This is a genomic window from Amycolatopsis rubida (assembly GCF_900115345.1).
GTDB classification, from domain to species: domain Bacteria; phylum Actinomycetota; class Actinomycetes; order Mycobacteriales; family Pseudonocardiaceae; genus Amycolatopsis; species Amycolatopsis rubida.
On record NZ_FOWC01000006.1, the window covers coordinates 455,039 to 540,869 of the forward strand.

74 protein-coding genes and 4 pseudogenes (1 of these 78 only partly in view) are annotated in these 85,831 nt (G+C 69.6%); 53 read left to right on the forward strand and 25 right to left on the reverse strand.

The window, feature by feature from the left end:
* Window positions 1-567, reverse strand: the 5' end (the start) of a protein-coding gene (locus tag BM362_RS46930; RefSeq protein ID WP_167545421.1) for a S53 family peptidase. 963 nt of this gene lie to the left of the window's left edge; only the first 567 of its 1,530 coding nucleotides appear in the window; the start codon lies at window positions 565-567; its stop codon lies off the left edge, out of view.
* Between the two features lie 288 nt (window positions 568-855).
* Between BM362_RS46930 and BM362_RS24860 the strand changes: the two genes are divergently transcribed.
* The gene (locus tag BM362_RS24860; protein ID WP_067588213.1) at window positions 856-1,653 is read left to right on the forward strand and encodes a S1 family peptidase; all 798 of its coding nucleotides are present in this window, start codon (window positions 856-858) and stop codon (window positions 1,651-1,653) included.
* Between the two features lie 77 nt (window positions 1,654-1,730).
* Here BM362_RS24860 and BM362_RS24865 read toward each other — a convergent pair whose 3' ends face one another.
* The 3 genes from BM362_RS24865 to BM362_RS24870 form a co-directional block, all read right to left on the reverse strand.
* Window positions 1,731-4,634, reverse strand: coding sequence for an ATP-binding protein (locus BM362_RS24865; RefSeq protein ID WP_093574728.1), 2,904 nt, complete (start codon window positions 4,632-4,634; stop codon window positions 1,731-1,733).
* 285 nt (window positions 4,635-4,919) lie between these two features.
* Complete coding sequence (locus BM362_RS47610) at window positions 4,920-5,168, reverse strand: multicopper oxidase domain-containing protein (RefSeq protein WP_244287273.1); 249 nt, start codon at window positions 5,166-5,168, stop codon at window positions 4,920-4,922.
* On the reverse strand, window positions 5,078-5,941 hold the full coding sequence (locus tag BM362_RS24870) for a cupredoxin domain-containing protein (protein ID WP_093574729.1): 864 nt from the start codon (window positions 5,939-5,941) through the stop codon (window positions 5,078-5,080). The genes BM362_RS47610 and BM362_RS24870 overlap by 91 nt, the downstream gene beginning before the upstream one ends.
* Before the next feature lie 112 nt (window positions 5,942-6,053).
* Between BM362_RS24870 and BM362_RS49250 the strand changes: the two genes are divergently transcribed.
* The 7 genes from BM362_RS49250 (at window position 6,054) to BM362_RS48340 (ending at window position 12,377) form a co-directional block, all read left to right on the forward strand.
* A complete protein-coding gene (locus BM362_RS49250) occupies window positions 6,054-6,218 on the forward strand; it encodes a LysR family transcriptional regulator (protein WP_244287264.1) in 165 nt (54 codons plus the stop codon).
* A 327-nt stretch (window positions 6,219-6,545) separates the two neighbouring features.
* Window positions 6,546-8,042, forward strand: a complete 1,497-nt coding sequence (locus BM362_RS24880) for a GMC family oxidoreductase (protein WP_093574730.1) — start codon at window positions 6,546-6,548, stop codon at window positions 8,040-8,042.
* A 41-nt stretch (window positions 8,043-8,083) separates the two neighbouring features.
* Window positions 8,084-9,535 (forward strand): aldehyde dehydrogenase family protein, encoded by a 1,452-nt coding sequence (locus BM362_RS24885; protein ID WP_093574731.1) that lies wholly within the window; start codon window positions 8,084-8,086, stop codon window positions 9,533-9,535.
* 27 nt (window positions 9,536-9,562) lie between these two features.
* Entirely contained in the window at window positions 9,563-10,564 is a 1,002-nt protein-coding gene (locus BM362_RS24890) for an LLM class flavin-dependent oxidoreductase (RefSeq protein WP_093574732.1), read from the forward strand.
* Window positions 10,565-10,596: 32 nt separating this feature from the next.
* Window positions 10,597-11,040 carry an ester cyclase gene (locus tag BM362_RS24895; protein ID WP_067588204.1) on the forward strand — a complete coding sequence of 148 codons (444 nt, stop codon included), beginning with the start codon at window positions 10,597-10,599 and terminating at the stop codon, window positions 11,038-11,040.
* Window positions 11,041-11,777: 737 nt separating this feature from the next.
* Complete coding sequence (locus tag BM362_RS48335; protein ID WP_244287265.1) at window positions 11,778-11,945, forward strand: hypothetical protein; 168 nt, start codon at window positions 11,778-11,780, stop codon at window positions 11,943-11,945.
* A 222-nt stretch (window positions 11,946-12,167) separates the two neighbouring features.
* A complete protein-coding gene (locus BM362_RS48340; protein WP_244287274.1) occupies window positions 12,168-12,377 on the forward strand; it encodes an SDR family oxidoreductase in 210 nt (69 codons plus the stop codon).
* 467 nt (window positions 12,378-12,844) lie between these two features.
* On the opposite strand, the gene BM362_RS24905 is transcribed toward BM362_RS48340, so the two are convergent.
* Window positions 12,845-13,819 carry a hypothetical protein gene (locus BM362_RS24905; protein WP_067588202.1) on the reverse strand — a complete coding sequence of 325 codons (975 nt, stop codon included), beginning with the start codon at window positions 13,817-13,819 and terminating at the stop codon, window positions 12,845-12,847.
* A gap of 110 nt (window positions 13,820-13,929) precedes the next feature.
* On the opposite strand from BM362_RS24905, the gene BM362_RS24910 reads away from it, so the two are divergent.
* Window positions 13,930-15,165, forward strand: coding sequence for a sensor histidine kinase (locus BM362_RS24910; protein ID WP_208865322.1), 1,236 nt, complete (start codon window positions 13,930-13,932; stop codon window positions 15,163-15,165).
* Window positions 15,162-15,842 (forward strand): response regulator, encoded by a 681-nt coding sequence (locus BM362_RS24915; protein WP_067588200.1) that lies wholly within the window; start codon window positions 15,162-15,164, stop codon window positions 15,840-15,842. The genes BM362_RS24910 and BM362_RS24915 overlap by 4 nt, the downstream gene beginning before the upstream one ends.
* An 85-nt stretch (window positions 15,843-15,927) precedes the next feature.
* Here the strand turns inward: BM362_RS24915 and BM362_RS50670 are convergent, their stop codons facing one another.
* The 4 genes from BM362_RS50670 to BM362_RS24935 all read right to left on the reverse strand — a co-directional run bounded on the left by BM362_RS50670 (window position 15,928) and on the right by BM362_RS24935 (window position 20,401).
* Window positions 15,928-16,146 carry a serine hydrolase gene (locus BM362_RS50670; RefSeq protein ID WP_198545499.1) on the reverse strand — a complete coding sequence of 73 codons (219 nt, stop codon included), beginning with the start codon at window positions 16,144-16,146 and terminating at the stop codon, window positions 15,928-15,930.
* Between the two features lie 685 nt (window positions 16,147-16,831).
* A complete protein-coding gene (locus BM362_RS24925) occupies window positions 16,832-18,475 on the reverse strand; it encodes an FAD-dependent monooxygenase (protein ID WP_244287266.1) in 1,644 nt (547 codons plus the stop codon).
* Between the two features lie 35 nt (window positions 18,476-18,510).
* Complete coding sequence (locus tag BM362_RS24930; RefSeq protein WP_093574734.1) at window positions 18,511-18,984, reverse strand: MarR family winged helix-turn-helix transcriptional regulator; 474 nt, start codon at window positions 18,982-18,984, stop codon at window positions 18,511-18,513.
* A 475-nt stretch (window positions 18,985-19,459) separates the two neighbouring features.
* On the reverse strand, window positions 19,460-20,401 hold the full coding sequence (locus tag BM362_RS24935) for a LysR family transcriptional regulator (RefSeq protein ID WP_244287267.1): 942 nt from the start codon (window positions 20,399-20,401) through the stop codon (window positions 19,460-19,462).
* A gap of 193 nt (window positions 20,402-20,594) precedes the next feature.
* On the opposite strand from BM362_RS24935, the gene BM362_RS24940 reads away from it, so the two are divergent.
* Together BM362_RS24940 and BM362_RS24945 are read left to right on the forward strand one after the other, a co-directional pair.
* Window positions 20,595-22,160, forward strand: coding sequence for a flavin-containing monooxygenase (locus tag BM362_RS24940; protein WP_093574735.1), 1,566 nt, complete (start codon window positions 20,595-20,597; stop codon window positions 22,158-22,160).
* A gap of 751 nt (window positions 22,161-22,911) precedes the next feature.
* A complete protein-coding gene (locus BM362_RS24945; protein WP_280142741.1) occupies window positions 22,912-23,355 on the forward strand; it encodes an SUKH-4 family immunity protein in 444 nt (147 codons plus the stop codon).
* Here BM362_RS24945 and BM362_RS50675 read toward each other — a convergent pair.
* Both BM362_RS50675 and BM362_RS24955 read right to left on the reverse strand, forming a co-directional pair.
* The gene (locus BM362_RS50675; protein ID WP_425285730.1) at window positions 23,331-23,993 is read right to left on the reverse strand and encodes a YegP family protein; all 663 of its coding nucleotides are present in this window, start codon (window positions 23,991-23,993) and stop codon (window positions 23,331-23,333) included. The two genes, BM362_RS24945 and BM362_RS50675, sit on opposite strands and share 25 nt — an antisense overlap.
* Window positions 23,983-24,468: pseudogene (locus tag BM362_RS24955) on the reverse strand (alpha/beta fold hydrolase); the annotation flags it as partial. The gene BM362_RS50675 and the pseudogene BM362_RS24955, both read right to left, overlap by 11 nt.
* Window positions 24,469-25,406: 938 nt before the next feature.
* Here BM362_RS24955 and BM362_RS24960 point away from each other — a divergent pair.
* From BM362_RS24960 to BM362_RS25000, 9 genes are all read left to right on the forward strand, one after another.
* Window positions 25,407-28,592, forward strand: coding sequence for a S8 family peptidase (locus BM362_RS24960; RefSeq protein WP_167545423.1), 3,186 nt, complete (start codon window positions 25,407-25,409; stop codon window positions 28,590-28,592).
* 377 nt (window positions 28,593-28,969) lie between these two features.
* A complete protein-coding gene (locus tag BM362_RS24965) occupies window positions 28,970-29,569 on the forward strand; it encodes a helix-turn-helix domain-containing protein (protein ID WP_167545424.1) in 600 nt (199 codons plus the stop codon).
* Between the two features lie 77 nt (window positions 29,570-29,646).
* The gene (locus tag BM362_RS24970) at window positions 29,647-30,819 is read left to right on the forward strand and encodes an NAD(P)/FAD-dependent oxidoreductase (RefSeq protein WP_093574739.1); all 1,173 of its coding nucleotides are present in this window, start codon (window positions 29,647-29,649) and stop codon (window positions 30,817-30,819) included.
* Window positions 30,816-31,124, forward strand: a complete 309-nt coding sequence (locus tag BM362_RS24975; RefSeq protein WP_067595499.1) for a (2Fe-2S)-binding protein — start codon at window positions 30,816-30,818, stop codon at window positions 31,122-31,124. Before BM362_RS24970 ends, BM362_RS24975 begins: the two co-directional genes overlap by 4 nt.
* On the forward strand, window positions 31,121-32,485 hold the full coding sequence (locus BM362_RS24980) for an FAD-dependent oxidoreductase (RefSeq protein WP_093574740.1): 1,365 nt from the start codon (window positions 31,121-31,123) through the stop codon (window positions 32,483-32,485). The genes BM362_RS24975 and BM362_RS24980 overlap by 4 nt, the downstream gene beginning before the upstream one ends.
* Entirely contained in the window at window positions 32,482-33,393 is a 912-nt protein-coding gene (locus tag BM362_RS24985) for a dihydrodipicolinate synthase family protein (RefSeq protein WP_093574741.1), read from the forward strand. Before BM362_RS24980 ends, BM362_RS24985 begins: the two co-directional genes overlap by 4 nt.
* Window positions 33,394-34,395: a proline racemase family protein gene (locus tag BM362_RS24990; RefSeq protein ID WP_093574742.1), complete on the forward strand. Its 1,002-nt coding sequence runs from the start codon at window positions 33,394-33,396 to the stop codon at window positions 34,393-34,395.
* A 172-nt stretch (window positions 34,396-34,567) separates the two neighbouring features.
* Complete coding sequence (locus BM362_RS24995) at window positions 34,568-35,998, forward strand: amino acid permease (protein ID WP_093574743.1); 1,431 nt, start codon at window positions 34,568-34,570, stop codon at window positions 35,996-35,998.
* Entirely contained in the window at window positions 35,995-37,395 is a 1,401-nt protein-coding gene (locus BM362_RS25000; RefSeq protein WP_093574744.1) for an aldehyde dehydrogenase (NADP(+)), read from the forward strand. Before BM362_RS24995 ends, BM362_RS25000 begins: the two co-directional genes overlap by 4 nt.
* Before the next feature lie 840 nt (window positions 37,396-38,235).
* On the opposite strand, the gene BM362_RS25005 is transcribed toward BM362_RS25000, so the two are convergent.
* Complete coding sequence (locus tag BM362_RS25005; RefSeq protein ID WP_067595512.1) at window positions 38,236-39,198, reverse strand: quinone oxidoreductase family protein; 963 nt, start codon at window positions 39,196-39,198, stop codon at window positions 38,236-38,238.
* 110 nt (window positions 39,199-39,308) lie between these two features.
* Between BM362_RS25005 and BM362_RS25010 the strand changes: the two genes are divergently transcribed.
* Window positions 39,309-39,755 carry a MarR family winged helix-turn-helix transcriptional regulator gene (locus tag BM362_RS25010; protein ID WP_093574745.1) on the forward strand — a complete coding sequence of 149 codons (447 nt, stop codon included), beginning with the start codon at window positions 39,309-39,311 and terminating at the stop codon, window positions 39,753-39,755.
* Between the two features lie 642 nt (window positions 39,756-40,397).
* On the opposite strand, the gene BM362_RS25015 is transcribed toward BM362_RS25010, so the two are convergent.
* Window positions 40,398-40,592: an SDR family oxidoreductase gene (locus tag BM362_RS25015; protein WP_208865323.1), complete on the reverse strand. Its 195-nt coding sequence runs from the start codon at window positions 40,590-40,592 to the stop codon at window positions 40,398-40,400.
* Between the two features lie 815 nt (window positions 40,593-41,407).
* Complete coding sequence (locus tag BM362_RS25020) at window positions 41,408-42,304, reverse strand: LysR family transcriptional regulator (protein ID WP_067595520.1); 897 nt, start codon at window positions 42,302-42,304, stop codon at window positions 41,408-41,410.
* 160 nt (window positions 42,305-42,464) lie between these two features.
* Here BM362_RS25020 and BM362_RS25025 point away from each other — a divergent pair, with 160 nt between their 5' ends.
* From BM362_RS25025 to BM362_RS25045, 5 genes are read left to right on the forward strand one after another with little or no spacing between them, the layout of a single operon-like run.
* Window positions 42,465-43,400: an ABC transporter substrate-binding protein gene (locus tag BM362_RS25025; RefSeq protein WP_093574746.1), complete on the forward strand. Its 936-nt coding sequence runs from the start codon at window positions 42,465-42,467 to the stop codon at window positions 43,398-43,400.
* Window positions 43,387-44,307 (forward strand): amino acid ABC transporter permease, encoded by a 921-nt coding sequence (locus BM362_RS25030; protein WP_093574747.1) that lies wholly within the window; start codon window positions 43,387-43,389, stop codon window positions 44,305-44,307. The genes BM362_RS25025 and BM362_RS25030 overlap by 14 nt, the downstream gene beginning before the upstream one ends.
* The gene (locus BM362_RS25035) at window positions 44,300-45,070 is read left to right on the forward strand and encodes an amino acid ABC transporter ATP-binding protein (RefSeq protein ID WP_093574748.1); all 771 of its coding nucleotides are present in this window, start codon (window positions 44,300-44,302) and stop codon (window positions 45,068-45,070) included. Before BM362_RS25030 ends, BM362_RS25035 begins: the two co-directional genes overlap by 8 nt.
* Window positions 45,070-46,254, forward strand: coding sequence for a MalY/PatB family protein (locus tag BM362_RS25040; RefSeq protein ID WP_093574749.1), 1,185 nt, complete (start codon window positions 45,070-45,072; stop codon window positions 46,252-46,254). Before BM362_RS25035 ends, BM362_RS25040 begins: the two co-directional genes overlap by 1 nt.
* A gap of 39 nt (window positions 46,255-46,293) precedes the next feature.
* A complete protein-coding gene (locus tag BM362_RS25045; RefSeq protein WP_067595531.1) occupies window positions 46,294-47,478 on the forward strand; it encodes an NAD(P)/FAD-dependent oxidoreductase in 1,185 nt (394 codons plus the stop codon).
* Window positions 47,479-47,493: 15 nt separating this feature from the next.
* Here the strand turns inward: BM362_RS25045 and BM362_RS49260 are convergent, their stop codons facing one another.
* From BM362_RS49260 to BM362_RS25070, 6 genes and pseudogenes are all read right to left on the reverse strand, one after another.
* Window positions 47,494-47,676, reverse strand: coding sequence for a hypothetical protein (locus BM362_RS49260; RefSeq protein ID WP_244287277.1), 183 nt, complete (start codon window positions 47,674-47,676; stop codon window positions 47,494-47,496).
* Between the two features lie 67 nt (window positions 47,677-47,743).
* Window positions 47,744-47,998 (reverse strand): annotated as a pseudogene (locus BM362_RS49265) (class I SAM-dependent methyltransferase); the annotation flags it as partial.
* A 14-nt stretch (window positions 47,999-48,012) separates the two neighbouring features.
* Entirely contained in the window at window positions 48,013-48,381 is a 369-nt protein-coding gene (locus tag BM362_RS25055; protein ID WP_093574750.1) for an alpha/beta hydrolase family protein, read from the reverse strand.
* A complete protein-coding gene (locus BM362_RS49270) occupies window positions 48,381-48,653 on the reverse strand; it encodes an alpha/beta hydrolase fold domain-containing protein (RefSeq protein WP_093574751.1) in 273 nt (90 codons plus the stop codon). Before BM362_RS49270 ends, BM362_RS25055 begins: the two co-directional genes overlap by 1 nt.
* A 3-nt stretch (window positions 48,654-48,656) precedes the next feature.
* On the reverse strand, window positions 48,657-49,268 hold the full coding sequence (locus BM362_RS48350) for a hypothetical protein (protein WP_208865324.1): 612 nt from the start codon (window positions 49,266-49,268) through the stop codon (window positions 48,657-48,659).
* A gap of 306 nt (window positions 49,269-49,574) precedes the next feature.
* On the reverse strand, window positions 49,575-50,405 hold the full coding sequence (locus tag BM362_RS25070) for a helix-turn-helix domain-containing protein (RefSeq protein ID WP_198545678.1): 831 nt from the start codon (window positions 50,403-50,405) through the stop codon (window positions 49,575-49,577).
* Window positions 50,406-50,537: 132 nt separating this feature from the next.
* On the opposite strand from BM362_RS25070, the gene BM362_RS25075 reads away from it, so the two are divergent.
* A complete protein-coding gene (locus tag BM362_RS25075) occupies window positions 50,538-51,941 on the forward strand; it encodes a DHA2 family efflux MFS transporter permease subunit (protein ID WP_093574752.1) in 1,404 nt (467 codons plus the stop codon).
* Between the two features lie 495 nt (window positions 51,942-52,436).
* Here the strand turns inward: BM362_RS25075 and BM362_RS25080 are convergent, their stop codons facing one another.
* A complete protein-coding gene (locus tag BM362_RS25080) occupies window positions 52,437-53,783 on the reverse strand; it encodes an MFS transporter (RefSeq protein ID WP_093574753.1) in 1,347 nt (448 codons plus the stop codon).
* A gap of 177 nt (window positions 53,784-53,960) precedes the next feature.
* Between BM362_RS25080 and BM362_RS25085 the strand changes: the two genes are divergently transcribed.
* From BM362_RS25085 to BM362_RS25160, 16 genes are all read left to right on the forward strand, one after another.
* A complete protein-coding gene (locus tag BM362_RS25085; RefSeq protein WP_093574754.1) occupies window positions 53,961-55,166 on the forward strand; it encodes a CaiB/BaiF CoA transferase family protein in 1,206 nt (401 codons plus the stop codon).
* Between the two features lie 32 nt (window positions 55,167-55,198).
* Entirely contained in the window at window positions 55,199-56,350 is a 1,152-nt protein-coding gene (locus BM362_RS25090; protein ID WP_093574755.1) for an acyl-CoA dehydrogenase family protein, read from the forward strand.
* A gap of 24 nt (window positions 56,351-56,374) precedes the next feature.
* Window positions 56,375-56,881 (forward strand): MaoC family dehydratase, encoded by a 507-nt coding sequence (locus BM362_RS25095; RefSeq protein ID WP_067591235.1) that lies wholly within the window; start codon window positions 56,375-56,377, stop codon window positions 56,879-56,881.
* Window positions 56,878-58,104 carry a thiolase family protein gene (locus BM362_RS25100; protein WP_198545570.1) on the forward strand — a complete coding sequence of 409 codons (1,227 nt, stop codon included), beginning with the start codon at window positions 56,878-56,880 and terminating at the stop codon, window positions 58,102-58,104. Before BM362_RS25095 ends, BM362_RS25100 begins: the two co-directional genes overlap by 4 nt.
* Window positions 58,104-58,511, forward strand: a complete 408-nt coding sequence (locus BM362_RS25105; protein ID WP_067591237.1) for a Zn-ribbon domain-containing OB-fold protein — start codon at window positions 58,104-58,106, stop codon at window positions 58,509-58,511. The genes BM362_RS25100 and BM362_RS25105 overlap by 1 nt, the downstream gene beginning before the upstream one ends.
* A gap of 1 nt (window position 58,512) precedes the next feature.
* Window positions 58,513-59,721, forward strand: a complete 1,209-nt coding sequence (locus BM362_RS25110) for a CaiB/BaiF CoA transferase family protein (protein ID WP_093574756.1) — start codon at window positions 58,513-58,515, stop codon at window positions 59,719-59,721.
* Entirely contained in the window at window positions 59,711-60,859 is a 1,149-nt protein-coding gene (locus BM362_RS25115; RefSeq protein WP_067591243.1) for a CaiB/BaiF CoA transferase family protein, read from the forward strand. The genes BM362_RS25110 and BM362_RS25115 overlap by 11 nt, the downstream gene beginning before the upstream one ends.
* A 30-nt stretch (window positions 60,860-60,889) precedes the next feature.
* Window positions 60,890-62,242 (forward strand): phenylacetate--CoA ligase family protein, encoded by a 1,353-nt coding sequence (locus BM362_RS25120; RefSeq protein WP_093574757.1) that lies wholly within the window; start codon window positions 60,890-60,892, stop codon window positions 62,240-62,242.
* 12 nt (window positions 62,243-62,254) lie between these two features.
* Window positions 62,255-63,190 carry a LysR family transcriptional regulator gene (locus BM362_RS25125; RefSeq protein ID WP_067591249.1) on the forward strand — a complete coding sequence of 312 codons (936 nt, stop codon included), beginning with the start codon at window positions 62,255-62,257 and terminating at the stop codon, window positions 63,188-63,190.
* A gap of 187 nt (window positions 63,191-63,377) precedes the next feature.
* On the forward strand, window positions 63,378-64,499 hold the full coding sequence (locus tag BM362_RS25130) for an NDMA-dependent alcohol dehydrogenase (RefSeq protein ID WP_093574758.1): 1,122 nt from the start codon (window positions 63,378-63,380) through the stop codon (window positions 64,497-64,499).
* A 17-nt stretch (window positions 64,500-64,516) separates the two neighbouring features.
* Window positions 64,517-65,392: an MBL fold metallo-hydrolase gene (locus BM362_RS25135; protein ID WP_067591255.1), complete on the forward strand. Its 876-nt coding sequence runs from the start codon at window positions 64,517-64,519 to the stop codon at window positions 65,390-65,392.
* On the forward strand, window positions 65,389-66,255 hold the full coding sequence (locus BM362_RS25140; protein WP_143132482.1) for an alpha/beta hydrolase: 867 nt from the start codon (window positions 65,389-65,391) through the stop codon (window positions 66,253-66,255). The genes BM362_RS25135 and BM362_RS25140 overlap by 4 nt, the downstream gene beginning before the upstream one ends.
* A complete protein-coding gene (locus BM362_RS25145) occupies window positions 66,252-67,382 on the forward strand; it encodes an NDMA-dependent alcohol dehydrogenase (protein WP_093574760.1) in 1,131 nt (376 codons plus the stop codon). The genes BM362_RS25140 and BM362_RS25145 overlap by 4 nt, the downstream gene beginning before the upstream one ends.
* Entirely contained in the window at window positions 67,382-68,173 is a 792-nt protein-coding gene (locus tag BM362_RS25150) for an SDR family NAD(P)-dependent oxidoreductase (protein WP_208865325.1), read from the forward strand. Before BM362_RS25145 ends, BM362_RS25150 begins: the two co-directional genes overlap by 1 nt.
* A 12-nt stretch (window positions 68,174-68,185) precedes the next feature.
* On the forward strand, window positions 68,186-68,860 hold the full coding sequence (locus BM362_RS25155) for a cysteine hydrolase family protein (protein ID WP_093574761.1): 675 nt from the start codon (window positions 68,186-68,188) through the stop codon (window positions 68,858-68,860).
* Window positions 68,861-68,873: 13 nt separating this feature from the next.
* The gene (locus tag BM362_RS25160; RefSeq protein WP_093574762.1) at window positions 68,874-70,298 is read left to right on the forward strand and encodes an aldehyde dehydrogenase; all 1,425 of its coding nucleotides are present in this window, start codon (window positions 68,874-68,876) and stop codon (window positions 70,296-70,298) included.
* A 667-nt stretch (window positions 70,299-70,965) separates the two neighbouring features.
* On the opposite strand, the gene BM362_RS25170 is transcribed toward BM362_RS25160, so the two are convergent.
* Window positions 70,966-71,877 carry a LysR family transcriptional regulator gene (locus BM362_RS25170; protein WP_093574764.1) on the reverse strand — a complete coding sequence of 304 codons (912 nt, stop codon included), beginning with the start codon at window positions 71,875-71,877 and terminating at the stop codon, window positions 70,966-70,968.
* 121 nt (window positions 71,878-71,998) lie between these two features.
* Here BM362_RS25170 and BM362_RS25175 point away from each other — a divergent pair, with 121 nt between their 5' ends.
* The 7 genes from BM362_RS25175 to BM362_RS25205 all read left to right on the forward strand — a co-directional run bounded on the left by BM362_RS25175 (window position 71,999) and on the right by BM362_RS25205 (window position 81,909).
* On the forward strand, window positions 71,999-73,159 hold the full coding sequence (locus BM362_RS25175; protein WP_093574765.1) for an iron-containing alcohol dehydrogenase: 1,161 nt from the start codon (window positions 71,999-72,001) through the stop codon (window positions 73,157-73,159).
* A 38-nt stretch (window positions 73,160-73,197) separates the two neighbouring features.
* Window positions 73,198-74,700, forward strand: coding sequence for a CoA-acylating methylmalonate-semialdehyde dehydrogenase (locus BM362_RS25180; protein ID WP_093574766.1), 1,503 nt, complete (start codon window positions 73,198-73,200; stop codon window positions 74,698-74,700).
* Window positions 74,701-74,890: 190 nt separating this feature from the next.
* Window positions 74,891-76,447, forward strand: coding sequence for an APC family permease (locus tag BM362_RS25185; RefSeq protein ID WP_093574767.1), 1,557 nt, complete (start codon window positions 74,891-74,893; stop codon window positions 76,445-76,447).
* 46 nt (window positions 76,448-76,493) lie between these two features.
* Entirely contained in the window at window positions 76,494-77,801 is a 1,308-nt protein-coding gene (hisD, locus tag BM362_RS25190; RefSeq protein WP_093574768.1) for a histidinol dehydrogenase, read from the forward strand.
* Window positions 77,802-77,850: 49 nt separating this feature from the next.
* Entirely contained in the window at window positions 77,851-79,386 is a 1,536-nt protein-coding gene (locus BM362_RS25195; protein ID WP_208865326.1) for a GMC oxidoreductase, read from the forward strand.
* Window positions 79,387-79,426: 40 nt separating this feature from the next.
* Window positions 79,427-81,220 (forward strand): thiamine pyrophosphate-binding protein, encoded by a 1,794-nt coding sequence (locus BM362_RS25200; protein WP_093574770.1) that lies wholly within the window; start codon window positions 79,427-79,429, stop codon window positions 81,218-81,220.
* A gap of 26 nt (window positions 81,221-81,246) precedes the next feature.
* Window positions 81,247-81,909: a ThuA domain-containing protein gene (locus BM362_RS25205; RefSeq protein WP_067591292.1), complete on the forward strand. Its 663-nt coding sequence runs from the start codon at window positions 81,247-81,249 to the stop codon at window positions 81,907-81,909.
* Between the two features lie 7 nt (window positions 81,910-81,916).
* On the opposite strand, the gene BM362_RS25210 is transcribed toward BM362_RS25205, so the two are convergent.
* The gene (locus tag BM362_RS25210) at window positions 81,917-82,903 is read right to left on the reverse strand and encodes a LysR family transcriptional regulator (RefSeq protein WP_093574771.1); all 987 of its coding nucleotides are present in this window, start codon (window positions 82,901-82,903) and stop codon (window positions 81,917-81,919) included.
* A gap of 324 nt (window positions 82,904-83,227) precedes the next feature.
* Window positions 83,228-83,791, reverse strand: coding sequence for a hypothetical protein (locus tag BM362_RS25215; protein WP_143132483.1), 564 nt, complete (start codon window positions 83,789-83,791; stop codon window positions 83,228-83,230).
* On the opposite strand from BM362_RS25215, the pseudogene BM362_RS25220 reads away from it, so the two are divergent.
* Window positions 83,781-85,066: pseudogene (locus BM362_RS25220) on the forward strand (IS256 family transposase). The gene BM362_RS25215 and the pseudogene BM362_RS25220 overlap by 11 nt on opposite strands.
* Window positions 85,067-85,083: 17 nt before the next feature.
* Here the strand turns inward: BM362_RS25220 and BM362_RS48355 are convergent.
* Window positions 85,084-85,482 (reverse strand): NYN domain-containing protein, encoded by a 399-nt coding sequence (locus tag BM362_RS48355; protein ID WP_208865327.1) that lies wholly within the window; start codon window positions 85,480-85,482, stop codon window positions 85,084-85,086.
* 12 nt (window positions 85,483-85,494) lie between these two features.
* Between BM362_RS48355 and BM362_RS25230 the strand changes: the two are divergent.
* Window positions 85,495-85,734: pseudogene (locus BM362_RS25230) on the forward strand (IS21 family transposase); the annotation flags it as partial.
* Window positions 85,735-85,831 lie beyond the last annotated feature (97 nt).

Sequence of the window (85,831 nt, forward strand, 5' to 3'; positions counted from 1 at the left end):
CATGGGATGCACGTCCGCGGGCGAGTTTGCGCGGCTGACTCGTGCCGGGGTGCGGGCGTGCGCCGCGCCCGCCAGTCCGGCGACTCCCGCGGTGACCTCGGCGACGGGCGCGGGCAGCGCACCCGCCCGGATCGCGCCGACCGTGGTTCCCCCGGGGCCGGCCAAGCGGTGGAGTTCGGTGCGGAACGCCTTCCCCACCCGCGTGGCCGGGCCACGCAGTGAGAACACCTGGCTTCCGGGCCGGTGCCGCACGTCGAGTCCGGTGCCGGCCAGCCAGGCCTCCGTGGTCTGCTCGGCCGAGGGGGCCGGACCGAACCGAGCCTGGTATTCCGCACTGCTCAGCGACGGATGCCGTGGGTCAGCGAGAAAGCGGTCGAGGCCGGGCTGGTCGTGCGACTTCAGGGTCAGCACGACGTGCTGCTGCTCGCCGGCCGGGCCCAGATCGCGCGTTGCCGCCCACGGGGTCAGCCCTGGAACGTCGGATATCGGGGCTGCCGCGGCCGTCGCGGTGACGCCGGCGCCGGCGAGGGCCGCCACGACGGACGAAACAAGTATTGGAATTCGCATGGAAAGCTGCCTCTCTCGATGCCTCGGGAAAGCATCGGATGGCTGCAACCGGACGGAAACCGACGAAAGTATGCGGCGCATACCTAAAGAAGGCGGCCGGCGGAATTCGGATAAACTAGGTGCACCTACGTAACCCGGAGAGCCTTGTTTCCGAAGTCTCCGGGGTTCATGGTTGACGTCGCCGCCCGAAATCATCGGAATGGCACATTTTCCGCAATCTCGTCGAATTGACGACTTTCCTGGTGGGTAAATTAGTGCCCGGGAAATGTCGGCCGTAAGGAGAATAGAATGGTGCAACGAGCCGAGCTCCGTTTTCTTTCGGTGGCCGGTGTCGCCTTCGCGATCGGCGCCGCGTTGTGCGGCGGAACCGCACAGGCGGCGACCGGTTCCGGGCCGGTCACGACCCACGCGCTGCCCGCTGAAGGAGCGGCCGCGCACCCAGGGGCGCAGCCGAACGTCGTCGGTGGACACAAAGTGACCGAGGATGTGCCGTTCATCGCGGCGCTGCACGGCAAGGCCGACCAGAAATTCCATTGCACCGCATCGCTCATCGCCGCTCAGTGGGTGCTTACCGCCAAGCACTGCGTCGACGGCTCGGACCTGTCCTTCCGGATCGGTTCGCTGCACCGCTCCAGCGGCGGCCAGACCGCCGACAGCACCGAGTTCCAGGAGGCCCCGGGAGACAACGACGTGGCGCTGGTCAAGCTGGACAAGGAGGTCCAGGTCGCGCAGTACGCCAAGGTCGGCGACGTCGGCGAGGCCAAGGTCGGCCTGTCCGAGCACGTGTTCGGCTGGGGGTACGAAAACCCGGACTGGACGAACCTGCCGGAGGACCTGAAGACCTCCAGCGGAAGTATCGAGGAGGTCGGCTGCGGCGCCGGTTTCGGCGACGCGTTCTGCATCAAGAACGACGGTGAGACCTCCGGGGGCGACTCCGGCGGACCCGCGATCGACGAGGCGACCGGCAACGTCATCGGGGTCTGCTCGTTCGGCCACAAGCCGACCGCCGGAGACGGTTTCGGCGGGTACCAGACCGTGGTGAGCAAGGAGGTCCGGGACTGGATCACCGCGACCGCGGGCGTCTGAGCACAGTCTCCGGCACGGGAATCCGGGCCGGGAACGGGGAGAACCGGGCGGGGCGGGGCGGGCCCCGCCCCGCCCGGTCACTCGGCGCCCGGCGTCCCGCTCGGCCCGCGCAGGTCCCGGCGGGAACCGGCACCGCATTTGCGCATCGCTTTCGCGACATGATGTTCGACGGTGCGCGGCGACAGGAACAGCAGCTCGGCGATCTGCCGGTTGGTCTTTCCCTGCGCGGCCAGCCCGGCCACTTCGCGTTCCCGGGGCGAGAGTCGTGTCCCGTATGCCGGACGGCCGCTGCGGCGCTGCCTGCTCGCGCCCAGCGCGGCCGCGCAACGCTCGGCGTCGTGTGCCGCGCCGAGCGCCTGGAACTGCTCGGCCACGGCTGCCATCTCGGCCGCACCGCTGGATCCGCCGCCGCGCAACGCACATCTCGCGGCTTGTTCGGCGGCCAGCGCCGCGTGGTAAGGGGCCGGAAGACCGGCGTAGCGGGCCGACGCCCGCGCGAAGCCTTCGGCCGCCAAGACAGCGTCTCCGGCGCAATCGGCGAGAAGCGCTTGGCACACCTGAAGTCCGGTCGCCGCGAGCGGCGTGTCCAGCCCGTCGATCCCGCGCTCGAATTCCGCGGTCAGGAGCGCGGCGTCCTCGCGGCGGCCCGACCGGCAATAGTGGCCCACCGCTACCGGAACGAGATCCGCCGCCCAACTCCAGACTCCCTTGCGCCGCGTGCTGGCCAGTGCTTTCCCGATCTCCTGCGCCGCGGAGCGCGGCTGCCCGCAGAGCAGCCGCGCCCGGATCAGTGCGGCCGAGCCTGCCAGCGACATCGGGACGCAGGAGTTGGCGAAATCGGGCCGGGCTGGTTCGCGCAGCCAACGGCGTGCTTGGCTCCAGTTCCCCTCGGCCACCGCCAGCGATCCGCGCACCAGGGACAGTTCGGCCCGCACGCTCGGTACGTCGCCGTAGCGTTCGAGCAGCTGCGCGGCCCGGTCGGCAAGCCCGGCCCACCGGCCGGTGAGCAGGTCGAGATGCACTTCGGTGGAGCGGGCCACGCACAGCAGGAACGGGGTTCCGTCACCGCGCTCGATCCGCGCCAGCCCGGCGCGCAGATGCCGGCCTGCCTGCCGGTAGTGGCCGGTCCAGGCGCAGGCGTCGGCGAGGTTGAGCAGTCCTCTGGTCAGCTGCCTGCGGCCGTCGGCGGTGGGCAGCCGCTCGGGCAGCGCGCCGGTTCGTTCGCGTCCGGCCGGGTCGCCGATCTGCACCATGGTGTGCAGCTGGTTGGCGAGCACGGTGGTCTTCAGCGTGCTGTCGCTGATCGTGGGCAGCTGTTCGTCGACCCGGTCGATCCATGTGCGGTGTTCGGCGAGCGGGAGGTCCCCGTACTGCGCTTCGGCCAGCACCGCCATCGCGTGGAAGGCGGCGGCCGGCTCGGTGTCGCGCAGTTCGCGGACCGCGATCTCCAGCTCGTCGCGCCCTTGCGCGACGCACCCGGACTTGCGGCGCAGGAGCACTCCGCGATGCAGCCGGACGGTCCCGCGGGCCGCGCGGTCCAGCCGTTCGTCGCCGAGCACGTCGCCCAGCAATGTGATCGCGTCGTCGGAGTCGATGAATTCGACCGCGGTCTTCGCGAGCAGGACCGCGATCTCGCCGGCCCGGAACCCGTCCGCGGCCGGCCCGGACAGCAGCCGGCGGTACAGGTCCGCGGCGAGCCACGGATCGCCGCGGTCCCGGGCCTGCACGGCGGCTTGGCACGCGGTCGCCAGCCACTCGCCGACGGCGTCGGCCCGCCGGTGGTGCTCGGCGACCTGCACCAGGTCCGGGCTCGCCGCCCGGCCGAGCGCGGACGCCGAGCACGCGTGCAGCTCCCGGCGTCTCGGCCCCGGCAAGCGGTCGTAGACGGACTGGCGGGCCAGCACATGCCGGAAGTCGTAGCGATTGGGTTCCGGCTCGACAAGCATCCCGCGGGCGAGCGCCTCCAGCAGCGCGGTGTTCGTCTGCTCTTCCGACAGGCCGCTGACCTCGCTGAGGAGCTGATGTCCCGCCGCGGTGCCGAGCACCGCGAGAGCCTCTACCGCGCGGACCGCCGTCGCCGGCAGCGTCGCCATCCGCTCGGACATCGCCTGGCTGAGCACCACCGGCACCGGCAGCTCCCGCAGCAGCCCGGCCTCGGCGCCCGCCGGCCCCTGCTCGGCGCTTACGGTGCGCGCGGTTTCTTCCACGACGAAGGGAATCCCGGCGGTGCGCCGGTGCAGGGCGGCGGCGAAGTCCGCGGAAACCGTCCGGACACCGAGCAGGGCGCGGGCCAGCTCCCCGACCTGTGCTCGGTCCAGCGGACCGAGCGTGAGCGCCGCGCTCGTAGCCGTCCCGCTGTGCCGGCGCGCCAAGTTCAGCGCGAGCCCGTCGGAATCCTCGGGCCGGTATGTCGCTGCCACGGCCAGCCCGTCGGCTGGTCGCTGTATCAGCAGCCGGAGCAGTTCCCGTGTGCCGTGGTCGGCCCAGTGCACGTCCTCGAACACCAGCACGGCCGGGACCAGCGCGCCGAGGAGCTCGCGCAGCGCCCGCAAAGTACGGTGCCGCTCCGCCTTCGGCTCGCCCAGCATCGGCGGCGGTTCGGGCAACGCCGCCGACAACTCGGGCAGCAGCCGGCCGAGCGCGCCGACGGCCGGGCTGAGCCGAGGACCGGTGGCGAGCCTGGCCAGGACGGATTCGCTGTGCGCCGCGAACATCTCGGCCAGCGGCCCGTACGAGGACGATTCGCCAAGCGGCCGGCAGTGGGCGATCGCGGACCACCGCTGCCCGGGATCCGCGCGCCGCAGCATCTCCTGCACGAGCCGGGTCTTGCCGATCCCGGCCTCGCCCTCGATCAGCACTGTCGCGGGCGGGTGCGTCACCACGTCCACCAGCGTGCGCAGTTCGTCGTCGCGGCCGATCAGCGGCGGAGGGACACCGCGCACCGAAATCGCGGAGCGAACTGGGGCACGGGAATGTCGCATGCTCGCCCTCCGGCGGCCACCGCAGTAGTTCGTGGCGAGTGAACGAAAACCAACTCAGCGTAACACGCTGGCAGGGCGGTGCCGGCGAGCTGGCTCCGGGTCTTCGGCGGCCCCAACTCCCGTCCTCGGCCTGCTTTTCCTCGATCCGGAATCGAGGACGGCGGCTGGCCCCGCTCGGTCCTCGCGCGGGGTCTTCCGGGATTTCCCGGCGATGGGCATATCCAGTCCGGACCGGCTCTGCCGCCGCCGTTTCACCCGGCAGACGACGGCGACACCCAGTCCCAGTCAGTGTTCGTGATCAGGGTTGCCGTCGATCGTGCTGCGCTCCTGGCCGGGCGCGACGACGACGAACTGGCCCATCATTCCTTCGTCCTCGTGCCAGAGCAGGTGGCAGTGGTACATGTACGGCACCTTCGCATCGGCGTGGTCGGCAAAGCGCATGATCAGTTTCGCCTCGACCTGCGGCGGCACGTAGACGGTGTCCTTCCAGCCGGACAGCTCGGGCGGAGGAACCCGGCCGCCGATCGAGACGATCTGGAACTGGTATGCGCGTTCCGGACGCTCCAGACCTCGGTGGTGTTGACCGGGACGACTTCGTCGATGCGGTTGTCGCCGAGCTCGAATTCGCGAACTTCGGCGGACGAGGAGGCCCCCAGGTCTTCGATTGTCGCCAGGCGATCGGGAAGGCGAGGCGAGCGATTGAGGCGCGCGGCTGATTTCGCCAACAGGACGTCGAAGGTATCGGCGGCTCCTGTGTTGCGACTGCGGCTTTCGGCCAGGCCGAGGTCTTGTGGGTAGGAGCGCAGCGTGGTGGTCTCGCCGACGCTCATCTCGACGATGATCTCCGCGCGTTCGCCCGGGGCGAGCATGATGCGGGTCAAGCGGGCCGGCTCGGCCAGGAGCCCTCCGTCGCTGGCGATCATGGCGAATTCGCGGTCGTCGGCGAATCCGAACGCGTAACTGCGCGCCGTCGAGGCGTTGCGGAGCCTCAGCCGGGTGCGCTGGGCGGGTGACGGCGGTGCCGTTGACCAGGATTGTGTCGCCGAGCATTCCGTTGTCCCGGCGCGAGGTCTCGACGAGCTGGCCGTGTTCGTCGAAGCGGCGGGTGTCGACAGCGTTCGAGCGGACACGGCACACGACTGTCTTGCGGTGCCGGGTCCGGCTTGTCTCACCGCGGGGTTCAAGGCCGCCTCGGACGTCTGCTCCGTGGCCGAGCGGCTTCTCGGCTGGGCTGTTCGGGGGTCGCGGCCAAGACCGGACCGCGCCCGAGAGCCCCGGTGCCCACTTCGCCGCCGAATAAGACGCATTTCTTATCAATGTGGGGATTATTAGTCTTTGTGTCGCACCAATGCTCGCGCCTACGGTGAACGGACCGTCTTCGGTGGCCCGCCGGGCCTGTTCAGGAAGGAGAATCCTGCGGTGGAGCCACGGCACTTGCGCTGCTTCGCTGCCGTTGCCGGCACATGCCGCTACGGACGGGCGGCCGAGGAGCTGCGGATCGTCCAGCCGGCGCTCTCCCAGGCCATCAAACAGGTGGAGAGCGAGCTGGCACTTCGCTGTTCGTCCGTACCACTCGTCAGGTGAGTCTCGCTCCCGCCGGAAAGTTCTGCCCGGCGAGCGATCGCCGCGGTGGACCAGAGCGTGCTCGCTGTTCGCCGTACCGCCAAAGGCAAGCAGGGACCGTGCGAGTGGGGTTCACCGGCGCCGCGGGCTTTTCACACCTGCCGCTGATCGCCAGGACACTCAAGCAGCGGCTGCCGGGGATTTCGGTCGAATTGCGGACCGATCTGCTGACCCCGGCCCGGTGCGAGGGGCTGCGGGCTCCCTGGACCTGGGCGTACTGCGCCCCCGGTGCAGGGCGATGGGCCGCTCATGCTGTGACAACACCTCAGACCAGACAGGAGCTTCGCCGTGACCTCCGATGTCCTGATCCTTGGAGCCGGCACCGCCGGTTCCGTCATCGCCCGGCGTCTGCTCGACGCCGGAATGACAGTCACGCTCGTTGAGGCGGGCGGTGCCGACACGAACCCGGCGATCCATGATCTTTCCCGGGTCGGCGAACTGTGGCACGGCCCCGAGGACTGGGGTTGGTTCACGGTACCGCAGCGTGGTGCCCACAATCGGCGACTGCACGTTCCCCGGGGGAAGGTCGTCGGGGGGTCGAACCAACTGAACGGCACGATCTGGGTCCGGGGCGCGGCCTGGGACTACGACGGATGGGCCGCCGCGGGCAACACCGGGTGGGAGTGGGCCGCGGTCGAGCCGCTGTTCGACCGGATCGAGCGAAACCTCGACACCGGCGAGGGGTTCCTGGATCTAGTCGAGCCTTCGCTCGCCCCGATCCACCAGGCGGTCGTCGACGCCGCCGTGGCGCACGGCCTGCCGTTGAACAAGGACTACAACGGGGGCGACCAGCAGGGCGTATCCCGGATGCAGCTGAACCTGCGCGACGGCAGACGGTTGTCCACATGGGCCGCCTATATGAAGCCGGTCCTCGATCACCCGCGTCTCACCATGCTGACCGGCACCCTCGTGGCCTCGCTGCTGGTGGCGGACGGCCGGGCAACCGGCGTCGCGGTGATCGACGGCTCGGGGAAGCGGCGAGTGATCGAAGCCGGGCAGGTCGTGCTTTCGGCAGGCGCTCTCGCTTCACCCGCGATCCTGCTGCGCAGCGGAATCGGTCCCGCGGCCGAGCTGGAGGCATGGGGGATCGAGGTTGTAGCCGACGTCCCCGGAGTCGGCCGCAACCTTCACGATCACCTCCTCGTCCCCATCGTCTTCGGGACCGAAAAAGCGATCGGCCCGCCGCAGCCGTACCAGCCGCTGAATCAGACGCACTGGTTCTGGAAAACCGACCCCGGCCTGGCCGTCCCCGATTCGCAGCCGATCACCTTCTCGATCCCGTTTTACTACGATGCCGGCATGACCGGTCCGGCGTCCGGTTTCACGATCCACGCCGGGCTCATTCGCCCGGAGAGCACGGGGTCGGTGACCCTGAGCAGCACCGATCCGACGGCCGGGCCGCTGATCGATCTCGCCGTCTTCGAAGACGAACGCGACCTCGCGGTGTTGATCGCGTCGGTCCGGCAGTGCCGTGCGGTCGGCCGTGAGCCGCAGCTGGCGGAGGAATGGGGTGCCTACGAGGCTCTTCCCGGGCCGGCCACCGACGACAGCGACGAGGCACTCGCCGCCTGGGTGCGCCGTGCCGTCAACAGCTATCACCATCAGGTCGGCACGTGCCGGATGGGAATTGACGAAGGCGCCGTCGTCACCCCGGATCTCCGGGTGATCGGCGTCGACGCTCTCACTGTCGCGGATGCTTCGGTGATGCCGAAGGTGACCACCGGCAACACCAATGCGCCGACGGCCATGATCGCCGAGCGTGCCGCCGACCTGCTGACCGCCTGATCGAATCCTCTTTTCCAGGCTCCTACGCGAGGAGAACACGCATGGCCGACGGGCCGGATCTGACGACCGACTTGTACCTGGGGGGAGCGTGGACGGGCGGCGGCGCCGGAACGTTCACCACCCTCAACCCCGCCACCGGCGAGGCCTTGGCCGAGGTGGCCGCTGCCTCGACCGGCGACGTCGGCACCGCGGTCGTGGCCGCGACCGGGGCGTTGCGCGGTGAATGGGCGGCGACGTCGCCGTCGTGCAAGGGCGAGCTGCTCAACCGGCTCGCCGACCTGGTCGAACGCGATGCCGAGGCGCTCGCCGCCATCGAGTCACTCGACATGGGGGGCTTGGCCGGGCTGGGACGCACGATGTTCGTCCCGAATCTGGTCGGTTCGCTGCGCTACTACGCGGGCTGGGCGGACAAGATCAATGGGGAGACGATCCGCAACGACGGGTACCTGGGCAGGCCGGCGTTCGCCTACACCACCCGCGAACCGGTGGGAGTGATCGCCGCGATCATCCCGTGGAACTCGCCGCTGATGATTCTCGGCTGGAAGCTCGCACCTGCGCTGGCCTGCGGTAACACCGTCATCATCAAACCGGCGGAGGACGCTTCCCTGTCGGTTCTGCACTTCGCGAAGCTGGTGGAGGAAGCCGGCTTCCCCGCCGGCGTCGTGCAGGTGCTGCCGGGGATCGGCGGAGTCACCGGCGCGGCCCTCGCTGGCCACCCCGGCGTGCACAAGGTGTCCTTCACCGGTTCGACGGCGGTGGGACGGGACATTCTGCGCGCCTCGGCCGACACCTTCAAACGCACCGCGCTCGAGCTCGGCGGCAAGTCCCCTCAGATTGTCTTCGACGATGCCGACCTGGACGGTGCGATCGCGGGGGTCGCCATGGGCATCTTCGTGAACTCCGGGCAGACGTGTGCCGCCGGATCGCGCATCCTGGTGCATCGGGCGGTCTATTCCGCCGTCCTCGACGGACTCAGGGACGCGGCCGAGGCACAGGTCGTCGGCGATCCCCGCGACCCGGCGACGACCATGGGCCCGCTGGTCAATGCCGCGCAGCGCGATCGTGTTCTCGGGTATGTCACGAAGGGAATCGGGGACGGGGCGGAGCTGGTTGCCGGTGGTGACGCCATCGGCGAGCGAGGATTTTTCGTCCGCCCGACCGTTTTCGCCGGCACCAACGACATGAGGATCGCGCGGGAGGAAATTTTCGGTCCGGTCGGCACAGTGGTGCCATTCGATTCCGGCGACGAGGCGATCGCATTGGCCAACGACAGCGACTACGGGCTGGCCGCGACTGTCTGGACCCGGGACCTCGCTCGTGCCCATCACGTCTCGGCTGAGCTGCGGACCGGTGCGATCGGTGTCAACGGCTGGTCCCCGCTCGCCGCGCAGCTGCCCTGGGGCGGAGTCAAAGCATCAGGCGTCGGCCGTGAACTCGGCTACGAAGGCATCCTCGCCAACACCGAAACGAAGACGGTCACCGTCATCCTCTGAGCCCCTCCGACACCGCCGGGAGAAACGATGACGAAGTTCAGCATCATGACGACGGGTGCGTTGCCCATGAGTGCTTACGTCCCGCTCGCCCAGCAGGTCGAGGCCTACGGCTTTTCGGAGATGCACATCGCCGACGACCTGGTTTTCCGGCCCGCTTGGCCGATCTTGACCCTGATCGCGGCCAACACCACCACACTCAGGTTCGGCCCGTTCATCGTCACTCCCGCGGTAGCCAATCCGGTCTACCACGCCGCGAACCTCGCGGCGCTCGACGAGCTCAGCGGCGGGCGAATGGTCTGCGGTCTCGGCCGCGGCGGGTTCAACACGCTCATCGCGAGCAAACCGCACCGTCCGTTGACGATGCTCCGCGAGGCCTGGCATCTCATGGACCGCATGCTCACCGGCGACCGGACGCCCTTCGCGGGCGAGTTCTTCGAAGCCACGGCCGAGCTCTACTTTCAATTCGAGGTGCCTCGGCGCGTGCCGCTGTTCATCGGAACCTGGGGTCCGCAAACAGCCCGGCTCGCCGGGAAGTTCGCACCCGGTATCAAAATCGACTGCACGGCCGGGCCGCAGCACATCGCGCGGCTGCGCAGCGAGTTCCTGGCCGGCCGTGCGGCCGCGGGCAGGTCCGGCGACGATGCTGAGATCATCGCGGGCCCGCTCACCTCGATCCATGAGGATCGGGCGGTGGCCGATGACCACATCCGTGGCTTCCTGGCTCTGCTCCAGCCGTTCCTCGCTCCCATGACCAGGGCCGCGGGCATTGCCGAGGAGGAGATCAATGCGTCGTACGACGCATTCAACCGCGGGGATGTACGGGAGGCCAAGGCGCTGGTGACCGACAAGGCGATCGAGGCGTTCACTCTCACCGGAACGCCGGGCGACGTCATCGAGCGGGTCGAGGGCATGGTGGCGGCCGGTGCCGACCACGTGGCTTTCGGGCCTCCGATCGGGCCCGATCCGATGGGCGCGCTGGCACTCCTCGGCACGAAAGTCCTTCCGCACTTCGGCGCCGGCCGGCCATGACCCGCCCAGGCCGATCAGGCGAGGAGAACCAGATGCGTGCGCGCGAGTGGATTTTCGACCGTCTCGAGCTGGCGTGGTCGACCAAGGATGTCGGCGCGCTGACGGAGCTGTTCACCGAAGATTGTGTTTACGAGGATCTGGCGCTCGGAGTGCGCCACGAGGGACACGAGGGCGTCCGCGAATTCGCTCGCGGAGTGTTCGAGACGATGCCGGACTTCAGTTTGACCTTCCCGGTGAGAGTCGTGACGCCGGAACGAGGAAGCAGCCACTGGGTCATCCGCGCCCATTGGAACGGATTGTTCGAAGGAGTCGATCGCACTGGACACGCGATCGAGTTCAACGGGCTTTCCTCGTATCGTTTCAGCGACGGGAAGATCGCGCACAACATCGACTGCTGGAATTATGTGCAGATGATCGACGGATTCGGTGTCGTCCCCGCTCGTCTGGCCGCATTGCCCCACGTGCCGGGTTCCTGAACCAAAGGAGGAATACGAATGCGAGATGAATCCTCGGATCGTGACCGTTCTGCGGCTTCTGGCCGGGTCGGAGCGCCGGAGGCGGAAGCGGCGACCCGCCGGGTTCAGGCACGGTGCCTGTTTCTCCGCGATACGCCGTTGCCCGAGTACTACGGACAACCGGTTCGGGCGGTTGGCGGGGAAGGACCGGCTCGGCACTCGTGCTCAACGCGCACCGAGCACGTTTTCGTGGCCCCGTTGCCGCGGGCGAGCGACTGGCTTGCTGGCCGAGGACTTTGACCGGACGACGCGCCATGGGGCTGTGACCGGGGCGGGCGCCGGACGGACCGACGTCGGCTCCGGCCGCTGCGGCCAGCACGCATGGGCGGCGTTTCCGGTCAGGGCGCAGCGGGCCGGGCGTCTGGCTCGCTGCCGTGCGGGTCCCACGCTTCGCCGGGCGGACGGCACGGCAAGGACCGTGAGCCCGCATCGCTGGTCTCCGCGGGGAAGGCCGCCTGCGTCTTTCGAGACGGCAAGCGGTCCTCAAGAGACGGTCACCTCGCTCGCGCGCCGGACAGCCGGGATCGGCCGATCCGGCATAGCTATCGTGCGCGGGCGGAGACGGGACTTGACGAGGAAATCCTCACGGACGGCGAATTTGACGGGAAAGTCACTGGTCACCGGCGCGGCCAGCGGGATCGGGCAGGCCGGCGCGCTGGCGTTTCGCCCGTCGCGGGGCGTCGGTTGTCCTGTGCGATGTGGTCGACGCCGACGAGACCGTCGCCGAGGTTCAGGCGCTTGGTGCGAAGGCGCTGGCCGTGCGCACCGACGTGTCAGTGCAGAACGTGGTCACGGCGGCAGTGGAGGCCTTCGGCAGTCTGGACTTCGCCCGCAACAACGCCGGCACTTCGCCCCCGGTCTCCTGACCGACCTGGACGAAGCCGAATGGCACCGCGTCGTCGCCGGGAACCTGACCGGCGTGTTTCTCTGCGTGAAGTACGTGATCGCGTCTCGCGGAGCGATCGTCACCCCGTCGTCGGTCTGGGACTGATCGACGGCGAGGGCCAGAGCGTCTGCACGGCCAGCAAGCACGGGTCGCGGGACTGACCCGCAGCGCCGCCGCGGAGTACGGACCACAGGGCGTACGCATCACCGCTGTTGGTCCGGGCCCGATCCAGACCGGGATGACCGCCAACGCTCCAGCGGACAAGATCGAAGCCGTCGTTTCCCGCACCGCGATGGGCCGCGTGGCCGCAGCGCGCGAGGTGGGGGAAACAGTGGCCTGGTTGTGTTCGCCTGGGACCTCCTTCGTCAACGGAACTGTGCTTCCCGTGGACGGCGGATATCTCGCCAGATGATGAGCAGGAAGCCGACGTCCCACTGGTCGAGGTTGAGCGGGTCTTGGCAGGCCGGGAAACGCCGTCGGTGAAACCGCAGGGCAGGGGTGTGATGCTGTCGGCTTTCATTGCGTTCGCGATGTCGGTTGAACAGGGCGAGACAGTCCCGGGTCGGCGATTTCGGGAATGTACTCGTGGACGAGCCAGAATTCGGTGGGTGTCGTAGGCGAGGACGATTTGGCGCGGCGCTATTCGCCGTAGTCCGGCGAGTGCGGCGGTAGGCGGTCGCTGGCGAAGCATCTCGATGGACGGTTCGATGGCGAGCACTGTTCGATCGCCTGGGTCGCAGGAGCCGGCCAGTCGGAAGGCCGTCCTGCGCGGCATCCTCAAGAACTGCCGTCAGATCCCAGCACTGTCCAGAATCTGGCAGGGACGTTCCGAGATCGAGCGAGGTCGGTTCCTGCCTCGCACCCGGCCGCACCGGGGACTCATCCCCAGCTGCGGAATCCGTTCAGTGCGGTGACCAGGTATTGCGCGGCCAGCAGCGCCACCGAGGCGATACCGCCCCACCACACCTTGCGGGAGACGGGTTCGGCGCGCCGCCACAGGCTGACTCCGAGGGGGACGAACACGGCGGCGAGCAGCGCCGCGCCGGTGAGGGTGCTGAGGTCGGTTCCCTTCAGCACGCCGCTGTAGTGGGTCAGCATGAACGCCACACCGAGTGCGGGCACCCAGCCGAGCACCCTGGCCCGGTACGCGCCGATCGCGAGGACCGCCCAGGCGAGGTTGTCGCTGCCGTCGAGGGTTTGCAGCACGTACCAGGACTGGTAGGTCTCGCTCACCGCCGTCGTCGCGGTCTCCAGCCCTTGCGCGGGCACCAGGTGCAGGGCCAGGAAGCTGATTCCGTCCTGGAAGATGCGCACCGTGCTGCCCACGACGGCGATGGTCGCTCCCCAGAAGGCCCATCCAGGCCGTTCCCGGGCGATCAGCCCGGTCAGCGCGAGGAAGGCGGGGATGAGCAGCACCAGGCCGGCGGTGTAAAGGCCGTACGAGGCGAGAATGGCCCCCGGCGCGCTGGCCATGGCAGCGAGCTGCGCGGGGTAGAAGTAGTCGGTCCCCGACCGGATGGCCTCCGCGGCCAGCAGCAGCAACGGCGCCAGGACGAGCGCGGCCGCGCCGAACCGGGAGCCCGGCCAGCCGGCGACGGGTGCCGGCGCGTGCACCCGCATGGCCTGACCGGTACCGCTCAGCAGCAGCCGCCCGGCGACCGCCCCCACCACGAGCGCGCCGGCTGTCGAGGAGATGGCCGAGAGTTCGGTTTCGCCCCAGCGCAGTTCGCCGACTCCGAAGAGTTTGGCGAGCGCGAAGCCGCCCACTCCGCCCAGCACAACGGCCACGGCGAAGACGGTGATCGCCCGAAGGTCGGACGCGGGGCGGCTCTCGCGCTCAGTCAAGGTCGTCATCGGCACACGTTCCCGCGCGAGGGCGCCCTGCCGAATCTGACCAGGGTCGGATCTTCGAAGTCTGACCTGGGCAGGACGCGGCGGCTCCGGAGCCGCGATAGCGTGCCGGGGTGCCGCAGTTCGCCGGCCTGAACCGGTTCCGGGAGGCCCGGCGTCACCGCCGGGTCGTACTTGACGTCGCGTTGGCGCTGGTCGCGACGTGGCTGGTGGCCTACACCCTGCGCGACCCGCCCGGTCCGCCGTACCCAGGACCGGCGTGGGTTTCCTGGGCGGTCGGGGCAGCTGTGGGGTTGCCGTTGCTGCTTCGCCGCCGCTGGAGCGTTCCGGTGCTGTCCTGGATCGTGCTTGTCGCCGCGTCGGCGACCTTCCTCGGCGTCGGCGGCGCAGGGGCGTTGTGGGTGACCTACGCGCCTGTCGCCGTCGCGGCCTACACGGTCGCGAACCTGACCGACCGGACCGCCGTCGCCGTCGCCGCGCTGGCCGGCTGTCTCGTCGCCGCCGCGGTGACCGTCCCGAGGTTTTACCGCGTCCACGTGCCGGTGGGTGCGGCCGCGCTGCACAGCGAGGCGCCGCTGTGGTGGCAGTTCGAACTCGGGACCGTGGCGGTCCAGCTCGTCGTGGTCTGGGCGGCTGGGCTGGTAGTCCACGCGCGGCGCGCGGACAGAGCCGAGTTCGCGCGCCGCTCGGCGGTGGAGGCGGTGGCCGGCGAGCGGCTCCGGATCGCCCGCGAGCTGCACGACATCCTCGGCCACAGCATGAGCCTGATCGCGGTCAAGGCGACCGTGGCGGGCCGTCTCGCCGACGCGCAGCCCGAGCACGCGAAGGCCGCGCTGAGCACCATCGAGCAGACCAGCCAGGCCGCGATGGCCGAGATCCGCCGGATCCTCGGGGTGCTGCGTCCCGTCTCCGCCGGCGCGGCACCGGAAGGTCCCGCTTTGACCCCGCTGCCCGGCAGCGCGGACCTGCCCGCCCTGGCCGAGCGTCTCAGCGGGCCGGAACTGGAGGTCGACCTCGCGCTCACCGGAACGGCGGGGCTTTCGCCGGGTGTCGATCTGGCAGTGTTCCGGATCGTGCAGGAGGCCCTCACCAACGTCGTCGAGCACTCCGAGTCCCGGCACTGCCGGATCGTGGTGCGCGGGCTGGGCGACGCGGTGCACGTCGAGATCGCCGACGACGGCCCGGCGCGCACGATGCCGCGCGGTCGTCCGGGCGGCGGGCAGGGGCTGATCGGGATGCGGGAGCGGATCGCCGCCCACGGAGGCACGCTGAGCGTCGGCCCGGCCGCCCGCGGCGGGTTCCGGGTCGTGGCCGAGATCCCCCGCTCCGAGCCGAGGACCGCCTCGTGACCGCCCCGGTTCCGGACACCCGCGTGCTGCTCGCCGACGACCACGCGCTCATCCGGGAGAGCTTCCGCGCTCTGCTCGCGGCCGAACCCGGGCTCCGGCCGGTCGGCGAGGCCGGCACCGGCGCCGAGGCCGTCCGCCTGGCCCGGCGGCATCAGCCGGACGTGGTGCTGATGGACGTCCGGATGCCGGACCTGGACGGGATCGAAGCCACCCGGCGCATCTGCGCCGACCCCGAGACGGCGTCGGTCCGCGTCCTCATCCTCACGACCTTCGACCTCGACGAATACGTCTACGCCGCGCTGCGGGCCGGGGCCAGCGGCTTCCTGGTCAAGGATTCGACCGCGGCCGAGCTGGTCACCGCGATCCGAGTGGTCGCCGCGGGCGACGCGCTGCTGGCGCCCCGGATCACGCGTCGCCTCATCGCCGCGTTCGTCCGCCAAGGGCCTTCCGCCGGGCTGGCCTCCGCGGCGTTGCGGAGCCTCACCGAACGCGAGCGAGAAGTCCTCGCCTTGATCGCCCGCGGCCTGTCCAACACCGAGATCTCCGAGAACCTGTACGTCACGCTCGGCACGGTGAAGACGCATGTCGGACGCCTGCTGTCCAAGCTCAACGCACGGGACCGCGCGCAGCTGGTCATCAACGCCTACGAGGCCGGAGTGGTCACTCCGGGCTCGTAGCGCTCATCGCCAGCTGCGAGCCGCTGGGGTGTGGAGAGGTAGCGGACCGCCCATGCCGTGGTGGGCACGCGCTCCCCGCCGGCCTCTACGTGGCCAGCGGCGTCACCAGGCGCTCGTCGAACACGTCGTGAAAGAGCTTGCCGCGCAACGCCTCCACCAGTCTGCCGAGCGCCGCGTGCCCGCTGTTGGACCAGGAGCAGACGGTGCCCGGCGGGAAGAGGTGGCCCTCGCCGGCGAGGGCGGTGACGAAATTCCCGATCGCGTCGTCGTCGCGACCGGTGTCGGTGAAGTGGTTGCCGTCGATGCCGCTGGTGACGCCGGGCCTTGGGGATCGCGGGTGAGGCTGGTGCGTGCGGGGTCATGCCCAGCGCTGTCGCGGTGAACCCGTCGGTGGTGGTGAAGGTGTTGCTGGAGACGAATTGGCTGGTGTCGCTGCAGTTGTTGGTTTCGGCGGGGTTGGTGGAGCCGGTGAGGTGGCGTTGCAGGCGAGCGTGGTGGCACCGAGTTTGGTGGTGTTCGGGTCACGGTGGGCATCCGCCCGGCGGGACCCCGTGAGCCGGATCTGGCGATGCTGGTGGCGGCTGGCATTGTGCGGGCTGGAGACGAGCTTCGCCGCGATCCGGGCGGCGTGCGACGAAAAAGTCAGCGAGGGCTGGCGGACGCGGCGGCGGGTCGAGGAAGACTGCACGCTCCTGGAGCTCCGCGAGGACTTACCGCGCGAGCCGGAAAGAGAAGCCGCCGCAGAGATTCAGTCACCCTGGCGAACGGCCGGGGTCTTCTCTCCGCGACACCTGGCTAAGTGATCATGGTGCGGTCGCGGCAGGCGGAAACGAGCGTTCTCGTGCGGAAGCTGCCCTCGGCGGATCACCGAGCTAGTGGAGCGCCGGTATTCGAACCGTGCTGTGTCCCGGGGTCTCGGGTGCGGCCGATCGCGGCTCGGAGCTCTGCTGGGCAGTGTCGCACCATGATCGAACCGCGCGAGACTCTGCTCAAGGCTTTGCTTCGCCACTGGGTGGGTTCTGGCCAAGAGAGGGGTTGGTGGCGGCGGTGACCGCTTCCGGAGTCTGGTTCGGATGTGCCAGTGGGACGCCGAGCCAGGTCTGCAGTGCCTTGTCCAGCGAGCTCCGGTCGGGTTCGCCCGCCCAGGCGACGTAACCGTCGGGCCGTAGGAACATGGACGCCGGAGCGTCGTCGGTCAGCGGGGCCGTGGTGATCGTCCGCACGCGGTCGAGGTAGGGGGCAGCGAGGTCGTGCAGCGCACCGGAGGGGTCCAGCAGGAGCGCTCTGCCGTCGTGCATGTGGTCGGCGAGCCGGGACCCGTCAGCCAGCGCGTAGTCGGGTGCGCTGGCGCCGACCAGCGGATGGTCACCGGAAAGGTCGTAGCGCTGCCAGACGCCCGAGATCTTCTTCGCGAGGTAGGTGGCGCCATCCACGGTCCGTGCCAAGTCGGCCACCACCTCGCGCAGCGCGCGGGCATGGGGCTCCGGGCGCATCACCGTGATCTGGGCACGCGTCCAGTTCAGCACCCAGGCGCCGAGGGGATGCCGCTCGGCGGTGTAAGTGTCCAGCAGCCCGTCCGGCGCCGTCCCCCGCACAGCGGCGGCGAGCTTCCAACCGAGGTTCATCGCGTCGCCCACGCTCAGGTTGAGCCCTTGTCCGCCGAAGGGAGGGTGCACATGGGCCGCGTCGCCGGCGAGCAGCACTCGCCCCTGCCGGTAGGTCGTGGCCTGACGGGTGTTGTCGGTGAACCGGGTCAGGCTCGTGACCCCGGTGACCGTGGCCTCGGCGCCGGTCACGTGGCGAATGGATGCCTGGAGGTCCTCGGCGGTCGCTGGGGTCTCGCGGTCGGCCGGTGCGCCGTCGAACGCGACCGTGGTGATCCGCCCGCGCGGTGGGTCGTTGAGGTAGACGCCGGTGTCGGTCGCGTGCCAGCCGACGCCGAGGTCCTGCATGCCGACGATGTCGGCGATCCCGTGGTAGCCGGTGATTTCCGGGTCGGTGCCGGGGAAGTCGAACCTGGCGAGCTTGCGCACGGTACTGCGGCCGCCGTCGCAGCCGACGAGCCATCCGCACCGGATCGGCCCCTGGCCGGTCGTGACCGTCACCCCTTCGCCGTCCTGCTCGAAGCCGGTCACTTCCACCCCGCGGCGAATTTCCGCGCCGAGCCCGGCGGCGCGGTCGGCGAGGATCGCCTCGACCTGCTTCTGGTGGACCAGGGCGACCATGTCCGGGGGATGGAGCCCGGCCAGGTCCGGGTCGGACTCGTCCAGCATCTCGTCGCTGAGCATGATTGCCGCGAAATGTCCGGAGAACCTGGGCAGCGCGCTCGTGCCGTCCTGACGCCGGGTGGAAATGTAGGAGACGGTCCACTCCGTCTCCCGCTGGGCTTGCCGCAGCGCGGGAAGCAGGCCGCGCCGGGAGAACGTCTCGATATTGGGCCGGTTCAGGGTTCCTGCCTTGAGGATCGGATCGGCCTCGGCCAACCGTTCCAGCACGATTGCCGAGGCGCCGCCGGCCCGCAGCTCACCGGCCAGCATCAGCCCCGCGGGGCCGGCCCCGGCGACCACCACGTCATAGTCGAGCGGATGCCCGGCCGAGGCGGAAGCGGCGGCGGTTGTGGACGGTGTGGTCATTGTGTACCTCCGGAATGGATCGGGTGGCCAAGTCGTCAGGACCCGGCCTGGGCCTCCGACCGGCGAGCGGTCTCGGTCAACCGCCGGACGATCGGTCGGATCACCTGCATCGCCAACCGAAGCGAGGCGTCGTCCTCGGGGGAGAGCGTGGCCAGCAACTCCGTCAGGCGGTCATGGCGCTCGCGGAGACGGTTGGCCACCAGGGTGCGGCCGGCGTCGCTGAGCACGATGAGCGACGCCCTCCCGTCCTGGGGATCCCTGACCCGCGCCACCAGTCCCTGCCGCTCCAGGCGCTGCACCAGCTGGCTCGTCGAGGGCTGGCTGGCACCTACCGCCGCCGCCAGTGCCGTCAGCCGGGCCGGGCCGTCCCGGTAGAGCCTGCCCAGGCAGGTGATCGCGGGGAACGTCAGGCCTCCGTGGTCGTTCAGGTGCCGGATCATCAGGCGGATGACCTCGTCGAAAGCCTCCGTGACGTCATCCCGCCCGTGGTCGCATTCGCTCTCGCCCATCCTCGATTTATATCACAGGATTATGTAATTGGCCAGCAGTGCGGAGATCGTCACTGCCCTCGGTGTTACCGAAGTCTGGGTTCTAGCCGCGATCGTGGTGGGGTTTCGCCACCGAACCGTCTCGCCGCTCGGGGCAGAGTAGATAATGTTCCTATGTAATGGGGGCGAGGTCAGGCATGCGGACACCGCCCGGGTGGTGACGGCGGCTCTGTTCCGCATCGTCATCGCCGGACTGCTTCGACTCGGTACGCCGCTGTCTCCCCTGACGACGCATCGATGGCACACGTCGTGGACGAGGGCCGTACCGACGATGGAAGCCGGATACGGCGCGGCGAACAGCAGCCCCGTCACCACTTTTCCGGAACCCGACGGCGGCTTCGGGCCGGGGCTGGGCGTCGTTCCCCGTCACCAGGGGCCGATGTGCGCCCCCAGCGCGCTGGGCGGACGAAAGAGCCTGTCGTCGTGGCGGATCGGTTCAGTGCGGCCGATCGGCTGGCGCAGCACGGTCGCTGCGGGGGTGGCCCGCCCCCTTCAGCAGAGCCTGGGCGGCCTCGCGGAACGCGGCCACCAAGGGCGCGGTCTCCCCGGCGCGGGTGGCGAGCACCACCTGGCAGGGCGCGAAGCCGTGCAGCGGGATCGAGGTCAGGTCCGGGCGGGTGCTGTCGGCACGCAGCCCGGCGGGCACGATGGCGACGGCCTGCCCGGAGGCGATCAGTTCGAACGAGTCCTCAAGGTGGCCGATCAGCGGACCGTCGGGTGCCGGCGTACCGTCCGGACGGGGGTCCAGACGCCAGTACGAGTCCCACTCCGCATGGGGCAGCCTCGGCATGGGCTCAGCCGCGATGTCGTCGAGGGCGACCGATTCGCGGCCGGCCAGCCGATGGTCCCCGGCCACGAGCAGCACCCGGGGCTCCTCGTACAGGACGGTGATGCGCAGCCCGTCAGTGGCGAACGGCAGTCGAGCCACGACGGCGTCCACACGGTGACCGAACAGGGCCGCCCGAACCTCGGACAGCTCCAGGTGCACGGTGTGCACCTCGGCCTCGGGGCGGTGGTGGCGCAGTCGCTGCACTGCCGGAGTGATGATCAGCCCGCGCGTGTGGCCGACGGTGACCCGGCTGGGCGCCGCTGCCGCACGGGCCTCCGCCGCGGCGGTCGCGGCGACGGCTAGCAATTGCCTGGCGTGGGGAAGGAACGCGGCTCCGGCGGGGGTAAGGCGGGTGCCCTGCCGGTCGCGGTCGAGCAGCCGGGCGCCGACGCGCTGCTCAAGGGTCCGGATCTGGCGGCTCAGGCTCGGCTGTGTGACGTGCAGCAGTGCCGCGGCGCGGCCGAAATGCCGCTGCTCGGCGACCACCGTGAAGTAGCGGACCAGCCGGAGGTCGAACTCGGCCGGTGGCAGCGCGTCGGTCGGGTGCACCCCACACAAGATAGCCCGCTCGCCGGGCCGTGATGCCTGAAACGCGTCACGGGATGCGAAACAAGCCTTGGACGTCCCGCCTCGGCAGCGTGGAGTGTTGGTGCCGATCTGAAGCGAGGTGACGGGCACGGGGTGAACTGATGCCCGCCACGCGCGAGAACCGCTTGATCAGAGCCGACGTGGGAGTGACATCATGATCGAGTACCACGAGACCGTCGTGGTCGGTGGGGGTTTCGGCGGAATCTGCGCTGCGCACGACCTGCTGGCCGAGGGACGGGACGACTTCGTCATTCTTGAGCGTGCCGCCGAACTGGGCGGGGTGTGGCGGGACAACCGATACCCCAATGCGGCCTGCGACGTCCCGGCCCACTTTTACAGTCTCTCGTTCGCTCCGAACCCGACGTGGACGCGGAGCTACGCGCCGTGGGACGAGATTCTCGCCTATATCAACACGGTGGCCGACGATCTGGGGGTCCGGGACCGCGTCCGGTTCGCCACCACGCTGGTGTCGGCGAGCTGGGCGGAACCCGCGGGCGTGTGGAACCTGCGTACCGCCGAGGGAGGATCGCTGTCGTGCCGGTTCCTGATCGTGGCGAGCGGTTCGCTCAGCACTCCTCGCATTCCTGACCTTCCGGGGCGCGAGACGTTTCGCGGCGAGGTGGTCCACACCGCGCAATGGGACGAGCGAATCTCCCTGGCAGGTCGGCGCGTGGTGGTCGTCGGTGCGAGCGCCAGTGCTGCGCAGGTTCTGCCCTACGCAGTCGACGTGGCCGAGAGCGTGCTGGCGGTGATCCGCACCCCGCCCTACGTCATGCCGAAGGACGACCAGTTCTACGACATCGAGGCGCAGGCACGGTTCCGGGACGAACCGGCGCGGATGGACGCCCTGCGTTCGGCGGCCGAGCACAGGTTCAACGTCGAGGCGGAGACACAGGCGGTCATGGACGAGGCCGGCCTCGCGAAGATCGAAGGGCAGTGGCGGGACTACATGGAGTCGGAGATCCGCGACGCGGGCCTGCGCGAACTCCTGACGCCGTCGTACCGGTTCGGCTGCCGCCGGCCGGTCATGTCCAGCGCGTTCTATCCCGCCCTCGCCGACCGCAGAACCACTGTCTGGTCGGCAGAGATCTCAGCGATGACCGAGACCGGCGTCGTGACCAGCGACGGGCGCGCCTGGGACGCCGACGTGGTCGTTCTCGCGACCGGCTTCACCGCGACCGCCATGTTCGCCGGGATCGAGTTCCGCGGTGAATCCGCGCGGTCGTTGAAGGCGGATGTGTGGCGCGAAGCGCCACACGCCTACAAGGGCACTGTCGTCGCGGGGTTTCCCAACCTCTTCCTCGTGACCGGGCCGCACACCCAGGCGAGCGGGTCTATCGTCGCGGTCATCGAGGCGCAGATGAAGATGATCATGCAATACCTTCGGCTGGTCGACGAGAACGACGCTGTCTCCGTCCAACCGTCGCAGCGGGCTCAGCGGGACTTCAACACCTGGGTCGACGGCGCAATGGCGGACTCTGTCTGGGAGGCCGGTGCGTGCCACAGCTGGTACCGCCTGGGCATGACGGGCAAAGTGGTGACCAAATGGCCCGGTAACCTCGCGAGCTTCCAGAAAATGACCAGCACGCTCGATCTCGGCGACCTCGTGCTGAAGTCCGGCCCGGCAGGATCTCCAGCCCTGCCGGTCACCTCTGCCGCGGATGCGCCGGCCACGGGGAAGCGGGCCAGTTCCTGCGCCGGATCGGCGTCGGCCGGGTAGTGCGCGAAGCAGGTCACCACCAGACCATCCTCGTGGCGAACTGCGAACCGGCTCACCGATCACAGCGGCTATTCGACGCTCAGCTGATCCATCGATCGAACCGGGCCGTGGCTTGATCCGATGGACGACGTGGCCCGCCCGGCTCGGCGCTGATTCCTGAGCCGCCCTAGGCCTGCCTCGGCCGGCGGAAGGCCAGATCGTTGTCGCGCGGCTGCTGTCTGGGCGACGTCTGCGGGCGTCGGTCAGGGAGGGGTCCCGTCCCATTTGAATGACCGCACGACGGCGGCTCAGATAGACGGAGGCTGCGCAGGCCCGATCTGCGGAACGATAAGAAATGACACGGACACCCACATACTGGTGTGCAAAGGATGGAACGGAGGCTTTCTATATCGCAAGCGGAACCAGCTACACCGGCTACTATGTCCACTTCCCCGCGACTACGCACCACAATCGGACTTGGCGGCACGTCGAGCGGGGTTGGTGGAAGTTCGCGACCAACGTCACCGTGTACATCAAGTCGAAAAGGGCTAGCGCACCGCACGCCCAGCGCGGAACTCGCCCAGGCGGACCCGTGCCCGCCGGGCGCGGCGGCATCGGCTGATCGAGTGACCGGCGAGGGGCGGATGATCGCGAGCGGTGCAGGTCTCTGCGCTCGAACGGGACGCAGGCAGGGGCGGTTCTTGCGACCGCTGACAGCGGAGACGACTTTGTCGCAAAGATCCGCTCAGCATGGAGGGGAAAGCTGCGCCCGATCCCGCCGGACGCACTGCATCCGGCGCTGCCCGAGCGGTTACGGGAATTCCGCGCAGAGGTCGGCCTTCCGGTCGAGAACTGTTGGCAGTTTGTCTTCCACGACCTGCCAGTCCAGGAGCCTCGGCTCATCGAAGGGCGCGAATTGGTCGGAATCGGTGACAGCTACGGCGTGCCCACCGTCGTCGACACTGCTGAAGGGTCGGTGCGGAGGGTCATTCCAGGCGTGCCCAGGCCGCTTCGGCTGTTCAATTCCAGCGTGCCCGCGTTCCTCTGCGCTTTCGGCCGCATCGATACGTCGCTGGGCGACCTCTCGCATTTGCCGCCGGACCGCTCGCTAGGACTGGCGGAGGAACTGCGGACTGAATTCACCGCACCGGACCCGCAGTCGATGGTGCCCGGCGGCACCCATTGGCCGGACTACCTGGATGAGGTCCCGTCATGAGCGCGAAGGGCGCAACCCGCTTTTTTCTCGCGTTGCTCATGGTTGTCGGACTGGTATTCACGCCCGCCGCGGCGACGGCGCACTGGGGCGGAGAGGTCGTCTCGGACCTGCCGCTGGCCGGTCCGCGGACGCGATCGGTGGCCGCGGACAGCCCGCGTTGTCGTGGGGCTTCGGGCTCGCGCGTCGTAGGCTTCGCGGAGCGGGTCGATGCCGAGTCTGGCGGCGACCATGGCGCGGTGCCTGCACTTTGGTGGTTTGCTCCGGCGCAGGCGCTGCGTCGCTCGCTCTTGTGCTGCGGTTTCGCTGCGGACGCCCTGATCTCTGCGAGTATCGCGGTAGTCAGCCGTCGGTTTCGACGTTTTTCGCGTCGCTGGCGGCGCGCTGTACGGCTTGGCCGCGGCTTTGGTCTCGTAGGCTTCGCCGGAGGCGACGATTTCGCCGTTGCCGGCTTTGAGCCGGAACCGGAACTTGCCGCCTTTGTCGTAGTAGCCCTCGAACTTCCCCGCCAGGCCGTACCTTCTTCCCGCTCGACCGTCCTGTGCCGCCCATCGCGCTAGGCGTGCGGTGCTCGCGTCCGTCGCCCGATCCGGGGTTTCCCGGACGGCAGGCTGCCATTCGACCGGGGATCCGGCCGGCAGCCGTGCCCGCCTCGTCCGGCGGACGTGTCGTCGCCGACACGCTGGCCAGCCCCGGAAAGGCGCGCTTCGAGTAGATCTGCGCCGCGATGAACGAGTCGAGACCGTTGGCCGACACGTGCGAGCCGTCGGGCAGGGTGACCGGGCCCTGGGTGAGGGCGTACCGGATCTGCTCGTAGGTCTGGCGGGCTGCCTCGCCGGTGGTGCCGAAGTGGTAGAGCTTGTCGTATTTCGCCATCCACGGCAGGAAGTCCTGCCGCCAGCGGCGCTCGAAGCCGAGCGGTTGTGCGTCGAACGACTTCTGCCAGGTCGTGGTGAACTCCGTCGAGGACGAACCGGCCGGGAAGGTCTGGGCGTAGTGGGCACCCATCCAGGTGCCTGCCGAATAGCCGACCCAGTTGATCTTGTCGCGGCCGAGCAGCACGCGCAGCAGGTCGATGTCCTTGACCGTCTGGTCGGTAGCGATCAGCGGGCCCAGCCGGGGCGGAGGCGAGCCATTCGGAGAAGCCGCGGCGGCGCACCGCGAGGACACGGCACAGCGGGCGACACCATACGCGCCGGTGGGCGGAGATGAACCGGTACCCGCTTGCGCAGCTCCCGGTCTCGGCCGCCCGCTCGGCACGATCAGGCCCGCACCCACGTCCGCAGCGTCTCGTGATCCCCCCAGCTCACGAGCCGCCTGCGCCAACGGACGAGACACCGACCGCGCCAACGCGACCGCGTCCCGCCGGAACTCCTCCGGATGCCTCGGCGAACCAGACACATCCTTTCCCAGGCCGAAGCCAAGGATCAAAGCGTCCGGCACGAGTGGCGAGAAGCCGGGTGTTGGGGATGAATACCTAACGAATCCCCGATTGTTCTGGGTGCCCGTCCACGCGACTCTGGGTGAACGCAGGTCGACACGGATTCATCGGGTCCGGCTTTGTCTCGGCCCTGCGGAAACTGCCAGCTCCTGACCGCTCCCGGCGTTCCACCAAGGAGGATAATATATCTGGCCGACGAATTAGCGCCGGGCGTGCTGGGCGGCGAACCTCTGCGTGGCGCGGACTCCCGGCGGCTCCAGTCTGCCGAGCGTCTTCAGGGCAGACCAATCAGGAAATGTGCACACCACCCTGTACGCCGAACACAACGGGACAGAAGAGACCATCGCGACCTGTTTCGGTAATGCCCAGCCAGGAAGGAAGCTTGTCTGCGGCAGCGGCGGACATAGACCTTCGTTCGCTGTCCGCAGTGATCGTCTGTGCCAATGGCGAGGAACACTTTCACCTCGGCCTCGATTAAACAGCGCTTCGCGGATGCCCGCAGGGTCCTCTGCCGGGTATCCGCCCATTCCTGATCACCACGGCCAAACGCCCGCCCGCCGCCGACGGTGTTGCTTGCCCGTCCAGGTCTCAACCGAAAGACAGGAGTGTCCCTGTGTCCTTGGCAAGAACGCCGCGAATCGCGGTCGTAGTGCTGGCGTTGTCATTGGGCGCCACCTCGGCGTCACTGGGCTCGGTCTCGGCCGCGGCGGCCGCCCCGCCCGGCCATCCGCCACGAGGCGAGCACGCCAGCAGTACCGTCACCCTGATCACGGGGGACAAGGTGATCAGCTACGGACACGGCAAGTACGCGGTCGAGCCCGGCCCCGGCCGCGACCGCATCGCGTTCCGGGCATTCGACCGGGCCGGCCACGCCTACGTGATCCCCTCGGACGCGCAGTCGCTGGTCGCTGCCGGTTCGGTCGACAAGCGGCTGTTCGACGTGGCCGGACTGCGCCGATCCGGGTATGCCGATTCGGACAGCGACCAACTGCCGCTGATCGTCACCGGCGGGCGGGCCGCGGCACGCAGCGGCGCTCGGGTGCGGCGGGAGCTGCCCAGCATCGGCGGAGTCGCCGTGAAGGCGGAGAAGTCCCGGGTCGATCAGGTGTGGAACTCGGTCACGGCCGCCGCGGGAGGCGGTCGAGTGCTCAGGTCCGGAGTGGAACGGGTCTGGCTGGACGGCAGACGGCAGACCCTCGGCGGCGGCGCACGGCAGATCGGCGCGCCGCGGGCGTGGGGGAGCGGCGTCACCGGCGAAGGGGTCAAGGTCGCCGTCCTGGACACCGGGGTGGATGCGACGCACCCGGACCTCCAGGGACGGGTGACCGGCCAGCGGAACTTCAGCGACGCTGCCGACAACGTGGACCGCAACGGGCACGGCACCCGTGCCGCCGGGATTATCGCGGGCACCGGCGCGTTCGCGGGCGGGGAGTACCAGGGTATCGCGCACGGGGCGCAGATACTCGACGGGAAGGTACTCGATGACGCGGGGTCCGGGCGGGACTCGGACATCATCGCCGGGATGCAGTGGGCGGCCGGCCAACGGGCCGACATCGTCACCCTCGGCGTCGGCGTCGGCGCCCCCGAGGCCGATCCGCTGGAAGAGGCAGTCGACTCGCTGTCCGCGAAGACCGGCACGTTGTTCGTCGTCGCAGCGGGCAACGGCGGCCCGTCGGAGGAGACCGTGAAGTCGCCGGGCAGTGCCGATGCCGCGCTGACCGTCGGCGCTGTCAACGGCGAAGGCGGCTTGGCGGAGTCCTCCGTCCGGGGCCCGAGGTTCGATGACGGTGCCATCGAACCGGATGTCATCGCACCGGGCACGGCCATCGGTACCGCGCACGTCGCCGGTGCCGCCGCGCTGGTGGCCAAGGCTCACCCGGATCTCAGGGGCCAGCAGCTCAAGGCGCTGCTGATCGCCTCGGCTAAGCCGGAACCGAAGTTCGGGGCGTTCGAGCGGGGTCCGGGACGGATCGACGTCCCGGCGGCGCTGGCGCGGCAGGTCGTCACCGCACCGGCCAAACTCGGCTTCGGCGTCCAGAGCTGGCCGCACGAGGATGACAAACCGGTCAGCAAACCGCTGTCCTACCGCAACGACAGCACGGCGGACGTCACGCTGAAGCTGTCCGTACGAGTGACCGGGCCTGATGGCAAGCCAGCCCCGGAGGGCATGTTCTCGCTCGACCAGCAGCAGGTCACCATCCCGGGCGGCGAGACGGCGAAAGTGAACGTGACCAGTGACACGCGTCTCGGATCCCTCGCCGGCGGGTATTCGGGCCAGGTGGTCGCCAGCTCGACAACCGCCGAGATCGTCACGCCGCTGGCCGTGACACGCGAAGCGGAGAGCTACGACCTCACCGTCGCCCAGCTCGGACCGGACGGGAAGCCGGTGCCGCCGGGCACGTCGAGCGCGGACGTGCTCGGGATCGACAGTCAGCTATGGAAGACGGTGCCGCCGGAGGGCAAGATCCGGCTGCCCAAGGGCCGCTACACCGTTCTTGCCTCACAGATATCCGGCGGGCAGGACGTTCGCCACTACGAACTGGTCGAACCGGCTCACCAGCTCACGGAGAACGCGGTCTTGACCTTCGACGCCCGGCAGGCAAAGCCGATCAAGGTCAACGGCCCCGACCCGGCAGCGAAAGCACACACGTCCTCCGTCGGGTTCAGCCAAGTCATGGGCGCCCTCCCGGCCCGCTACTCGCTGGTGACGAAGGGGCCGCTGGACAAGATCTCGACCGTGCAGGTCGGCCCGGACGCAGCCCCCGACGTCTTCGCCGCGCACATCAGCAGCCAGTCGACCGGGAAGAAAGGCGAGTACAACTTCGCCTGGTTCGCGCCGGGGCGATATCCCACCGGCTTCCGCCGAGACGTGCGCCAGAAGGACCTCGCCCAGGTGCAAGTCGAGTTCGGGGCTCCGGACGCGGTCAAGGAAGGTGCGCGCTCGGTCTTTCCGGGCCAGGCCGACGGGATCGGCTCCGTCAACCTGGAGGTGTACCAGCCGGTCGCGATTCCCGGCAGCCGGACCGAGTTCTACAGCACCGGCGCTACGCGGTGGTCAGGAGTTTTCGCCGAACAGGGTACAGTGAAAACTGTTCTGGAGTCGCCGCCGAAGACCTACCGGGCAGGCAAGCGATACCACGAGCGGTTCAACGTCGGTCCGTTCGGGCCGGGACTGCCCGAATCCATGCTCGGGCCGCCGTGGGCCGAGCGCATCAACGACGACATCTGGGCGGACATTCCGATGTTCACCGACGGCGCGGGCAACGCGGGAACCGGCGACACCAAGCTGCGGGGGCACACGACTCTGCACCGCGGTGACAAGCTCGTCGGGCAGAACGAGACACCGGGCCACGCGGTTTTCACCGTCGGCCCCGAGCCAGGCAGGTACCGGCTCGGCGTCGAGGTCGACCAACCGTCCGAATCCGGCGTGTCCACTCACCAGACCGTCGCGTGGTGCTTCGGCTCCGCACATGTCGACGGACGGCGGACGTTGCCGCTGACGGCGATCCGGTTCACGCCCCAGCTCGACCTCACCAGCAGCGCCCCCGCCGGGCAACGGCTGGACGTGCCGGTGTTCCTCCAAGGCGTCGACGGTGGGCCCGTCCCGTACGCGTGGCTGACGGTGCAGGTGTCCTACGACGAGGGAAAGAACTGGGCCGACGCACCGGTGATCGGGGGGAAGGTGACGCTGGCGCATCCGCCGGACGCCTCGTCGGTGTCCCTGCGTGGGCAGGCTGAGGGCCAGGGCGGAAACACCGTCGAACAAACGATTCTGCGGGCCTACAAGCTCAAGCGGTAGCCGCCGCGGATCGACGCGACGTGGGCCGGGCGCGGGATGCCGGCCCACGTTTCGCGACTGCGGACAACTCGGGAGTCCAACGCTCCGTCGGCGAAACAGTGTTCCGCGTCAGGAATCGATCTTCGCTGAAGGCGAACCGGGGGCGGGCTTCGCATTGTCCAGTTCGGCAAAGCGAAGATCGGCCGCGCCCGTGACCTCGTCTCGACGGTGCCACACCGGTTGGCGACGAAGCGCCGCGCCGCCCGCCATCGCGTCGCCCTATCGGCCGCGGCTATGCCCCGGTACCGGAAGACGTGTCATGATATCCGGGAAATCGATCGGCAAAGCGAACGATTCGCCTGTCCGATCGTACGGTTTGTCGAACGACGGGAGCGGTGGTGGAGGACGAGACGCCCTCAATCCGGGACATGCTGGCGGTCAACCTGCGTGCGGCGCGTGCGGCGCGTGGGCTTTCGCTGTCCGAGCTGTCGCGGCGGTCGGGCATCGGCAAGGCGACGCTGTCGCAGCTGGAGTCCGGGAGCGGCAATCCGACCATCGAGACCGTGTTCAGCCTGTCCAGGGTGCTGGAGGTGGCGATCTCCGATCTGCTCGACCACCGGGCGGGCGGCGCGCTCACCGTCGTGCGCGGCGCCGACGTCGAGGTGCTGCGCGGCGAGGGCGTGGATCTTCGGCCGCTGCGGCGGATCGAGGCAGGCGACGGCGTTTTCGAGGTGTACGACCAGGTGGTGCGCGGCGACGAGCCGCAGCGCTCGCAAGGGCACGTCGGGATCGAGCACACCATCGTGCAGACCGGATCGCTGCTGGTCGAGGTGGCGGGCCGCAGGGTCGAGGCCGGGCCGGGGGACTACGTCGCCTTCGACGCCCGCGAGCCGCATTGCTACACCGCTCCGGACGGTCCGGTGCACTCGGTCCTGCTGTTGCAGTACCGCGCCGACGAGCGGCTCGACGGCAGGCCGCATCCGGTGCTGAACGGCTGACCGCTCCCGGGTATTGACACCTCTCCGAGGGGGAATCTACTCTCCGATCGTTCGCTTTACCGAACGATGGAGGGTTGATGAACCGAACGCGGGTGGCTGTGCTCGGTGCGGGTATCGTCGGTGCCGCGTGTGCCCGGGAGCTGAGCCTGGCGGGTTTCGACGTCGTGGTCGTGGATCGCGGCCGTCCCGCCGGCGGGACCACGTCGCACGGCGAGGGCAACATCCTGGTCTCTGACAAGGGACCCGGGGCCGAGCTCGAACTCGCGAAGCTCTCCGCGGCGTTGTGGCCCCGGGTGGTCGCCGAGATCGCCGGCGAGGACGTGCGCGCCGCTTCGGCGATCGAGTACGACCCGAAGGGCGGCATCGTGGTCGCCACCACCGGCGATGGCGCCCGCGCCCTCACCGCGTTCACCGCCGCGCAGACCGGGGTCCGTGCGGAACCCTTGTCCCGCGAAGAACTTGCCGACGCTGAGCCCGCGTTGACCCGCGAGGTGACCGCCGCATTCCACTACCCGCAAGACGCTCAGGTCCAGCCCGCGGGCGCGGCGCTGGCGCTGCTGGGCTCCGCGCTGCGCCACGGCGCGCGGCCGCGGTTCGACACCGAGGTCGTCGGCGCGACCGTCGGCAACGGACGGATCACCGGGATCCGCGTCCCCGGCGAGGTGATCGAGGCCGACGTCGTCGTGAACGCCGCGGGCCCGTGGGCCGGGCAGGTTTCGGCGCGCCTCGGCGCTCCGATCGCCGTCCGTCCCCGCCGGGGCGAGGTCCTGGTGACCGCCCCGATGCCAGGCGTCGTCCGGCACAAGGTCTACGACGCCGATTACGTCGGCGCGGTCGGCGCCGATTCGGGCGAACTGCGGACCTCCGCCGTCGTCGAGTCGACCTGGGGCGGCACCGTGCTGATCGGCTCGTCACGTCGCCGCGTGGAGTTCGACGACACGATCCGCCCGGACGTGCTGAGCGCCATCGCGGTCAAGGCACTGCGCCTGTTTCCGGCGCTCGCCGATGTCGCGGTGATGCGGGCGTACGGCGGTTTCCGGCCGTATGTCGACGATCACCTCCCGGTGCTCGGCGAGGATCCGCGGCTGGGGAACCTCTGGCACGCCACCGGACACGAGGGCGCCGGCATCGGGCTGAGTGTCGGCACCGCGCGCTTGCTGCGCGAGCTGCTGACCGGGACGGACCCCGCGATGCCGGTCGAAGAGTTCGCTGTGGACCGTCCGGCCGTTCTGGCGGAGGCGGCCGCATGAGCGGACGGCTGCTTCCCCGCGACCGCGATCCGGTGGACCGGACCGACCTGCCGATCCGGATCACCGTCGACGGCGAACCTCTGACCGGGATCGCGGGTCAGAGCGTCGCGGGTGTCCTGCTCGCTGCCGGGCGGACCTCGTGGCGTACCACGCGTTCCGGGGCTCCGCGCGGGGTGTTCTGCGGGATCGGCGCGTGTTTCGACTGCCTGCTCACGGTCAACGACGTACCCGACGTCCGCGCGTGCCGCCGCCCGGCGGCCGACGGCGACGAGATTCGCACCCAGTCCCGGGAGGAACGCGCGTGAGCCGTCAGGTGGTGATCGTCGGCACCGGTCCGGCCGGGCTCGCGGCGGCCGAGCACGCGCTGCGGGCCGGTGCCCGCGTCACGGTGCTGGACCAGGCCGAGACCCCCGGCGGCCAGTACCACCGGATGCTTCCCGAGGCGTACGCGGCGAAACGCCCGGACCGGATCCGGCACGGCCGGGCGGAGTTCGACCGGCGGCGGCGGGTCCTCACGCATCCGCGGTGCCGGTGGTGGCCCGGGGCGACGGTCTGGGCGTTCTCTCGGGCGGAGAAGCGGCTGCACGTCCTGCGGGGGCAGTCCGACTGTTCAGGGCGGCGGCGGGTGACCCTCGTCCCGGACGCGCTGATCCTGGCGACCGGCGCGCACGACCGTACTCTGCCGTTCCCCGGCTGGGAACTTCCCGGCGTGTACACCGCGGGCGCGGCACAGGCGCTGGCCAAGGGGGAGCGGGTCGCGATCGGCGAGCGGGTCCTCGTCGCCGGCACCGGGCCGTTCCTGCTGCCGGTCGCGGAATCTTTGCTGGACGTCGGAGCCGAGGTGGTCGCGGTACTGGAAGCGAACCCGTTCGCGACCGTCCGAAAAGGATGGACGGCCAGCCCGTGGCGGCTGGCCGTCCACGCCGGGAAAGCGGGAGAGCTGGTCCGGTATGCCGCGACGCTGGCCCGGCGTCGCGTCCCGTACCGGACGGGCCGGGCGGTGATCGAGGCCCGTGGTGCGGAGCGCGTCCGCGAGGTCGTGACCGCGAAGGTGCGCGCGGACTGGTCGGTAGTTCCCGGTACGGAACGCACCTGCGAGGTCGACGCGGTCTGCGTCGGACACGGCTTCGTGCCGCAGCCGGAACTCGCCGTCGCCGCGGGTTGTGCCCTGGACGAGGGTTTCGTCCGCGTCGACGCCACCCAAGAGACCACAGTGGACGGTGTCTTCGCCGCGGGTGAGATCACCGGGATCGGCGGCGCGGTCACGGCGGCGGCCGAAGGCGCCGTGGCAGGCCGCGCAGCCGCGGGCGCGAGACCCGATCCGGCTTTGCTCCGTGCGCGTGACCGAGCCCGCGGTTTCGCCGAACGCCTCGGCACGGCGCATCCGATCGGCGCGGCCTGGCGAAGCTGGCTGCGCGAGGACACGATCGTCTGCCGTTGCGAGGAAACGACGTACGGCGAACTGACCCGCGCGGCCGAGGACGAGGTCTGTCCCGGTCCGCACGCGCTGAAACTCGGCACCCGGGCCGGCCTCGGCCCGTGTCAGGGCCGGATCTGCGGCCCGGTCGTGGCCGAACTCCACGGTGGTGCCGAACGGCACCACCGCCCGATCGTCCAGCCGATCCGGCTGGGCGAACTCGCCCGAACCGAAGGAGAACCCGAATGAGCACCCCCGACCTCGGCGGCGTCGTCGTCGCGACCGCACTCCCGTACCGGGAGGACGCGTCGGCGCCCGCCGGGCTGGCCGTGGACTACGACGCCTACGCCGCGCACTGCCGGTGGCTGGTCGACAACGGCTGCCGGGGCGTCGGCCCGAACGGCTCGCTCGGCGAGTACTCGTCGCTGACCGACGAGGAGCGCCGCCGCGCCGCCCGCACCGCGATCGATACCGTCGGCGAGGACGGTATCGTCGTCGTCGGCGTGCACGGTCCCGGGGCGCACCAGGCCAAGCAGTGGGCCGAAGTCGCGGCCGAAGACGGCGCCGACGGCCTGCTGTGCCTGCCGCCCACGATGTACCGCGCCAACCGCGGCGAGGTGCTCGCGCATTTCGAAGCGGTGGCGTCGGTCGGGCTGCCGGTGATGGTCTACAACAACCCCATCGACACCAAGGTCGACCTCACGCCCGCGCTGCTGGCCGAGATCGCTCAGATCGACAACGTGGTCGCGGTCAAGGAATTCTCCGGTGACGTCCGGCGGGTGCTGGAGATCCGCGAACAGGCACCGGGCCTGGACGTGATCAGCGGTGCCGACGACGTCGTGCTGGAGAGCCTGCTGATGGGCGCGACCGGCTGGTTCGCCGGGTTCCCCAACGTGTTCCCCGCCGAGTCGGTGCGCCTGTTCGACCTGGCGCGGTCCGGGAAACTCGACGAGGCGCGGGCGCTCTACGAGCCGCTGGTGGCCGCGTTCCGCTGGGATTCGCGCACCGAGTTCGTCCAGGCGATCAAACTCGGGATGGACCTCGTCGGCCGCTACGGCGGGCCGTGCCGCCCGCCGCGGGGACCGCTGACCGGGCAGCACCGCGCGCAGGTCACCGCCGACCTGCGCCGCGCGCTCGCCTCGCTGGGGGTGGAGTAGGTGCGGTCGATCCGGTCGATCACCGCGGTCGACTCGCATACCGAAGGGATGCCGACCCGGGTGGTGACCGGCGGGGTCGGCGTCATCCCCGGCGACACGATGGCCGAACGCCGCCGGTACTTCATGGCGCACCTGGACCACCTGCGCCAGTTCCTGATGAACGAACCGCGCGGGCACCCGGCGATGAGCGGCGCGATCCTGCAGCCGCCGGCGAGGCCGGACGCCGACTGGGGCGTGGTGTACATCGAGGTGTCCGGCTGCCTGCCGATGTGCGGGCACGGCACGATCGGCGTGGCGACCGTGCTGGTGGAGACGGGCATGGTCGAGGTGCGCGAACCGAAGACCGTGGTCCGCCTGGACACCCCGGCCGGCCTCGTGCACGCCGAGGTCGAGGTGCGCGACGGCCGCGCGGTCCGCGTCAAGCTCCGCAACGTCGCGTCGTTCCTCGCCGAACGCGACGCCGTCGTCGAGGTGCCGGGCCTCGGCGAGGTGCACTACGACCTGGCCTACGGCGGCAACTTCTACGCCATTCTCGAACTGTCCCAAGTGGACATCCCGTTCGACCGGGCGGAGAAGGACCGGATCCTCGCCGCCGGGCTGGACATCATGGCGGCGATCAATGACCAGCGTCCGCCGCAACATCCGGCCGACCCGCTGATCGGCGGCTGCAAACACGTCCAGTTCCTGGCCCCGGGGTCGGATGCGAGGGCTTCGCGCAACGCGATGGCGATCCATCCCGGCTGGTTCGACCGGTCGCCGTGCGGGACCGGCACCTCGGCCCGGATGGCCCAGTTGCACGCCCGCGGCGAGCTGCCGTTGCACACGCCGTTCGAGAACAGCTCGTTCATCGGCACCGCGTTCTCCGGCGAACTGGTCGCCGAGACCGTCGTCGGCGGCGTGCCCGCCGTGGTGCCGGAGTTCTCCGGGCGGGCGTGGATCACCGGCAACGCCACCTATCTGCTCGATCCGGACGACCCGTTCCCCGCGGGGTTCGTCCTCTGACCGGCGGCTGGGCCGCGCCAAACGGCTCTGTCGTGAAAGCCGTTTCGCGACGGCTGATGTCCCGGAAGCGGCTTTCGCGACGCGTCCTTGACTGTCCACAAGCGACCTGACACGTTCGTCCAGACCCCCACTGCCGACCCGGTCCGCCCGTGCGGTCCGGAAGGGATTTGTCATGCCCGAATCAACGACGATCCGGCCCCGTTCCCGGCTCTTCTCCCGCGCCGGGCTCTTCCGGCGCAAGTCCTTCGAAGGCCCGGACGAGGGCGGCCCCGGCGGGCTTCCCCGCACGATGGGCCTCTGGCAGCTCGTCTCGCTCAGTCTGGGCGGCCTGGTCGGCGCCGGTGTCTTCTCGCTGGCGGGGGTGGTCGCCAACCAGCAGGCCGGGCCCGGCGTGCTGATCTCGTTTCTGATCGCGATCGTCGCCAGTTCGGCGGCGGCCCTGTGCTACGCGGAGTTCGCCGGGCTCATCCCGCGTGCCGGATCCGCGTACACCTATTCGTACGCGGCGCTCGGGGAGATCGCGGGCTGGCTGATCGGCTGGGATCTGCTGCTGGAGTACACGGCGATCGTCGCCGTGGTCGCGATCGCCGTCTCCGGCTACCTGTCCTACGTCGTGGAGCAGGCCGGCCTGGACCTGCCGTCGTGGATGCTCGGGGCGCCCGGGACCGGGCCGGGGCACCGCCTCGACCTGTTCGCGGCGTTGCTGTGCCTGCTGCTGGCGTTCGTGCTTTCCCGCGGCAGCAAGCAGTCCGCGCGGTTCGAGACGGCGCTGGTGGTGATCAAGCTGGCGATCGTGGCACTGGTCGTGGTCGCCGGCGCGTTCCACATTTCGGCGGGGAATTTCAGCCCGTTCCTGCCCTACGGTATCGGCGGCGCGGTCGCGGGCGCGGCGACGACGTTCTTCGCGGTGTACGGCTACGACGCGATGACGGCGGCCGCGGAGGAGAGCGTCGAGGCGAAACGGTTGCTGCCCAAGGCGATCATCGTGTCGCTCGCCATCGCCGCGGTGATCTACCTGCTGGTGTCCATCGTGCTGACGGGAATGCAGCGTTACGACCAGATTGACGTGCACAGCCCGTTCTCGAGTGCGCTGGCCGCGGTCGGGCTCGCCGGGCTGGGCACGGTCGTCGCGGTCGGCGGCATCCTCGGGATCACCACGTCGGCGTTCGCGAACATGCTGGCGGTGTCGCGGATCTGGTTCGCGATGAGCCGGGACGGGCTGCTGCCGCGGTACTTCGCCCGCACCCACCCGCGGCGCCGCGTGCCGACGCGGGTGATCTGGCCGGTCGGGATCGGGTCGGCGGCCATCGCGGGCTTCCTGCCGATCAAGCAGGCGGCGGACTTGACGAACATCGGGATCCTGGCCGCGTTCGTCGTCGTGTCGGTCGCGGTGGTGGTGCTGCGGCGCACCCGGCCGGAGCTGCCGCGGACGTTCCGCACGCCCTGGGTGCCCGTGGTGCCGTCGGCGGGCGTGGCGTTCGCGGTGTGGCTGATCGCGAACCTCGACGCGCTGACGTGGCTGCGGTTCGCGGTGTGGATGGTGCTGGGACTGGCGGTGTACGCGTTGTTCGGGTTCCGGAATTCGGCGGAGGCGGGAAAGTGAAGACGATCGAACGGGCGGCGACCATCGCCCAGAGGTGGGCGGAAACCGCTCCGCCCACGCGCGCGGCGGTGCTCACCGCGGTGGCGGACGCTCTCGACGCGGCCGGTCCGGAGCTGATCCCGCTCGCCGACGCGGAGACCCGCCTGGGCGCCGCCCGGCTGACCGGCGAACTCGCCCGCACGACGTTCCAGCTGCGCCTGCTGGCCGCGGAAGCGGCCGGGGGCAGCACCTACGACGTCCGGATCGACCGCGCCGATCCGGGGTGGCCGATCGGGCCGCGCCCGGACCTGCGTCGCTACCGCACCGCGATCGGACCCGTGCTGGTCTTCGCCGCGAGCAACTTCCCGTTCGCGTTCAGTGTCGCCGGCGGGGACACCGCGGCGGCGTGGGCCGCGGGCTGTCCGGTGATCGTCAAGGCCCACCCCGGCCACCCCCGGCTGTCGCGCCGGGTGACCGACGTCGCCCAGCAAGCGCTGGGACCGTGGGCGGAGTTGCTCGGCCTGGTCGAAGGCGAATCCGGCGGCGTCGCCGCACTGCGGCATCCGGCGATCGCCGCGGCCGCCTTCACCGGCTCGGTCGCCGGCGGTCTCGCGCTCGCCCGGATCGCAGCCGAACGACCCGTCCCGGTTCCGTTCTACGGCGAGCTGGGCAGCGTCAACCCCGTCCTCGTCACGCCCGCGGCCGCGCGTGCCCGTCCGGAGGAACTGGCCGAGGGTTACGCCGGTTCGCTCACCCTCGGCGGCGGCCAGTTCTGCACCAACCCCGGGCTCTTGTTCATCCCGGACACCGGGCCGCTGGTCGACCTCGTCGCCGAGCGGCTGCGGGCGTTGCCGGCTGTGGAGATGCTCAACGAACGCATCGCCGAGGGCTTCCTGACCGGCGCGGAGCGACTTGGCGCGATCCCCGGGGCGCGCCGCGTCGTGTGGCCGGACGGGCTCGCGCCCCGGCTTCTGGAGCTGGACCTCACCGGCTTCCTCGCCCACCCGGAAGCGGCCGAGGAGTGTTTCGGGCCGCTGGGCGTGGTCGTGCGGTACACGCGGTTCGCCGAGCTGGCCCCGGCCGTCGCGGCACTGCCCGGCCAGCTCACGACCACGCTGCACGCCGAGCCGGACGACGAACTCCTGCTCACCGAGCTGCGGAAGGTCCTGGCCGCGCGCAGCGGCCGGGTCCTGTGGGGCGGCTGGCCCACCGGGGTCGCGGTGACCGCGGCCATGCAGCACGGCGGCCCGTTCCCCGCCACCACCGGCCCGATGTCGACCTCGGTCGGGACGGCGTCGATCGAGCGGTTCCTGCGGCCGGTGGCCTATCAGGGCTGGCCCGGCCACCTGTTGCCCGAGCCGCTCCGCGACGACAACCCCTGGGGCGTGCCGCAGCGGGTGTCCGGACCCGTCGGGTGAAGCCCGTCTCACCGGCACGGTGGCGTTCCCGCGAGCCGTGGGCAGGCCCTGGTGCACAAGACTGCGACTTCGCAGGCCGACGGTCATGCGTTCGACGAGCACGGGGTGGGCACGACGACACGGGCGGGCGGTAAGCCGGGAGGCGAGCGCCGTGAACACGACGCCTCCGGAGCCCGCGAAGGGGTGGTTCGCCTCGGGGCTGCCCGCCTTCGTCGCCGAGCGATCGGTGTCGAGGCGGCTGCTGTTGCCCTGCCTCATGGTGACACTGTTTTCTTCGGTGGTTGAGGTATGCGGCGGACGACAGGACGGCTCGCACGCTCGGTCTGGTCGGCAATGCGGTGCCGAACAACGCAGTGCTTTTCCTGGGCGGTGGCGTCGCGGCCGCCCAGGACCCGGCACCGATAACGGGAGCGGAAGTGGCTGCGTTGTCGGCGGTGACGGATCTGACGCGGTGCATTTGCCGGGGCGAGAACCGTAAACCGGTGGGAAGCTCGGGTCCCGGCAGCCGGCGATCCGGCCCGCCGCGTCCAGGGTTTGCCTGGAGATACGGCCGAGTCGGTCGGTCGATCCGGCCGAACGGGCCGTCGCGAGCGAAGCTCGCGGCGCGGGCGTTGCCGGTGCCCGCGTCGCTGCGGGTCGCGAAAGGGCCGGCCTCGTCCGGTTTTCTCCGCAGCGAAGCGCTGGCCGCGATCATCGCTGCCTTGAGGAGCCGGTATGAGACACTGCGGGCCAGGTTGACGGTCAGGAGCAATTCCGGCCGGGACGCCTCAGCGGGCAATTGCCTCAGCGTCGGCAGCCGGGCTTTCCATCGGCGTGGTCCGGGGCTGGTCTTCGTCGCGCTCAAGCGGATGTGGTGAACACGAGGCGGTGGCCGGGTTCGGTGGGCGCGGTCCAGGCGGTCTCCACCTCGGCCAGCGGCACCGGCAGTGCCGCGGCGGTGAGAGTGCCCGCGACGAGCTGATCGATCAGCGAGGGCAGTTCGGCCACGATGCCGGCGGCGGTGACCGAGCCCTGGCCGCTGCCCATGATCCGCAGGTTGGCCGCGCGCAGCACGAACGAGGGCAGGGTGATTTCGGCGCCGGCCATGGATCCGATCTGGATCCAGTCCAGTGGCTTGCCGCGTTCGGCGCGGCGGGCGAGCACTGCGGGGATGACCAGCTGGGCGGGTTCGCCCCAGGTGTAGTCGATCACCGCGTCGACGTCCGCGGCGGCCTCGCCGACCGCGCTTGCGGCCTGTTCCGGGTCGCCGGCCAGCGAGACGACCGTGGTGGCGCCCAGTCCGGCGAGCAGGTCCAGGCGCTGCGGGTCCCGGCCTGCGGCGACGATGTGCGCCGCGCCGAGGTTGCGGGCGATCTGCACGGCCATCTGTCCGGCATTGCCGGTCGCGCCGAGGATCAGCACGCTCTGGCCGGGCTGGAATGCGATCCGCCTGCGCAGCGCCACCCAGGAGGACATCGCAGGGTTCATCGCGGCCGCGATGACCGCTGGGTCGGCGGCCTCGGGCAAGGGCACGGCTCGCCGCGGGTCGAGCAGCGCTTTGTCGGCCATGGTGCCGGGTACGTCGTCGTCGGCAACGAAGTAGACGCGCTGCCCGTCGGCCAGCCGGGCGACTCCGTCGACGCCGGGGATCATCGGCAGCCGGCCGTCGCTGGTGTAGTGGGTGCCGCTGGCGCCGGAGCGCACCCGCGGGTGCAGGCCGGCGGCGAGCATGTCGACCAGCACCTGGCCGTCGGCGGGCACGGGCGTGGCGAATTCCGCGTAGCGGGGCGGCTCGTCGAACGAACTGACCACTGCTGCGTGCACGGCGGGCTCCTCGCATCGTAAGTAGTACGTGACACAAATTAAATTAGTTGGCGCGACGTACTAGGTCAAGTAGTTTGTGCGACGTACTAGACGGGAACTAGAATGAGCCGATGCCCGACGACTCCGCGCTCGCCGCACAGGATGATCTGGGGATCGTGGACGCGTTGGCGCAGCTGGCGTTCGTGGTGCAGCGCGAACTGAGCGAGGTCGCCGCGGAACACGGACTCTCGCTCATCCAGCTGCGCCTGCTCGGTGTGCTGCGCGACCGAGCCCCCGGCATGCAGGGTCTGGCCCGGCATCTGGGGCTGGACAAATCCAGCATGACCGGCCTGGTGGACCGGGCTGAACGCCGCGGCCTGGTCCGGCGAAGCCCGGCTCCGCACGACGGCCGGGCCATCCAGGTATCCCTCACCGAAGGCGGCAGGGAACTGATGCGTGAGTGCGAACCCGAAGTGGCGCATCGGATCCACGCGCTGACTGCGGTGCTCACTGACGCCCAGCGTGCCCGGTTGTCCCGAATGGCGAGCATTCTGGTGGGCGGTCCCGCCGAAATCTGACCGCGGGACGTCAACCGGCTGGCACCGCGGCGGCTGCGACCGTCCGGCCGGCGCCGAGGTCTGCCAGGGAACCTTGACGCGGCCGCGGCGGTCGCCGATCTGCTGGCGTCGCGGTCGCTGTCGGGGTCCCGTTGCGGAGGACGCCGTGCTCGGCGATCGCTGCCCGGGTCCTGCGCCGGGGCGGTCCTGCTGTCGCGCAGCATCTGTTCACGGGTCCGTGAACACTGCGGCAGCCACGGCGTGACTGTTCCCCTGGCGGTTCGGCCGGTTCGGGGACTGCGGCCCTCCGCTCCGAGCACGTTCGCCGCCGAGTGGTCGAAGAGCCGAGGGCCGCCTTGTCCCGTCTTGCAGCGGCCCATGCGAGCTGTCCGGTGTCGTGATCCACCTCGACCGTCAAGTGCTGCGGCGATACTTGCGGCTGATCCCGTCGATGCCGATTCGCCGCCACCCTGCCAGCCGCCAGCCCGCGCATCGAACCAGGCCAGCCGCGCACGACGCCAGGAGGTCCTGGCAGCGTGGTCCGGCTCGGAACCCCGTCCGCCTCGGGAACAACGAGCAGAACGTCGCCCGACGCAATCACGCGGACCACGCTAGCCACCAGACCCTCGACACTGGCAGTCGCTGCTTCAACAACTCACGACGCTAGAGACTTTGCCCTCCCGATGCCTCGATCCGCTGGGCGGTAATCCACGAGGTGCTCGTGGAGACAATGGCGCGCACCGCCTTGCCGATGTCCTCCGGTTCGCCCACGCGCCCGGAAGCGTGGTTTGCGGTCACCATGGCGCGGTACTTCTCGTCGTCGCGGATGACACCACCGGCGAAATCGGTCGCGGGCAATTCCCGGTTCCGGCGGGACCGCGCTGGTGCAAGCCCGTTTCCTCTGAACGTCCGGGCTGGCCTCGGCTCGATTCTCGGGGAGCACGCAGGGAGCAGCCTGCCAGCTCGCGGAAGGCGGCCCGATCGAGCGCGGGGATCTTCTCTGTCCGATGTGGACGCACGAGCTGGAGCGGCTGCGGGAGTCCTCAGGGAAACCGGACACCATGCTCTGGAGGGTGCTGCTGGGCGGTACGGCCGATCGGAGGGTGACGCGGCGGCGGGGGAGTGGTTGTGCTTCCCGGTGACGATCGAGGCGCGCGGCCGAGGGCAGACCGGCTGGCTGGCGTTGGCCCTTCCGGATCAGTGTTCGACGGGACGACGTGCCTTTCCTGCGCGGCGGGCGAGCAGAGCGCCAACCAAGCGGCGACGGCCCACCAGACCGGCGCTGACCCGCTCGATCCCACACCTGCCTGCGGTGGACTCGGCGTGCGCTGGGCGAACCCGACTTTGCGATGTCCGTGCGCGTCGTCGGCGGACAGCGGGCCCATCGCCGACCAGTTGGCTGGCTCGGAGACGGTCTGGAGGGTGACTTTCCGTCCGTCGGGCGCGGTGGCGGGCACGACGATGTAGGCGGGCCGGACGGCCGCAGTGCAGATCATCACCGCCGCGAGGAACACCATGGCGACGGAGCGTCGAACAAGGTGTGTTCAGCTCCTCGAAATGCCGGAGATGGTGCCGTCCCGGCTGAATCGGCTGGTGCTCAGATAGCTGTGGTAGGCGTTGGTCTGATATCGCTGGTAGCCGACCCAGTGGTCGCCGAGGCTGAGCCGAGCTGCTCAGCTGCCCAGTTCCTCGCGCAGCCAGGGCAGTGCGTTGAGCAGCGCGGTGATCCCGGGCCGGTCGGCGTTGGCCGCGAGGTAGACGAATCGCAGCTCGACGCTCCACAGCGGAAGGCGGACCGGCAGGAGCTGGATCTGCCCGGCGCGCAGGGAATCCCGCGCGGCGAACCGGGGGATCACCGCGACATGGTCGGAGCGCAGCGCGATCGAGAGGGCGGTTTCGGGTGAGCCGGTGGTGTGGACCGGCTCGTCCCGTCGTCTCTGGGGATGATCGAAGGCGGCGGCGAGGGGTTCGCCCTCGGCGTCCCAGTGGTACACGACGAGCTTCGCGCGGACCAGATCGTCGGGGTGCAGTTCGCCCGCGTCGCACAGCTCGTGGCCGGTGCGGCAGACGGCCACCATCGGGGAGGCACCCAGCCGTTCCGAGCGCAGCGAGCCCGTGGCGACCTGGGTCAGGAGAAAGCCGCCGTGCGCGCTGCCGTCCCGCACCTGCTCGACCACCTCCCGGCTGTGCGCGACCCGTCCGTGCGCGGCGACCGGCAGCCCGTCGAGTGCGCGGAAGACGAGCGGGAAGACGGTTGCGGCGAAGCTGTTCGGGGCGGCGAGCACCAGCCGTTCCGGGGTGCCGGTGTCGAGCCCGCGCACGGCTTCGTCCAGCAGGTCCAGGCACCGCCGCGCGTAGCCGGCCAGCCGCTGTCCCGCGGGGGTGAGCGTGCTGCCGCGCGCGCCGCGCACGAACAGCGTCGTGCCCAGCCGCCGTTCCAGCGCGGCGATCCGGTTGCTCACCGACGGCGCGGCGACGCGAAGCTCGGCGGCGGCGGCGCTGAAACTGCCGAGCCGGGCGATCGCGGCGAAGACCTCGAGGTCCATGGTTTCCAGCTGCGGCGCGGACATAGCCGCAGCTTAACGCTAGCGGTAGCAGGATTCGGTCTACCGAAATGCTGGTGGCTCGCCGAAGCTGTGGTGGCACCAGGCGGCCCGGACCGCTGACCGAGAAATCCCGAAAGGACAACGGCTGCGACGAGTTCCTCTTCACCAGGCAGGAGGCATTGCGATGAGAACACTGCTGCGACCCGCGCCAGCGCGGAGAACACTCGCTGCCGGGGTGGTGTGCGCGTGCTTGGCCGCCGCGTGCGCCAATCCGGACGACGGCGCCGAAGGCTCGGTCGGACAGCACACCCAGGACCTCCTTTCCGGGGTGGTCCGCGATCCGGCGATCGCGGCGATGGTCCCGCCGGACATCGCCCGGCGGGGTTCGGTCGCCGCGGCGGTGAACCCGTCCTCGCCCCCGGTGAAGTTCATCGACGGCAGCGGCCGGATCACCGGGTTCACGCCCCAGCTGGTGGCGGCCGCGGGCAAGATGATGGGACTGGACGTCACGATGCAGCAGACGTCGTTCGACGCGCTGATCCCCGGGCTGGAAGCCGGGCGGTTCGACCTCGTCCTGTCCATCAACGACCTCGCCTCGCGCCGGGAGAAGACCGACTTCATCGACTACCTCCAGACCGGCACCGCCATCCTCGGCTCCGCCGGACTGCCGCGGGACAAGCTCACCCCGGCGACGCTGTGCGGGCTCTCGGTCGGGTACGTCCGGGGCAATGTGCAGCAGAACCTCGTCGCCGCCGCCAGCCGCGACTGCGTGAAAGGCGGCGGCAAGCCGGTCTCCGGGTCGGCCTTCCAGGACATCAACGCGGCCATCCTGGCAGTCCAAAGCGGACAGATGGACACCGCGTGGGGAGACGCGCCGTCGATCTCGTACAACGCCGAGAAGAATCCCACCGGCTACAAGGTGCTGTACCGGGAGATCTCCGGGCCTTACGGCGTCGGCGTCAGCAAACAGCAGCACGCTCTGCGCGACGCTCTGCGAGCCGCATTGGTCAAGTGCGTGCGGGACGGCATCTACCAGCGGTTGCTGAAGGACTACGGGCTCACCGACTACGCACTCGCGGAAATGCCGTTGAACACGGGGCCAGCCGATGACTCTCAATGACGCCGTCCGCCCGGCGACCGGGGCGTCCGAGGGCACCGCGCCGCACGAGAAGCCGATCCGGAATCCGAAGCGGTTCGCCCACTGGGCCAGCTACGTCCTCGGCCTGGTCGTGCTCGCCGTCGCCGTGCGCTTCTTCGTCTTCAACCCGCACTGGGAGTGGCCGACGGTCGGAGCCTGGCTCTTCAGCCAGCGAGTCCTTTCCGGACTGCTGAACACCGTCCTGATCACGATCGTGTCCACTGCGGCCGGTCTGCTGCTTGGCCTGGTCGTGGCCGCGTTCCGGCTCTCCCAGCTGAAAGTGCTGCGCACGATGGCGGCCGCGTACGTGTGGGTCATCCGCGCGACCCCGGGCCTGGTGCTGATCCTGTTCGTCTACTTCTTCGCCGCTCTCGTCCCCACGCTGAGTCTCGGCCTGCCGTTCGCGGATCCGTTGGTGGAGGTGCCGACCAACCAGGTCATCTCGCAGTTCTCGGCGGCGGTCATCGGGCTCTCGGCCTACCTCGGCGCCTACTCCGCCGAGATCTTCCGCGGCGGCGTGCTGTCCATCCACCCCGGACAGTTCGAGGCGTGTCATTCGCTCGGCCTCTCGACGTGGCGGACCTACACGAAGGTCGCCGGCCCGCAGATCGTCCGGGTGATCACGCCTTCGCTGGCCAACGAGGTCGTGACGATGTTCAAGAACACCTCGCTGGTGTCGGTCATCGGCTACGTGGAACTGCTGACCACCGTTCAGCTCGTCTACTCGCAGAACTTCAAGACGATCCCGATGCTGACCGTCGCGGTCGTCTGGTACCTGGTGCTGACCAGCCTGGCGATGTTCGGGCAGGCGAAACTGGAGAAGCGGTTCGGCCGCGGGTTCTCCCGCCGCGTCGTCCAGGCGCCGGAGCAGGAGGCGCGGCATGCCTGAGGAACCATTGCTGTGCCTGCGAGCGGTCGAAAAGCGCTTCGGGGAGTTCGCCGCGTTGAAGGGTGTCAGCCTGACTCTGCGGGCCGGAAGCGTGACCTGTCTCGTCGGTCCCTCGGGCTCGGGCAAGAGCACCTTGCTGCGCACGGTCAACCTGCTCGAACCCATCGACGGCGGGGGGATCTACCTGCGCGGCGAGATGCTCGGCTTCACCGTCAACGGCGACCACCGCCGACCGGTCCGCAAGAAGACGGCACGCAGGCAAGCGGCGAATTTCGGCATGGTGTTCCAGAGTTTCAACCTGATCCCGCACCTGACCGCGACGGAGAACGTGATGCTCGGGCCGGTCGAGGTGCTCGGCGCCGGCAAGAGCGGCGCCCGGGACCAGGCGCACGAGCTGCTGGCCAGGGTCGGACTCGCCGAGCGGCTCGACCACTATCCGGCCGAGCTTTCCGGCGGGCAGCAGCAGCGGGTCGCGATCGCCAGGGCGCTGGCGATGAAGCCGAGCGTTCTGCTGTTCGACGAGCCCACCAGCGCGCTCGACGCGGAGCTGGTCGCCGAGGTGCTCGCGGTCATCCAGGAGCTGGCGCGCGAGGGCTACACGATGCTGATCGTCACGCACGAGCTGGCCTTCGCCCGCGACATCGCGGACGAGGTGGTGATGCTGGACGACGGCCGGATCATCGAATCGGGACCGCCGGAGCGGATCCTGCTTCATCCCGAAACCGACCGGGCCCGGAAGTTCTTCGCGAGCGTGAGCCGCTGATGCGCGAGCACCGGAACCCGTTGCTGGACATCGGAAAGCTCAGCGGCCTCACCCCGGCCGAGCTGATCCGGCGCGGCAGCGCGAAGTGGTGCCGGGTGCCCGGCGCTCTCGGCGCTTCGGTCGCGGAGATGGACTTCGGCGTGCCGCCGGTGCTCGCCGACCGGCTGGCCGAGGCGGTCCGGGAGGGCGAGTTCGGCTACCACCCGCCCGGCCTGATGCGACGCCTCGAACAGGCCTGCGCGGACTATCAGGCCGAGCACTACGGCTGGCACGTCGCCCCGGAGCGGGTCGAAGCGGTCGGCGACGTCATCGTGGGACTGGAAGCGGTCATCGAACGGTTCACCGCCCCCGGCTCGCCGGTCGTCGTCCCGACCCCCGCGTACATGCCCTTCCTGACCGCGCCTGTCCGGTTGGGCCGCCGGGTGATCGAGGTGGCGATGCGGGAAGAAGCCGGGGGCTGGCAGCTGGATCCGGAGGGGATCGGCGAGGCTCTCGCCGCCGGGGCCGGTTTGGTGGTGCTGTGCAATCCGCACAACCCGGTCGGGAAGGTGTATCGGCGCTCGGAGCTGCGTGCGCTCGCCGAGGTCGTGGAACGGCACGGGGCCAGGGTTTTCGCGGACGAGATCCACGCTCCGCTGATCTACCCCGGAGCCCGGCACCAGTGCTACGCCGCGCTCGGCGAGGACACCGATCGGCACGCGATCACCGCCACGTCGGCGTCGAAGGCGTGGAACATCCCCGGGCTGAAGTGCGCTCAGCTGATTCTCGGCAGCCAGGACCGCCGGTCCTGGCAGCAAGTCCGGCACAGCGCGTCCCGGGGAGCCTCGAACCTCGGCGTGGCGGCGACGATCACGGCGTACCGGGAAGGCGGGCCGTGGCTGGCGGAAGTGCTGCGGTACTTGGAAAGCAACCGCCGCCTGCTCGGGAAGCTCGTCGCCGAGCATCTTCCCGGGGTGCGCTTCGCCCCGCCCGAAGGCACGTATCTGGCGTGGCTGGACTGCCGCGGCCCCGGCCGGAAAACCCCGCCGGGGCAGTACTTCCTCGACCGCGCCGGGGTTTCGGTCGCCGAAGGCGCGCTCTGCGGCGCGGCGGGCGAAGGCTTCGTGCGCCTCAACTTCGCCACGCCGGCGCACATTCTCGAAACCCTGCTCGTCGCCATGGGCGAGGCCTGGGCTCTTTCCTGAGCCGGGAGCACCATCACCAACGAGAAAGCGAGTACCACCATGAGCCGACCGTCGATCGCCGTCGTCGGGGCGGGGGTCGTGGGCCTGTCCGTCGCCCGTTCCCTGTCCGCGGCGGGCGCCGAGGTCACGATCTTCGAGCGAGACCGCATCGGAGCCGGCACCAGCTCCGGCACGTTCGCGTGGGTCAACTCGAACGGCAAGTCGCCGGATTCCTATTACGAGCTGAACCTGGCCGGGATGCGGGAACACGAGCGGCTGCAGCGGGACTCGGCCAGCGAGGCGCACTGGTACCTGCAGACCGGCACCTACGAGTGGACCACGGATCCCGCGGTCGGGGAACGGCTGCAGGCGCGGGTCCAGCGGCTGACCGACCTCGGGTACCCGATCCGCAAGACGACGGCCGAGGAGCTGCGGACGCGGATCCCGGAGCTGCGCGTGCACCCGCGGTCTTCGGAGATCGTCCACTTCCCGAGCGAGGGCTACGTCGTGCCCAGCGTTCTGCTCGCCCGGCTGTGGTCGGAGGCCCGCGCCAACGGCGCGCGGTTGCGGGCGCCGGCCGACGTGCTCGACATCGCCGAGGACAGCACCGGCGTCACGCTCGAACTGAGCACCGGCGAGAACTGGCGCGGCGACTTCGTCGTGAGCGCCGCGGGCCGCTGGAGCGAGTCGGTCATGAAGGTGCTGGGCAAGCAGTTCGCGATGATCGACCCGGACCAGCCGAACAAGTTCGCGTGCGGCTTCCTCGGCCGCACCGACCCGCAGTACGTCCAGCTGAGTTCCAACCTGATCACCCCGGAGATGAACGTGCGCCCCGACGGCGGCGGCAGGCTGCTGCTGCAGACCCCGGACCTCGACCACCGGGCCGACCCCGCCTACCACGCGGACACCACCGCGCTGATCGGCGAGGAGATGCTGCGCAGGCTCAACCGCCTGTTCGCCAACACCGCGGGCGCGAAGATCGAGCAGATCAAGGTCGGCCAGCGTGCCCGGCCGGCCGACGGCCTGCCCGCCGCGGGTTTCGTCACCGAGCCGGCCCGGGTGTACCTGGTGGCCACTCACAGCGGGATCACGCTGGCTCCGTTGCTGGGCAAGCTGATCAGCGCGGAACTGCTGGAAGGGGCCCGCTCCCCGCTGCTGGCGGATTACGCGCCGGACCGGCTCATCGGCAAGACCATCAACGACTTCCCGAAGTTCGCGACGCTGCATTTCCCGGCGGCACAGTAGCCGTCCGGCCGCTCGCTAGCCTCCGGCCCGGCGGATCAGCAGCACGTCGCCGGTGACGACCGCTGTCGGTCCGCCGGGGCCGGTCGCCGTGCGTTGCGGGGTGTCGGCGCGCTCCACGGTCCAGGCCGGGGGATCGAGGCCGAGTCCGGCGTAGCTGTCCGAGCAGGCGGCCGCCGGGGAAAGTCTCGGCGAGGTCATGTCGTTCGGTCGTGACCAGACCGCCGAGAACTTCCTCTTTCGCCAGACGCAGCACCTTTTCGACAGCTGTCGCCGAGATGTCGGTGGCGGTGACCCGCCAGCCGCGCCGGGCCGGCCACAGGGTGTCGCCTCCGGCACCACCGGCGAGGTCGAGTGCGATGCCGGGCTGGAGCGGCTCGGCCGCTTCGACGGGCCTGGGATTGACCCTGACACCCCGGAAGTCGTGGTTGTCGCGCTGCCGGCGGTACAGGTTTTCCCAGAACTCGGCGGGATCCTCGCTGCCGGAGGGAGCCGTCGGGGCCGGGCCTGATCGTTGCGTCATGAGCCTTCTTTTCGCTAGGCGGCGAGATGCTGCTTGAGGAAAGCGGCGGTGGCGTCGAGGATCCAGGGGGACTGGTAGCGAGGGTCGCCGTGCCCGGCACCGCCGAGCACCAGCAGGTGCGATTCGCAGCCCGCGACGAGCGTCTCGTGCGGCCGCCGGCTCTGGTCGAGCTGTTGGCAGAGCGGGCCGGCCTGCCGCGCCCGGTCCAGGTCGGGGGTTTCGATGCCGGTGCGCAGGCAGCAGGCGTCCGGCGGGAGGCGCACGATCGCGCGTTCCAGGTCGGTCCGTGCCAGGCGGGCCACGAGGTCGGTGGGCCCGCAGCAGTCGACCACGGCGTCGATCCGATCGGTCCCGCCGGGGTCGGCGGGGGACAGGGCTGCCATCAGCGAGAGGCGGCCGACGCGCCCCGGCTGGCGATCTTGCCAGTGGCCGGCCAGCGCACGGCCGCCCGGACGTCGTGGACGGACGCGGGAAACGCGCCTGCTTCGCCGAGCCGGTAGTCGATGCTGGCCACGGCTACTCCGCGGGCGGCCAGCCCCGCGCAGAGCACCGCGTCGTCGGTGCGGTCGCCGAGGAACCAAGCGCCGCCGTCGATCCACAGGATGACCGGATGCGGCCCCGGCCCGGGAGGCGTACCAGGCCCGAATGGAGCAATGCGTCAGGCTTTCGCCTCCGCTGGAGTCTGCGCCATGACGCTGCCGCGCCGCTTGGACACGACGATCACCGCGATCACGATCCGCCACGTGCCGTCCGCGCCGCCGCCGAGCGTCGGCGTGACCACCGCGGGCGCGACTTGAGGGCATGCGGGTCGAGCAGCAGCGGCTGCTCGCCGGCGCGGGCGTATTCGCAAGTGAGCGCTGTCCGGGGCACCTGGAGGAGATTCATGAAAATCATTGCGAATAACAATGCGGCCGAACAGCCGGGTCGGCGCTCCGCGCCATCCGTCGTCGGTCTCGACCTCGTCGGTGTAGCGGCACCGGCGCTCGCCGAGCGGAACGAAGGTGAGGCGGTGCCGCCACGTGTGCACGGGCCCGCCGTGCTCGTCGGTGCGGATCTCCAGCGGGCCCAGCCGTTCGACTGCGATAACGCCGAACCACCACAGGCGGGCCTCCTTGCCGTGCGTTCCCGCTTCGATGCGCGCGGGCGCGTCCATGCGATACAGCCGCAGCACCGGGCTCATGACGAACGCCAGCACCTCCGGCTTGCGGGCGAGCCGTGCCGCGACATCGGCGGAGAGCGGCAGCTCGGTGGTACGCGCCGTCCTGGCCATTGCTGATCCTCTCGCTCGGTGCGGTAACGAGAATGATTGTCATCGCGGTCGCGAGCGGGTTCCCTGCGGGGCGCGTCGGTGCGAGTCGATCGGGTCCGGGCTGGACAACGCCGGACGCCGGGAATCGGCTTGCGTTCGGCGAAACCCGCGTGAACATCGCCAGCGCCGCGGCCCGGCAGCGGGCACAGGGACCCGCGCCCGGCTCGTCGGCGCCGCCCTCGTCTCGCTTCGCCGCCGATGAGGGAACCGGTGCGTCTCCGCTCGTGCGGTCGATCGGCCGCCTCGGGCATTCCGGCCGCGGCGTGCCTAGCGCGGCCGGGGAAGGTAGGTGCCGGGGGTGTGGCCGGTGGACCTGCGGAACGCGGCGATGAACGCGCTCGGTTTGCGGTAGCCGACCGCGCGGGCGGTGGCGCTGACTGACGTGCCGCCGGCCAGCATGGGGATGGCGGCGCGGATGCGGACCTGGGCGCGCCAGTCGGCGAAGGCGAGCCCGGTTTCGGCGCGGAACAGCCGGGACAGCGTGCGGACGCTGGCATGGACGTGCTCGGCCCAGGCGGCGAGTTCGCGGCGGTCGGCCGGGTGGGCGAGAAGTCGTTCGGCGATGGCGCGGGCGCGCGGGTCGGCGGGCAGCGCGACGTTGATGTGGTGCGCGGGCAGCGGGGTGAGCAGTTCGAACATGAGCGCCTCGGCGGCCGGACGGCTGTGGTCGCCGGGGGCGATGTCGTGCAAGTGGGCGATGATCTCGCGCAGCAGCGATCCGACGGCGAAGCTGGCGGGCTCGGCCCAGGCGAGCGGGCAGTGGCCTGCGGAGAAGGAGATGGTCACCATTTCGCCCGCGTGCAGCACGGAGCCGGAATGCTCGATGCCCCCGGGCACCCAGAGCCCGTAGCCGGGCGGGATCAGCCAGTCGCGACCGGCGACGGTGCCCAGCAGCGTCGCGGACGAACTCCAGGTGAGCATCGGTTCCGGGTGCGAGTGCAGCCGCAGCAGTTCGCGGTCCCGGGCGGTGTCTCGGTCGATGCACAGGATGGGCGAGGCCGCCGCGGTGCCCGCAGCCCGGGATTTTTCCGCCGAACCGCTCGCGGTCCGCCACGCCTGGTTGGCCGGTTCGGGGTATTGATTGGCCTCTGCGCGCACAGCGGCCAGCCTAACTTAGGGGCCTGACTTGAGGGGTGCGTGGCTGATGACCGAAATGCCGATCGAAACCGGGGGCCTGGCGAAGCCAGGCGGATCTTCCGAAGCGGTGCGCGCGGCGAAGGCGGTGCGGGCATGACCGTCTCTGCTGAGCCGTTTTCGCCCGCGCTGCGCCGATCGATCGGAGTGGTGATGATCGGCGCGTCGCTGACGTTCCTGGACTCGACGATCGTCAACGTCGCCGTCCACACCCTTTCGGCCGACTTGCGCGCCGGGCTGGGGACGGTGCAGTGGGTGGTGACCGCCTACCTGCTCGCGCTCGCGGCGGTGATCCCGGTGACCGGCTGGGCGGCCCGCCGGTTCGGCGCCGCCCGGCTGTATGTCGCCGCGCTGGCGGTGTTCACCGTCGGGTCGGTGTTGTGCGCGTGTTCGCAGAGCGCGGGAATGCTGATCGTCTCCCGGGCGCTGCAGGGCGCCGGCGGCGGGGCGATCATGCCGGTCGGCACGATGATCTGGACCGCGCAGTCCGCCAAGGCGCAGATGGGGCGGGTGATGGGCATCCTTGCGGTGCCGATCGTGCTCGCCCCGACGCTCGGGCCCGCGATCGGCGGTCTGCTCATCGAAAGCATCGGGTGGCGGGCGATCTTCTGGCTCAACGTCCCCTTGGGCGTCGCCGGCACTGTGCTGGCTCTGCGGCTCTTGCCGCGCGGGAAAGGCGGCGACGCGGGACGGCTGGACGTGACCGGCCTGGTCCTGGCCTCCGTGGGGATCGGGTGCCTCACCTACGGCCTGGCCGAGACCGGCGTCGTGGCCGGATGGGACACGGCGGCGGTCGTCACGCTGCTGGTCGGACTGGCCGCGCTGGCTGGCTTCGTCCGGCAGGCCCTGCGGGCGAAGCGGCCGCTGCTCGACCTCCGGCTGTACGGCAACCGAGCGTTCGCCGCCGCGTCGGTCGCCCAGTTCGCACTCGGCGCCGCGAATTTCGGCGGGATGATCCTGATGCCGCTGTATTTCCAGACTGTCCGCGGCGAGAGCGTGGTCCTCGCCGGGCTGCTGCTCGCCCCGACCGGCCTCGGCGCGCTGCTCGCGGCTCCGCTCACCGATCGCTGGGGAGCCGGGAGCACCGCCTTCGCCGGTACCGCCGTCTTGGCGATCTCGACCGTCCCGTTCGTGTTCTTGACCGCCACCACTCCGTACCTGTTGCTGTGCCTCGTCATGGTCTTCCGGGGCGTCGGCTTCGGCTTGTCGATCATCCCGGCGATGACCGCCGCCTACCGTGCCCTGCCCCCGGAGAAGATCCCCGACGCCACCCCGCAGCTCAACGTCCTTCAGCGCGTGGGCGGCGCGATCGGCACCGCTGTGCTCACCGTGGTCCTCGCCGGCCAGCTCCGCGTCGACCCCACACCCGCCGGACAGGCCAGCGGCTTCGCCGCCACGTTCTGGTGGGTCCTCGCGAGCGCGATCGCCGCCGCCGTCCCGGCTGTCGTGCTCGCGCGCACTGAACTGCACGCTCGCCGCAGGGCCGGCACCGCCGCCTGAACGGGCCGATCCGGGCGCAGCGGCGAATTGTGTTCCAGAAAGCGATGCTCGCGCGGTGAGTATCGCGGAGAACCGGTCGCTGGCGTCGGCTCCCATCGACCGCGGCTGGATCCGGCGGCAGCGGAGACTGGGCCTGCCCGCCGTGATTCCGGACGCCGGGTATGTCGGTGAGCACGACGAGACCGGGCTGCGAAGCGTGCTGGAGCGAGCTGCGGCCCTAGGCCCGGACGTCATCGTGCCGCTTTTCCTGCACGTGAGGTGGTTGCACCCAGACAACCTGCCTTGCCGGGTCGAGGCTGTCACGGAGACCGGTGGTCCGATCGCGAGCGCGCTCGGACGTCAGGACGACCCGCTCGGCACGAAATACGCGGTCTACGGGCTGGTGGCGCTCTTGCCAGCGCCGGTGCCAGTTGTGCTCCTCATCGCTCGTTTTCCTTCCCGCCAGAACAGAGTGCCCCGCACTGGCAATCTAGGGCGGCTCCGCCCCGGAGGCCGTCAAACGGCCTGCGGGGCGGAGCCGGAATGTGCTGTTGACGTTTTCGTGCTCAGCCGGGGGAGTTCCCGCAGCAACAACCCGGCCACCACGGAGATCAGTGCGGCTCCGCCGTTGTAGATCGCGACAGTCGTCCAACTGCCGCTCGACTTGAACAAAGCCGCCGAGATCAGCGGGGCGAACGAGCCGCCGAGCACCGCGCCCAGCCCGTAGGACACGGCGAGTCCGCTGTACCGGATCGAAGGCGGGAAAGACAACGCGAAGAACGTAGGCTCAGCGGCGGAGTTCGCGCTGACCGCCAGGAACAGCAACACGAAACCGGCCACCATCGGCAGGTAGCTTCCGCTGCCCAGCAGCGGGTAGAACGCGAACGGCGTCAGCACCAGGGCGATCGCTGACACCACGAAAACCTGCTTGCGCCCGAACCGGTCGGCGAGCAGGCCGAACAGCGGGGTGCTGACCATGTACATCGCGGTCACGATGAGCAGCATCGACAGCAGTGTCGTCTTCGGATGGTGCAGCACCGAGGTGCCGTAGGTCAGCGAATACACTGTCACGACGTAGAAATTCACGTGCGTGCCGAGGCAGCACAGCATCACCAGGAGCATCGGACGCCAGCCGCGCTTGATCGCGTCGACGAGCGGCACGCGCTTCACCGCTTGGGCGTTCTCCACACGGACGAACTCGGGGCTTTCGTCGAGCTTGACCCGGATGTACAGGCCGACCAGCACCAGCACCGCGCTCAGCAGGAACGGGATGCGCCAGCCCCAGGCGAGGAAAGCGTCGCCGGGGAGTTCGTTCAGCACCAGGAACAGCAGGTTCGCCAGCAGCAGACCCCAGCCCGCGCCGGAGTTGACGAACGCGCCGGCCAGGCCGCGGCGGTTGTCGCCGGAGCTTTCCACGCTCATCACGAAACCGCCCGCCTGTTCGCCGCCGAGGGCGAGGCCCTGGACCAAGCGGCAGAGCACGAGCAGGATGGGCGCGAGGATGCCGATCGTGCGGTAGGTCGGCAGCAGGCCGATCGCGAAGGTCCCCACGCCCATCAGCATCATGGTCAGGAACAGGACGCGTTTGCGGCCGACGCGGTCGCCGAGGTTGCCGAAGATCGCCGCGCCGATCGGGCGCATCACGAAGGCGATCGCGAACGTCGACAGTGACAGCAGGACCCCGGCGGCGGGATCGACCTGCGGGAAGAACAGTTTTCCGAAGACCAGCGAGGCGGCGACCCCGTAAACCAGGAAGTCGTAGTACTCGACGGTGGTGCCGACCATGCTCGCCACGACGGCGCGGCGGCCGGAGCGGGCGCGGGCAGCGGGTTCCGGTGCGGACGGGGATTTCGGCGTCGTCATTGAACGCCCCTCTCCGAATGGGGTGCGGCGGACCGGGAAATATGATCAAAACAGAGCCCCGAGCGGGGTCGCCGTAGCGTAAGCAGGACGTTCGCGGTAATCAATTCGGAGTTCTCGAAGCGCTGCTTCGGGTTTGCGAAATAGGTTTGCTCCGCCCGCGCGCGTAGCGTCCCGTGGATGGGAGACACGCATTCCGGGCCGCTGGCGGGGGTACGGATCGTCGAACTGGGCGGGGTCGGGCCGACGCCGTTCGCCTGCATGCTGCTGGCCGATCTCGGCGCCGAGGTGCTGCGGATCGAACGCCCGCCCGGTTACGACGGCGGCGCGCCGATCGAACCGCGCTTCGAGCTGATGAACCGAGGCCGCCGCGGGGTGCCGTTGGACCTCAAGACCCCGGACGCGGTCGCCGCCGTGCTGCGGATGGTCCGGCAGGCTGACGCGCTGGTCGAGGGGTTCCGTCCGGGCGTCGCGGAGAAGCTGGGGCTCGGGCCGGGCGAGTGCCTGGCGGTCAACCCGGCGCTGGTCTACGGCCGGATGACCGGCTGGGGCCAGGACGGTCCGCTGGCCAGGGCCGCGGGCCACGACGTCAACTACGTGTCGCTGACCGGCGTCGTGCACTCGATCGGCGAGGCGGGAGGTCCGCCGGTGATCCCGTTGAACCTGGCCGGCGACTTCGGCGGTGGGTCGCTTTACCTGGCGCTCGGCGTGGTGTCCGCGCTGCTGGAAAGCCGCACGTCCGGCCAGGGCCAGGTGGTGGACGCGGCGATGGTCGACGGTTCGGCGTCGCTGATGACCGCGTTCTACGGCTTCCGCGCGGCGGGCTACTGGACCGACGACCGTGGCACGAACCGCCTCGATTCCGGCGCGCCCTGGTACCAGGTCTACGAGACCGCCGACGGCGGCTGGATCAGCCTTGCCGCGAACGAGACCCGGTTCTGGCGCAATACCCTCCGGATGCTCGGCTTCGCCGAGGACGAACTGCCCGGTCAGCACGACCGGGAGCATTGGCCGGAGATGAAAAAGCGCTTCGCCGAGGTGTTCCGGACGAAGGCGCGGGACGAATGGTGCGCGCTCGCCGAAGGACAGGATGTCTGCCTCGCGCCCGTGCTGTCGATGGCCGAGGCTCCGAGGCATCCGCACCTGCGGGCGCGCGGCACGTTCGTCGAGGTCGACGGCGTCGTGCAGCCCGCTCCGGCACCGCGGTTCAGCCGTACGCCGGGAGCGATCCAGCGGCCTCCCGCCGCGCCGGGCGAGCACGCGGCGGAGGCGCTGGCCGACTGGGGCTTTTCCGCTGAAGAGTCCGCGGCCCTGCGCACCGGGTTCGGAAAACCCGAATCCCGCCTTCGGGAATCGTCAATTGGCTTTCCGGGCCGGTCGCATTAATCTGATGGAAACCGCGATGGGAGTACGAGAAAATGTGCGCGAATTTCCTGGACGAGGCGCAGTCCGAGTGGCTGAAAACCGTCAACGACTTCATGGACAGCGAGGTCACCGTCGAATATGTGCGCAAGTGCGATTTCGAACGGCAGTACCCGTACGAGGCGTATGCCAAGATCGCGAAGCAGGGCTGGCTCGGCATCCTGATCCCGGAGTCCGAGGGCGGCTCCGGCGGGGACATCTTCGACTACTCCCTGATGGCCGAGGGCCTCGGCAAGTTCGGCTTCGACTTCGCCTGCTCGGTGCTGGTGCCCACCTTCACCGCGATGAACATCATCAAGTACGGCACCGCCGAGCAGAAGGCGCGCTACGTCAAACCGTTCATCGACGGCGAGATCCGGTTCTCCGTCTCGATCTCCGAGCCGGACGCCGGTTCGGACGCGGCCAACACCAAGACCCACGCGCGCCAGGACGAGAACGGCGACTGGATCGTCAGCGGCTCGAAGCTCTGGTGCAGTGGCGCGGCGGCGAAGGACACCGTCATCGCGATGCTGGTCCGCACCGACAAGAACGACAAGCACAACGGCCTGTCCGTGCTGCTGATCCCGAACGACACCCCGGGTCTGGACATCCGCAAGCTGCCCACGCTGTCCCGGCACGCGACCGGCACGACCGAGATCTTCCTCGACGAGGTCCGGGTCCCCGCGGACGCGCTGCTCGGCGAGGTCGGCCAGGGCTGGAAAATCATCACCGAACACCTGGAGCTGGAGCGCTGCGCGGTCGCCGCCGCCTACACCGGCAACGCGCAGGAGGCGGTGGACAACGCCAACCGGTACGCCCACCAGCGCACCCAGTTCGGCAAGCCGATCCGCGATTTCCAGGTGCTCAAGCACATGCTCGCGGAGAACCAGACGCGCGTCGACGCCGCCCGGCTGCTCTGCTACCGCGCGGCGCGGATGAAGGCGGACAACCTGCCGGCCGCCCGCGAGACGTCGATGGCCAAGCTGTACGGCTCGGAAACCCTGAAGCAGTGCGCGCTCGACGGCATGCAGATCCTGGGCGGCTACGCGAACCTGCCCGAGGGCGACATGGAGCGCTACCTGCGCGAAAGCATCCAGTCGACGATCGGCGGCGGCACCTCCCAGATCCAGCGCACGATCATCGCGAAGTCGATGCGCCTGCCCGCCTGAACCTGTTCTGAGGAGAGAAGATCAATGGGGATCAACAACCGCGTCGACCTGCCCTTCGACGAGCTGGAGGTCGGTCAGACCTTCCGCACCGGCGGGCGGACGATCACCGAGGCCGACGTCGTCAACTACTGCGCGCTCACCGGCAACTGGATCGAGATCCACTCCAACAAGCACTACGCCGGGCAGACCCGGTTCGGGAAGCGGCTGGTGCAGGGCTCGCTGACGTACTCGATCATGACCGGGCTGATCCAGTTCGGCCCCTCGATCCAGGCGAACTACGGGATCGACAACCTGCGCTACCTCAAGCCGGTCGCGATCGACGACACGATCTACGTGACCGCAGAGGTCACCGCGAAGAAGGAAAAGGACGACAAGTACGGCGTCACCACGTTCTTGATGAAGGCGCTCAACCAGGACGGCTACGTGGTGCAGCGCAGCGAGTGGAGCTTGCTGATGCTGCGCCGCCGTGAGGACCTCGAAGCGCTGCTGGCGGCGTCCCTGCCGACGGAGAAGCAGCCGGAGAAGAAGTGAGCGCGGGGGAACCGGTCGCCGCGATCGTCGGGATGGGCGACGCGTACGCGTCGAAGGCCGACCGGAAAGACCCATTGCAGCTGGCCACCGAGGCGACGATGGCCGCGCTGGCCGACGCCGGGATCGGCAAGCACCAGGTGGACGCCGTGTTCACCGGACGCTCGCCGTGGGCGGACAAACGGTCCCAGTGGAGCAACATCTTCATCTCGCACCTGCAGATGCCGGTCACGCTGAACAGCGAGATCACTCTGCACGGTGCCGGGCTGACCTCGACCATCGCGGTGGCGTCGCAGATGATCGCGGCCGGTGCGGCGGAGTACGTGCTGTGCGTGCAGAGCGACGCGACCGAATTGTTCGTGGACGCCGTGGCGATGGGCTCCGAAGCGGATTCGGACCCGCAGTACGAGGTGCCCTACGGCCCGACCATCCCGTCGCTGTACGCGCAGGCCGCGCACCGGTACTTCCACGAATACGGGCTGACCGAAGAAGATCTCGCCGACGTCGCCATCGCCAACCAGCGGTGGGGCGCGCGGCATCCGCACGCGGCGAAGCGCAAGCACGGCGAGATCGACCGCGAGAAGGTGCTCTCCTCGCCGTATGTCGCCACGCCGCTGCGCCGGTGGATGTGCTCCACCTGGGGCGGCGGCACCGGCGGCGCGCTGGTGGTCGCCTCGCCCGAACGCGCGAAGGAAGCCCGCGACCCGGTGTGGGTGCGGGGCTACGGGTCGGCGACCACGCACGAGTACCTCACCGACCGGATGAACATGCGGTCGGGCCGGTTCGCCGGGCTGGGCGAGTTCCCGAATCTCACGCACACCGCGACTGTCGAGGCCGCGCGCCAGGCGTTCACCCGGTCCGGGCTCACTCCGTCCGATGTGGACATGCTGCAGCTGTCGGTGAACTTCGCGCACATGGGCCCGATCGTCCTGGAGGACCTGGGTTTCGCGAAGAAGGGCCACGGCATCGACGTGTACCGCGAAGGCCGCACCGGCGTCGACGGCGACCTGCCGACCGACACCAACGGCGGCTGGCTCTCTTTCGGGCAGCCGGGGATCTCGTGCAACATGGACAGTCTGGTCGAGGCGGTCCGGCAGCTGCGCGGCACCGCGCTGGGGCTGGCACCGAAGCGGAAGCCGCGCACAGTGCTGGTGCAGGGCGCGGGCGGAATGCTTGCCGCGGCGGGCGTGATGGTGTTGTCCGGCAACGACGCTGGGAGGCCGTAATGAGCGAAGACTGGCCGCAGCCGTACCGGCTGCCGGACGCCGAACCGTACTGGACGGCGCTCGGCGAGGAACGGCTCACCTATCAGCGCTGCGGTTCGTGCAGCGAGGTCGTGTGGCCCGCGCACTCGTACTGTCCGCACTGCTCGGCGCGATCGCTGGACTGGGAAGAGTCGCGAGGTCGCGGCACGGTGTGGTCCTACAGCACGATCACGCGCGGTCCGACGCCGGTGTGGGCCGCGATCGTGCCTTACACGGTCGGGTTCGTCGAGCTGGCGGAGGGCTACCAGCTGTTCACGCAGATCGAAGCGGAACCGGACAAGGTCGAGATCGGCATGCCGGTCGAGGTCCGCTTCGTGCGGCGCGGCGAGCAGACGCTCCCGGTGTTCGCCCCGGCAACGGAGGAATGACATGGCAGGCCCGCTCGACGGTGTGCGGATCCTGGACCTGACCTCGAACTTCATGGGGCCGTACGCGTCCCTGTTGCTCGCGGATCTCGGTGCCGACGTCGCGAAGGTGGAGTCCCCGGAAGGGGACACCACCCGCGGCGTCGGCCCGCGGCGAAATCCCGGGATGGCCGCGATTTTCCTGCACCTGAACCGGAACAAACGCAGCCTCGTGCTCGATCTGAAGCATCCGGACGGCCGCGACGCGCTCGTGCGCATGATGCGCTCGGCCGACGTGCTGCTGCACAGCCTGCGTCCGGCCGCGATGCACCGGCTCGGACTGTCCTATGCGGACGCTCGTGAGATCAATCCGCGGCTGGTGTACTGCGGCTGCTTCGGATTCGGCCAGAACGGTCCGTACGCGAGCAAACCGGCGTATGACGACCTGATCCAGGCCGCGGTCGGGATGCCCGTGCTGCAGAGCCGCGGACAGGGCGAACCGGAGTACGTCGCCACCGCGATCGCCGACCGGGTCGTCGGCATGGCCGCCTCGAACGCGGTGGCCGCGGCGCTGTTCCACCGCGAGCGCACCGGGCACGGGCAGGAGGTGCAGGTGCCGATGTTCGAGACGTTCGCGCATTTCGCGATGGGCGACCACCTCTACGGGCACACCTTCGTGCCGCCGATCGGGGACTGGGGCTACGCCCGGATGCTGAACGCGGACCGCCGCCCGTATCGGACTCTGGACGGCTACCTGGGCGTCAACATCTACACCACCCGGCATTGGCAGCGGTTCTTCGCCGCGGTCGGCCGCGCGGATCTGGCGGAGGATCCGCGGTTCGCCGACATCCACGGCCGGACCGAGAACATCGGCGAGCTGTACGCGTTCCTGGCCGAGGTGTTCGCCACCCGGTCCACCGGCGAGTGGCTGAAGGTGCTCACCGAGGCGGACATCCCGGTGATCCGGATGAACACGCCGGAGACGCTGCTGAGCGATCCGCACATGAGCGACATCGGGTTCTTCGCCGAGCAGGACCATCCCTCAGAGGGGCGGCTGCGCACCATCGGCATCCCGCAGCAGTGGAGCGAAAGCGCTCCTGAGCTGCGGTACCCCGCGCCTCGGCTGGGCGAGCATTCGGCAGAACTGCTGCGGGAGTACGGATTCGGCGAGGACGAGGCGGGCGCGCTGCGCGAAGCGGGCGCGGCCGGAATTGGAGTGCGCGATGACGCGTGAGCTTCCCCTGAGCGGGATCGTCGTGGTGGAGCTGAGCGACAGCGCGTCGGCACCGTTCGCGGGCAAGATCCTGGCCGAACTCGGCGCCGAGGTGTGGAAGGTGGAGCGGCCGGCCGGCGACTCCGCGCGCGGCTGGGGACCGAGCGAATGGAAGGGCGACGGGGCGGCGTTCCACGCGCTCAACCGGGGCCGCCGCTACCTGCGCCTCGACATCAAGGACCGCGAGCAGCTCGCCACGCTGCACCGGCTGATCGCCGAGCGCGCCGACGTGTTCCTGCACAACCTGCGGCCCGGCAGCGCGGCCAAGTACGGCCTCGACGCGGAGAGCCTGCGGGTGACCAAGCCGGAACTCGTGCACTGCGAGATCGGCGCGTTCGGCAAGGCCGGGCCGCTGCGCGAACTGCCCGGTTACGACCCGCTGATGCAGGCGTTCTCCGGGATCATGGACATCACCGGGGAGCACGACGGCGGGCCGGTGCGCGCCGGGGTGTCCATTGTGGATTTCGGGACCGGGATGTGGGCGGTGATCGGCATCCTCGCGGCGCTCAACCGGCGGCACGTGAAGCACACCGGCGCCGCGGTGGACGCGTCGCTGCTGGAGACGGCGATCGCGTGGAACTCGGTCGGCATCGCCGGCTATGCGGCCGACGGCTACCCCGGCAGCAGGCACGGGTCCGGCGTGGCGTTCATCGTCCCGCACCGCGCGTTCGCGGCTTCGGACGGCGCACTGATCATCAGCTGCGCCAACGACGCGCTGTTCGCCCGGCTGACCGCGGCGCTCGGGCACCCGGAATGGGCGGACGAACCGAGGTTCGCGACGAACGCCGCGAGGCTGGAGAACCGCGCCGAAATCGATCGGCTGATCGGCGAGCGGATCGCGACCGGCACCCGCGCGCAATGGCAGGACCGGCTGCGAGCGGCCGGGATCCCGTGCGCGCCGGTGCAGACGACCCCGGAGCTGGTCAGCCACGAGCAGACCCGCGAACTCGGCATCATCGGCGCGGCCGACGAGGGCGAGATCGGCGTCGTCGGGCTGCCCTTGTCCTTCGACGGCAGGCGCCCGCCGCCGCTGCCCGCGGTCCGCCCGATCGGCGCGGACAACGACCTGCTCGGCTCGGTGCTGCCGACCCGGGCCTGACCCCGTCCCCGGACAGAAGTGGAAAGTGTCATGGCTGCGCCGTATTCGGAAAAGCAGTGGAGCGAGATCGAGTCCGCGACCGACAGCGAGGCTCGGGCGGTACAGGACGAGCGGTTGCGGGAGCAGGTGGCGTATGTGGCTGCGCGCAGCGTGTTCTACCAGGAGAAGTTCGCCGGAATCGACCTGGCGAAGGTGCGGACGGCCGAGGACCTGGCCCGGTTGCCGTTCACGGAGAAGCAGGAGCTGCGCGAAAGCCTGGCCGCCGCACCCCCGCTGGGGGCGCACGTGGCGGCGAACCCGGACGAGATCGTGCAGATCCAGGCATCCTCGGGGACCACGGGCAGCCCGTCGTATGTCGGGCTGACTCGCGGCGACATCGAAACCTGGTGCGAGCTGGGCGCGCGGGCGCTGTACGCGAACGGGTTCCGGCCCGGCGACCGGCTGCTGCACGCGTTCGGGATGAGCAAAGGCTTCGTCGGCGGATTGCCGGTGGTGCAGATCCTGCAGCACATGGGGATCGTGGACATCCCGATCGGCGCCGAGGCGGGCGCGGAGCGGCTGCTGCGGGTGCAGGCGGACCAGCGGCCGAACGCGCTCATCGGGACGCCGTACTTCCTCGCCTACCTCGCCGGACAGGCCCCCTCGATCGTCGGTCTCGACGCCCGGGAGCTGGGAGTACGTGCGATCAGCGTCGGCGGCGAACCCGGCGGCGGGCTGCCCGCGGTGCGGGAGAAGCTGGAATCGCTGTGGGGCGCGACCTCGCGGGAAATGCTCGGCGGCACCGACATCGCCTGCACCTACTGGGGCGAATGCGAGGCCGCGAACGGAATGCACTTCCTGTCGCCGGACCTCATGGTCGCCGAACTCATCGACCCCGACACCGGCGAGCGGATCGCTCCGGTCGAGGGCGCACAGGGCGAGCTGGTGTACACCGCGCTGCGCAGGCAGGCGTCGCCGCTGGTGCGGTTCCGCACACGCGACCACGTGATCGTGACCGGCACGGACTGCGCGTGCGGGAGGACCGGATACACGGTGCGGTGCATCGGGAGGACCGACGACATGCTGATCGTCCGCGGGATCAACGTGTTCCCGTCGGCGATCAAGCAGTTGGTGGCGGAGCTGGCCCCGGCCGCCACCGGCGAGATGCGGATCCGCGCGGACTTCGAGGGGCATTCGACGCAGCAGCCGCTGCCGCTCGTGGTCGAACACGCGGCCGGGCTCCCGTCCGGGAAACAGGCTGAACTCCGGACGTCCCTGGAAAGCCGGATCCGGTCCGCGCTGAACGTGAAAACCGCCGTCACGCTGGTCCCGGACGGCTCGTTGAAGCGCCCTGACCACGTGAAAGTCGCTCTCGTCGAACGGGTGCCCGCGCAGACCGCGTGATAGAGGTAGAGCGTGAGCGCGTTCAACAGGCTGCACCTGATCCGGCAGGTCGACCTCCTGACCCTGCGGCTGTTCCTGTCCGCGGTCGAGGAGAAGCAGATCGGGCTGGCCGCGATCCGGGAGAACGTCTCGGCCTCGACGGCGACGAAACGGATCCACGACCTGGAGGCCATCGCCGGCATCGAACTGCTGGACCGCGGCCCGCGCGGCGTGGTGCCGACGCCCGCGGGCGCGGTGCTGGCGCGGCACGTGCGCAAGATCTTCGGCAGTCTGGAGGACATCCGGTCGGAAATCGCGGCGTTCACCGAGGGAATGCAGGGAGATCTGACGATCGCGTCGGCGCGGTCGATCTTCGCGCCGTTTCTCGCGCGGGAACTCGGTGAATTCTACCGGCAATACCCGCAGGTCCGGTTGATCGTCCACGAAATCGAAAACAAGGAAATCGTGCGGGAGGTCGCGCGCGGCGAAGCGGATCTCGGCGTGTTCGCCGCGGCGCACGAACTCGACCTGACCGGCGTGGACGTGACGCCGTACCGCCGGGACCGGATCGTGGTGGCGTTGCCTCGCGGGCACCGGTTCGCCGACCGGCTGAGCGTGACGTTCGCGGAGCTGCTGCCGGAACCCCTGATCGCGGTGGGCCCGATGGCGGGCGCGTTCCGGGCCGCGGCGCGCCGGCTGGGCGAGGAGTTCGAACCGGCGTTCAGCGTGCGCAGCGGCGAGGTCGCGCTGAGCCTGGTCCAGGCCGGGCTCGGGGTCGCGGCGCAGCCGGAATGCATGGTGCCGCGGGAGTTCCTCGATCGGGTGGCGGTGGTCGAACTCGCCGAACCGTGGGCGGAACGGAAGATCCACCTCGCCACCGCCGCGGGCCGCCGTCCGGGCCCGGCGTGCCGGGCGCTGATCGAGCAGCTGCTGGACCGGCCCGTGGACGAGCCTCCGGTGGGCGGCTGAGGGCCCGGTTTCCGTTCGCCGAATTGCCGATTCGGAGATTTCGAATTGATTCCCGTCGTGTGCTCCGGCTAGCATCGAAAACGCGGAAAGAAATCATCTGAGGTTATCGGGCGCGGTGAGCGCTGTTCCGTGCTGCCGGAAATAGGAGGCCGAAAACGATGAACGCACATCGGGGTGCGGTGGTCGGGTGCTGACCCGCGCAGCGGTGCTGCGGGAAACGCCGGGCCGGTACGAGGTCGTGGAGCTGCAGGTCGAGGACCCGCGGCCGGGCGAGCTGCGGGTGCGGATGGTCGCCAGCGGCCTGTGCCACTCCGACGACCACTTCGCCACCGGCGACCAGACCCCGCCGATCCTCCCGTTCGCCGGCGGGCACGAAGGGGCCGGAATCGTCGAAGCGGTCGGGCCCGGCACACCGGGTTTCGCCGAAGGCGACCACGTCGTGTTCTCGTTCCTCCCGGTCTGCGGCCGGTGCCGGTTCTGCGCCCGCGGCCTGCAGAACCTCTGCGACCTCGGCGCCTCGCTCGGCACCGGCGCGCGACCGGACGATCCGACGTCGTTCCGGCTGTCGCTCGACGGGCGGCCGGTCGGCCAGATGGCCGGGCTCTCCACCTACTGCGAGCACACCACCGTCTCCACCGCGTCGGTGGTCAAGATCGATCCGGACATCCCGCTCGACGTCGCGTGCCTGACCGGCTGCGGCGTCGGCACCGGATGGGGCGCGGCGGTCAACTCCGCTGCGGTCCGCCCCGGGCACGTCGTGATCGTGATGGGCATCGGCGGCATCGGGATCAACGCCGTCCAGGGTGCCGCGCACGCCGGCGCCGCCGCGGTGATCGCGGTCGATCCCGTTGCGTTCAAACGGGAATCCGCGCTGAAGCTCGGCGCGACCCACGCGGTCGCGGACATGGCCGAGGCCACCGAACTGGCCCGGTCGATGACCAACGGGCAGGGGGCCGATTCGGCGATCGTCACCATCGGCGTCGTGGCCGGGCGGCACCTCGGCCAGGGGCTCGCCGCGGTCCGCAAAGCGGGCACGTGCGTCGCGGTCGGGCTGGGGGAGACCTTCGTCCGCGACGGCGATTTCAACCTGCACGAGCTGGTCCTCTACCAAAAGCGTCTGCAAGGTTCGCTGTTCGGCGCGAGTTCGCCGACCGCGGACATCCCGGCGCAGCTGGAGATGTACCGCCAGGGCGTGCTGAAGCTCGACGAACTGATCACCACCCGCTACGCCCTCGACGAGGTCGCCGCCGGTTTCGACGACCTGAAAGCGGGCCGGAACCTCCGCGGCGTCATCGTCCACTCCGCCTGACGACCGAAAGGACAACGATGTCCGCAGAAGCACCGCCCCGGGAAACGATCTCGGTCGGCGACATCAGCGTCACCTACCTGCCCGACGGTGAGGCCAGCGTCTCGGAGACCGCGCTGTTCCCGGCCGGCACCCCGGAGCTGTGGAACGCGCACCGGGAACTCTTCGACGCCGACGGCAAGCTCCTGCTGTCCCTCGGCACGTTCCTGATCCGCACGGGCGACCGCAAGATCCTCGTCGACCTGGGGTTCGGCGACCACACCGTCGACTTCCCCGCCGCGGACGGCGTGTTCCGCTCCGGACAGCTGCTCACCAGCCTCCGCGAGGAAGGCTTGGCTCCCGAAGACATCGACACGGTCTTCTACACGCACATGCACATCGACCACGTCGGCTGGACCGCGCAGAACGACGCGCTCACCTTCGGCAACGCCCGCCATCTCGTCGGCGAAGGCGAAGTCGAATACTGGCAGTCCTTGGGTGACAACCCGATGGCAGCGGTCGGCCCCGACCCGGACGGGGTGCTGGCTCCGCTCGAAGGCCGGATCGACGCGGTTTCGGACGGCAGCGTCATCGCGCCCGGCATCTCGGTCGTCGCGACGCCCGGGCACACCCCGGGGCACTGTTCGCTGGTCGTTTCGTCCGGGCAAGACCGCGCGTTGCTCCTCGGCGACGTCCTGCACTGCCCGGTGCAGCTCGCCGACAACGAGGTCTCGCTGGTCTTCGAGGTGGACGCGGAATTGGGCAAAAAGACTCGCGCCCGGATCCTGGGCGAACTGGAAGGCGACCCGGACACCGTTGCCGCGCAATGCCATCTCACCGGCTCGGCATTCGGCCGGGTGCTGCGCGGCCGCTCCCGCCGGACGTGGACCTCGCTCGCCTCCCAGGGCGTGTCGTGACGATGCCCGCCGAGTACTTCGAGATCGACTCCGCCGCGGTCGGCGCCCGGTTCGCGGTGAGCGTTTTTCTCCCTCGTGGTTACGACCGCGGCGGGGATTGGCCGCTGGTATACGCCACGGACGGCAATATCGTCGCGCCACTCACCGAAGGCCTGCGCGGCGCACTCACTGACCGGCAGCAGGCGTGCCCGGTGGAGCCGTATGTCCAGGTGAACGTCGGGTATGTCGCGGAAGACGCGCCGAACCAGCTGGTCTTGCGCAACCGCGACCTGGTTCCGCCGGGCGAGGGCGTGCCGGACTTCATGCGCGCGCACATCCGAGGTCGGCTCGGCGTCGACTCGGGCGCGGTGCCGGAATCGGTGTGCGACGAGTTCTTCGCGCAGCAGAAGAACGCTCGCGCGGACAGCTTCCTCGCGTTCCTGGAGACCGAGCTGCACCCGGAGATCGAGTCCCGCTACCGGTTCCGCTCCGGCGATGTCGGGCTGTTCGGCTACTCCTACGGCGGTCTGTTCACCCTGTTCGCCTTGACCGCGGGTTCCGCCCTCTTCACCCGGTTCGGCGCCAGCAGCCCCGGAGTGGTTGTGCCGGACAGCCGCATCTACGAACGCTACGAAAACCTGCACCGGCTGCCCCGGGAAACGTTCCTGCACCTGACCGTCAACGCGTACGAAATGCTCGGTCCGAGCAAGTTCTACCGGCACCTGGCGATCGAGTTCCTGCGCTTCCTCGACGTGGTGACCGAGCGGCCGCTGCCGGGTCTGCGCGTCAGCACCGAGCTGATCCCGGGCGAATCGCACAGCACCGGAATGGCCGACGCGTACCGGAGTTTCCTGCGTGCCTGCTACCCCGGAGGTGCTTCATGAAGACAACCGCCGCGCTGCTGTGGGAAGCGCCGGGCACGTGGGACGTGCGCGAGGTCGATCTGGATCCGCCGAGGGCGGGCGAAGTCCTCGTGCAGATGATGGCGTCCGGTCTGTGCCACTCCGACGACCACTTCGCGCAGGGCGACATTCCGTTCCATTCCTATCCGGCCTGCGGCGGCCACGAGGGAGCCGGCATCGTCCGCGAGGTCGGCCCGGGTGTCACCCGGGTCGCGCCGGGCGACCACATCGTGACGTCGTTCATCCCGGCGTGCGGGCATTGCCGGATGTGCGTGGCCGGGCGGCAGAACCTGTGCGACAACGGGGCGCTGATCACCGTCGGCACCCAGCTCGACGGCACGTTCCGGATGCGCGCCGACGGTCGCGGCGTGGCACAGAACGCCTGTGTCTCGACGTTTTCCGAATGGACTGTCATCCCCGAGGTGTCCGCGACGCCGATCCGCCGCGACGTCCCGTTCGAGGTCGCCGCGATCGTCGGCTGCGCGGTGCCGACCGGCTGGGGCTCCGCGGTGCGCGCGGCCGGGATCGACGCCGGGGACGTGGTGATCGTGATGGGCACCGGCGGCATCGGAATGAACGCGGTACAGGGCGCGCGCTACGTCGGGGCGGAGCACGTCCTCGCAGTCGACCCGCTGGCGATGAAGCGCGAACTCGCGCTGAAACTCGGGGCCACGGAGGCGTTCACGGATATCGGCGAGGCGACCGAACGAGCCCGTTCGCTGACCAACGGCCAGGGCGCGGACTCGGCGATTGTGTGCGTCGGCGTGCTCGCCGCCGAGCATCTCGCGCAGGCGTACGCGGCGATCCGCAAGGGCGGCACGCTCGTGGTGACCAGTGCGGCGAAGCACGACCTCGTCGGGATTCCGGTGCCGCTGCTCGAATTCACCATGTCGGAAAAGCGGATCCAGGGCGCGCTCTACGGAATGGGCGGCCCGGCCCGGGAGATCCCGCTGCTGCTGGACCTGTACCGGAACGGCTCGCTGAAACTGGAGGAACTGATCACCCGGACCTACGACCTCGAACAGGTCAACGAAGCGTACGCGGACCTGCACAACGGGCTGAATGTGCGCGGAGTGGTGAGTTTCGCGAACCGGCACGGAGGGGCCTGATGACCACATTGGACGGAAAAGTCGCCCTGATCACCGGCGGCACCGGCGGAATCGGCCGCGGCGTGGCGCGTCGGCTGGCCGCCGCTGGGGCGACGGTCGTGCTGAACGGCCGGGACGAACGCAAAGCCGAGCCCGTGCTGGCCGAACTGGACGGCAAGGGCCATTTCGCGGCGGGAGACGTCCGGTCCGCAACGGACATGGCCGCGGTAGCCGCCGGCACGGCGGAGCGGTTCGGCGGCATCGACATCGTCGTGCCCAGCGCGGGCGGCAACGACGACGAGGCCCGCACCACCGCGGTGCGCGGGCCGTTCGCCGACATCGACCTGGAACGCGTCACCGCGTTCATCGGTGCGGCCGTCGCGGCGAAACTCAACGTCGTGCAGGCTGCCGTCCCGTACCTGCGGGCGCGCGGCGGTGGCAGCGTCGTCTTCGTGACCTCCGAGGGCGGCCGGGTTCCGACGCCCGGCCAGACCGCCATCGCCACCTTCTCCGGCGGCTTGATCATGGCGAGCAAGGTGCTGTCGAAAGAGCTTGCGCGCGACCGGATCCGGGTCAACTGCGTGTGCGTGACCGTGGTCCGCGACTCGCCGTCGTGGACAGCCGCGTTCGAAGCGGAAGACGCGGTGAGCGACCGGCACCGCAAGCAGTACGAGAAGATCATCGAACGCAGTCCGCTGGGCGTCGCGGCCCCGGAGGACATCGGCGACGTCGTCGCGTTTCTGGCTTCCGGAGAGTCCCGGTATCTGACTGGCCTGGTCGCCAGCCCGACCGGCGGCCTCACCGTCCACTGAGGAGGTCCCGTGATGCTGCCGGACGCGCTGAGCGGGCGCTGGTACAACTCCCGCGCGTTCGACCTCGCTGACCCGTGGGCGGATTTCACCCCGAAAAGCACGGCGGTGGTGCTGGTCGACCTGATCAACTGGCAGGCGCATCGCGACGGGTTCAGCGCGCGGGTGGCTTCCGGGGACTACAAGACCGCGCGGTGCGAGAACGTCGTGCTCCCGGCACTGTCGCGGGTGCTGGCCGCGGCCCGGGACGCGGGCGCGGCGATCGTCCATTCGAGACTGGCCAGCCGGGCGGCGGATTGCGCGGACATCGTCCCGGCGTTGCGGGCGTATGTGCGGGCGGCGCAGGCGTGGGAAGGAAACTGGGCCGCGGAACCTCTCGACGGCCTTCACGCGCCGGGCGACCTGGTGGTCACGAAGTCCGGCTCGGGTGCGTTCGGCAGCTCGGATCTCGACCAGGTGCTGCGGAACCTCGGCGTGCGGACGGTGCTGTACGCGGGCGTAGTGACCGACCGGTGCGTCCTGCTCACCGCCGCGGGCGGGTTCGACCTCGGCTACCAGCAGTACCTGCTGACCGACTGCACGGCCGCCTCGACCGCCGCTGACCAAGCCGCGGCCGAGCGGCTGATCGGCGGATACCTGGCACGACCGGTTACCGCGACCGAGGCGGCCGGCGCTTTCGAAACGAGTTAAGGAGAGTCTTCGCATGCTCGACCGGCACGACCACCACATCGGCGGGTCCTCCGTGCGGTCCCATTCCGCAGGCAGGATCCCCGTCGTGAACCCGGCCACCGGGGAAACGTTCGCCTCGATCGCCGACGGAGACGCGACCGATGTGGACACCGCTGTGCGGGCTGCCGCTGAGGCCGGGAGTGCCTGGGCGGCTACCGAACCCGCTGAGCGCGCCGCGACCCTGCGCCGTCTAGCCGATGCTTTCGAGCGGCGCATTCCGGAGATGTCGGCGCTCGTCACCCGGCAGAACGGCACCCCGATCAGCCTGTCGACGGCGATGCAGACGCAAGTTCCGCTGAACTACCGGTACTTCGCGACGCTCGCGGAGAAACTCGCGGTGGAGGAACCGGTCGCCGCGTCGGTGGGCGATGCGTTCGTCCGACGGGAGCCGGTCGGGGTCGTGGGCGCGGTTACCCCCTGGAACGGCCCGCAGCCGTTGCTGGCGTGGAAGTTCGGCCCCGCGCTCGCGGCAGGCTGCACCACGGTGGTCAAACCGGCTCCGGAGACCTCGTTGGACGCTTTCCTGTTCGCGGACGTCGCGGCCGAGGCGGGCGTTCCGGCCGGGGTGCTGAACGTGGTGACCGGCGGGAGGGAAACCGGCGCCGCGCTGGTGAAGCATCCGCTGGTGCGGAAGGTCGCGTTCACCGGGTCCACCGTGGCGGGCAAGGCGATCGCGGAACGCTGCGGTCGCGACCTGAAGCGGGTCACGCTGGAACTGGGCGGGAAGTCCGCCGCGATCCTGCTCGACGACGTCGACCTGGACGCCTTCAAACCCTTCGTGGCTACCGCGTGTTCGCCGAACACCGGGCAGGTCTGCCGTTCGCTCACCCGGGTGCTGGCCCCGCGATCGCGCTACGACGAGGTGGTGGACGCGGTGCGCGCGGCGATGGCGGAGATCCCGCTCGGCGACCCGGCGGATCCGGCCAGCCTGTTCGGGCCGCTGGTCTCGCAGCGCCAGCGGGAGCGAGTCGAGACCTATGTGGAATTGGGCCGGGCGGAGGGCGCGAAGATCGTGCTCGGCGGAGGTCGCCCGGCGCGGTTCCCGCGCGGGTACTACGTGGAGCCGACGGTGTTTCGCGACGTCACCAACGACATGCGGATCGCCCGCGAGGAGATCTTCGGCCCGGTGCTCGTGGTGATCCCGTACATCGACGACGCCGAGGCGGTGGCCGTCGCGAACGATTCGGAGTACGGACTCGGCGGGGGAGTGTTCTCGCCGGACCGCGAACGCGCGACGGACGTCGCCCGCCGGGTGGTCACCGGAACCATCGGCGTGAACAGCGCGTCGTTCCCGATGGAGGCTCCGTTCGGCGGGGTGAAAAACAGCGGCGTGGGCCGGGAACTGGGGCCCGGAGCGCTGGACCCGTACCTGGAGCAGAAGACGATCTTCCGCGCCTGAGGGCTCGGGGACCAACGAAACCCGCTTGCGGCGGCGCATCAGGACTCGCGCATGGATCCAGGGACAGATCCTTCCTGGGAAAGAACGCGAACTGGTACGGCCGCGCGTCATCGGCGAGTGTGGATGGCAGACCGGGGAAACGCCCCGGCCCTGACAGAGGAGGGCTTGATGGCCACCGGCGCCGTCGAGCACGTCGAGTTCCGCAACCGCGACATGTACTGGGACATCGCGGCGGATCTCCACTTCCCACCGGACTTCGACGAGTCCGGGACCTACCCCGCGATCGTCGTCGCGCACCCGAATCGACCGGGACGGGCTCGAGGTCTGGCTGACACGCAGAGGGCACATCGTGAACAGCGAACGGCAGGAGGTCACCGAGGACCAGTTCGGCGAGGCGCGAATCAGGACCCGTACCTGGGCATCGGCAAGGAGCGCTACGAGGGCCCCGGTGCCTACCAGTTTGTTCGGTTCCTACGAGACGGCGCCTCGGATCGGTAGCGGTCCGAGCCGAACGCCCGGTTGTCGCCGCCCCGGCCGGTTTCTTCAGCGGTGCCCATGCTGATCCAGCCGCCCGGGCCGCCGCAGCCGGACTCGGCCTGGTGGCGTGGCCGGACGGGCTCCGCGACCACCGATTCGTCTGCACAGTCGGGGGCCAGCCGGGTCCTGTTCAACGGCGGTCCGCAGCTGCGGACGGCCCGCTCAGCCGCGGGTGCGACCGGACGATTTGGTCGATCGCGAGGACGACCTCGCGGACCCGTGCCAGCGACGTGAGGTCGCGCGGGGTGGTGATCCAGTAGGAGCGCCGGGCGCGGAGTTTCTCCGGGAGGACTTCGTCGAGCTGAGGGTCGTCCGCGCCGATGTAGGTCGGCAAGGGCACGATGCCGAGTCCCGCGCGGGCGGCCGCATGGTGGCCGGAGATGTTGTTGGTCTGAACCCTGGCGTGCGCGCGCGGCACGAGATCTTCCAGTATTCGCAACGGTTGCACGTCGAGGACGGCATCGATGTACCAGACGAGTTCGTGGCTGTCGCGGAGCTGTTCCACGGTCTCTGGCCGACCTTGCCGTTCGAGATAGCCGGGGGAAGCGTAGAAGCGCAGCTCGTAGTCGGTGAGGTGCCGGACGGACGCGGCTCGCGGGGTCGGGCGTTCCAAGGTGATCGCGACGTCGAAGTCGCGCGCGGTGATGATGTCGTGGGTCGTCGCGGTCAGGACTTCCAAGTCCAGGTGCGGGTGAGCGTCTACAAGGGACTGCAAGTGGGGTACGAGGACGTAGGCGCCGAAACCGTCCGGGGCCAGGATCCGCGCTGTCCCGGTCAGTTCGCCGGAACGCGACGTCACCGCTTCCAGCGCGCGCGACATGCTCAGCTCGATGGCCTCCGCATGGGGAAACAGGAGCCGTCCGGGCTCGGTGAGCCTCCAACCGTGCGGGTGGCGGTCGAACAGCCGTGTGCCGAGTTCTTTTTCGAGACGGCTGATGCGCCGCGAAACCGTGGTCTCGTCGACCTTCAGCCGGACGGCGGCGTCTCGCAGCCTGCTCGCACGCGCGACCTCGAGCAGGTACCGGAGATTCTCGATGTCCATCCGCGGAGTCTGCAATAGTGCAGGCTCGACTGCAAATTTGGCCGTTGACGGGTGCAGTTTTGCAGGAGAGGTTAGGGCCGCACGGAGCAGGCACCCCGACGGCCGACACGAAGGTTTCCTGATGAGCGTTGACATCCACATTTCTCCTGTTCTCCGCATCGGCGCCGGGAGCGTCGACACCGTTGGCGCGCTCGTGGCGTCGTTGGGCGCGCGCCGTCCGCTCGTCGTCACGGACGGGTTTCTGGCTTCGTCCGGGTTGGCGGACCGGGTGGCCGAGCGGCTGCGAGGTTCGGGCGCGGACGTCGAGATCTTCGCCGGCACCATCCCCGACCCCACCACTGAGTCCCTTGTGGACGGACTCTCCGCGGTCCGCGCGCACGCCGCCGACAGCATTGTCGCGGTCGGCGGCGGGAGCCCGATCGACACCGCCAAGGCGCTTGCGGTGCTTGCGGTCCGGGAAGGGCCGATGCGGGAGCTGAAGGCTCCGTACCGCTACGACGGCGAGGCGCTCCCGGTGGTCGCGGTCCCGACGACCGCGGGAACCGGGTCCGAGGCCACGATGTTCACGATCATCACCGACAGCGAATCCGGCGAAAAGATGCTGTGCGCCGGACGGGCGTACCTGCCGTCCGCGGCGATCGTGGACTACGAGCTGACGATGTCGATGCCGCCCCGGCTCACCGCGGACACCGGGATCGACGCGCTGACCCACGCCATCGAGGCGTACGTGAGCAAGAAGGCGAACGCGGTTTCGGACACGTTCGCACTCTCGGCGATTTCACGGATCGGCCGCTGGCTCCGGCCGGCGTACGCCGACGGTGCCGACGTGCGGGCCCGGGAAGAGCTGATGACCGCGGCGACGCTGGCAGGGATCGCGTTTTCGAATTCGAGCGTCGCGCTCGTCCACGGCATGAGCCGTCCGCTGGGCGCGCATTTCCACATCGCGCACGGCATGGCCAACGCCATGTTGTTCGCCGAGGTCACCGCTTTCTCCGTCACCGCAGCCGAGGAGCGATACGCGACGTGCGCCCGCACATTGGGGGTCGCCACCGACGACGACTCCGACGCCGCAGCCGCCGAGGCGCTCGTGCGCGAGCTGCGCCGGCTCGCGCAGGACCTGGAGGTGCCCACTCCGGCCGGCCGGGGCGTCGACCGGCAGGAGTGGGACGCCCTGGTCCCTGTCATGGCCGAGCAGGCACTGGCCTCCGGCTCGCCCGGAAACAACCCGAGGGTGCCGACCGCCGAGGAGATCGAGCAGCTCTACGCGGCCGTTTACGCCTGAGCACATTCCCTCCGTATCGCACAAAAGGAGAACCGAACATGCCCGAATCCGCTCCCACCCTGGTCCCGCACTGGATCGACGGGGCCGAACACCCCTCCGCCAGCGGACGCACCGCGCCGGTGTACGACCCCGCGCTCGGCCTCGAAGCCAAGCGGGTCGTGCTCGCGGACAAGGACGACGTCAACGCCGCAGTGGCCAGTGCCAAGGCTGCTTTCCCGGCATGGAGCAGGCTTTCGCTGGCCCGTCGGCAGGCGGTGCTGTTCACGTTCCGCGAACTGCTCGAAGCACGGAAGGGCGAACTGGCCGAGATCATCACCGCTGAGCACGGCAAGGTGCTCTCCGACGCGCTGGGCGAGATCACCCGGGGCCAGGAGGTGGTCGAATTCGCGACCGGGCTGGCGCACCACCTGAAGGGCGAGTTCTCCGAGCAGGTGTCCACCGACGTCGACGTCTACTCGACCCGGCACCCGCTCGGCGTGGTCGGCATCATCTCGCCGTTCAACTTCCCGGCGATGGTCCCGGCCTGGTTCTTCCCGATCGCGATCGCGGCCGGGAACACCGTCGTGCTCAAGCCGTCGGAGAAGGACCCGTCGGCAGCGCTCTGGATCGCGAAGCTGTGGAAGGAAGCCGGTCTGCCGGACGGTGTCTTCACCGTCCTCAACGGCGACAAGGAGGCCGTCGACGGACTGCTGGAACATCCCGACGTCAAGGCGATCAGCTTCGTCGGCTCCACGCCGATCGCCCGCTATGTCTACGAAAACGGCACCGCGAACGGCAAGCGGGTCCAGGCGCTCGGCGGGGCGAAGAACCACATGCTCGTCCTTCCCGACGCCGATCTCGACCTCACCGCCGACTCGGCGGTCAACGCCGGCTTCGGCTCGGCGGGCGAACGGTGCATGGCGATTTCCGTCGTCGTGGCGGTGGAACCGGTCGCGGACGACCTGATCGCGAAGATCGTCGAGCGGATCAAGACGCTGCGCACCGGCGACGGCCGCCGCGGCTGCGACATGGGCCCGCTGGTCACTCGCGAACACCGCGACAAGGTCGCGTCCTACATCGACGTCGCGACCGCGGACGGGGCGACGGTGGTGGTCGACGGCCGCGAGGTGAAACCGGACGGCGACGCGAACGGGTTCTGGCTCGGCCCCACCCTGATCGACCGGGTGCCGGTCACCTCACCCGTGTACACCGACGAGATCTTCGGGCCGGTGCTCGCCGTGGTCCGCGTGCCGTCGTACGAAGCCGGAGTGGACTTGATCAACTCGTCGGCGTTCGGCAACGGCACCGCCGTTTTCACCAACGACGGCGGGGCTGCGCGACGTTTCCAGAAGGACATCGAGGTCGGCATGATCGGCATCAACGTGCCGATCCCCGTCCCGGTCGCCACTTTCAGCTTCGGCGGCTGGAAGGACTCCCTCTTCGGAGACACCAAGGCGCACGGAGCCGAGGGAGTGCGGTTCTACACCCAGATCAAGGCCATCACCAGCCGCTGGCTCGATCCGTCGCACGGCGGCCTCAACCTGGGCTTTCCCGAGAACTGAGGGTTCCCTCCCGGCCGACGCCGACCCCGGCCGGGAGTCGGCACCGGTTCACCCGATGGGCTTGTGTCGCGAGCGTCCATAGGCTTCACTAGGGGGAAGTTGGAATTGGCATACGATCAACTTGTTCTAGGTGATCGTATGACGGAGAGAAGACCGCTCCTCTCTCGCAACTGGCACGAAAGGCACTGGCATGAGTCTTACTGGGAGGCGCGACGAGGCGTACTCCGCACCTGACGCGGGGTTCGCCTCTGACGGTCGCGCGCAGCAGGCGCCGGAACGCACTGGCCGGCTTCGCGGCACCATGGGCACGATCCAGCTGGCCTTCACCGTGCTGGCCATGTCGGCGCCGATCGGCAACGTCGTGGGCGTGCTGCCGCTGGGCATCACTCGCGGCAACGGCATCGGCTCGCCGACGATCTACATCTTCGTCGGCCTGATCTTCCTGCTCTTCGCGGTCGGGTTCACCACGATGACCCGCAACCTCCCCAGGGCAGGCGCGTTCTATACCTACATCACCGCCGGCCTGACCAGGCCGGTCGGCCTCGGCGCGGGCTTCCTCGCCGCCTTCACCTACCTGGTGCTGATGGTCGGCAGCTACGCCTTCTTCGGGGTGTCGGTGCAGAACGTGCTGACCCAGTTCGGGCTCCCGAACGTCCCGTGGTGGATCTGGGCCGTCGTGTGCTGCGTCATCATCACCGCGCTGGGGCACTTCAACGTCGAGATCTCCGGAAAGGTGCTCGCCGTCCTGATGGCGGTCGAGGTCGTCCTGGTCATGCTCTTCAACCTGCCGGTCCTCTTCAGCGGCGGACCGCACGGCTACCAGCTCGACTCCTTCCACCCCACCCAGGTCTTCTCCGGCGATCTCGGCGTCGCGGTCCTCTTCGCCATCGCCTGCTTCATGGGCTTCGAGTCGTCGGCGATCTACCGCGAAGAAGTGCGCAATCCCGACCGCACCATTCCCCGCGCGACCTACCTGGCGATCATCGGCCTCGGCACCTTCTACGTCCTGACGTCCTGGGCGCTCGTGACGTTCTGGAGCCCGGGCAAGGTCGTGGCCTCCGGAGCGGCCGATCCCACCCGGCTGTTCACCGGCGGCTTCCGCTACTACATGGGCTCGACCTTCACCCAGATCATGACGGTGCTCGTCGTGTCGAGCGTGTTCGCGGGCGCGCTCTCGACGCACAACGCGTTGTCCCGCTATCTTTTCTCCCTCGGACGCGACGGCATCATGCCCGCGTTCCTCGGCAAACCGCACCGCAAGCACGGCTCGCCCGCGAAGGCGTCCGCGTTCGCGACCGGGGCGGTCGTTCTCGTCTCGATCCCGTTCCTGGCCTCCCGTCTGGACCCGGTCACGATGTACTCCTCGATGTTCGCGCTGGGCACCTTCAGCCTGCTGGTCCTGTTCCTGCTGACCACGCTCGCCGTGCTCCGGTACTTCCGGCTGATCACCCACCGGGAGCGCGTGTGGAACACCGTCGTCGCGCCCGCGCTCGGTTTCCTGGGCCTGCTTCTCCTGCTGGTCCTCAGCTCGGTCTTCTACGCGATGTCCATCGGCGGTCCCCAGTGGCTGGCCGTCGGACAACAGCTGCTGCTGGCGGTGATCCTCGTCGTCGGGATCGTGCTGGGAAACCGGTGGCGGCGGACGCGGCCCGCGGCGTACGCGCGGATCGGCAGCGCCGAAGGGGACGACGTCGGCAGCCAGCTCACCGTCGAAGCGCTCCCGTCCCCCGTCCAGGAAGAGGTTTGAGGCATCCGTCGGGCTCTGCCTCATTCGGCTAGAAAGGTTCATCGTCGTGTTCCATCTCAAGGGCCGCAAGCAAACTGTCGCGCAGAGCGGTGACGCGGCGGCCTCCGTCGCCCAGACTGTCAGCGACGTGATCGCCGACATCGAAGAGCGCGGCGACGCCGCGCTGAGCGAGTACTCCGAGCGGTTCGACCGGTTCTGCCCGGAGTCGTTCCGCCTGAGCGACGAGCAGATCCAGGCGTGCATCGCCCAGGTAGACCCGCAGACCCTGGACGACATCCGCACCGTCCAGCGCAACGTCGAACGGTTCGCCCGGCTGCAGCTCGCGTCGCTGACCGAGTTCGAAGCGGAGGTCGAGCCCGGCGTTTTCCTCGGCCAGCGCAACATTCCGGTCGGATCCGTCGGCGCGTACGTGCCGGGCGGCCGGTATCCGCTGCTCGCCTCGGCACACATGACGATCGTGACGGCCAAGGTCGCCGGCGTGCAGCGGGTCATCGCCGCCACGCCCGCGCCGGACGGAGAGATCCCGGCCGCGAGCATCGCGGCGATCCACCTCGCCGGCGCCGACGAGATCTACCTGCTCGGCGGCGTCCAGGCGATCGCTGCCCTCGCGGTCGGCACTGAAACGATCGCTCCGGTCGACGTGATCGCCGGGCCGGGCAACGCCTACGTCGCCGACGCCAAGCGACAGCTGTTCGGCCGCGTGGGCATCGACCTGTTCGCCGGTCCGACCGAGGTGCTCATCCTCGGCGACGAGACCACGGATCCGTTCGTCGCCGCGGTGGACCTCCTGAGCCAGGCGGAGCACGGCCCGGATTCCCCGGCCGTGTACGTGACGACCTCCGAGGACAACGCGCACGCGGTGCTCGACCAGATCGAACGGCAGCTGAAGGTGCTGCCGACCGCGGAGATCGCGGGCGCGGCGTGGGAGAACGTCGGGGAGGTCGTCGTCGCCGAGGACCTGGACGAGGCTTTCCGGATCTCCGACGAGTACGCCAGCGAGCACGTCCAGGTGCTCACGAGCGAACCTCGCCTGGCGCTGGAGCGGCTGAGGGATTACGGTGCGCTCTTCCTCGGCGACCGGACCGCAGTGTCCTATGGGGACAAGGTCATCGGGACGAACCACGTGCTCCCGACGCGCCGTGCCGCCCGGTACACCGGCGGATTGTGGGTCGGAAAGTACCTGAAGACGGTGACGTTCCAGGAGATTCGGTCCGACGAAGCCAGCGCCCGGCTGGGTAAGCTCCTCGGACGAGCGGCGCGCGCCGAACGCTTCGAGGGACACGCCCGGTCCGGCGACATCCGTGCCGCGCGGGTGACCGGCGAGTGGCCTGAGTGGACGGCCGGGTTGCGTTGACGCCGCCGGACCGTGCTCGGCGCGGATGTGCAGAATCGAGGAGCGTTTCATGACAGACCCCGAATCCGGACTCGGCGGACGGCTGGCCGTCGACGGATCGATCGCGACCGAGGTGCTGATCGTCGGCTCCGGGCCGGGCGGATCGGCAGCCGCGCACGCGTTCGCCGGGTCGGGTCTCGACGTTCTGGTGGCCGAACGCGGCTCGCATCTGCCGAGCGTGCCGCGCGACGAGATCGTCACCGCGATGCACGTCGACAAGCGGTACGCGAACACCGAGAAGTGGTACGACGCGTCCGACGGCAAGCCGTTCACGCCCGGCACCTATTACTACGTGGGCGGCAACACCAAGTTCTACGGCGCCGCGCTGCCCCGGTTCCGTCGGCAGGACTTCGAGCGCACTCCGATGCAGGAGGGGTTCTCGCAGGGCTGGCCGTTCGGCTACGCGGAAATGGAGCCGTACTACACGCGGGCGGAGAAGCTCTACCGCGTGCACGGCCGGCTCGACGAGGACCCGACGGAACCCGAGCACAGCGAGGACTTCCCGTTTCCCGCTCTCGAGCACGAACCCGACATCGAACGGTTCGCGGCCTCGCTGCGGGCGCAGGGGCTGCACCCGTACCACACGGCCAACGGGCTTGAGGTGACCAGCCAGGCCGAACGCGAGGAGGAACGCGCCTCCGACGGCACGCCGAGCTTCGCCGACCGCAAGAGCGACGCGTGGAACCGCCTGCTCAAACCGGCGCTCGACGCGGACGAGCGGATCCAGCTGCTCACCGAGCTGCGGATCACCCGCCTCATCGCCGCGAAGGACGGGAGGCGGCTCGTGGCCGCCGAAGGCACGTACCGCGGCAAGCCGGTGACCATCCACGCGGAGCGCATCATCCTCGCGGCGGGCGCGGCGAACACGGCTGCTCTGCTGCTGCGTTCAGGCGTCGCCAATTCCTCGGATCTGGTAGGCCGCAACTACATGGTCCACAACACCACGTTCCTCGTCGGCGTGCATCCCTTGCGGCGCAACCGGACCGCCTGGCAGAAGACGATCGGCGTCAACGACTGGTACCTCGCCGGCGACGATCGTCCGCCGCTGGGGAACATGCAAATGCTGGGGAAGCTCAGCGCCGAAACGCTCAAGGGCTTTTTCCCCCTCCTGCCGCGGTTCCTGCTGAAATGGGTCACCGACCGCAGCATCGATCTGTGCCTCATTTCCGAGGACGTCGCCGATCCGGGCAACCGGGTCACTGCCGACGGCGAGCGCATCGTCGTCCGATGGAAACGCAACAACCTCGCGGCGCACCAGCACCTGGTCGGCAACGTTCGCAAGGCGGTCCGCAAAGCCGGGTTCCCGTTCGTGCTCACCAGGCTGATGGGAATCGCGACGAATTCGCACATGTGCGGAACGACGGCGGCCGGCACCGACCCGGCCTCGTCGGTGGTCGACGAGAACTGCCGCGCGCACGACCTGGACAACCTCTGGATCGTGGACAGCTCGGTCTTCCCGTCGTCAGCGGCCTCCAACCCAGTCCTCACCATCTCGGCCAACGCGTTGCGCGTGGCCGACAAGATCCGCGCGGCGCTCGCGCCCTGACCGGCACCGCCCGCGCCCCCTTTCCTCAGGAGAACACGAGATGTCAGAGAACACGTTGACCGGCGGCCAGATGATCGTCGACGGGTTGATCCGCCAGGGCGTGGAAGTGGTCTTCGCCGTGCCCGGCCACGGCAACACCGCGCTGCTCGACGCGTTCGTGGACCGCGAAGACGAGATCACCGTCATCCAGGCCATGCACGAGCAAGGCGCTTCGCACATGGCGGACGGGTACTACCGCGCATCCGGGAAGATCGCCGCGGTCTGCACGTCGATCGGCCCAGGCGCTACGAACACCGTGACCGGCATCGCCACCGCGTTCTCCGATTCGCAGCCGCAGATCGTGCTGACCGGATCGGTGCACACCTACCTCGAGAACCGCGGCGTGCTACAGGAAATCGACCGGCCGCACGGTTCGAACTGGGGCGCGGTCATCGAGCCGATCGTGAAGCGATGGTGGCGTCCGGTGACGCTCGGCCAGATCCCGCGCGTGATCTCGCAGGCGTTCACCACCCTGCGCGAAGGACGCCGCGGCCCAGTGCTGCTCGATGTGCCACAGGACTTGCAGGCGGAAGCCGGAAACTACGAACCGGTCGAGGGTGCGCCGATCGACCTTCCCCGGCCCACCGGCGACATCGAGGCCGTGCGGCAGGCGGCCGAGCTGCTGCGGTCCGCGAAACGGCCGGTGGTCCTGGCCGGGGGCGGTGTGATCGCCGCAGAAGCGAGCAGAGAACTCATCGCGGTCGCGGAACGGCTCGGCGCCCCGGTCACCCACACGTTCATGGGCAAGGGCGCGGTTCCCGCGGACCACGACCTCTACGCGTGGCCGTGCGGCGACCTCGGCTCGATCCCCGGCAACGGCGTGACGAAGCGGGCGGACGTCATCCTCGCGGTGGGCACGCGGTTCAGCGACCGGATCACCTCGTCCTACCGCAAGGGCGTCACGTTCACCTTCCCGGAAACGAAGCTCGTCCACATCGACATCGACGCCTTCGAGATCGGCCGCAACTACAAGGCCGACGTGGGGATCGTCGGGGACGCCAAGTCCACGCTCGCGACGCTCGCCGCGGAACTCGGCGCCGCCGAAGGGGATTACCGGGAGACCGCCTACTTCGCGGAACTGCAGTTCCTGAAGAAGGAATGGGAGGAGTACCTGCGGCCCGCACGCGAGGCCGACGTGCGGCCGGTCACCAACTCCCGCGCCATGGTCCAAATCCGGGAAGCGCTGCCGCGCGACGCGGTCTGGGTCACCGACTCCAGCAACCCGGCGAACGGCGCCTTCAACGAGTTCCCGATCTTCGAGCCGAGGACCAACATCGTCGCCGGCGGTTTCTCCGGCATCGGATTCGGGCTGCCCGCCGCGATCGGCGCCCAGATCGGCGCACCCGGCCAGCAGGTGGTCGCCTACATCGGCGACGGCAGCCTGCTGCAGACCGGAACCGAACTGGCGGTCGCCGCCCAGCTCGGCGTCCCGGTCCTCGTGATCGTGATGAACAACGGCGGCTGGGAGGCGATCAAGGACCTGCAGAGCAACCTCTTCGGCGAGGACCGCGACATCATCACGCAGTGGAAGACCCCGGACGGCAAACCGTATTTCGCCGACGTGGTCGGCTTCGCCGAGTCACTGGGCGTGCCCGGCGAGCGGGTCGAGGATCCCGACGGCGTCCGCGCGGCGGTCGAGCGGGGACTCGCCGCCACCGGGCCGTACGTGGTGGAGGTGTTGAGCGCGAACGCCTTGCCCTGGAGCAAGCTGCACGAGACGGGATGGTGGGACATCACGGTGCCGGCCTACCTCGGGGCGAAGCGCGACGCGTACGTGGCCGGCCGCGGCTTCTGAAGCTTTCCATCGACGGGAGAACGATCATGACACGCGTGCTCTACCTCTACGGAGGATGGCCGGGCCACAACCCGTACGGCGTGGGCGAATGGGCGACTGCCACCCTGGAGGGGCTCGGCTTCGACGTCGAAGAGTCGAACGACATCTTCGCGCTCGACCAGGATCTCACCGGCTACGACCTGATCGTCAACAACTGGAACAACGCCCTGCTGAGCGAGACATTGACACCCTCGCAAGAGTCGCACTTGCTGGGCGCGGTCGAAGCAGGAACCGGATTCGTGGCGTGGCACGGCGGCGGCGCGGCGTTCCGCGGCAGCGTGATGTACCACCTGATGCTCGGCGCGGATGTCTTCTACCACCCGGCGGGGGAGGGGGTGCGCCATCCGTATCCGTTGTACGTCGTCGACGGCGAGCACCCGGTCACCGCCGGCGTGACGGACTTCGACGCGGCGAGCGAGCAGTACTACATGAACGTCGACCCGAGGAATCACGTGCTGCTGGAGACCGTTTTCGACGGCGAGCACATGCCTTGGCTGGCCGGGCAGCGGATGCCGCAGGCGTGGACGAAGGAGTGGGGAGCGGGGCGCGTCTTCTACAGCGCGCTGGGCCACTACCTGGAAGATTTGACCGCGCCGCCGGTCGAACGCCTCATGCGGCAAGCATTCCAGTGGGCCCGGCGGGACCGCTGACCCGCGGCTACGCGACCTCGACGCTTTCGTTGACCCCCAAGAAGTTCCGGATCGCGGTCTCGTCGGCGCCGGGGAGCAGCGAGACCGTCGGCAGCGCGGCGGCGTGCCCGAGCAGCGTACGGACGGCCAGCAGCGCGATTTCCCGGGTCGCGGACGACAACGGCTGGTCCGGCCGCTTGATCAACGCCAAGGTGTCGTACAGCGGCTCCGCGAAGGGGCGGACGGTGAGGCCGCGGGATTCCACCTGGGAGCGCAAGGCCGCGCCGCACACGACGGTGCCGCCGAAACCCTCTGCGACCAGATCCAGCGCGTCCGTCAGATACTCCACTTCGATGTGCGGCTCGACAGCCAGACCCGCCACGGCGGCACGGTGCGCGAGCTGCCGCCGGGCCGGATCGAGGTCGCGGTAGTGGGCGTCGTAGAGGACCAGCGGCCGGCGGCAGAAGTCGGCGATGGCCATCGGCTCGCCGGAATCGGCACTGTCGGAGGACGCGTAGAACACCTCGTCGCGCGCGACTTGCAGGATGCCGAGGTCGTCCTCGTCGATGGGCAGCGTGACCAGCCCGGCCTCGAGGTCGAGGTTGCGGACGTCCTCGCCGGTCTCGGAACTGTTCTGGCCGACCAGGCGCAGCCGGACGTTCGGGTAGGTGCGGTGAAAGGTCGCCGCCAAATCGGACCCGATGTAGTACGGGCTGTTGCGAAGCAGCCCGAACGCGGCGCTGCCGCCTTCGAGCGTCTTCAGGGACCGGACGGCGGCCGCGCCGTTGTGAGCGGCTTCGATGGCATGTTTCGCGTACGGGTACAGCTCCTGGCCGGCCGCAGTGAGCTTCAAGGCCCGCCGATGCCGGACGAAGAGCACCTCGCCGAGTTCGGACTCCAACCGCTGGATGAGGTCCGAGACGCCCGGCTGGGTAAGGCCGAGCTCCTTGGCTGCCGCGGTGAACGACCTGAGACGCACCGCGCACGCGAACGCCATCAACTGGTTGAGAGTCATGAGTCAATCTTATGGATTTGGCCCGTAATCGCCAGTACTGAGGTGGGTCGGTCATGGGAAGCGCAGGAAACCCCGGCAACCGAGCTCCGCAGTGCGACCGGAAGCGATGGCCCGGAACCCGCACGACAGCAGCTCTCGGGCGCGGACTGGTCTGGCGGTGGATGGCAAGCGGCCGCCCCTGCCTGAGCGTCCGCGACTCGCGACACGCGACCCGAGGCGCAAAGCGGAACTCGGAGTCGCTGGAGGCGAGGAGAAGCCGTCGAGGCGGCTCGAGCCGGGCAGGTCGCGATGACCGAGACCTGGGCCGGGGCCGGCACGGACGAGTCAGTTCGGCTTTACCGGGATGTACGTGTCGGCGACGTCCAGCCCGCGAAGAAGAGGAGCAACGAGTCGCTCGGCTATTTCGCGCGGGGTCTCGACGAGCTGACCAGTGGATGCAGAGGTCACGCGCACGTAGTCATCTCTGCTGTACGGATGCGCGTACCAGCCCATTCCGGGACTCATCTTGTCGGCCGCAAGTACGTTGCGCATCCGGTCGACGCGGAGCCCCAGTCGCCACTGACCCTGGTAAGCAGCGTGCTCGTCACCCAATTGCCCAGCTAGCGCCAGGAACGTGTGCGTGAGCCCCAGAACGACCGCCGGCACCACGACGGGTGCTGGGTCGCTGGGAGGATAGCTCTGCTTCTGCCACGGGAACGTGCCGCGACCGCAGGTGAGACGCAGGCCGCCATCCTCTCGGACGACGAGGTCCACTAAAGACGGTTCGTAGGTTTCGTAAGTCGGGCTGTAGGTGGTGAACGCGTGGCCATCGGCTCGAGTGATCCGGTTCGGGACTGTAAGACGTTCGGTGTAACTCCCGATGATGGAAGTGCACCTGATGACCGACATGTTGTCCGGTGTGGAGAACGCTGAGGGCTCGAAGCCCGAGACGGGTTGGGACGGCCTGGATGGCCAGCTCGTCGAGCGGTTGGTGAGTCGTGCCAGGGCTGGTGGGTTGAAGCTGACCGGTGAGGGCGGGGTGCTGCAGCAGGTGACCAAGCGGATGCTGGAGTCCGCGGTGGACGGCGAGATCACCGATCACTGGGGTTATGACAAGCACGACCCGGCCGGCCGCGGGACCGGCAACTGACGGAACGGCGCCCGCTCCAAGACTGTCCTGACCGACGTCGGGCCGGTGAAGGTCGACGTGCCGCGGGACCGGGACGCGAGCTTCGAGCCGAAGATCGTGGCGAAGCGGCAGAAGTGCTTGACCGGGGTCGACGAGATGGTGATCTCCTTGGCTGCCAAGGGATTGACCACCGGGGAGAGCTCCGCTCACCTGCCCGAGGTCTATGGTGTCGCGGCAGACCATTTCCCCCATCACCGGCAAGGTGGTCGAGGGCATGGTCGAGTGGCAGAACCGGCCGCCGGACCCGGTCTATCCGGTGATCTTCATCGACGCGATCCACGTGAAGATCCGCGACGGGCAGGTCGCCAACCGGCCGATCTGCGTCGCGTTGGCGGTGACCTGCGAGGGCCGCCGCGACATTCTCGGCTTGTGGGCCGGCGACGGCGGCGAGGGAGCCGAGTACTGGCTGCATGTGCTCACCGAGTCGAAGAACCGTGGCGTGGCCGATGTGCTCATGGTCGTCTGCGACGGCCTGACCGGCCTGCCCGACGCGATCAACACCGTCTGACCGGCCACGATCACTCAGACCTGCGTGGTGCGTTTGCTGCGCAACAGCTTCCGCTACGCGGGCCGTCAGCACTGGGACGCGATCGCCAAGGCCCTCAAACCGGTCTGCACCGCGCCGGCCGAGGCCGCCGCGCGCGAGCGGTGCGCCGAGTTCGCCGAGACCTGGGGCGCCCGGTATCCGGCGATCGTGCGGTTACGGGACACCACCTGGCCCGAGTTCGTGCCGTTCCTCGCGTTCGACCCGGAGAACCGCCGGGTGATCTGCTCCACCAACGCCATCGAGAGCGTCAACGCCCGCATCCGCCGCACCGTGAAAGCCCGCGGCCACTTCCGCAGGCGAGCAAGCCGCGCTCAAGTGCGTCTACATGGCGATCACGAGCCCCGACCCCACCGGCACCGGCCGCAAACGCCGGACCATACGCCGGAAACCCGCCTCGAACGCCTTCGAGATCGCCTTCAACGGCCGCCTGGCCGCCGGACACAAGTAGTTCCCCTTCAACCCGAGTTACACCGCTCGTTTGACAGACCCCGGCGCTGGCTGGGGCACGCGCTGGTTGGCCAGTGCGGCGTCGGTGGTGAGCTGGGCAGTGGACATGCCGGGTTTCTGCTTGGGCGCGGCTCCTGCGGAAGAAGCGGTGCTGGGAGAGGTGAGGTTGTTGGTGTAGAGGAACTTGTCGCAGGCGGCGACGAAGGGCTGGGGTGTTTTGCGTTTGCCGAATCCGTACGCGGTGAGGCCGGATCCGCGCGGGCGTGCGGCGAGGCGGGTGAAGTCTCTGTCGCTGGATGTCGGCGGACAGTGAAAGATCCCCATCGGCGGCCAGCCATCGCCCCGCTCGTGGCCGGGGAGTTCCCCGCGGACGGCCAGGCATCTCCCCGGTGACGTGTCCGTTTCGTCGTGCGGCAAGGCTCGCGCGATGTGAAGACCAGCAGGGAGATCCTCGAGGCGTATGACCTCACGGGGAGCTACCGGGCAGCGGCGGCGCTGGCCGGGTGCGACCACCACACGGTGGCGCGGTATGTCGCGTTGCGGGCTGCCGGGGACAGCCCGGTCGAGCGGGAACACCGGGCGCGGCCGATCGACGAGTACCTGCCGAAAATCGAGGAGCTGGTGGTGCGCTCCAACGGCAAGGTCCGCGCGGACGTGGTCCACAAGCGGTACTAGTGTCCTGCGCCGGAAATTCGTCGGCAGAAGTTCGCCAGTGACTCAAGGATCTCTGCGGCGGTCTTGGTCCAGATGAAGGGCCTGGGGTTTT

Bases quoted from the DNA above. Each gene is read 5' to 3' on its own strand.
- BM362_RS25010 (WP_093574745.1), top strand. From the start codon at position 39,309: ATGCCCGACGACTCCGCGCTCGCCGCACAGGATGATCTGGGGATCGTG.
- BM362_RS25030 (WP_093574747.1), top strand. From the start codon at position 43,387: ATGACTCTCAATGACGCCGTCCGCCCGGCGACCGGGGCGTCCGAGGGC.
- BM362_RS49260 (WP_244287277.1), bottom strand. From the start codon at position 47,676: ATGACCTCGCCGAGACTTTCCCCGGCGGCCGCCTGCTCGGACAGCTAC.
- BM362_RS25105 (WP_067591237.1), top strand. From the start codon at position 58,104: ATGAGCGAAGACTGGCCGCAGCCGTACCGGCTGCCGGACGCCGAACCG.
- BM362_RS24995 (WP_093574743.1), top strand. From the start codon at position 34,568: ATGCCCGAATCAACGACGATCCGGCCCCGTTCCCGGCTCTTCTCCCGC.
- BM362_RS25090 (WP_093574755.1), top strand. From the start codon at position 55,199: ATGTGCGCGAATTTCCTGGACGAGGCGCAGTCCGAGTGGCTGAAAACC.
- BM362_RS25215 (WP_143132483.1), bottom strand. From the start codon at position 83,791: ATGTCGGTCATCAGGTGCACTTCCATCATCGGGAGTTACACCGAACGT.
- BM362_RS24940 (WP_093574735.1), top strand. From the start codon at position 20,595: ATGATCGAGTACCACGAGACCGTCGTGGTCGGTGGGGGTTTCGGCGGA.
- BM362_RS25080 (WP_093574753.1), bottom strand. From the start codon at position 53,783: ATGACGACGCCGAAATCCCCGTCCGCACCGGAACCCGCTGCCCGCGCC.
- BM362_RS25025 (WP_093574746.1), top strand. From the start codon at position 42,465: ATGAGAACACTGCTGCGACCCGCGCCAGCGCGGAGAACACTCGCTGCC.
- BM362_RS25180 (WP_093574766.1), top strand. From the start codon at position 73,198: ATGCCCGAATCCGCTCCCACCCTGGTCCCGCACTGGATCGACGGGGCC.
- BM362_RS25170 (WP_093574764.1), bottom strand. From the start codon at position 71,877: ATGGACATCGAGAATCTCCGGTACCTGCTCGAGGTCGCGCGTGCGAGC.
- BM362_RS24970 (WP_093574739.1), top strand. From the start codon at position 29,647: ATGAACCGAACGCGGGTGGCTGTGCTCGGTGCGGGTATCGTCGGTGCC.
- BM362_RS25045 (WP_067595531.1), top strand. From the start codon at position 46,294: ATGAGCCGACCGTCGATCGCCGTCGTCGGGGCGGGGGTCGTGGGCCTG.
- BM362_RS48350 (WP_208865324.1), bottom strand. From the start codon at position 49,268: ATGGCCAGGACGGCGCGTACCACCGAGCTGCCGCTCTCCGCCGATGTC.
- BM362_RS24975 (WP_067595499.1), top strand. From the start codon at position 30,816: ATGAGCGGACGGCTGCTTCCCCGCGACCGCGATCCGGTGGACCGGACC.
- BM362_RS24890 (WP_093574732.1), top strand. From the start codon at position 9,563: ATGACGAAGTTCAGCATCATGACGACGGGTGCGTTGCCCATGAGTGCT.
- BM362_RS24925 (WP_244287266.1), bottom strand. From the start codon at position 18,475: ATGACCACACCGTCCACAACCGCCGCCGCTTCCGCCTCGGCCGGGCAT.
- BM362_RS25150 (WP_208865325.1), top strand. From the start codon at position 67,382: ATGACCACATTGGACGGAAAAGTCGCCCTGATCACCGGCGGCACCGGC.
- BM362_RS24905 (WP_067588202.1), bottom strand. From the start codon at position 13,819: ATGACGACCTTGACTGAGCGCGAGAGCCGCCCCGCGTCCGACCTTCGG.
- BM362_RS25135 (WP_067591255.1), top strand. From the start codon at position 64,517: ATGTCCGCAGAAGCACCGCCCCGGGAAACGATCTCGGTCGGCGACATC.
- BM362_RS25210 (WP_093574771.1), bottom strand. From the start codon at position 82,903: ATGACTCTCAACCAGTTGATGGCGTTCGCGTGCGCGGTGCGTCTCAGG.
- BM362_RS25120 (WP_093574757.1), top strand. From the start codon at position 60,890: ATGGCTGCGCCGTATTCGGAAAAGCAGTGGAGCGAGATCGAGTCCGCG.
- BM362_RS24885 (WP_093574731.1), top strand. From the start codon at position 8,084: ATGGCCGACGGGCCGGATCTGACGACCGACTTGTACCTGGGGGGAGCG.
- BM362_RS25115 (WP_067591243.1), top strand. From the start codon at position 59,711: ATGACGCGTGAGCTTCCCCTGAGCGGGATCGTCGTGGTGGAGCTGAGC.
- BM362_RS25205 (WP_067591292.1), top strand. From the start codon at position 81,247: ATGACACGCGTGCTCTACCTCTACGGAGGATGGCCGGGCCACAACCCG.
- BM362_RS25160 (WP_093574762.1), top strand. From the start codon at position 68,874: ATGCTCGACCGGCACGACCACCACATCGGCGGGTCCTCCGTGCGGTCC.
- BM362_RS25040 (WP_093574749.1), top strand. From the start codon at position 45,070: ATGCGCGAGCACCGGAACCCGTTGCTGGACATCGGAAAGCTCAGCGGC.
- BM362_RS25085 (WP_093574754.1), top strand. From the start codon at position 53,961: ATGGGAGACACGCATTCCGGGCCGCTGGCGGGGGTACGGATCGTCGAA.
- BM362_RS25035 (WP_093574748.1), top strand. From the start codon at position 44,300: ATGCCTGAGGAACCATTGCTGTGCCTGCGAGCGGTCGAAAAGCGCTTC.
- BM362_RS25095 (WP_067591235.1), top strand. From the start codon at position 56,375: ATGGGGATCAACAACCGCGTCGACCTGCCCTTCGACGAGCTGGAGGTC.
- BM362_RS25075 (WP_093574752.1), top strand. From the start codon at position 50,538: ATGACCGTCTCTGCTGAGCCGTTTTCGCCCGCGCTGCGCCGATCGATC.
- BM362_RS25155 (WP_093574761.1), top strand. From the start codon at position 68,186: ATGCTGCCGGACGCGCTGAGCGGGCGCTGGTACAACTCCCGCGCGTTC.
- BM362_RS25145 (WP_093574760.1), top strand. From the start codon at position 66,252: ATGAAGACAACCGCCGCGCTGCTGTGGGAAGCGCCGGGCACGTGGGAC.
- BM362_RS24860 (WP_067588213.1), top strand. From the start codon at position 856: ATGGTGCAACGAGCCGAGCTCCGTTTTCTTTCGGTGGCCGGTGTCGCC.
- BM362_RS25020 (WP_067595520.1), bottom strand. From the start codon at position 42,304: ATGTCCGCGCCGCAGCTGGAAACCATGGACCTCGAGGTCTTCGCCGCG.
- BM362_RS25055 (WP_093574750.1), bottom strand. From the start codon at position 48,381: ATGGCAGCCCTGTCCCCCGCCGACCCCGGCGGGACCGATCGGATCGAC.
- BM362_RS25200 (WP_093574770.1), top strand. From the start codon at position 79,427: ATGTCAGAGAACACGTTGACCGGCGGCCAGATGATCGTCGACGGGTTG.
- BM362_RS24865 (WP_093574728.1), bottom strand. From the start codon at position 4,634: ATGCGACATTCCCGTGCCCCAGTTCGCTCCGCGATTTCGGTGCGCGGT.
- BM362_RS24870 (WP_093574729.1), bottom strand. From the start codon at position 5,941: ATGCGTCTTATTCGGCGGCGAAGTGGGCACCGGGGCTCTCGGGCGCGG.
- BM362_RS24895 (WP_067588204.1), top strand. From the start codon at position 10,597: ATGCGTGCGCGCGAGTGGATTTTCGACCGTCTCGAGCTGGCGTGGTCG.
- BM362_RS25195 (WP_208865326.1), top strand. From the start codon at position 77,851: ATGACAGACCCCGAATCCGGACTCGGCGGACGGCTGGCCGTCGACGGA.
- BM362_RS24930 (WP_093574734.1), bottom strand. From the start codon at position 18,984: ATGGGCGAGAGCGAATGCGACCACGGGCGGGATGACGTCACGGAGGCT.
- BM362_RS25185 (WP_093574767.1), top strand. From the start codon at position 74,891: ATGAGTCTTACTGGGAGGCGCGACGAGGCGTACTCCGCACCTGACGCG.
- BM362_RS25175 (WP_093574765.1), top strand. From the start codon at position 71,999: ATGAGCGTTGACATCCACATTTCTCCTGTTCTCCGCATCGGCGCCGGG.
- BM362_RS25110 (WP_093574756.1), top strand. From the start codon at position 58,513: ATGGCAGGCCCGCTCGACGGTGTGCGGATCCTGGACCTGACCTCGAAC.
- BM362_RS24985 (WP_093574741.1), top strand. From the start codon at position 32,482: ATGAGCACCCCCGACCTCGGCGGCGTCGTCGTCGCGACCGCACTCCCG.